The organism is Chlorobiota bacterium, from assembly GCA_016710285.1.
GTDB lineage: Bacteria > Bacteroidota > Ignavibacteria > OLB7 > OLB7 > OLB7.
Genome location: JADJXR010000001.1, coordinates 115,343 through 230,685, shown reverse-complemented (window position 1 = coordinate 230,685; position 115,343 = coordinate 115,343). Strand labels below are relative to the sequence as shown.

Annotated in this window: 62 protein-coding genes, 1 pseudogene and 1 CRISPR repeat array (2 of these 64 running past the window's edge); of the genes and pseudogenes, 24 read left to right on the top strand and 39 right to left on the bottom strand. The window is 57.9% G+C overall.

What is annotated here, in order from left to right; all coding sequences use genetic code 11:
- Nucleotides 1-5,954: a CRISPR direct-repeat array (repeat unit 28 nt; unit sequence GGATCATCCCCGCGTGTGCAGGGAACAG) (it extends 13,838 nt beyond the left edge of the window).
- 85 nt (nt 5,955-6,039) lie between these two features.
- The 11 genes from cas2e to IPM61_00660 all read right to left on the bottom strand — a co-directional run bounded on the left by cas2e (nt 6,040) and on the right by IPM61_00660 (nt 20,546).
- A complete protein-coding gene (cas2e, locus tag IPM61_00710) occupies nt 6,040-6,372 on the bottom strand; it encodes a type I-E CRISPR-associated endoribonuclease Cas2 (GenBank protein ID MBK8909828.1) in 333 nt (110 codons plus the stop codon).
- A gap of 488 nt (nt 6,373-6,860) precedes the next feature.
- Nucleotides 6,861-7,904, bottom strand: coding sequence for a type I-E CRISPR-associated endonuclease Cas1 (cas1e, locus tag IPM61_00705; GenBank protein MBK8909827.1), 1,044 nt, complete (start codon nt 7,902-7,904; stop codon nt 6,861-6,863).
- A 198-nt stretch (nt 7,905-8,102) separates the two neighbouring features.
- Nucleotides 8,103-8,813, bottom strand: coding sequence for a type I-E CRISPR-associated protein Cas6/Cse3/CasE (gene cas6e / locus IPM61_00700; GenBank protein ID MBK8909826.1), 711 nt, complete (start codon nt 8,811-8,813; stop codon nt 8,103-8,105).
- Nucleotides 8,800-9,609: a type I-E CRISPR-associated protein Cas5/CasD gene (gene cas5e, locus IPM61_00695; protein MBK8909825.1), complete on the bottom strand. Its 810-nt coding sequence runs from the start codon at nt 9,607-9,609 to the stop codon at nt 8,800-8,802. Before cas5e ends, cas6e begins: the two co-directional genes overlap by 14 nt.
- Nucleotides 9,606-11,543, bottom strand: coding sequence for a type I-E CRISPR-associated protein Cas7/Cse4/CasC (cas7e, locus tag IPM61_00690; protein MBK8909824.1), 1,938 nt, complete (start codon nt 11,541-11,543; stop codon nt 9,606-9,608). The genes cas5e and cas7e (IPM61_00690) overlap by 4 nt, the downstream gene beginning before the upstream one ends.
- Before the next feature lie 2 nt (nt 11,544-11,545).
- Nucleotides 11,546-12,718 (bottom strand): type I-E CRISPR-associated protein Cas7/Cse4/CasC, encoded by a 1,173-nt coding sequence (cas7e, locus tag IPM61_00685; protein MBK8909823.1) that lies wholly within the window; start codon nt 12,716-12,718, stop codon nt 11,546-11,548.
- Nucleotides 12,719-12,749: 31 nt separating this feature from the next.
- Complete coding sequence (locus IPM61_00680) at nt 12,750-13,385, bottom strand: type I-E CRISPR-associated protein Cse2/CasB (GenBank protein MBK8909822.1); 636 nt, start codon at nt 13,383-13,385, stop codon at nt 12,750-12,752.
- Complete coding sequence (locus IPM61_00675; GenBank protein ID MBK8909821.1) at nt 13,382-15,106, bottom strand: type I-E CRISPR-associated protein Cse1/CasA; 1,725 nt, start codon at nt 15,104-15,106, stop codon at nt 13,382-13,384. The genes IPM61_00680 and IPM61_00675 overlap by 4 nt, the downstream gene beginning before the upstream one ends.
- A gap of 505 nt (nt 15,107-15,611) precedes the next feature.
- Nucleotides 15,612-18,500: a CRISPR-associated helicase Cas3' gene (cas3, locus tag IPM61_00670; GenBank protein MBK8909820.1), complete on the bottom strand. Its 2,889-nt coding sequence runs from the start codon at nt 18,498-18,500 to the stop codon at nt 15,612-15,614.
- 297 nt (nt 18,501-18,797) lie between these two features.
- Complete coding sequence (locus tag IPM61_00665) at nt 18,798-19,814, bottom strand: peptidylprolyl isomerase (protein ID MBK8909819.1); 1,017 nt, start codon at nt 19,812-19,814, stop codon at nt 18,798-18,800.
- 123 nt (nt 19,815-19,937) lie between these two features.
- Complete coding sequence (locus IPM61_00660) at nt 19,938-20,546, bottom strand: hypothetical protein (protein MBK8909818.1); 609 nt, start codon at nt 20,544-20,546, stop codon at nt 19,938-19,940.
- A gap of 267 nt (nt 20,547-20,813) precedes the next feature.
- Between IPM61_00660 and IPM61_00655 the strand changes: the two genes are divergently transcribed.
- Complete coding sequence (locus IPM61_00655) at nt 20,814-22,004, top strand: pyridoxal phosphate-dependent aminotransferase (protein ID MBK8909817.1); 1,191 nt, start codon at nt 20,814-20,816, stop codon at nt 22,002-22,004.
- Nucleotides 22,005-22,332: 328 nt separating this feature from the next.
- Here the strand turns inward: IPM61_00655 and IPM61_00650 are convergent, their stop codons facing one another.
- Nucleotides 22,333-23,202: a PKD domain-containing protein gene (locus tag IPM61_00650; GenBank protein MBK8909816.1), complete on the bottom strand. Its 870-nt coding sequence runs from the start codon at nt 23,200-23,202 to the stop codon at nt 22,333-22,335.
- 76 nt (nt 23,203-23,278) lie between these two features.
- Between IPM61_00650 and IPM61_00645 the strand changes: the two genes are divergently transcribed.
- Nucleotides 23,279-24,568: an OmpA family protein gene (locus IPM61_00645; GenBank protein MBK8909815.1), complete on the top strand. Its 1,290-nt coding sequence runs from the start codon at nt 23,279-23,281 to the stop codon at nt 24,566-24,568.
- Between the two features lie 62 nt (nt 24,569-24,630).
- On the opposite strand, the gene IPM61_00640 is transcribed toward IPM61_00645, so the two are convergent.
- Nucleotides 24,631-25,056 (bottom strand): DoxX family protein, encoded by a 426-nt coding sequence (locus IPM61_00640; GenBank protein MBK8909814.1) that lies wholly within the window; start codon nt 25,054-25,056, stop codon nt 24,631-24,633.
- A 196-nt stretch (nt 25,057-25,252) separates the two neighbouring features.
- On the opposite strand from IPM61_00640, the gene IPM61_00635 reads away from it, so the two are divergent.
- Nucleotides 25,253-26,626, top strand: coding sequence for a TIGR01777 family protein (locus tag IPM61_00635; protein MBK8909813.1), 1,374 nt, complete (start codon nt 25,253-25,255; stop codon nt 26,624-26,626).
- A 102-nt stretch (nt 26,627-26,728) separates the two neighbouring features.
- Here IPM61_00635 and IPM61_00630 read toward each other — a convergent pair whose 3' ends face one another.
- The 4 genes from IPM61_00630 to IPM61_00615 all read right to left on the bottom strand — a co-directional run bounded on the left by IPM61_00630 (nt 26,729) and on the right by IPM61_00615 (nt 31,261).
- The gene (locus tag IPM61_00630; GenBank protein ID MBK8909812.1) at nt 26,729-27,733 is read right to left on the bottom strand and encodes a C40 family peptidase; all 1,005 of its coding nucleotides are present in this window, start codon (nt 27,731-27,733) and stop codon (nt 26,729-26,731) included.
- Nucleotides 27,734-27,765: 32 nt separating this feature from the next.
- Nucleotides 27,766-29,448: an ABC transporter substrate-binding protein gene (locus tag IPM61_00625; protein MBK8909811.1), complete on the bottom strand. Its 1,683-nt coding sequence runs from the start codon at nt 29,446-29,448 to the stop codon at nt 27,766-27,768.
- A gap of 80 nt (nt 29,449-29,528) precedes the next feature.
- Entirely contained in the window at nt 29,529-30,611 is a 1,083-nt protein-coding gene (locus IPM61_00620; protein ID MBK8909810.1) for an ABC transporter substrate-binding protein, read from the bottom strand.
- Nucleotides 30,527-31,261, bottom strand: coding sequence for an ABC transporter substrate-binding protein (locus tag IPM61_00615; GenBank protein ID MBK8909809.1), 735 nt, complete (start codon nt 31,259-31,261; stop codon nt 30,527-30,529). Before IPM61_00615 ends, IPM61_00620 begins: the two co-directional genes overlap by 85 nt.
- Nucleotides 31,262-31,642: 381 nt before the next feature.
- Between IPM61_00615 and IPM61_00610 the strand changes: the two genes are divergently transcribed.
- From IPM61_00610 to IPM61_00600, 3 genes are all read left to right on the top strand, one after another.
- Entirely contained in the window at nt 31,643-32,101 is a 459-nt protein-coding gene (locus IPM61_00610; protein MBK8909808.1) for a hypothetical protein, read from the top strand.
- 33 nt (nt 32,102-32,134) lie between these two features.
- Nucleotides 32,135-35,935 (top strand): choice-of-anchor D domain-containing protein, encoded by a 3,801-nt coding sequence (locus IPM61_00605; GenBank protein ID MBK8909807.1) that lies wholly within the window; start codon nt 32,135-32,137, stop codon nt 35,933-35,935.
- A gap of 150 nt (nt 35,936-36,085) precedes the next feature.
- Complete coding sequence (locus tag IPM61_00600) at nt 36,086-39,193, top strand: PD40 domain-containing protein (GenBank protein ID MBK8909806.1); 3,108 nt, start codon at nt 36,086-36,088, stop codon at nt 39,191-39,193.
- Nucleotides 39,194-39,430: 237 nt separating this feature from the next.
- Here the strand turns inward: IPM61_00600 and IPM61_00595 are convergent, their stop codons facing one another.
- From IPM61_00595 to IPM61_00575, 5 genes are all read right to left on the bottom strand, one after another.
- Nucleotides 39,431-39,868, bottom strand: coding sequence for a GNAT family N-acetyltransferase (locus tag IPM61_00595; protein MBK8909805.1), 438 nt, complete (start codon nt 39,866-39,868; stop codon nt 39,431-39,433).
- 6 nt (nt 39,869-39,874) lie between these two features.
- Complete coding sequence (locus tag IPM61_00590) at nt 39,875-40,504, bottom strand: DUF2238 domain-containing protein (protein ID MBK8909804.1); 630 nt, start codon at nt 40,502-40,504, stop codon at nt 39,875-39,877.
- 10 nt (nt 40,505-40,514) lie between these two features.
- Entirely contained in the window at nt 40,515-41,414 is a 900-nt protein-coding gene (locus IPM61_00585) for an SDR family oxidoreductase (protein MBK8909803.1), read from the bottom strand.
- A 123-nt stretch (nt 41,415-41,537) separates the two neighbouring features.
- Nucleotides 41,538-44,831, bottom strand: coding sequence for an AAA family ATPase (locus tag IPM61_00580; GenBank protein ID MBK8909802.1), 3,294 nt, complete (start codon nt 44,829-44,831; stop codon nt 41,538-41,540).
- A gap of 93 nt (nt 44,832-44,924) precedes the next feature.
- Entirely contained in the window at nt 44,925-45,692 is a 768-nt protein-coding gene (locus IPM61_00575; protein MBK8909801.1) for an SDR family oxidoreductase, read from the bottom strand.
- A gap of 519 nt (nt 45,693-46,211) precedes the next feature.
- Between IPM61_00575 and porU the strand changes: the two genes are divergently transcribed.
- Both porU and IPM61_00565 read left to right on the top strand, forming a co-directional pair.
- Nucleotides 46,212-50,288: a type IX secretion system sortase PorU gene (porU, locus tag IPM61_00570; protein ID MBK8909800.1), complete on the top strand. Its 4,077-nt coding sequence runs from the start codon at nt 46,212-46,214 to the stop codon at nt 50,286-50,288.
- A 109-nt stretch (nt 50,289-50,397) separates the two neighbouring features.
- Nucleotides 50,398-50,952 (top strand): methyltransferase domain-containing protein, encoded by a 555-nt coding sequence (locus IPM61_00565; protein ID MBK8909799.1) that lies wholly within the window; start codon nt 50,398-50,400, stop codon nt 50,950-50,952.
- Nucleotides 50,953-51,218: 266 nt separating this feature from the next.
- Here IPM61_00565 and IPM61_00560 read toward each other — a convergent pair whose 3' ends face one another.
- The 10 genes from IPM61_00560 to sprA form a co-directional block, all read right to left on the bottom strand.
- A complete protein-coding gene (locus tag IPM61_00560) occupies nt 51,219-52,520 on the bottom strand; it encodes an FAD-dependent oxidoreductase (protein ID MBK8909798.1) in 1,302 nt (433 codons plus the stop codon).
- Between the two features lie 137 nt (nt 52,521-52,657).
- Nucleotides 52,658-56,551, bottom strand: a complete 3,894-nt coding sequence (gene purL, locus IPM61_00555; GenBank protein ID MBK8909797.1) for a phosphoribosylformylglycinamidine synthase — start codon at nt 56,549-56,551, stop codon at nt 52,658-52,660.
- Between the two features lie 193 nt (nt 56,552-56,744).
- Entirely contained in the window at nt 56,745-57,683 is a 939-nt protein-coding gene (gene queG, locus IPM61_00550) for a tRNA epoxyqueuosine(34) reductase QueG (GenBank protein ID MBK8909796.1), read from the bottom strand.
- A 434-nt stretch (nt 57,684-58,117) separates the two neighbouring features.
- Complete coding sequence (locus tag IPM61_00545; GenBank protein MBK8909795.1) at nt 58,118-58,945, bottom strand: gamma-glutamyl-gamma-aminobutyrate hydrolase family protein; 828 nt, start codon at nt 58,943-58,945, stop codon at nt 58,118-58,120.
- A gap of 24 nt (nt 58,946-58,969) precedes the next feature.
- Nucleotides 58,970-61,726, bottom strand: coding sequence for a T9SS type A sorting domain-containing protein (locus tag IPM61_00540; protein ID MBK8909794.1), 2,757 nt, complete (start codon nt 61,724-61,726; stop codon nt 58,970-58,972).
- Nucleotides 61,727-61,823: 97 nt separating this feature from the next.
- Entirely contained in the window at nt 61,824-62,222 is a 399-nt protein-coding gene (locus IPM61_00535) for a hypothetical protein (GenBank protein ID MBK8909793.1), read from the bottom strand.
- On the bottom strand, nt 62,173-64,521 hold the full coding sequence (locus IPM61_00530) for a hypothetical protein (protein MBK8909792.1): 2,349 nt from the start codon (nt 64,519-64,521) through the stop codon (nt 62,173-62,175). Before IPM61_00530 ends, IPM61_00535 begins: the two co-directional genes overlap by 50 nt.
- 80 nt (nt 64,522-64,601) lie before the next feature.
- Complete coding sequence (locus tag IPM61_00525; protein MBK8909791.1) at nt 64,602-67,019, bottom strand: T9SS type A sorting domain-containing protein; 2,418 nt, start codon at nt 67,017-67,019, stop codon at nt 64,602-64,604.
- A 576-nt stretch (nt 67,020-67,595) separates the two neighbouring features.
- The gene (locus IPM61_00520) at nt 67,596-68,759 is read right to left on the bottom strand and encodes a hypothetical protein (protein ID MBK8909790.1); all 1,164 of its coding nucleotides are present in this window, start codon (nt 68,757-68,759) and stop codon (nt 67,596-67,598) included.
- Complete coding sequence (sprA, locus tag IPM61_00515; GenBank protein ID MBK8909789.1) at nt 68,659-74,226, bottom strand: cell surface protein SprA; 5,568 nt, start codon at nt 74,224-74,226, stop codon at nt 68,659-68,661. The genes IPM61_00520 and sprA overlap by 101 nt, the downstream gene beginning before the upstream one ends.
- A gap of 536 nt (nt 74,227-74,762) precedes the next feature.
- On the opposite strand from sprA, the gene IPM61_00510 reads away from it, so the two are divergent.
- The 4 genes from IPM61_00510 (at nt 74,763) to IPM61_00495 (ending at nt 82,909) form a co-directional block, all read left to right on the top strand.
- Nucleotides 74,763-77,432 (top strand): hypothetical protein, encoded by a 2,670-nt coding sequence (locus tag IPM61_00510; GenBank protein ID MBK8909788.1) that lies wholly within the window; start codon nt 74,763-74,765, stop codon nt 77,430-77,432.
- Between the two features lie 90 nt (nt 77,433-77,522).
- Nucleotides 77,523-79,856, top strand: coding sequence for a hypothetical protein (locus IPM61_00505; protein ID MBK8909787.1), 2,334 nt, complete (start codon nt 77,523-77,525; stop codon nt 79,854-79,856).
- On the top strand, nt 79,844-80,185 hold the full coding sequence (locus IPM61_00500) for a hypothetical protein (protein ID MBK8909786.1): 342 nt from the start codon (nt 79,844-79,846) through the stop codon (nt 80,183-80,185). The genes IPM61_00505 and IPM61_00500 overlap by 13 nt, the downstream gene beginning before the upstream one ends.
- A 108-nt stretch (nt 80,186-80,293) precedes the next feature.
- Nucleotides 80,294-82,909 (top strand): leucine--tRNA ligase, encoded by a 2,616-nt coding sequence (locus IPM61_00495; GenBank protein ID MBK8909785.1) that lies wholly within the window; start codon nt 80,294-80,296, stop codon nt 82,907-82,909.
- Nucleotides 82,910-82,970: 61 nt separating this feature from the next.
- Here the strand turns inward: IPM61_00495 and IPM61_00490 are convergent, their stop codons facing one another.
- A complete protein-coding gene (locus tag IPM61_00490) occupies nt 82,971-85,544 on the bottom strand; it encodes an AAA family ATPase (protein MBK8909784.1) in 2,574 nt (857 codons plus the stop codon).
- Nucleotides 85,545-85,678: 134 nt separating this feature from the next.
- Between IPM61_00490 and IPM61_00485 the strand changes: the two genes are divergently transcribed.
- The 3 genes from IPM61_00485 (at nt 85,679) to IPM61_00475 (ending at nt 88,610) form a co-directional block, all read left to right on the top strand.
- On the top strand, nt 85,679-86,383 hold the full coding sequence (locus IPM61_00485; GenBank protein MBK8909783.1) for a hypothetical protein: 705 nt from the start codon (nt 85,679-85,681) through the stop codon (nt 86,381-86,383).
- A 53-nt stretch (nt 86,384-86,436) separates the two neighbouring features.
- Entirely contained in the window at nt 86,437-87,318 is an 882-nt protein-coding gene (locus IPM61_00480) for a hypothetical protein (protein MBK8909782.1), read from the top strand.
- A gap of 188 nt (nt 87,319-87,506) precedes the next feature.
- A complete protein-coding gene (locus IPM61_00475; protein MBK8909781.1) occupies nt 87,507-88,610 on the top strand; it encodes an AAA family ATPase in 1,104 nt (367 codons plus the stop codon).
- A 447-nt stretch (nt 88,611-89,057) separates the two neighbouring features.
- Here the strand turns inward: IPM61_00475 and bchI are convergent.
- The 3 genes and pseudogenes from bchI to IPM61_00460 all read right to left on the bottom strand — a co-directional run bounded on the left by bchI (nt 89,058) and on the right by IPM61_00460 (nt 92,465).
- Nucleotides 89,058-90,090, bottom strand: a pseudogene (gene bchI, locus IPM61_00470) (magnesium chelatase ATPase subunit I).
- Nucleotides 90,091-90,169: 79 nt separating this feature from the next.
- Complete coding sequence (locus IPM61_00465) at nt 90,170-91,042, bottom strand: aldo/keto reductase (GenBank protein ID MBK8909780.1); 873 nt, start codon at nt 91,040-91,042, stop codon at nt 90,170-90,172.
- Between the two features lie 127 nt (nt 91,043-91,169).
- Nucleotides 91,170-92,465, bottom strand: a complete 1,296-nt coding sequence (locus IPM61_00460) for an MATE family efflux transporter (GenBank protein MBK8909779.1) — start codon at nt 92,463-92,465, stop codon at nt 91,170-91,172.
- Nucleotides 92,466-92,833: 368 nt separating this feature from the next.
- Here IPM61_00460 and IPM61_00455 point away from each other — a divergent pair, with 368 nt between their 5' ends.
- From IPM61_00455 to IPM61_00440, 4 genes are all read left to right on the top strand, one after another.
- Nucleotides 92,834-93,367: a biotin/lipoyl-binding protein gene (locus tag IPM61_00455; GenBank protein MBK8909778.1), complete on the top strand. Its 534-nt coding sequence runs from the start codon at nt 92,834-92,836 to the stop codon at nt 93,365-93,367.
- Nucleotides 93,368-93,475: 108 nt separating this feature from the next.
- Complete coding sequence (locus IPM61_00450) at nt 93,476-94,183, top strand: PspA/IM30 family protein (GenBank protein MBK8909777.1); 708 nt, start codon at nt 93,476-93,478, stop codon at nt 94,181-94,183.
- A 43-nt stretch (nt 94,184-94,226) separates the two neighbouring features.
- On the top strand, nt 94,227-94,703 hold the full coding sequence (locus IPM61_00445) for a YbjN domain-containing protein (GenBank protein ID MBK8909776.1): 477 nt from the start codon (nt 94,227-94,229) through the stop codon (nt 94,701-94,703).
- Nucleotides 94,609-96,732 carry a hypothetical protein gene (locus tag IPM61_00440; protein MBK8909775.1) on the top strand — a complete coding sequence of 708 codons (2,124 nt, stop codon included), beginning with the start codon at nt 94,609-94,611 and terminating at the stop codon, nt 96,730-96,732. Before IPM61_00445 ends, IPM61_00440 begins: the two co-directional genes overlap by 95 nt.
- Nucleotides 96,733-96,824: 92 nt before the next feature.
- Here IPM61_00440 and IPM61_00435 read toward each other — a convergent pair whose 3' ends face one another.
- Together IPM61_00435 and IPM61_00430 are read right to left on the bottom strand one after the other, a co-directional pair.
- Nucleotides 96,825-97,358: a HupE/UreJ family protein gene (locus IPM61_00435; protein MBK8909774.1), complete on the bottom strand. Its 534-nt coding sequence runs from the start codon at nt 97,356-97,358 to the stop codon at nt 96,825-96,827.
- 85 nt (nt 97,359-97,443) lie between these two features.
- Nucleotides 97,444-97,746 (bottom strand): hypothetical protein, encoded by a 303-nt coding sequence (locus IPM61_00430; protein MBK8909773.1) that lies wholly within the window; start codon nt 97,744-97,746, stop codon nt 97,444-97,446.
- 31 nt (nt 97,747-97,777) lie between these two features.
- Here IPM61_00430 and IPM61_00425 point away from each other — a divergent pair, with 31 nt between their 5' ends.
- A complete protein-coding gene (locus tag IPM61_00425) occupies nt 97,778-99,724 on the top strand; it encodes a TonB-dependent receptor (GenBank protein MBK8909772.1) in 1,947 nt (648 codons plus the stop codon).
- Nucleotides 99,725-100,322: 598 nt separating this feature from the next.
- Nucleotides 100,323-103,859: a PKD domain-containing protein gene (locus tag IPM61_00420; protein MBK8909771.1), complete on the top strand. Its 3,537-nt coding sequence runs from the start codon at nt 100,323-100,325 to the stop codon at nt 103,857-103,859.
- Nucleotides 103,860-103,954: 95 nt separating this feature from the next.
- Here IPM61_00420 and IPM61_00415 read toward each other — a convergent pair whose 3' ends face one another.
- Entirely contained in the window at nt 103,955-107,275 is a 3,321-nt protein-coding gene (locus tag IPM61_00415; GenBank protein MBK8909770.1) for an AAA family ATPase, read from the bottom strand.
- Nucleotides 107,276-107,926: 651 nt separating this feature from the next.
- Here IPM61_00415 and IPM61_00410 point away from each other — a divergent pair.
- The 3 genes from IPM61_00410 to IPM61_00400 all read left to right on the top strand — a co-directional run.
- The gene (locus IPM61_00410) at nt 107,927-108,187 is read left to right on the top strand and encodes a zinc ribbon domain-containing protein (protein MBK8909769.1); all 261 of its coding nucleotides are present in this window, start codon (nt 107,927-107,929) and stop codon (nt 108,185-108,187) included.
- Nucleotides 108,188-108,260: 73 nt separating this feature from the next.
- The gene (locus IPM61_00405; protein ID MBK8909768.1) at nt 108,261-108,809 is read left to right on the top strand and encodes a T9SS type A sorting domain-containing protein; all 549 of its coding nucleotides are present in this window, start codon (nt 108,261-108,263) and stop codon (nt 108,807-108,809) included.
- A 175-nt stretch (nt 108,810-108,984) separates the two neighbouring features.
- Nucleotides 108,985-115,343, top strand: the 5' portion of a protein-coding gene (locus IPM61_00400; protein MBK8909767.1) for a hypothetical protein. Its footprint extends 2,017 nt past the window's final position; the window shows 6,359 of its 8,376 coding nt (coding positions 1-6,359); the start codon lies at nt 108,985-108,987; the stop codon falls past the right edge of the window.

The following is a 115,343-nucleotide window of genomic DNA, read 5'->3' as shown; positions in this document are numbered from 1 at the left end:
ACGGAGAGGGGATCATCCCCGCGTGTGCAGGGAACAGTCCGTTTATACTCTGCCAACCGCTTCTTCCATGGGATCATCCCCGCGTGTGCAGGGAACAGTGACGACACGGTAAGCGTTTGAGGCGGGAACCGGGATCATCCCCGCGTGTGCAGGGAACAGGCAATCTAACCCGACACGCGGCGCACTACAACGGGATCATCCCCGCGTGTGCAGGGAACAGCGGTAATGCCCCACCACCCCGTGGGCATGCGGGGGATCATCCCCGCGTGTGCAGGGAACAGCCAGTTCCTACCGAAGAGCTTTGCTTCTTGCCGGGATCATCCCCGCGTGTGCAGGGAACAGCTGCTACTGATACCCCCAAGAGGGGAAAGACCGGGATCATCCCCGCGTGTGCAGGGAACAGGAAGTGGGATGTCTAGTGTTTATTCTCACATTAGGATCATCCCCGCGTGTGCAGGGAACAGACCAAGCCCGCCAATATCTTTTTGCATGAAAAGGGATCATCCCCGCGTGTGCAGGGAACAGGCCCAAGAATTGCGTTGCCGTACGGGTTTTCTGGGATCATCCCCGCGTGTGCAGGGAACAGCGGGCGAAGAAGCCCCGAAACCGGATTGGATTAGGATCATCCCCGCGTGTGCAGGGAACAGCCAGACCAGTTCCCTGAGACCGTTCGCGCCAACGGATCATCCCCGCGTGTGCAGGGAACAGGGAGCGGTAACGGCGTTTTTGACACCGTCACCGGGATCATCCCCGCGTGTGCAGGGAACAGCCAGCGATGCTATAGGCAAAATTTGGGGGATGGGGATCATCCCCGCGTGTGCAGGGAACAGTTCCACCTTCACCGATCCGCAGCAGAGAGGCACGGATCATCCCCGCGTGTGCAGGGAACAGCCGTAGCTCTTCCTTCGCTAGGTTGATCTTCTCGGATCATCCCCGCGTGTGCAGGGAACAGCCGCCCAATAGTCGTAATCGGTTGGTGTTCCCGGGATCATCCCCGCGTGTGCAGGGAACAGGCGTTGCGCAACTTGGCCCGTTTGGTCTGGCAGGGATCATCCCCGCGTGTGCAGGGAACAGTATTCGCCGAACGTCAAAACACGGAGCGGGAAGGGATCATCCCCGCGTGTGCAGGGAACAGAATCGTTTTGCCGAAGCCGGATTTTCTCCAACAGGATCATCCCCGCGTGTGCAGGGAACAGCTCTGCCAGTTGCGTACCGCGACCCCCTTGCCGGGATCATCCCCGCGTGTGCAGGGAACAGGGTGCCCTTTAACCGCCGGGGCGACATGGGCCGGGATCATCCCCGCGTGTGCAGGGAACAGGTACTCACAAGCCTAACGGCGGAAGTTAGGCGGGGATCATCCCCGCGTGTGCAGGGAACAGGGTTCTCTTGTGGAAGGGGGTGAGGAAGGCGCGGGATCATCCCCGCGTGTGCAGGGAACAGTTGGAAGGAGCCAAGATCACCTTTCCGACAAGGGGATCATCCCCGCGTGTGCAGGGAACAGGATAGGTTGCCCTCTTTGAATATTCGCGTGGACGGATCATCCCCGCGTGTGCAGGGAACAGCCGCATTTTCTGCGTTTGCATCCAACGCGAAAAGGATCATCCCCGCGTGTGCAGGGAACAGTTGTATTGCTTCCACCCGTTTACGGACTTAGGGGGATCATCCCCGCGTGTGCAGGGAACAGACCTTTGGCAATGGCGGCGTTGCGACTGTTGCGGGATCATCCCCGCGTGTGCAGGGAACAGGGGTATGGTGTCAACGATCGCCGCTGGCATGGGGGATCATCCCCGCGTGTGCAGGGAACAGCGCAACGATACGTCGATAGTGCGCCCGCTTGTGGGATCATCCCCGCGTGTGCAGGGAACAGGATATTGCAGGGGATGAAAAGCTAAACGCGGCAGGATCATCCCCGCGTGTGCAGGGAACAGAAAGAGCGGCACATCGCTGCCAAGCCTGTGGACGGATCATCCCCGCGTGTGCAGGGAACAGCGCTGGGATCACGGGGCCGGGGTGGGAAAGCTAGGATCATCCCCGCGTGTGCAGGGAACAGGACATATCGGCAACGCTGTTGGGGGTTGAGATGGGATCATCCCCGCGTGTGCAGGGAACAGGGCTTATCCATCCCGATGACGTGCAACCGGCTGGGATCATCCCCGCGTGTGCAGGGAACAGTCGTCGCGGGCTATCTCGTCAACCTCGGCTCCGGGATCATCCCCGCGTGTGCAGGGAACAGAGTATCTGCTAACTCGTTGCGCAATAGATAGCCGGATCATCCCCGCGTGTGCAGGGAACAGGGGATGGATAAGCCTGAGCGTATCGAAGGGACGGGATCATCCCCGCGTGTGCAGGGAACAGACATCATGGAGCGACTGGTGGCGGCGGGTGATGGGATCATCCCCGCGTGTGCAGGGAACAGGATGCCGATACGCAGGCAGGATCGGGACAGCCGGGATCATCCCCGCGTGTGCAGGGAACAGCCACCGCGCAACGTCGCGCCGTTGTCCCCTGCCGGATCATCCCCGCGTGTGCAGGGAACAGCCATCGGCGGAAGCTCGCAAGATGCTAGCTGCGGGATCATCCCCGCGTGTGCAGGGAACAGCCTGAGACCTCCGACGCGTTGCAGATGGCAGGGGGATCATCCCCGCGTGTGCAGGGAACAGCCTCAGCACGAACGTCCGAGGTACGGCATAAGGGGATCATCCCCGCGTGTGCAGGGAACAGCGACGGTCAAGGGATAGTTTGTGAAGAACCTCGGGATCATCCCCGCGTGTGCAGGGAACAGTGGTGTCCACGTCGGGAACTTCACCGTCTGCAAGGATCATCCCCGCGTGTGCAGGGAACAGTTCAACTCGATTGCCTGTGTAGTCCCGTCCATGGGATCATCCCCGCGTGTGCAGGGAACAGTCCGCAGCTTCTTGCCCTTCGATACCACCCGCCGGATCATCCCCGCGTGTGCAGGGAACAGATCAGAATCTTGGTGAAGTTCCCGCGCTGAAACGGATCATCCCCGCGTGTGCAGGGAACAGTCGGACTTTGCTACTTCTGGTTTGGATTCACCGGGATCATCCCCGCGTGTGCAGGGAACAGTCTTGGTCTGCCATGTTGGTGCTGTGTTAAAGGGGATCATCCCCGCGTGTGCAGGGAACAGCCACGAAAGTCCACCGCAAGTAACGTTGCCCCGGGATCATCCCCGCGTGTGCAGGGAACAGGCGTCACTGCCTTGCTTCGTGCCGGAAGAGAGCGGATCATCCCCGCGTGTGCAGGGAACAGTCGGTTAGAGCTGATCCGCCCGTTCCTACCGAGGGATCATCCCCGCGTGTGCAGGGAACAGAACAGGGAGAGCTATTCGCAGGGACTGACGGGGGGATCATCCCCGCGTGTGCAGGGAACAGAGCGTCACCACAAGACCGTTGCCCGTGTTGGTGGGATCATCCCCGCGTGTGCAGGGAACAGGGTATCGTATCCTGCGAGAAGGCGGCAAGATCAGGATCATCCCCGCGTGTGCAGGGAACAGGAGGTGAGCCACCGTTAGGATCACCTTCGTTGGGGATCATCCCCGCGTGTGCAGGGAACAGCGAGAGATTGAGAACATCCGTGGATAGATGGCGGGATCATCCCCGCGTGTGCAGGGAACAGTCCTCTGCTGATGGTGCAGCACATGCGGGGTACGGATCATCCCCGCGTGTGCAGGGAACAGGGCGACAACTGTATGGTCTGTTCCAATTATTCGGGATCATCCCCGCGTGTGCAGGGAACAGCGCTTACCTAGCTCCTTGTAGCATGACAATATCGGATCATCCCCGCGTGTGCAGGGAACAGTGACAGCTCAACAACAGAACCGGCTGCAGGGAGGGATCATCCCCGCGTGTGCAGGGAACAGTCCATGTTGCGTTGTGTTGCTCGTTTTGTTAGGGGATCATCCCCGCGTGTGCAGGGAACAGGCCACCTTTTTCTTTTCCTTTGCCGATAATGTGGGATCATCCCCGCGTGTGCAGGGAACAGCGCGGGGGGTTGCTGCATCAACACTTCACATAGGGATCATCCCCGCGTGTGCAGGGAACAGGCGCTGGTGTCGCCACGGCTTTTTAAGGCCAAGGGATCATCCCCGCGTGTGCAGGGAACAGATTGGCGCGATCACTACGGTTGGAATATTGAGCGGATCATCCCCGCGTGTGCAGGGAACAGAAATCTACCGCAACAGCGGCGCGTACGACACGAGGATCATCCCCGCGTGTGCAGGGAACAGTGTCGGTCATATCGCAAATCCTCCGGTGTTCGGGGATCATCCCCGCGTGTGCAGGGAACAGTTGGGTTGGTTTGGTTTGTTGGTTGTTGGTTTGGGATCATCCCCGCGTGTGCAGGGAACAGAACAGGAAGCGCGGATACAGGAGGAAGGTAATGGGATCATCCCCGCGTGTGCAGGGAACAGCCCACCAGGGTTCGGCGCTGGGCGATAAGGTCGGGATCATCCCCGCGTGTGCAGGGAACAGAGGTCATACTTACCGGAGAGTATCTATGAGCCGGGATCATCCCCGCGTGTGCAGGGAACAGGCCATGTCGTTACCTGATAAAAGGTTGATGAAGGGATCATCCCCGCGTGTGCAGGGAACAGGCCGATATGGCCAACAACTGGTTGCGGGGGATGGGATCATCCCCGCGTGTGCAGGGAACAGCTTGGAGTTGAACGGGAAATATTTTTCGCTGAAGGATCATCCCCGCGTGTGCAGGGAACAGGTAAGAGGTTCACGGACGCGCCGCCATCAAGGGGGATCATCCCCGCGTGTGCAGGGAACAGTATTTCAAGTGGGTGCTGGTCTCGCGGGAGGAGGGATCATCCCCGCGTGTGCAGGGAACAGGCTAACCTAATAACCCAAGAATCCGATGGAAAAGGATCATCCCCGCGTGTGCAGGGAACAGTCGCGCTGACTTCCCCGATTCCCGCTTGACGTGGGATCATCCCCGCGTGTGCAGGGAACAGTGGAAGCGGTTCCGCCCGCTTCGGTTGCGACCGGGATCATCCCCGCGTGTGCAGGGAACAGTTCGGTGCTCCCTGCCGGAACACCGTTTTTGCCGGGATCATCCCCGCGTGTGCAGGGAACAGCGGCGAAGGCCCAAGAGGGCGATCAGTTGCCGCGGATCATCCCCGCGTGTGCAGGGAACAGCCATTGTTGCCTCTAGCTTGCGGGCAACAACGGGGATCATCCCCGCGTGTGCAGGGAACAGGCGTTCCCGCTTAGCACTTGCATCGCCTTCGGGGGATCATCCCCGCGTGTGCAGGGAACAGCTGAATTGGGGCAACGTTTCGCGGCCCCCACAGGGATCATCCCCGCGTGTGCAGGGAACAGCCAAGTCCATCGTTTGCGGCCTTGTTCGGGCTGGGATCATCCCCGCGTGTGCAGGGAACAGGGGCGCAAGGCCTTTACTGAAAGGCCTTCCGGGGGATCATCCCCGCGTGTGCAGGGAACAGTTGTGACGTTGCCGAGGAGGTAGTAGAACGCGGGGATCATCCCCGCGTGTGCAGGGAACAGACTTCCTTCACTGTGGCGCAAAGCACGCACGGGGGATCATCCCCGCGTGTGCAGGGAACAGGGGATTTTCTGTTGTTGCTTCATGCCGCGCAAGGATCATCCCCGCGTGTGCAGGGAACAGTCAATCATTATCCGATCAATTTCGATACCTTCGGGATCATCCCCGCGTGTGCAGGGAACAGGTGGTATCCCTGCGTACATCACCGATGAATCTGGGATCATCCCCGCGTGTGCAGGGAACAGGTGATGCCGCAGCGGACCCCGCTGAAGTATGGAGGATCATCCCCGCGTGTGCAGGGAACAGGATGCAACGCCGAACATCGTGCGATGCTTTCGCGGATCATCCCCGCGTGTGCAGGGAACAGATGACCGGAGACGTTCCGGCCTTCATAAAACCCGGATCATCCCCGCGTGTGCAGGGAACAGAAGCGTTGAGCCTCATCCCCGCGTGTGCAGGGAACAGACTTGAGAACGCGCTGAAAATGGCACTTTTTGTTGAATTGTGCCAGCATTATTTGTCGGTGGCGTTGTTTCGGTTGCCGGTGGATCGCTTCGCCGGTGCCTTCGGTGGCTGCTGTTGCACCAGCCAAATTCCATCCACCAGCACTGGTATCCGGCGGTCGTGACCCAACGTGCGGAACTCGTAGCCCTGCTCGTTCGATGCCCGCCAAATCATTACCGCACTGGTTTTCTCGTTTGCTAACTGCTCCACTTTCTCCCACAGTAGCTCTCGCATCCGAGAGTCCAGCCGCCCTACGAATAACCCCGCACGTACCTCCAAACAGTAGCGTGATAACATCCCCCGCAGCTTCTGCGGCGATCGCTCAAGTGAATAAATCGTCATTGCAGGAATTGATGATTAGTGGTTGATGTGTTGAACGCCGCCGACGGTTGCCAACGTGGCGATGGGAAATGGTTGCGCGGCGGCTGATGCTTCGTCGAACGCCACTGGCCGCTGCCAGCATTTGCCACGGAGAGTGGGGAGAGAAAGGAGAAAGAGGGGAGTGCTATGCTGGTGGATTCCGCTGCACTCCCTTGTTGTCAAGGAGTCACGCTTGCAATGCGGAGTCTTCAATTCCATCTATCGTTAGGCTGCTGAGGTTGAGTAGAGTCGGACGGCTTCGTACTTACGCTGCCTTGTGGTTCCCTGCTTGGCTCTGACGGGCTACGGGTCCCCCCAATGCTGGGGGGAAAAGGGTTTGGCTGGCCCCCTTTCTCTCTGAATCTCACGCCACTGCTACGGTCCCCTCCCCCAGAATTGGGGGAGGCGGGGAGGGGGCTGGTGCGGTGGCGGATTGGTAGGCTCCATCGTTTTCAGTGGTCACCCCCCCGCTACTCCCAATCTCCAAATGGATTCCATTCTTCCTCCTCCTCTTTGGTGTGGCCCAAGATGCTCATCTTTAGGTCGCGTGGGTCCAGCAGCGGAAGTTCGGCTGCGGCGGCGGCACGCTCGGCCGCGCTGTTGGTGGAGCTGTACCACGGCGCGTCCTCCGGCAAGGTGGCTTCGGGGCGTGCGCCGCCAAGCTCTTCTGGTGGCTCGCCATCGGGTTCGCCGGCGTTCAGAAGATGCTCGATGGTTGGGATAACGCGCTCCAGTAATCCGCAACGCCGGAACTCGTCGCGCAGAAGATGCCGCACCCGCTCGCTTGCGCCATGCTCCCCTTGCGCCACTGCCCTGAACGCTACCGGAACGCTTAAATCCATTTTCCAGATGTCGGCAAGGTCGTGCACGAACGCCAGCGGATAGCCGGTGTGGATGAACCCCAACGCCGCGCTGTATCCGGCAATCACAATTGCTGCGTGGCAAACCCCGTACAAGCAACTGTTCGCCGCGCTGACCGCCTTGTTGATCGCGTCCTGCGAACCCCATTCGCTGCGGTCGTAGTTTCGCCCGCTCCACTCAACGCCATATTCTTTGCTGAGTTGTTTGTACCGCTCCCGCACCCGCGCCCCTTCCATCCCGCGCAGTTGCTGGATCGAGCGGCGCGATGGAGCCTCCTCCTTGAATCGAATTCGGTACATCTCGCGTGCAACGTTCAATCGCTTTTTGGGGTCCAACGCAAGCCGCGCCTGCCGCAACAGACGGTAGGTGTGCGCGCCCCCTTCCTGCGCTGCCGAGTAGAGCCGAACGCCAGCTTCCCCGGTCCAGATAATCAGGGTGCGGGCATCGGCACACAGTTTTACGGCAGCGTGCGTGATGGTGGTCCCAGGCTCCAGCATCAGCACGGTGGTTGCCCCAACGGGAAGCTGTGCCGCAATGCCGTTCTTGTCGGTAATCACCAATGCGCTGCCGTCAACGTCAATGTTTGCGTATTGGATGTCAATGATGGAAAGTCGCGCCTTCATTGGCATCACTGGCATGGAAAAAGTGTTCATTGCTGATGTTGTAAAACAATCGTTTGGTGTGGAATAGTGTTGATGAAACAACGCCCCTGCTGAAGCCTTGCGTCCGCAGCAGAGGCGTTGATGTTGTGATCCAAAAAAATTCAGTTGTCAAAGAACAATCCTTCGCCACAGAACGTCCTTCGCCTGCCGGAACCCTTTGCTTTGGGGAACCGACGTTACTCCACCTTGCTACTCCACCTTCGCCACCGTTATCAGCCCAAACCCGAAGGCTTTTCCGCGACCGATTCCGCGCTGCCATGCTTCGGCAAACGCTTCGGCATCGGTGATGCGAAGTATCCCCTCAAAGTCAACGCCGGTGAAGGTCATCGGCTCGGCCTTCCGGTTGCGCGAACGGCGAATCAGGTAGTCGTGGTTCGGGGCAATCATCAGAAGCGGACGGGAAAGCTCGTCGCGCTCGATGGCAAACCCACCCTCGGCTCCTTTCCGTTCAATCCATGCCGTCAGCCGTTGCTCGCGGTCGTCCAGCTGGGCTATCTCCACTCCCGTTTTCTTGGCCACGTGCAGTAATCCGCCCCCCACAACAATCCGCCGCGAGCGGTTGTCGGCGTATCCCTTCCGCTCAACAACGGGGTTGGCCCGAAGCAGAAATCGTAGCCGCATCCCAGGCTTCATGTTCTGCGGATCAATGGTCCGCACCTGCGCGGTTGATCCTTCGGCCTCGTTATCCAAATGCCGCCAATCGGGCTTCACTGCCGATTGCACCAAGATGGAGTGCGCCGTTTCCTCCTCGTTATGGCGATAAAGGAAGGGGCGATTCCCCTCCGGGCCCTGCGGGATTCCGGGGAAGGCTTTCCAGATGATTTGATGAAGCTGATATGGCTCCAGAAACCGCCAGCGCATCGCGCTGTGGGGAAGCGTCAGAAGGCTAAGGTGCATCATGGAAGAACCTCTCGTTGCTGGTTGATGATGAAGGCGTTTGCGGCTCCGATTGACTCGGTTGATCCCCTTGCTTCGCTGCCGTTGGAAGGTCGCCCCGGTAATGCCCCACCGTCCGGTTGACGTAGGAGCGGGGCATTGCCACCAGCAGGTCCCGCCGCCAACCACGCGCCACCAATTGCAGCCCGGTGCTGGATAAATCCTCGGCGGTGTCCAAGTAAGCATCGAACCCCGTAAGCCCTTTCGGCAGGTATCCCACCGATTCTTTGCGGCGGAGGCGTGCGGCTTGCACCGAGCTTCGCAACGCCTGCTCAATCGAGTCCCCCTCGGCCGGCTCAGGGCGCAGCGGAATGGTGGGAACGCAGGAGCGGCGACCCAGATAGCTGATGAACACCGGGTCCATCAATGCCGTCTGGCACTTGGCAATCAACTCTGCGTCGTTGCTCTCCACCAGCGCGGTGAAATGGGCATCCAGATGGTAGCTGCGCCATGTCAGCGTTGGGTTTCCTTTGGCCCCTTCGCGGCGGAGCCGGGTTGCGTCGTACTCGTCGTAGCCGGCGGTCAGGACCGTGTGATAGTCGGTGAGGACTGCCCCGGGAAGCGCGCACGCGGTGTGGATCCGCAGCGATTGATGCAGGTCCAGCAGCGCGCGGTCGCCACGCTCAAGGCCCATTCCGGCGGCGATAATGCCGATCACTGCCGAACGGCTTGGGGCCGTTCCTTGCTCACGCAGTTGCCCGAATCCTGTGTCGGCATAGCTCATCATCGGGCCTTGAAGGTGAAGGATAAATCCGTTCATATACTCCCTCCATCCATTACGTCATGGTCGGTTTCGGTTGTTGATTGCTGTTGCGGTTCGGCTGCCGCGTCTGGCTCCGTGGTTGGCAGCCCCGGCGCGGAAGTCTCGATTGCCGAAGCCTCGATTGCCGCATCCATCTCGATTGCTGCAATCTCCATCGCCGCATCCATTGCCGCCGCATCATCCTGCGGTGCTGGCATGGCGTGCGGCGCAGTTTGGGACGCAGTTTGTGCGTCCTTCCGTGGGCGACCACGTCCACGCTTTGGCGCGTTCGGGTCGGCAGGTTGCGGCTTTGGTTTTGGCGGCGCGTTCGGGTCCTTCGGTGGGCGACCACGTCCACGCTTTGGCGCGTTCGGGTCGGCAGGCTCCGGCTTTGGTTTTGGCGGCGCGTTCGGGTTCTTTGGCGGACGACCACGCCCACGTTTTGGCGCGTTCGGATCGGCAGGCTCCGGCTTTGGTTTTGGCGGCGCGTTCGGGTCCTTTGGCGGACGGCCACGTCCACGCTTTGGCGCGTTCGGGTCGCTTGTTCTGATCGTTTGATCGCTACCGAACAACTCCCCCGATCCCTCCTCCATTCCTGCTCCCCCTGTTTCGGATGCCGGGAAAAACCTTGACACCGCTGGTCGTGAAGTTTGCGGCGGAGTTGGCGATGAAGTCGGTAATGAAGTTGAAGGCAATGATGGCGATGGAACCGATGTCTGCTGTTCGGCAGGCGCGGTGATTGCTGCGGTGATTGCTTCGGCACGTGCTGGCGTTGCCCGCCGCGCCGCTGGCGTGGCCGGAGTGGTCCGCGCAATCATCGTCCACATGATGTCGAACAGCTCCTTCAGCGATCCTACCATCTGGGTGCCGGACGGAAGCAATGCCTGCAGCTGGCTGCGGGCTTCGCTATCGGAGCAGAAGCAGATGGCGCGATCATTCAGCGAGTAGCTTTCCGCAAGGTCGCGGTAGTGGCGCAGCATTCTGGCGCGGGAAGGGGCCAGATACCCGAGGGTTTCATCCTTCGGGACCGGCCGCTCGAACGCATTGGCCAGCGAAACCGGAATCCGCTGCTGGCGAATCACCAGCAACACCGTGTCGGCAAGCGAGTGCGAGGCGTAGGAGTTCTGCTTCCCCGATGGTGTCACCCGGCAGGCTGCGTCCAGCACCGTTGCCAGCGCGTCAATTGCGTCCTCGCTTGCGCCGTTCATGTTCTTCACCAGCAACGGGAGGTTGCAGGAGAAGTATTTGTAGAAAGTCGCGCTGTTGAACTCTATCTCGCCGATGTGCCCGCTGCCTCGTTCATCGTTGTCGGTAAGCACGTCGTCAACGGCGGTGAACCAATCGGTTTCTGGTGTGACGGCGTGGGTGCTGATGGCGTGGGCAACCTGCATGGCAGCATCCACCGAGGCGAAGGAGTTAGCGTCGTCGGTGGTCATGCGTCCGAACAGCGCCATATCCACGCCATCGCCTGGGTTGCGGTTCAGGCCGATTGCCGCCGCCGCGCCAGCAATCAGTTCCTTCACCGCCGCCTGCGTCAACTTCTCATCGCCCCTGACGATTTCCCGGACGTAGCTGGCCGTCCGGGAAATCTCATCGGGTGTCAGGAAGACGATCTGGCTGGTCTGCATCTCATGCTGCGCGTCCACCTTGCCGAACGCCCCGGGAAGAGCGCGGCAAACGTCCTTCAGCCTCGCGGCCCTTGCCGGGTCCCCCTGGAACTCCGGCAGCAACTCCTCATAAATCATTTTGGGAATCTGGCGCGAGCGCGTGGAGATTCCATGATGCAACGTCTCTTCAACGTAATTGGAGGTTCGGATCGAACGCTTAATCGCCTGCGAAGAGATGCGTGCGCGATTGACCCCACCGAACACCGCCGATTTTGGACGGCCCAAATCATCGCGATTCAGGTTGGCGGGGGAGTGTGAGGTCAGCGAATGAAGCTCAATCAGCATTATCATGCTCCTGTTTCTGGGTTGGCCGATGCCGCAACGGTGCTCCGCATCCAACGGAAGAGTTCGCTGAGCGATCCCACCATCGCCACCCCTTCTGGGAGCTTCCCTTTCAAGCTGTCGTGAGCCTTGGAGTTGGCGCAGAAGAGCGCGGCGGTGTCGCCCAGTTCGTAGCGGCTTGCCAAGTCGGCGTAATGCTCAGCCAGCAGATCGCGCGATTGTGCCAGATACCCCAGGTCCTCATTCTTCGGGACCGGCCGCTCGAACGCATTGGCCAGCGAAACCGGAATCCGCTGCTGGCGAATCACCAGCAACACCGTGTCGGCAAGCGAGTGCGAGGCGTAGGAGTTCTGCTTCCCCGATGGCGTCACTCGGCACGCTGCGTCCAGCACCGTTGCCAGCGCGTCAATTGCGTCCTCGCTTGCGCCATTCATGTTCTTCACCAGCAACGGGAGGTTGCAGGAGAAGTATTTGTAGAAAGTCGCGCTGTTGAACTCTATCTCGCCGATGTGCCCGCTGCCTCGTTCGTCGTTGTCGGTAAGCACGTCGTCAACGGCGGTGAACCAATCGGTTTCTGGTGTGACGGCGTGGGTGCTGATGGCGTGGGCAACCTGCATGGCAGCATCCACCGAGGCGAAGGAGTTAGCGTCGTCGGTGGTCATGCGTCCGAACAGCGCCATATCCACGCCATCGCCTGGGTTGCGGTTCAGGCCGATTGCTATTGCCGCATCGTTAACCAACTGGGCTGTGCTTGCTTTGGAAAGTTTGTCATCGCCGTTGACAACCCCGCGGACGTAATCGGTGGCGCGAGAAATCTCATCGGGTGTCAGGAAGACGATCTGGCTGGTGTGCATCTCACGCTTGCTATCGGCCTTGCCAAACACTCCAGGAAGCGCAAGGCAGAACTGCTTGAGCCGGTTGGCTTTGGTCTCATTCCCGCTGAATTCTGGCAACAAGCGGTCGTAGATCATTTTGGGGATTTGGCGCGAGCGTGTGGAGATTCCGTCCCGCAAGGCTTCCTCAACGTAATTGGAGGTCCGGATTGAACGCTTGATCGCCTGCGAGGAGATGCGTGCGCGATTGACACCGCCGAACACCGCCGATTTTGGGCGGCCCAGGTCGTCGCGATTCAGGTTGGCGGGGGAGTGCGAGGTCAGCGTGTGAAGTTCGATAATCATTGTGTTGTTCTCCTAAAGGTTGAAGTGTGGTTTATTCGTTGTTGGTGTCGTCGGTTGTGTTTTCGGCATCGGCTTGGCCCTCGGCTGCGGCTTTTCCGCGAGCGCGGAAGAAGTCGGCAGCCCAAGCATCAACGGCCTTTTTGGCTTGGTCGGGGGACCCGAACAGGAAGCGGTGGAAGCGTGATGTTTCCTTGGTCCAGTCTATCCCCTTGCCTTCGCGGTCAATGGTTTGCAATGCCCTGCGCACGGCTCCCAATCGCCCCGATGGTGGTTCTGTTGCAAGCCGGGCAAAGCGGGTATCGCTTACTCCAGCAAGCAGCAACGCTTTGCCGAAGGAGTTGGCATCGGAATGCTCGCCGGCGACGGCGCGAAGCGAAACAAGGATTGCGGCTTGGTCAATCATCTGGTTGGTGTGCCATTCGCGCAGGCGTTGTTCGTCGGCGGATTCATCGGAAGCTGGTGCGGGGATAATCGCGAACAGGTAGTTATCCGCCCAGATTGCCCCACGCATCTCCATGGTTGGGACCTCTGTTGCGTCGGGCCGCCAGCGGCGGAACTCGGCGCGAAGCCCCCTGCGGTTTACTGCATCGTCGTTCCAGCGTGCGGGTAGCTGGCGCACGGCTGCTTTTGCTAAGTCTTGGGCAGCCTTATAAAACTCTTGGCTCATGCTGTTTCCTCCACGGATTCTTGTGGTGTCTGTTCAGGTTCATTCAATTGGATTCCTTGTTGGCGTAGTCCGGCGTAGAAAAGGTTCCGCGCCGCGTATGCTGCGGGCAAGTGCTCCACCGATTGGCTGTAGTCGTCAAAGTATCGGTCGAAAATCCCTTTGGCAATGATTGCGGCTTCACGCATCCACCACGATTTTGTTGATTCTTCCACCTCTTCCATTTGGCTGAAGTCGCTGGCGGCTACGCCAATCCGCTCCAGTAATTCCCCCACCTTGCTGGATAATCCGCTCCAATACTCGCGCCCGATGTCGCGGACAAACCCTTTGTAGTCGCTGCCGTTCTGCAGGTTGGCGGACTGCTTGAACTGGAATCGGCCTTCGTTCTCCGAAGCATCCACCTCCACCATCATGCAAATCTGGATCGTACGGGTTAGCAGCTTCCGAACCTCTTCGGCTTGGGTGGCTGCGCCGCTCATCATCCCTTGCAAATCGCTCATCATGGAAGTATCCTCAATCATCGGGTAGCGGAATCGCTCGCTTTCGCAGCCGCCATGGATGTTCTTCTTGGAGCTCAGCATGTGGAAGCCAAAGCAGTGAAGATTGATCGGCAGCCGCTCCTTGATTGCTGATAGCCGATGATATTGGCGAAGCACCGGAGCGATGTGGTAGCCTTCAGTATGGCCGCCTCCGCCAGAAAAGAAGAGACCTCCCATGTTCCCAAGCAATCCGGAAACCTCGTCAACGGTAAGGTGCTGCTCGAATAATCCGCCTTCCTTGTTTTTTCGCACGGCGTAGGGACCGTTCGGGTGCCGGAAGAAGCTGAGGCGAACGTCCGGACCCTTTGCCCGTGGGACGTAAACCCCGTAGCCAATTCCGGTTGACTTCGTCAGCACGCGCACCCCAGCTAAGCCGGTAACAGGCTCGCCGGTGACGATGCATGGGCGTGGCTTCTCCAATTCCTCAATCCAGACAGCGTTGGTTGCCACCAACCAAAACAGCCCGGAGCGAAGCGAAATTTTCCCTTGCGGGACATCCTCTTTGGGCGGCATCACCCACATCCATTCGTCGTATCCTTCATCCAAGCCAGCCGGGGTGAAATCTGATTCGTAGAATTCATCTTGCTCATCGCAGGCAAGGACGTTCAGCCAGATGGTTTTCCGCAGGGAGGGGGGGTGGGTCAGAAAAGTCCGCACCTCCAGATCGCCCGATGTTCCGGCCAGATACCCCCGCCCTGCGCTCTTTTCATAGAACGTCCCCCGAGCAAACAGCAGCAGCGGGATTTGGTCGGCGGCCACCACCCAGTTGTTGTCGGGGCGGTTCATAAAATCGCTGACCGTCAGGCTCACTTTGTCTTGCAGCAGTGCGGCATTTTTGGCGGGGTCGCTCTCCAGCTTCCGCCCCTGCATAAACCGCACCTCACCATCAATGCTGAAGTGCTCGCGAAATGGAGCAACGCCTGCCTCGAACTCCTGGGGAGTGAGTGGTCTGGCAATGCGGGACTCCAGCTCCTTTGTGGTTGCTGGTTCGAATGCCGTTTGCGTCAGCGCCGCGCACAAGCCCAGCGCGGCAACGTTCAGATGCTCCAACGGGTAGTCGAAGGAGAGTTCTTCGTCCGGGCCGGTCATCAGCTCCCGGTAGGTTCGGCGCACACGCTCCCCCAACGGATGGTTTGGGTCCGGCGGACGGCGCAGAAGGAAGGACTGATGCTCAAAAACGTTCATTGAGAAACCTCCATGAAGTAGTAGTAGAGTATGATGTAAACGCCGCTGGCACTGGCTGCGCAGCGGGATTCCACGATTCCCGGGAAAAGGGGTGTGGTGCAAGCATCCTTGACCAACTGGTCAGATTTGCGCCGTGAGATTCAGGCGCAACATCAATCTTTCACAAGCAGTTTTTTGAAGCTGTGCCTGTGGTTATCGCAGGCGTTGTTGTGTGAGGCTTCTTAGAAAAGTCGCAATGCTTTTGCTAAGACAGTTGAGTAAATAAGTTTTGTTCGCCCGCAAATCTACTACTTTCCTGACAGTGAAGTCAAGAAAAAAGCAGGGCTACGCAAAAAATTGCGTACCCCTGCTTGGCCCCGCGTGTGCGGGGATCGAATAGAAAGCTGAGTAAATAATGGATCAACCCCATGCGTATGGGGAGCCTTAACGGCCAGACCAGCAACATCTGCTGTTCTGGTTGCTAAGGCGCAAACATACGCTTTGAAGATTGGAAGCCGTATCATCATCACAACTCCTCAAACTCAACAAGTTTGACGACCTGCTCTTTTCTCCGGACCAACAGTCCCGATGTTGGGTTGCCTGCGGAGTCGAACGGATAGAATGCCTCGATATCTGGATGCTCAATCGAGCCATCGGGGCGCAGCACCGCGAAGACACGGTTGTCGTATCGCCGCCGGTCCTTCCACCAGTTCCGAAATGGAGTCAGCCCTTCCGGCAGCGGAGCCTCCGCCAGCCAGGAGTACCAGGGGAAGGAGACGGTGGCTTTCTCAACCGCTTCTTCCAGCGCAATCATCTGGCGGTATTCCTCACTGCTGGGCAGCGTGGTTAGCAAGCAATCGGGGGAGCCGTAGGGGGCGTAACCCTCCCCGTGGCGCACCAGCAGCGCAAGCGATGCACCGTTGCCGCCATACCGTGTGGTGACAGCAAGGTTCGCGTCGGCATCGTTGTCGTTCAGCACGACGGAGGAGCGGCTCATCAATCTGTCCCCTCCTGGTGATGGCATCAGCATACTTTTTGCCGCTTGCGCCATTGCAGTCTGAATTTCTTTCAGGCGTGTGCGTGCGGCTTGCAGCTTGCTTTCATCGGCTTCCAGTTGTTCTGCCGTCCATTCGGATTGGGGGGAATCGTACAACTTTGCCACCAACGTCCGGCAGGCCTGGGGCATCGCCCATTGCTGGTGTTCTTTCTGCAGCAGCAGCCGGGCCGACCGCGCCAGCGTTTCGTGGTCATAGACGTAGGAGCTGGAGCCGAACTGAAGGTCGTGAAGTTCGGGGCCGGAGGGGAGCAAAACATGAAGCACCGGGCCGGTGTGCGCGTGGCGTTGCTCAATCCGGCGGTCCTCATGCCGCCACAATCGCCCCGAGCGTTGCAGCAGCAAATCAAGCGGGGCAAGGTCGCTAATCATTGCGTCGAAATCCACATCCACCGATTGCTCAATTACTTGCGTGGCAATGGCAATCAGCCGATTGGGGCGCGGCGCATCTTTTTTCTTGCCAAGCGCGGTGACAAGTTCCCGTTCGATGCTGTTGCGGTCGTGGCGGGTAAATCGTGAGTGAAGCAGAACAACCTCAATTTCACTGTTGTTTTGCTGGGCCAATAATTGGCGCACCGCTTCCCACGCTTCTTGCGATTCCCGAACGGTGTTGCGAATCCATGCCACGCATCCGCCATTTTTGGCCAAGTCAACCGCCAATGCGGCCCCGTGCGGCGTTCGGTCTTCTATTTTTTCTTGATGGCACCGAACCTCAATCACTTTTTCCGGTGCTTGTGGATTTTCGCCCTGTTCATTGTGCGTGGTGTCGAGCACGGTGGTGGCCGCTGCTGTCCCATACACCAGCAGGGGATAGGGGATATTTTCCGGGAGGGATTGAAATTCCGGCGGAGCGCAGCCGAACGCCGTGATTAATTGATTCCGCAACGAAGCCGGAAGCGTTGCCGATAATAAAATCACCTTGCAGCCCATTGCCCCTAACCAAGCCAACAGCCGCTCAATAATTTTATTCATGTAGATGTCGTAGGCGTGGATTTCATCGAACACCACAACTTTCCCAGCAAGCGCAAAAAGCCGAACAAAAGAATGCTTGGCCGTTAGCGCGCCAAGTAATGTTTGGTCAATCGTTCCCACACCAATCGTGGCCAATAATGTCCGCTTTGAGGATTGCAGCCACGAAGGGGCAATAACCTCCGACGGTTCGCTTTCTTCCTTGTCGCGCGGTTTTTCATATCGGCTGCCACGCTCGCGAGATCGGTAGGCGGATTCCCGCAATTGTTGGTAGGCCTCATTGAATTTCCGGCCACCATGAGCAAGTGCCAAACTGATTGGCGTGTTCGGCATGGTGATGGTGTTTGCAAAGCCTTCGATACGCTCCAGCATGGCGTTGGAGGAAGCCTGCGTTGGCAAGGCGAAATAAAGCCCATTGGCCTGCCCATTGCTAATTGCGCAGGCTGTTAGGTACAACGCAAGCTCAGTTTTTCCGCTCCCCATCGGAGCTTCAACAACAAGAATTTCTGCGCCATTATATTGGCCAAACGGCACGGTTTGGGAAACCTTCTGCAACGGCCGCAAATTGTCGTTGGAAGTAATAAACGAGAATAGACTTTGATAGGTATTGCGATCGCTCCGCAGGTCCGATATAAGGCCGGCATTGCGGAGCAAATCGTCGGCAATGTTGTCCCTGCGGAGTTCATCCAAATACGCCGCAAGCGCATCCCGTGATAAAATATCTGGCCTAAACTTGAACGATTCAGACATTGAACCGAACCAGTCGGCAACTGAACAAAATCCGGCAAGCAGCATTAAAAATGCAGAATTATTTGGCGGAGCGGGAATGGTTTCCGGAATGGAAAAAATATCCGACACTACCGCAACTGCTTCAAGGGCATATTCATGTTCGGAATAAAGGGTTGGATAATATGCGGTGTTGGGAATATTTACTCTTTCATCGTAAATCGTGCCGTGGTGTGCTGCAACCGCATCAATCACTGGTAGCCATGGCTCCCACTGTGGGTTTTTTAAATCCCGCATTATTTTTGCGGTTGCCAATCCATGGTCAAACCCCTTGCCGTGGTCTTGGGGGCGTTTTTTGGGAATTGTTCCATATCCCACAGCCCAGCCTTTTTCCGATTTAGCTTGGAAGCTCCGGTGCAATTTCCCCAAATCATGCAACGCCACCACAACAACGATCATTCGTTGCAGCAGATCGCGCGGAATATCTGGCCCAAGCTGGCAGAATCGGTCAAGCAGCCGCGGATGTAATCGCAGCCATGTTTCGGCCACATAGGCCACATCAACCATGTGGCAAATTGCTGGGTGGTAATTCCAGCTGTGCTCTTCGTAGCCTTTTTCACGTTCGTTGGTTTTTCCCCATAACCGGTACAGGAGGTTGTTGCTCATTAGAGTTGAAAAATGTGAGTATGACGTAGTGATTATTGCAAGAAATTAGAGTGAGCTTCGCCGCGATTATCACCTTCTCTTTGGAGTTGGTAATAATATAGGCAATTCGTCCTCTTTTCTTTCAGCTTTGTTCACGCCGTTTTTGCAGGTATATCTACCATCCAGCGCAAAATTCGGCAGAGGGTGATGTCACGTCGGACATTTCGTGTCCGGTGTGGGAGGTGGGGTGAAAAAAATGGGAAGAAGGTTGTTGTCACCTTCTTCCCATTTCTTTCTGTTGAGCCTAAATGTCTGTTGTTAATCTCGGGTAATTGGGGTGGCTGCTGGTGGTGTGTGGTGGCGGGAAATGGAGGCTTGGCGGTCTTCGGGTAGGGTTATGCGATTCGAGAGGTCCATCGTTTCGATGCTCTCCTGGTTCTGAGGTGTTTCCTGGACGGAGGTTGCCAGCGGCATGGTGGTGAAGCTGCGTGCTGCGGAAAATGGCCCGCGCTTCCCGCCGTTCATGGCCCGCACTCTCCAGAAATATTCTTTTGATCCACGCTCTAAATTTCTGAAAATGGCCAAGGTGGAAACAACGGAATCCTTGAAGATCAGCGTCCCAAAATCAGGGTCGTTGGAAAGCTGAATTTCGTAGAGAATTGCTCCTTCAATGTTGCTCCACCGGACTTGCTGGGATGCTTTCACGTTCGTGGTGTCGTCGGCTGGGGTAAGCAGTTGCGGCGCGTTGGGGGTTGTGGTGTCGGTTCCGGTGCGGGCAATCGTCATAACGATTTTTTGTTGCGGAATTTCGGTGCCGCTTTTCACGGGCGATTTCACAATCGTGTCCACAACATCCATGCCGGTAAGCACTTGCCCATAAATGGAGTAACGTCCATCCAGCCACGGTGCGGCGGCCACGCAGATGAAGAATTGCGAGGTCGCGCTGTTCGGGTCGTCGGTGCGGGCTGCCGAAATAATGCCGCGCTGGTGCAGCAGCTTGCTGAACTCTGCCGGGACCGTTTGCTGGGATGGATCCCCTTCCCCCCATGTTGATTCATCGCCGTTGCGAGTGTTGGGGTCCCCGCCTTGGATCACAAACCCCGGAACAACGCGGTGGAACGCCGTGCCATCGAAAAACGCAATCCCAACTAAGCTATCGAAATTGGCCACGTGCTTGGGGGCGATGTCGGGAAACATCTCCAGCGTGATGCTCCCCAGCGGAACCCCGCCGCGAGTAACGGTGATGGTGTACAACGGCTTGCCAAGCTGCGCGGTGGCCGGGTGGCAAATGGCAAGAAACAGGGAAAGGAGTACGAAGCAGAACAGACGGTTCATTGCGTCCCCTACGATGGTAGTTGGAAGTTGAATATGGTATCGCACAGACCGAAGCAAAATAGGGCTTTGCTTCGGCGCGTTCCAGCAGGCAAACAACGTTCAGGTATCGGCAGGGTGACTGCATCAAAAAAGGCCAAGCCGAAATCCCATGTTGGCCGATAATCCATTGACGTCCTTTTCTTCAAGGTCCTGATAGTCAATGTTAAATGCCAGCCGATAGCTTGCCCCAACCACAAAGCGGAGGTATGGAGCAAGGTTCAGTTCAAGGTTGACCCCTGGCTCGACCACGGAGTAAACTTCGGAACCGAAGTTGTCGGGGCGCGGGGTTTTATCTTGGTCCCCTTCGGTGATGGTGTAATACAGTCCGCCGCCGCCAAGCATTGTTTCCACGGTAACGTGCAGCACATCGTTGGGGCGGAAAAAATACTCCAGGAACAATCCCAAGTAGGTCATCCGCAGCGTGAGGGCTTTTCCTTCGATCAGGAACGAGCTGTAGATCTGTGCCGGAACCAGCGCATACCCCCCAACCCCAATCCCAAACTGGTGGTCGGCAAGCCATTCCCCACGCCCGCCGATCATCATGCCCCAATCGCCGGCAATCTGGGTGAACTTCCCTGTGGGGGCCGCAAAAACCCCTTGCTCGATATCGCCAGAAAAGAGCGTTTGCGGCTGGGAGAATGCTGGCACGGCCGATAGCAGAAGCAGCAGAGCGGTGGAACGTAGGTTCAGCATTGATGCAGTGATATTCGGAAGAATGGTTGATTGCCGATGCGAGGCGGCTTGGATACGCCGTTGTGAAGGCCCCGGTATTCTATTGTTGCAAGCTATCGGCTATGCCAAGCGGCTGGCAGTATCTGTTGATCTCTTGCAATGGCTATCTTTGCCCCGCGCAAGCCTTCTTGCTGCTAAGCTAAGGCTTCCCATCTACACCAGCGATTGCTGGCATACCCACATTGGACGCTACTTCAAACTTACCATACTCTTTCAGGAGACCATACCATGCACATTGCACAGCGGATTTCGCGGTTAGGAACCGAGACAGCGTTTGAGGTTCTTCTTAAAGCCCGCAAGTTGGAGGCCGAAGGGCGCGACATCGTCCACCTTGAAATTGGCGAGCCAGATTTTGACACCCCGGCCAACATCATCGGCGCGGCCAAGAACGCGTTGGACAACGGCTTCACCCATTACGGCCCCTCCAGCGGTCTTCCCGAGGCGCGCCAAGCCGTGGCCGATTACATCCAACAAACCCGCCCAGGCGTTGCTTGCTCGCCGGATGAAATCGTGATAACCCCAGGGGCCAAACCGATCATGTTCTACGCCCTGATGGCCACCATTGACGAAGGGGATGAGGTGATCTATCCCAACCCAGGATTCCCCATCTATGAGTCGGTTATCAACTTTTTGGGAGCCAAGCCGGTTCCCCTTCCACTTCGTGAGGAGAAAGCGTTCCGCTTCGATCTTGCCGACCTTGAAGCGCGCATCACCCCACGCACTCGCATGGTGATTATCAACACGCCGCAAAATCCCACCGGCGGCATTTTAACCGCCGAAGACATTGAGGGGATTGCCGAAATGGCCGAGCGGAACAACCTGATCGTCTTCTCCGACGAAATCTACTCGCGCATCACCTACGATGGCTTCCAACACAAATCCATTCTAGAATTCCCGGGAATGAAAGAGCGGACGATTATGCTGGACGGGTTCAGCAAAACCTACGCGATGACCGGCTGGAGGCTTGGCTACGGAATGATGCCCGCAGGGATTGCCCAAGTGGTGAGCAAGCTGCAAACCAACTGCACCAGCTGCACCAGCAGCTTCACGCAAGTTGCCGGGGTGGAGGCGTTGCGCGGCCCGCAGGAGAGCGTGGACCTGTTTGTTGAGGAGTTCCGCCGCCGCCGCGACGTGATTGTTGACGGGCTGAACCAAATCCCAGGGTTCCGTTGCCACCGCCCGCAGGGGGCGTTCTACGTCTTCCCAAATATCGAGGGAACGGGCATGAGCTCGGCAAAAATGGCGAACCTGATGCTGTACGAAGCTGGCGTTGCCTGCCTAAGCGGCGCGGCGTTTGGCGCGCATGGCGAAGGGTTCCTGCGGTTCAGCTACGCCAACTCGGTGGAGAATATCCAGAAGGCGTTGGAGCGCATTGCCAACGTGATGGCAACCATGCCTCGCGAGTCGGTTGAAGGATAGTCGGAAGGCCAATCGTTGATCCATTGCCCGCCGTGGGGGCAGCAAATTCATGCTCCCACGGTGGCAGGTCATTACCCCGATGGAGGTCGGGATCGCTACCGAAGAGGTAGCCGCCCCGATTGAATCGGGGTCCATAAAAGGTCTTTAGCCTTCGGCGAGAAAGCAACGGAAGGCAAGGGTGTCCGCCAGTGTAGTATTGGCAGGCTAAAGACCTGCCTCTACCCCGACGGAGGTCGGAACTGCTACGGTAGAGGTAGCCGAAGGTCTTTAGCCTTCGGCGACTTGGCAGGCTAAAGACCTGCCGCTACCCCAACTGATGTCGGGGCCGCTACCGAAAACAGTAGAGCGAGTGAATCCAATCGTAGGCATTCCCCTGCACCGGAAGGCTGACGGTGGTTCCGGCGTATGGCGCGGTGAAGTAGCCGTTGCGGGGGTCCAGCACGTGCATGGTGCTGTCGGCTTCGTAGCCAACAATCATCACGGCGTAGTAGTAGCCAGGTTTGCGCAGCCAAGCCACCACGGGGCGGTGTTGGGCAATCTGCTCCCGCAGCGATTCCCACGAAAGTGGGGCCTGGCTTTGCTCAGAGTATAACCCTCCAAACCGGAGTATCGCCCGCTCAATCTGGTCCAGGGTTGCAAAATCGCCACACGCTTCAGGGTTCTTGCAGCAGTCGGATCCAAGATAATCTCCCGCGATCGTGCACGGGTCCACCTTCACCCCGCGATACCGAAGCACCGTTGCCGCAACGGTTGCCCAAAGCGCGTCGTGGTCCCCCATCGGCACCTGCTGAACGTCAAGAATCATGGAAGGCGGAGGCGGGGAAAACACCTGAATAGTGTCCACCATTTCATCGGCAACGCCATCGCTATTTTTGCACACCAACCGAACCACATACGTGCCAGTATCGGCATAGCGAACCGATGGGGTTGCCTCGGTTGAGGTGGTTCCGTTCCCGAAATCCCATTGATAGCTGGCCGCGGCATACGACTGGTTATTGAACTCCGTCAGCGAGTCCTTAAACGCACGGCATCCAACCCAAAACTGTGCTTCGGGGGTGGGGCTTTCGCTTCCGGTGATGCCGCAAGCAAGAAACGGGAGCGACACCCCCGAAGCCAGCAACGCCGCAAACCCTTGATAACGGTGGAATGCCCTTGCAAGAAACGGGCGCGTGGGAAATGGCCGTGGAAAAAATGACATTGTGGGAAAGGATAAAATTCTACAACGTTCCTGCCGCAACGAAAATAGGCTTTAACCACACATCGCAGATACCACCATGATAGCGCAACGAATATCCCACATCCTTCCGCTGGCATTGCTTGCCTTCAGCACGGCAATTGCCCAACCAGATGCCTTGCCAGATACCCCGCCAGATGCACGGCTCATCAACGCGCTGGCGTTGCCGAACGGGGCGTACATCATTTCGGCACCCCCCAGCTACTCCACCTCGTCCAGCACCGGCGAAGATGTGGTTGCGTGGTCGCCAGAGGCATTGCTGGATGGCACCACAACACGCGGATGGTGCAGCGCCAGCGACGCACCGCTTCCGTTGGAGTTCGTGGTGGAGTTATCGGAGCCGTACCGGATTGAGCAGCTGCGGTTCAACACCGAATGCCAGCAGGAGTATGAAGGAATCAGCGCGCGCGAAGTGACGGTGGAGTTCTCGCAGGAGTCGCCGGCATCGGGATACCGCACCGTTGGCACGTTTCTGCTGCGCCCGCAAAGCGACACAGCCATTCGGCTGCCAGCCCCGGCGGGCGCACGCTGGGTGCGGATCACGATCGAGTCGAACCACGGCAATCCTTCCTTTACCGAACTGATGGAGGTGGAGGCCCTGGGCCGGCCCACCAGTGCTGCGGTCCCCGCGATTGATATCACAGGGCGGTGGGAGACAAATTGGGGATGGGTGGACCTTCAGCAGGAGGGATCGAACGTTACCGGGCACTATGAGTACCGCAACGGCGTGATCCCGCAAGGGGGGATGGAGCGGCGGGTGGTATCCTTCCGCTGGGTGGAGGCCGAAGCAAATGCCGAGGGCCGGGCGGTGCTGGTGGTGAATGCCGAAGGGACCCGCCTGAACGGAATCTGGTGCCACGGCGATGACATCACCCGGTACGGTTTTTGGGTGTTCCGACGTTCGCCGAACAGCGTGGGGACCGGCGGGAACATCACCGAGGAACGGGCGGTGGAGGGGCTGAAACAGGAGCTTGAAAGCAAAGGCCGGGCGATTATTTATGGGATCAACTTTGCCAATAACTCCGCCGATATCCTTCCTGAATCGGAGGGGACGCTGCGGACAATCGGGCGGCTGCTGAAGGGCAATCCATCGCTCCATTTGCTGATCGAGGGCCACACCGACAACGTTGGAACCGAAGCCGACAACCAGCGGTTATCGCAACGCCGTGCCGAGAGCGTCCGCGCATACTTGATGGCCCGCCACAACATCCCCCCCGAACGCCTAACCGCCGAAGGCCGCGGCGAAGCCGAACCAATCGGCGACAACGCCTTCGAGCTTGGCCGCGCAGCAAACCGAAGGGTGGAGCTGAAGGAGCTGCGGAATGAATAGCCAACATTTGCCCCAGCATCACCCCGGTGGCACGGCAGCCCGAAAAAATCTGTGCAATCCTTCTACGGTTTCTGCTTCCGCTGTGCGATGGTCCAATCCAAACTGTACCGCCCCGGTCCCACAAAAAAATAGAGGAGCGCGACGCACAGATAAAGCAGCGCAAGCTCCCGCGATTTGAACGGATCGCTGGCGTGGCGGATAAACCCGGCAACGAACATCGTCCCGGCAATAAGCACGCTGCTGGTTCGCGTCCCCAGCCCGACGGCAAGAAGCAGTCCGCCAAAAAATTCGGAGAACCCGGCCATGGTGGCAAAGAATTCAGGAGCGGGGAATCCCATCTTCTCAATCCCCTGAACAAACTTTGTGCTGTCGCCAAACACCTTGTTGTAGCCGTGGGCAAACGCCAGCGCAAAGCCAGCAAACAGCCGTGGCACCAGCAGCCCAAGATCGCGGCTGTGGGGTCTGTTTAACCATTCAATCGCTTTCATACTTTCTCTGGTTGATCTCTGGTTGATAATGATTGCCGAAGGCTGAAGATAGGCCTTCGGCGGCGGCGAAGCTACCCCAGAATCGCTGGCCAACAAATGGAAACTCAACGGTGATGCAGTAATCATGCAATGATGGATAGAAGCGATGCCGTAGATTCCAACCCCAAACAGCAACGGCCACACCGGAACAACCAACATGAGCTTGGAAATTTGTGAGTATCAAACGCGGATCAACGCCCCGGTCCAGGAGGTGTTCAACTGGCACGAACGCCCCGGGGCATTGGCCCGGCTGATGCCGCCGTGGGAGCGCACCACAATCCTTTCCAACACCGGCGGAATTCGCGACGGTGCGCGTGTGGTGCTTCGCGTAAGGCCGTGGCTGGTTCCGCTGCGGTGGGTTATTCGGCATCAAGAGTATCAGCATGGCCGCCAGTTTTTGGATGTGCAAGAATCTGGACCGTTTGCCACGTATCAGCACCTCCATCTGTTCACCCCCGATGGTGGCGATTCCACGATTCTTACCGATCGACTGGAGTACACGCTCCCCCTGCAAATGCTTGGTGGGGCGATGGGGAAGGGGGGCGTTCGCCGCAAATTCGACCGCGCTTTTCGCTACCGCCACGCCCTGACGCAGCAGGACCTTGCCGAGCACCATCGCCACGCCCACAAACCGCGGCTGACGGTGCTGATCTCCGGCCCAAACGGACTGCTTGGAACTCAGCTTTCCGCATTCCTGACCACCGGAGGCCACAAGGTTCTTGGCCTGACGCGAGGCCGGTCGTCGGAGGCGATGGTCCATTGGAACCCGGCCACGGGGGAGATTGATGCCGCACGGTTGGAAGGGGTTGACGCGGTGGTGCATCTGGCGGGGGAACCGATTGCCGCGCTTTGGACCGGAAGCAAACGGAAGTCAGTGATGGAAAGCCGCGTGAAGGGGACGCAGCTGCTGGCCAGCGCCATTGCACGCTTGCGGGCAAAACCTGCGGTGATGATCTCCGCCTCCGCCGTTGGCTACTACGGCGACCGCGGCGCGGAATTACTGGATGAGTCGAAGGGGCCGGGTGATCTGTTTTTATCGGAGATTGGGAAGCAGTGGGAGTCCGCCGCCGACCCCGCCCGGCAAGCGGGGATTCGGGTGGTGCATCCGCGCATCGGGGTGGTGCTGACGCCAGCCGGCGGCGCGCTTGGACCGATGCTGATCCCGTTCCGGCTGGGACTTGGTGGGCCGATAGGGAAGGGGGAGCAGTTCTGGAGTTGGATCACGATTGACGACACCATCGGCGGAATCCACCATGCGATGATGAACGAAACAATCCACGGCCCGATGAACCTTGTTGCGCCAAACCCCGCCACCAACCGAGAGTTCTGCAAGACGCTGGCGGCGGTGCTTCGCCGCCCCTGCATCGTTGCCGCGCCGGCCGCCGTGCTGAAAACAGCGTTGGGCCAAATGGGGAAGGAGGTGTTGCTTGCAAGCCAGCGTGTGGTCCCCAGCGTGCTGCTGGAAACCGGCTACCGTTTCCGCCACCCACAGCTGCGAGAAGGGTTGGAGTTTGTGCTGGGGAGGGGGTAGCGGCTCCGATTTCATCAGAACAACAATCACCTAAAAAAACGGAGGGACGCAACGCTTGCGTCCCTCCGTTCTATTTCAGCGTTGAGTTTTGCTACTTGCGGGCTACTGCAACGAGTTCCCGTTGGTGCCAAGCGATGCGGTGGTGGCCACGCTGTTGAAGTCGTAGCGGCGGGCACCGATGAAGTGGCTGTTGTAGTAATCGGCTTCCAACGAGCTTACCGTCACGCCGTTGCGGCTGGATGCGTGGGCGAACATCCCGTTCCCCAAGTACATTCCCACGTGCGAGACATAGACCGCCGAGCGGGTGTTGAAGAAGACGAGGTCCCCGAACTGAAGGTCCGTGCGGTCCACCGGCAGCCCAACGCCCCATTGCATTGCGGCGGTGCGCGGCAGCTTGTAGTTCAGCGAGCGGTACATCATTCCGGTGAAGGCCGAGCAATCAATGCCGGTGCGGGTTACGCCACCGAACAGGTAGCGCGTTCCCAGCCAATCCACCAGCGTCTCCATCAGCGTCTGCTTGTCGGCCCCGTTGTACGTCACCAACGATTCGCCGCTTCCGTTCAGCGAAGCCATGTAGGTGGTGAACTCCTTGTAGAAGTAGTTGATGTCGTCGGGAATCTCCTCCAAATCTTCCTCATCCTCTTCGGAGATGCCGTCAGGGTCCTCCTGCTCGTCAAGCTCTGAATCTTGGTAGGCGGTGCCAGTAACGTACCGCAGGCCACTGCTCAGGTCCGTTTGGATTGGCTGCGCTGGTGCTTGCACCGGAACCGGAGCGGCTGCCTCGGGCGTTACCGGCATGGATACCAGTGCCGCAAGCTCCGGTACTTTTTCCATCAGCAGTTGGCTTGCAACGCGGCGGGTAACTTCTGGGTTCCCGCGCAGCGTGTAGGTGCGGCGGTGGTAGCGGCGCGATTTTTTGCCGTAGCGACCTCTCTTGCTTTTGGTGGCTTTGGCAATCTTCGCTGACTTCTTCCCCTTGCTAATTTTTGCCGCTGGTTTGCGTGCCTTTGCGTATGCCGCTGTGCCGTCGCCGGCAGCAGGCGCAAGGGCAAGCAGCATCGCCGCAAGCGAGGCAAGGATGGCAAGCCGTTGTAGGATTCTCGTCACGTGTCCTCCGTGATTTCGAGTGGATATTGAGTTTAGGACTGTTGTTTACGAACCGTTGTTAGAACCAGCCGATCCAGCGGATCAACCGTGTATCCCGCGATCCACGGCTGCGAAAGCCGCTGCAGGATGCTGTAGGAAAGGATAATCCAAGGCGCTTCATCAAGAATCAACCGCTCGGCCTTGGAGTACATGGCTGCACGCTGCTCCGTTGTTAGATGCGGGTCCAGCGCTTGCCGGTACAGTGAATCCACCATTGGATTCCTGAAGTGCGTTGTGTTCGGCCCCTGATGTTGGATAAACGGGCTGTAGAACAACGCCATGAAATTTTCGCCATCGGGATAATCGGCAATCCAGCTTGCCCGCCAGAACGGAACCTTTGCCGACTTGTACATCTCGCGAAGCTGCGCGAACTCCACTTGTTTGGTTGTCACCGTCACCCCAATCGCTTTCAGCTGCTCGATCACCACTTCGGCCACCGATGCGGTTCGCTCGTTTGTTCCGGTTTGCAGAAGGATCGGCGGAAGGTTCTTCCCCCCGGGAAATCCTGCCGAATCCAACATCCGCTTGGCCAACTCGCGGTCGTACCGGTAGCCCTGAACGCCGCTGAATCCTGGCGCGCCTGGCGGAATTGGCCCGTAGCTTCCGGCGGTTGCCTGCCCTTTCAGCACGTACTTGATAATCGCCTCGCGGTCAATGCCGTAGTTCAGTGCCAAGCGCAAGTAGCGGTTGCTGGCAAGCGGGCTGGCCTTTCCCCCTTCGCTGGCTGTGTCAAGCTGGAAGCCGTAGTACTCGGTTGAAAGTGCCGGAACCCGGAAGTAGCGGTACTGCTGGTAGCCCTCCTTCAGCCGCAGCCCGTCGTCCGAAAGGACCACATCCACACGGGTGGGGGCAATGCTGGAAACCATGTCAAGATTCCCCTGCTCGAACTCCACAAACTCCGTGTTGATATCCTTGATGAACGACACCTGCACCCCGTCAAGGTAGGGAAGCTGTTTCCCTTCGGCATCGCGCTCGAAGTAGTTCGGGTTCCGCTCCAGCGTCAGGAATTGATCCGGGTTCCATTCCTTCAATTTGAAGGGGCCGGAGCCAACCGGATGCCGGAAAAAATCCTCGCCATATTTCTCAACGGCCTCGTGCGGCACAACGTAGGCGTAGGGGATCGAGAGGAGCGTCAGGAATGGAGCAAAGGGCTGCGTCAGCTCAATCTCCATTGTGGAATCGTCCATCACCCGAATGCCTTCGATGTGGGCCGGGCGTTTCCCGGGTTCGGCATCAATAAACGCTGCCGCGCCGTTGACTTTGTCGCGGAAGACCCAGGTCCCGGTGGATTTCGATTCCGGCGAGCAAACCCGCTCGAAGCTGTAGCGAACATCCTGGGCCGTCACGCGGCGGCCTTTTCCATCGGGGAAGCAAGGGTCGTCGGCAAAGCGTGCATCGGTCCGAAGGTGGAAGGTCCAACGCAGGCCGTCGGGGCTGACGCTCCAGCTTTTTGCAAGCTGCGGAACCGGGCGAAGCGCGGTGTCGAGCGTTACCAAGCCGGAGAAAATTTGCGCGCCAATCCATCCGCTTGCGCGTGCGCCAATCCGTGCCGGGTCCAGTGCCGTTAGCCCATCTTGCTCGTTATAGTAGAAAACGTTTCCGCTGCGCCGAGTCTCACCGCCGCAGCCCCCCACCCCAGCCGAAATGGCCAGCGCAGCAAGCAGAAGCAATGTCAAAGAGCGGTTGAGTTTCAAAAGCATTCAGAGGAGAAAAAGTCTTCGGTAAAAATTTCTCGGGGTTATCGGCAGCGCGGCGTTTAGTGCTTCTGGAGCCAGACCGCTTTGAAGTCGCGGCGGTCCATCGGGTTGCTGCTGTAGTTCTGGACCCACGGCTGGACAAGGCGGTAGTCCAAATCATGGTAGATCAGGATCATCGGCGCGTCATCCATCGCCAGCTGCTCGGCTTGGGCATACAGGGCCATCCGTTGCGCGTCGTCCTGGGTGCCCAGCGCAATGGCGAACAGCGAGTCGAACGTTGGGTTTGCGTAGCGTGTGGAGTTGATGGGCGAAGCACCGCTGGCGGGGATATTCTTCCCGTAGAAAAGGTTCAGGAAATTTTCTGGGTCGGGATAATCGGCAATCCAGCCAAGCCGCCAGAAGGGGGCTTTTCCGGTTTCCAACAGTTCCTGGTGTTGCGGCCATTCCAGAATCTGCATCGTCACGTTGATCCCCAGCCCTTTGTTCAGCATCTCGGTCATTGCCTCGGCAACTTCTTGGTTGCGCCCGCCGCCGCTGTTCAGGTTCAGCGTCATGGCGGGGAAGCCTTGCCCGTTCGGGTAGCCGGCTTCGGCCATCAAGGCTTTTGCTTTCCCAAGATCGTAATCGTAGCCTTTGATTGAGTTGGCGGAATATCCAGGCATGGAACCCGGCACCAAGCCGTGGATCGCCGGGCCGGCCGCTTGGCCTTGCAGCACGAACTGGATGATCTTCTTCCGGTCAATCGCCATGTTGAAAGCCTGGCGCACCCGCTTGTCGTTGAACGGGGCGGCAGTGGTGTTGAATCCGTAGAATTGGGTGGAGAGGGCCGGAACCCGATGGATGCGGAACTTCGCATACTCCGGCGTTGGCTGGCCGGTGGCCGCGTCAATAATCTGCCCGAAAAACTCGCTGGGAATCCGGTACGATTCTTCCAAATTCCCGGACGTGAATTCATTGATCTGCTGCTTCTCATCCTTCAAGAAGCTGAGCCGGAAGCCATCAAGGTAGGGGAGTTTGTTCCCGGCGGCATCGGTTCCCCAGTAGTTGGGGTTTTTCTTCAAGGTGAGTTCCTGGCCCGGGCTCCATTTCTCAAAAACGAAGGGGCAGTTCCCACGGGGTTGCGGAAGAAATCTTTGCCATATTTCTCAACGGCTTCCTTCGGATAGATGTAGCAGAAGCCAAGTGCGGGATAGTATTTGAACGCCGCGAACGGATTCAGAAGGTCAATGGCGAAGGTGTGGCTGTCCACCACACGGAAGCCGCTTACGCCTCCTTCCGGAGCGTTCCCTTTCAGGGTTGCTTCGTAGTATTCGGTTGCCCCTTTGACCTTGCCCCGGAAGTAGCTGTCGCCGAAGGTTCCGGTGCGTGCGTCAAGGATGCGGTCGAAGATGAATTTCACATCGTTGGCGTTCAGCTCGCGCCCTTTTCCGCCGGGGAAGCAGGGGTTATCATGGAACATCACCCCTTTGCGGAGGTGGTAGGTGTAGGTTAGCCCGTCGGGGCTAACTTCCCAGCGTTCGGCAAGCTCCGGCTGCAGGGTCAGGTTGCTGTCGAAATCCACCAGCATATCGTAGATCTGGTGGGCGACGTGGTGCGATGGCGCATCGTTCATTTTCACCGGGTCCAGCGTCCGAATTTCTTGCACTTCGTTCATGCGGAAGATGCCCCCAAAGGTGATCTCACCATTCTGCAGGGTCGAATCGGACTTGGCCCCCGGCGTATCGTCGGAGCCACAGGAAACGAGGCTACAGGCAAGAACGGTAAGGAAAGCGTAGCGTAGAAAAAGCCGCATAAAGAAAGAAAAACGGGATTTCGTCCAGATTTGGACGATTACCCAGGCGTTGGTTCGATGCTGTGAGACGTTCGGTTGGAGTGTGAAAAACCAGCACAACAGGAGTGCCACTTCTTCACGGCAGTGCAAAGATGGGGTTTCCAGCAGGGGATGGCAACTTAATTTTTTGTCATTTTTCTACGGAATACGGCTTGGGGCAATGGAGGCTGGGGTGGCAGCAGAGTGCTGCAAGCCATCTATAGTTGTTGCGGAGGGATGAAAAATCTGGGAGATGGGCTATGCCGAGCGTGCAAAAAAGCCGGATGAACACCGCTGCAACCCAGCCTTGCACGCATCGTGTACGGCATGATCGTGATGCCAACCCACAAACCATGAGCTTGTATGAAACCCAATAATTCACTACCGCAAAGCCGCCCCGGCGACTTCCTTCCACGGCTTGGTGCTGGGGTGTTGCTGCTGATTGGCGTGCTGATTGCCGGCATGGAGCTTGTCCATTTCATTGCCCGCAGTGGCGGCCCTTTTGCGCTGATGTTCAACGGCTTGGTTGGCGTGGGGTTTGCCGTCTGCGGAATCTTCTGGCTTCGCTACATCACTGCCCTTGAGCAGACCCGCAGAAGATTGTACGTGGAGAAGGAAGTGCTAAGCGCCGCTGCCCGTTCCGGTGGGATTGCCACCCTTGCCCAAATCGCGCTCGATTCCCCAATCACAATCGGCGAGGCGCAAGGGGCAATCGAGGAACTGTGCCGCCACGGCGTAGCGCATCCGGAACTGACCGACGACGGAACGGTGGTCTATCGCTTCCACGGCTTGCTTCCCGGGAGAAAACTTCCTGGCGGATGATAACCTCAACCTTTTTTCCGTGTTCATTGTGCCATGCCCATTCTGTTCAAGCATCCTCCATTTCACCCTTTCCAAAGATTATTGCTTTGGACCGGAATCCTGATAGTGGCCTTGCTGGCAATCCCCGGGCCAGCGGCTTCGCAATCGCTGCTGACGCTTGGCGATGTTGACACGGCGGCGTTCCCAAATCTAACCGCCCCGTTCTTCCTTACCGATAGCGCCGGCACCCCACTTTCCGGAGTGGCTGCCACCGATATCACCCTTACCGAGAACGGCGAACCCCGCACGGTTACTGCCATTGACTGCCCGCCACGGATTCCCCCGCGTGATCTCTCTTCAGTCCTTGCCATTGATGTCTCCGGCTCGATGACCTACGGCGCACCTGGGATTGCGATTGCCCGCTCGGCAGCGGAGGCCTGGGTTGAGCTTCTTCCGCTTGGAGCCTCCGAGTGTGCCATCACCAGCTTCGACCAAAACGCCTATCTCAACCAAGATTTCACCACAGCGCGGTGGAAACTTCTGGAAGCGATTGACCAGCTGCGCCCGCAAGGGGGGACCAGCTACGACACCGCGCTGCTGGCCACTCCGCTTGGCGCGTTGAACATTGCTGCGCGTGGCCAACATCGCCGCGTGGTGGTGCTGCTGACCGACGGGCAATCGGACGTTGATGAGGCGATGGTGATTGCCCGCGCAAACGCTGTTGGAGCCAGCATCTACTGCGTGACGATTGGCCTTGATGCCCCCGACCCGCTGAAACGGATCGCCGCCCAGACCGGAGGCCTTTGTATCCAAAACGTCAACAGCCAGGACCAGGCGCGCGCGGCGTATCGGCTGATACTTGGCCATGCTCGATTCGGTGGGGTCTGCACGATTCGCTGGCGAAGCGGCCCGGCGTGCGACCGCCAGCGGAACCTGCAAGTTTCCGTCCCCAAGCTGAACGCCAGCGGGGGGGCTTTCTACCGCGCCCCTGCAACCGCGATTATCCGCGCCGTGGCGATTCCAACGGGGATTTTGTTCCCGCCAATCCCGCCGGGGCAATTCCGCGACACCACCATCGAGCTTGTGGCTGGGGATGCCCCAATCACTGTCTCCGATATTGCAATTGGAGACCCACGATTCAGCGTGGTCAGCGGCGGGGCACCGCCAAGTTTCACCATCCCCGCTGGCCAGCGGAGAACCATCACCCTTCGCTACCGGCCCACCGATTCGCTGCAAACCTTCGCCTCCGTTCGGGTGGATGCAACGCCGTGCGGGGGGACCTCCATTTTCCTGAGTGCTGGTTTCCCCGGGCGCAATCCTGCCCAGCCCTCCATTCGCGTGGTGCTCCCCAATGGAGGTGAGAAATTGGTGGTGAATGATTCTGTGGTTTTGGAATGGGAAGGGGTGCTGCCGGACCAAAGGGTGCGATTGGAGTTCAGCACCGATGCCGGTGCAACGTGGAATCGGATCACCGACAGCGGCCTGGGTCTTCGCCACGGCTGGCGCGTTCCCGATGCGCCGTCGGACCGGTGCTTGCTCCGTGCCACGGCCCTAAGCCGCGACACCGTGGTGGCCTTGCTGGGGCATCAACGGGCGGTTGTGCGTGCGGTGTTCAGCCCCAACGGAGAGCGTGCGGCAACCGCTGGTTTGGACAGCACGGTTCGGGTGTGGGATAGCTACACCGGGGCCGAGTTGATGCGGTTGCAGCATCCGGCTCCGGTTCGCTCCGTTGCGTTCAGCCCCAATGGCGCGTTGCTTCTCAGCACCGCCACCGACGGAAAGGGGCGGTTGTGGAATGCCAGCTCTGGCCAACTGATTCGCGAACTCTTCGTTCCTGCCCGGCCCTTCGGCGACGGCACGTTTGCCGGCTTCAGCCCCGATGGCGCGCTTGCCGTCACCAGCGGGATTGGCGCCAAGCCGGACCACGATGCAGAAGTGTGGGATGTGGCCACCGGCGCGTTGATTCGCACACTTGCCGGGCACACCAACTACGTCACCCACGCCGCGTTCAGCCCCGATGGTGGGCGCATTGCAACATCGGGGGGATACGACCGGACGGTGCGCGTTTGGGATCGCTTCACCGGTGCCGAAATTCTTCGCATCGGCGGCTTCACCGCCATTGTCCACACGGTGGAGTGGAGCCCCGATGGAACAACCCTGATCACCGCCAGCACAAACGTGCAGACGTGGGATGCCGCCACCGGCGCAGCGTTGGGGCAGTTCGCCGAGGGGGGCTTCTCGGCCAGTAGCAATCCCGCCGGAACGCAGGTCGCCATCAGCACTTTTGGGCCGGCTGCCAACGGCGGATACATCACCTTGTGGGACCAAGCAACGCGGCAGTTGGTGGGGGCATTTGGGGAGCCAGGAGTGCTTTCGTTGGGGTCTGGTTTTAATCAGAACGGCTACCGAATCATCAGCGCGGACCAGGATAGCGTGGCCCGCATCTGGAACATCGCCCCCGAGCCGGTCCAAAGCGACCAGTCCGATAACCTGTGGAGCATCGTCCGCGCCGCGCCGCTGCTTCCGGCCATTGATCTGGGAACAGTCACCGTTGGAAGCCGCCGCGATTCGGTGCTGACGGCGTGGCTGTGCAACCGTTCGTCGGCAACCATCCGGGTGGATTCCATCACCCTTGCTGGCGGGGATGTTGCGGAGTTCGCCGTCGTCTCGGTGCGGCTTCCGCTGACCTTGCTGCCCGGGGAGTGCCAGCAGATTGAGTTCCGGTTTGCGCCCCAAGCTGTTGGGAATCGGGGGGCCGGCGTTCAGATACTTGGCAACTTCGGAAGTGCCAGCTCGCAGCTTCGCGGCCAGGGGGTTCTTCCAGCGTTGAGCGTGAATGGCGGCCTTGTTGATTTCGGAAAAATTCGTTTGGGAACCAGCCGCGATTCCGTTGCCACCGTGACGCTCTCCAACTCCACCCCGACCCCAGTTCGGCTCACCTCAGTCCTGCTTCTGGGTCCCGACACTCGCCAGTTTCAGGCGTTGGACTCGGCGGCTTCGCCCACTCTTTCCCCCGGGCAATCGTACTCCATTCCTCTTCGCTTCAGTCCGGTGCTGCTTGGGCTAACCAACGCGCAGGTTCGGGTGTTGTATTCGGCGGCGGCAGCGGGGGGGGAAGATTCTGGTGTGGTGATAATTCCGTTAGTTGGCGAAGGGATTTGCGCCGATGTTGCCGCCACCGCCACGGTCACGCTTCCCGACACCATCAGGGTGAAGGCCGGGGAAATTTCCACTTTCCCAATCGTGCTGCGGAATGCCAGCAATTTGGTGGAGTCTGGCGTGCGCGGGTTCACAATCACGCTCCGTTGCAACGCTTCGGTGTTGCTTCCGCTCGATTCCGGTGTTACAAGCGTGGTTGCCAACGGCCAGCGGATCATCACGGTGCGGGGCCTCTGGAGCGGCGGAAGCGACACGTTGTTCCTGCTGAACATGGTTGCGGGGCTTGGCGATTCCGAGTGGTCAGGGCTGGCGATTGACTCCCTGCAATGGGATATCGAGTGCCCGGTGCAGATGGGCTTCCAAAATGGGGAAGTGCAGCTTCTGGACCTTTGCAACAGCGGTGGCGTTACCCGCTTGTTCAATCCCGATGCGCAGCTGGTGCTGCGCCCGGTGTTCCCGAACCCCGCCGGGGACCAGACCACCATCGAGTTCAGCTTGGCCGAGCCTGGGCGAACTGCCTTGACGATCTGGAGCAGTGCATCGGCGCAACAAGCCAAAACCATTTTCGATCGGCCAATGCACGCGGGTCGCCATGTTGTCGTCATCCCAACGGAAGATTTGCCAGCGGGCATCTATTTCTACAAGCTGGAAACCCCAACCGCGCAATTGACACGTAAATTCGTGGTGAAACGGTAGCCCTCAGGAAGGAGGGAGCTTGGAATCGCGGGGAAAGAATGCCGTCCCAGAAGCAAGGCACAACCGTTCTTTCGATAACTTTTCATCACCGTCGCGCCGCACGCAAGGGGGGAGCGACGGAATTACAGGCCAACGCCTACGTCCACACTTATGGGTAAACATACATTCGTCATCGCAGCGTTGCTGGTGGCTGTTCTGGCAGCGTCGGCGCACGATGCCAGCGCGCAGCAATTCGGCAAAAACAAGCTGCAATACCGGGCCTTTACTTGGAAGTACATCCAGACTGATCATTTCGATATCTACTACTACGACGATGCCGGATTAAATCTGGCAAAATTCACCGCCAACGTCAGCGAGCACGCGCTGGCGGAAATTCAGGAGCATTGGCGGTATCGCATCAATGCCCGCGTGGCCATTATCCTCTACAACTCCAAAAATGATTTCCAGCAGACCAACGTAATCAGCGAATATCTCCCCGAAGGAGTGGGTGGGGTTACGGAATTGTTCAAAAACCGGGTGGTGGTCCCTTTTGAAGGGGATTGGGAGAAATTCCGCCACGTGATCCACCATGAGCTTGTTCACGCGGTTCTGAACGACAAGTTTTATGGCGGCTCAATCCAGGATATTATCAGCAACAGAATCCAATTCATGCTCCCAATTTGGATGAACGAAGGCTTGGCCGAGTTCGAGTCGCAAGGGGGGTATGATATCGAAACGGATATGTTTATCCGCGATGCCGTCATCGGCAATTATCTGCCCGATTTGCAGGAGCTTAACGGATATTTTGCCTACCGTGGCGGCCAGACCTTTTATTGGTATGTGGAGAAAAATTATGGTCGCGAAAAAATTGCGGAACTGCTGAACAACTGCAAATCAACCGGCAATCTTGATGAAGCCTTTCGCAGAGCATTTGGCAAGAGTCTGGAAGAATTTAACGAGCAGTGGAAGCACGATTTGAAAAAGCAATATTGGCCCGACATCGCCGACCGCAAACGCCCGGTTGATTTTGCCAACAAGCTAACAAACCACAAAAAAGAAGAATCATTTTTCAACACCTCACCCTCCATTTCTCCCGATGGCCGCCGGTTTGCTTTTATCAGCGACCGCGACGGCTTCCGCTCGGTTTATGTTGCCGATATTGATAAGCCGGAAAAAGCGGAGCAAGTGTTTGAGGGGGAGAATGATGTGAATTTCGAGGAACTGCATCTTCTCACTCCATCCATCGCTTGGTCGCCCGACAGCCGCAGCATCTCACTTTCGGTGAAATCACGCGGGAAGGATGCAATTTTCATTTTCGACCTAAAAACCGGCGATGACCGAAAAATAGAGTTCGATATGGACGCTATCTACTCGGTGGCTTGGTCGCCCGATGGCCAGCATCTGGCGTTCCAGGGGATTAAAGGGGATCAGTCGGATATCTACGTTTATACCCTGAAGTCGCGTGATTTAATCAACATCACCGATGATATTTACAGCGACCATGATCCGCAATGGAGCCACGATAATCGCACCATTTATTTTATCAGCGACCGGCGCGATAATCCAGTTGGAACAACAAACCGCCGCAACACGCTGATCTGGAATTACAATTATCATTCCAGCGACATCTACTCCATCCAGATTGACGGGCGGAACCTGATGCAGATAACCAACACACCGACCATCACGGAAAAATCACCAACGCCTGGCAGCGGTGGGAACTTGCTGTATATCTCCGATCAAAACGGCATTAATAATATTTACCTGCGCGACTCCAGCGGAGCCACCCGCGTCCTAACCAATTCAATTTCTGGAATTGACCAGCTTGCAATTTCCGGCGATGATTCAAAATTGGTTTTTAATGCTTGGAATGACGACGGCTATGATATTTTTCTGCTGCGTCTTCCCTTTTCCCTTCGCTATGAAACCGACACCTTGCCGCAAACAAAATTTTTGAGCGAGGCTCCGGTGGCTTCCACAAATTCCAGCGCGGCATCGGATACTCTTTCTCCGGAAAGCTCCGTCACTCCGGTAACGCCGGTTGATGGATATGGCTCGGTAAGCATTGACCCCAGCGATGCGGTTGCCTCGCTTCCTCCGTCATCGTCGGCATCGGGCGTTCCGGTAGCGTTCAGCACCACAGTGGATAGCCGCGTGGATTCTGGGGATTTTACCAGCAAGGATTATAAGGTGAAATTCAGCTCCGATGTGGTGCAAGCCACCGGAACCTACGACCCATTTTACGGCGCGCAAGGGATGCTGCAGATGCTGTTCAGCGATGTGCTGGGCGACCACCAGATTTACGCCGCAACCAACCTGCAAATGGATCTGAAAAACAGCGACTTTGTGGTGAATTATCTCTATCTCCCCAACCGGATGGATTACGGCGTTGGAATTTTCCAGAACTCAACGTTCGGTTATTTGCCCGGCGTTGATGCCAACTACTACCTTACCCGTTTCCGCCAGCTTGGTTTGCAAAGCCAGGCCGCATATCCGTTCGACCGATTTACCCGGTTGGATATGGGAATTTCTTTATCCTACATTGGGCGCGAAGCAATGGAGCCTGGGGACCCGCAGCCCGATGAGGGAAAACTTATGTTTATCCCATCGTTTGGTTATGTGTTCGATAATTCTTCCCCCTGGTTTTTTGCCCCGAATAAAGGTTCGCGGTATAACATCACCGCACAGGGAAGCCCGAAATTGGGGAATGCTGGCGTTGGGTTCTATTCGTTGCTGGGGGATTTCCGCCACTACATCCCGTTCGATCGTGATGGATTTGCCAGCTTGGCACTCCGCTTTGCTGGCGGAGCAAGTTTTGGACCGAATCCGCAAAAATTCTTTTTGGGCGGGCAGGAAGGGTGGTTGAATTATGAATTCAGCAGCCGAGGAACGTTTGAAAATCCAGAAGATTTCTTCTTCTTCACCCCCGGCTATCCGATGCGCGGATTTAATTTCAGCGAGGCAGTGGGAAGCAAGTACGGGCTGGCAAATGCCGAGCTTCGATTCCCGTTGCTGCAAGCGTTGGTTGGCGGGGCAGTTCCGCTTTACCTGCAAGGGAATATTTTTGCCGATATCGGTGCTGCGTGGAATTCCAGCCTGAACCTTACCCAGCAAGATGCCTCGGGAAATACCATCACCGATGATCTGCTGATTGGCACAGGATTCGGCTTCCGAACATATCTGTTCGGCCTTCCTGCACGGCTGGATGTTGCGTGGAGTTATACGTTGGAGTCTTGGAGCCCGCCAAAATATTATCTGTCGCTTGGCTACGACTTCTAATAATTCAAGAAAAAAAATACTTCGGACTGCTTCCGCCGCGTCCTCGTGCTTCGTCCTGACGGACTACGCCTCCCCCCAATGCTGGGGGAAAATGGTTTTTAGAAAAATTTGTTGTTCGCTGTTGTCCCAGTCATCGGATGCCAGCCCCTCCCCCAGAATTGGGGGAGGCGGGGAGGGGGCGACTACGGTGGCGGGCTGGGATAACCAAGTGGTGTTTTGCAATCTGCCCAGCGTGTTCTACCCACCGATTTCTTTCCGCATTTTGAAATGCGGGATGCTCACTTCTTCGAACCTATCGCCGATTATTTCATAGCCTAAATTCAGATAAAACGGGACGGCTGTTTCCCGTGCGTGCATGGTGATTTCGCTGAAGCCATGCTCCCGTGCAAAATGTTCGCTGAAATCCACCATTGCTTTCCCAATCCCGCTCCGTTGCGCCGATTCGGCCACCGCTACCTGCCGCATTTTTAGCTCACCTCCGTTGCGCGGAACAAGAAGTAAGCAGCCAACAAGCTCGTTATTTCGGTAGCAAGCAATGTGAAATTCGTCCACTTCGCTGGCCAGCATTTCTGGCGTGAAAGCAAGGCCCAGCGGGCGGCGAAGCACGTCGTTGCGAAGCGCGACGGTCTCTTCATACTCCGCCGTGCCGTGATGAATTTGTTGGATAATCAGCATGGGGTATCAGCCTTGTGATAAACGTTTTGTTGGCGAATTACGAAGGAGCATCCATCCTGCCGACAGGAGCGCGCCAGCGGTGGCCAATGCCATATCTTTTTGGGCATCCCACATGTCGCCTTGCTGGCCGTTGTAAGCATCGGCGGTTTCGTTGGCAAAAAGTAGTGTGATAAGCCATTCAGCAACCTCGTAGATCATGCTGGTGGCCATGATAAATTCCACGGCGAAAAATATTGAAGCACGGCGCGGCAACCTGGCGTAGCGTTCCAGAACTTCCTGGGCTACCGGAGCCAATAGCAGGCCGTAGCATAAATGCACCAAACGGTCGTAATGATTTCTTGACCAGCCAGCAAGCTGCGAAATTGATTCCCCAAGCAGCCAGGCTGACCAATCATCATAAGGGACGTAGCTGTAGCTGTACCGGGCACCAAGAATATGCAGCAATAAAAAACCAAACAACAATGCCAAACTGGAATGGCTGATTGGAAATCGCTTTGATGTGAACATCACCAAAGCCAGCACCGCTACGGTAGGGAGATGTTGCAAGAAAATATATTCAGGGAAGGGAGGGGCGATGCAGCTTGCAAGGGCAACAATGGCCACAACGCCGGTTGCCCAGCATGTGCGTGATTTCATCTTTTCAGATTCACAGCATATTCCGATTTCTTGCCGTTCGTGTCATCATCAGTCCATCTTTTAGGGAACGAGCCTGCAGGCCAATTAATGATTTTGCTTTCAGCGTTATCAGCCCTGATCGCATCGGGCGTGGCGCGGTGCGGCCCAGCTCATCAGCGGTTACGGAATGGATAAATGTTGAATCTAACTCGAATGCCTCGGCCACCGCCATGGCAAGCTCCAACCGCGACATCCGCTCCGTTCCGGCAACATTGATAATCCCGCTGATATTTTTTTCGATAATCTGAAAAACAGCGTAGGCCAGGTCTTCCATCAGTGTGGGATTGCCAAACTCATCGTTGATGACATCAATGTGAGTTTCGTTCGATAACCTGTCGCGGACCCATTCAGGAAAATTCATTTTCAGGCCGTCGGTGTAGCCATACAGCCACATGGTTCTGACGATTGCAGCATGGACCCCACTGTGGGCGCAGATATTTTCGGCAGCTAATTTTGTTCTGCCGTAATAATTGATGGGGTTCGGTTTATGTTCTTCCGTGTAGGGGCCGGCAACGCCATCAAATACGTAATCGGTGGATATCTGAACCACCCGTGCGTCGAAAATTCGCGCCACTTGGGTTACTGTTTCGGCAAGCTGGGCGTTGCTTTGCCAGGCTTCCTCGCGGTGGGTTTCGCAATGGTTCACGTTCGTCATGGCGGCGGCGTTGATGATAACATCGGGGTGCCACCCCGTGGTGGCAAGTGCTTCGCGCCATGAGGCCTTGGAAAGTGGATTAATCGAAGACATGGTCCCCAAGGTGAAAAAATGGCTGCGGGTCATCGCCGATAGTGCCCAGTCCGTCTCCCGCCGCAACACACGAAGCAGCGTTTGCCCAAGCTGCCCTTTTGCACCAGTTACTATAACATTCATGCCAAAAATTGGGGGTTGGTTGATGGAAGGATGAGGTTCCTGCGGATGCGGAACCTTGTTGTTGTTGCTCTGTTCATGTTTTGTGCAAGAAAATTCCTTGCGCCAGTGTGCCACGCACGCCTTTTAATCTTCCTCTTCGGCCCGGATTTTCATCCGCTCAATCTCGATCCGCTTGCCAAGCGATTCCAGAGCTTGGCGAAGCAGCTGCTGAAGCTCTTCGTCCTCGGGGATGGTTACCAGTGCGCGGCGCAGCACCGCTTCCGCGCTGGCTGCATCCCCCGCCAGCAATAGCCCCCGGCCAACACGCATTGCCGTTGTTCGGATGCGGTTCTCCAAATCCTCACGCGCGGCCTCGAAGAACGTTTCGTACAGCGTCGGGAACGGGACGCGGTTGCCAAAAATATCCAAGGCGGCAATCAGCGGACCGCGCGCGCGCATCCATGCCGACTCGCGCATGGCGGCGATTGCTTCCGTTAGCAGCGCGTGGGCTTCAAGCAGGTCCACATGGACCCGGCTAAGATCAAGCTCCGGAGTTTCCCCATCGGTCAGGATTGCGTCGGGGCCGACGATTTCCTTCAAGCGGTGCATGGCCGAATAGACGGTGGTGCGTGCTGTCTCCAGATCGTCGTCGCCGGCGGCAATGCAGTAAAATTCGCGGTTGGTTAGCCGTTTCTCCAGCATCCGATCGGCAGTAAGCAGCCCCAAAATGATTTTTAGGCGTGCCCCGCGCGGGCGCGCTGGCTCCTGGTTCGGGCGGCGGAACTCAATGGACCCCAGCATTGACAGCGATTCTTGGCGCGTGGCGGGCTTGCCGCTTTGCCCCTCGTGCTGGCGTTCCAACGCTGTTATTCGCCCTCTCCATTTCGCCAATTCTTTCTGATTGAGCATTCCCGGAAATCGGTTCAACACCCCTTTCATGTATCCGAACAACTCCCGTTCCTCCAGCCATTCCACCATGGCAATCAGCGTGTGATGGATAGATTTTCGCAGCAGGGCAATCTGGCTTTCGCCCAGAAATTGCGGCAGGATTGTTTCGGCAAACCGAATGGCGGCGCAGAGTTCGGTGATGTGGTCGCGGCGCAGAATTGGCTGGCGGAGCAAGTGCTCCATCTGCTCAGCAATCTGCGCCGAATCTTCCCCGTTCATGGCCGCCTCGAACAGCCGCCACAGGTCGGTTCCGTCGGCATGGCTCTGTTGGTGCAAGCCCTTGATTGCCGTCAGCGTTGGCGAATCCAGCAACCCAAGCAGCAGCCGCAGTGCGAAGGGGAGGACCAGCGCGTCGTCCGAATATTTCCGGAAGATCTGCGCGGCCCATTGGTCGGCACCGTGCAACATTGCCGAATCGCACAGGTGGATGCTGATGCTTCGGCGAAGGATTTGCTGGAATTCGGTGGGGAATTGCGAACGCAGCTTCTCAAGCTGTTCTTCGATGCCGGCAACGCCGCCGCCAAGCCCTAACTCCACGCAGATCATCAGCAGCTGGGCTTGGCAGTAATTGCCGTACAGCCCACGCTCAAGCAGCCGTGGGCTGATGTTGGGCAGCAGTTGAAGAACATCTTGGAATTGCCCAAGCTCGTACAGCAGAATCGTCTTCAGCCAGGGAAGGCCAACGTCGAACTCTAGCGACTCCCTCTCCAACTCGTGCAGCAGTTGCAGCCGCCGGTCCAGCTCTGCCTGGGTGGTGAAAATATCGAGCAGATAGGGGCCAACAATCCGGCGTGCGTGTTTCCAGATGCGCTCATGTTCGGCTCCATCATTCAACGCGTTCAGCCGGTCCTCTACCACGTTGAAGATTGCTTCGTCGGTGTTTGCCCGTGCCGAAATGATGATGCCGCGCAGGTGGTGGACGTAAGCCTCGGTGAAGCGAACGCTGGGATAGCGTTCGGCGATTCCTTCCACCTCGTTCCAGATTTCCAACGCCTGCTGGTGGTTGCTTCGGATGATCGCAAGCTGCTTGTGGGCAAGGGCGTTCAGCCGCATCGGGGCAAGCTCTTCATCGTTGGCGAACGATTCGGTTAGGGCATCTATCTGCGCGGTGATTGCGTTCCGTTCTTGGGTTGGCTTGCGGATTAGCCGCAGGCGGTTATGCAGCAAGTTGGCTTGCAGGATGCTCCGTTCCCGCTCGGTGCGCTCGTCGTTGCGGAAGCGGCTTAGGGCGAACGCTGCGTTCCAGACGGCTGTTCCCAACGGCCAATCGGCGCTCCGGTTCAGCACCACAATGGCCGCAAATGCTTGCCCGATGGCGATGTCAAGATCGGCCAACGGAGCTTCGATTGTGCCATGATAATCGGCAAGCAGCTGGAACGGAACAACGGAGTAAAGGGGGATTGTTTGCACCAGCAGATCAACCACCCGGGCCGCATCGAACCGCGCACGCTCAACAAAATTTCGGTGAAGAAGGCTGTGGGTGAACGTTAGCAGCGGGCGGCGGCTGGGGGGGCCATTTAACGGGGAAACGGTGGAACGCGCCTGGGCGATGATCCCTTTGAACATCAAGATGTCCAGCATCCGCACCGCCTCCGGCAGCAATGCTTCGGCGGCCTCGCGCGCGAACACTTCCCCCAGCGTTGCCAACTGCTCGGCAGCCTCCTGCTCGGTTGCCGAAACGTGCGCCGCCAACCCTTCCGAAAGCAATCGCACGCTGCGGCCAAGCGATTCCGCAAAAAGGGAAGGGGGGACCATCAGCCGCCATGCGTTGCGCGTGGGGTCGTGGGCCAGTGCTCCCGATTTTAACGCCCCGCGAAGCCCCGAACGGAGCGCCAGCGGATTCCCCAACGTCACCTCATGCAAGATTCGGGCGGCCTCAAGATCCGGCGGGGACTCGAACAACGCTTGCCATAAATGCAAAATTCCTTCGGCGGTGATCCCCTCCAACTCAATCTCCTCAACAAGGTAGCGTTCCAGCAGCCCGCGCGTTTTCAGCTCGGTGGGGCGGGCGGCGCAAAGGAGGGAGATCGGTTCGTCGGAAAGGGCGTTCAGCAGGGTGCTGAACTCACGCTCGGCCTCCCCTTCCAGCAGGTGGATGTCCTCAACAATCACCAACGTTGGCCGAAGCTGCGCCAGCCGCCGAAGGCTTGCCGCAACCGAACTGAGGTTCTCCTCCGGCTCAATCCGCAGAAGATTGAACATGGAGCTTGAGCGGGAAAGAGCCTGGGCAAGGATTGGCGCGATGGAGGTGGTGGACTCCGGATAGAGTTTGGTGTGGACCACCGCACCCCCTTCGCGAAGCACGCGGGGGAGCAGGTCCTCCAGCAACCGACTTTTGCCGGCCCCGGCCTCCCCGGAAAGAAGCGCGGCGCGCAGTCCCTGGGCCTCCATTGTCCCCTGGAAAAACGCAACAATCCGCGTGGCCTCCTTCTCCCGATCGGTCATCGGCAGCAGGCCTTGATTAAGAAAATTGACAAGCGGGCGCATCATGGAACGTCGGAAGTCGGTTGCTGGAAATCGGTACGAGTGTTGCCATCAAGGATGGAGGTCATCGGGAATATTGCCATCGGTTCGGGGTTTCTCTCAGGCGGCCATCCATCCTCCATCCACCGTCAGGATATGGCCGTTGACGTAGTTGCTGGCATCGGAAGCAAGGAACAGGATTGGACCTTTCAGATCGCTGGGTTCCCCCCAACGCCCTGCTGGGATTCGGGAAAGGAGCGATTGGTAACGTTCGGGGTCCCGCTGCAACGCCGCCGTTGCCTCGGTGCGGATATACCCCGGCGCAATGGCATTGACGTTCACCCCGTGGCGGCCCCACTCGTTGGCAAACGAGCGGGTGATTCCGGCAAGCGCGCTTTTGCTGGCGGTGTAGGCCACAACGTTCATCCCGCCAGAGAAGGAGAGGAGCGAGGCAATGTTGATGATCTTCCCCGACCCACGTTCCACCATCGTGCTGCCAATCCGTTGCGACAGCAGGAACGCGCCGGTCAGGTTCGTATCCATCACCGCCTGCCAATCGGCCAGCGAATAATCGGCAGCGGGGGCGCGGCGGATGATCCCCGCGTTGTTCACCAGAATATCAACATGGCCGAACGCCGCCAGCGCTTGGTTCGCAGCGTTGTGAACGTCCGCAGCGTTGCCAACATCGCACGCAATGGGGTGAACCCGGCCACCGAACCGAGCAAGGTTCGCCGCCTGCTGCTGCAGCGTGGCGATGTTGCGGCCAAGCAACAGAAGGTCCGCGCCGGCTTCGGCCAGAACCTCGGCAGCTGCGCCCCCAATTCCCCGGGCCGCGCCGGTCACCAGCGCAACGCTCCCGCGAAGATTGAACAACGAAGAAACGGACATACCCCAAAAACGTGTTGTGAAAGATTCCCCGCCATTGAACGGGGCGTGAAGATAGGTGATTTGATTGAAGAACAGAGAGATGGAGCCGCAAGAACCTTCTCCGGTTTTGGAGTTTTTTGTGGCAGAAAAAAGATATGGGGTAGCCGCAGGTCTTTAGCCTGCGGTAGCCGCCCCGACCTCCGTCGGGATTGATAACAGGTCTTTAGCCTGCGGTCACAGTTCTGGACCTCTGAAACACACCCATTGTGAAAGAAACAGTGCCATCGAACGGGGCGTGAAGATAGGCGAGTTGTGTGAAGAACAGAGAGATGGAGCCGCAAGAACCTTCTCCGGCTTTGGAGTTTTTTGTGGCAGAAAAAAAGAAGTAAGAAGGGGCGACAGGATAAAACTTTGCCTTGCACGGAACCGCTGGCTTGCGCTAATTGGCTCCCGCTTTTCCCTGGGGAGCTTGCATGGCAATATGCCCCAACCCGAATCGTTCTCAGTGCCAAAATTTTGACTAATCCAATCCAGCCAGCCATGATGCCTTGGATAACCGCCGGACTTCACAGCCGACACCTTCTTGCCGCCGTTGCCGCGCTTGCGATTGCCGCCATTCCCGCGTATTCGCGCACGGGCGATGGAGTGCGAATCACCACGAACGACACGCGCCAGTTGGTGATGACCGTTGTGCCGAACATTGACACCACGCGGCTTCCCAGCGGCGAGCTGTTCATCAGCGTTGCATCGGGGGCAACGCTGAACCCGGACCAACCTGGCGCGCCGATGCAGCAGGGGATCATCATCCCCCTTGCGCTTCCGTCGCCGGAGGGGAACACGCTTGAGGTGGTTGCGGCGGAGTACGGCCCGCCAATTTCCGCAAGGATCGCCCCGGTTCCCTCCATGATTACCGACCCGCAAGGGTTCAGCGTCCCACGCTACGATGCGGACCCCGCCGCCTACTCGGTTGCTGCGCCCGCTGCCGCGCCGGCAACGCTCCGCTACGTGGGGATTGCGCGGAACTATCACGCCGGCCAAATAGTGGTTGCCCCGTATCGGTTCGATGGCCCAAGCGGCACGGTTCGATTTCTGAAATCGGCCACCCTTCGCGTTCGGTATAACGCTGCTGCTGCGGCGGGTTCGGGGCGTGGCGTGGGGCTGCGGGACCAGCAGTTCGGCGCGGGGTTGTTCGTGAATCCATCGGCGGCGGCGGCTTGGGCAAAACCGGTGGCGGTTCCGCAAGCGTTTGCGCGCCGCACCGCCGCCAGCACAGCCCGGGCATGGATGCGGGTGGAGGTGAAAGAAGATGGGTTGTACGAGCTTCGGGCCGAGGATTTTAAGAACGGTGGGATTGATCTTTCCACCGTGGACCCTTCCCGAATCGCAATCTACGGCGGCGATGGAGGGCCAATGCCGGAAGATATCGCCGCTGCCGACAGCAACCAGATGCGCCAAATCCCCGCGCGGGTTGAAACCAGCGGCGGCAAGGCAACGCGAGTGCTGTTCTACGGGGTGGGACCAACCCGCTGGCAGTATCAGCCTGGCGATAGCATCCCCACCCACCAGCTGAGCGTGTATGTGAAAGCCAACAGCTACATCGTGGCGGTGGATGGCGACCCCGCGCGTGACTTCCCCAAACAGCCCGCCATGGCCGACCCCACCACCTTCCCAACCGCCGGGCGCGCGCGGCTTGTTCACGACGAAGATTTATACAACGCAATAGCCATTAACAATGCCGGGGCCGGCTCCGGAAAAGGGTGGTTCGGAACGCAGTTTATCGTGGGCGACCCTTCCATTGCCGACAGCCGCACGTTTGTCAACACCCTTGCCGGGCTGGACCGCTCGCAGCCGGTGTTCTATCGCGTCCGCGTGGGGAATGCGGTGCGGGGGGGAAGCGGTGAGTTTAGCGTGGCCGAAGGGAACACCCAGCTTGGCACGCTGCTGGTGAATGGCCCATCGGATTGCAAGTACTGTGGCGACCAGATGATGAACGCCACCACGCGGCTGTTTACAACCAATGGTTCCGCCATTCCTTCCGATAATCAAAGCGCGATTCGCATCAGCTTTGAAGCCAATCGGCAGGGGAGCGGCTATCTGGATTATTTCGAGGTCCATTACGGGCGTTCGTTGGTGGCTATCAACGATGAGATCAGCTTTGAATCGCCAACGGGAACCGGCATTGCTGGCTACACCATTCGCGGGTTTGGGGCGGGGGACCTTGTTGGATTGGACATCACCGACCCGGTGAACCCCGAAGAGCTGCACCGCCCTTCGACATCGGGCGATTACAGCTTCCGCGGTCCCCTTTCGTTGCTGCGGAATGGTGCGCGGCGGTACTTCGTTGGATCGGCCAGCAAAGCCAAAAAAGTTGTGGCATCGGTCCCCGCCGATTTTGGCGACCTGCGCAACCGCCCGCTGAATGCCGACGTGCTGGTGATTGCCCATAAAGATTTCAAAACCATTGCCCAGCAGTATGCCGACTACCGCACCTCCACCGGGCGGAACCGCGCCGCAGTGGTGACAACCGATGAGATTTACACCGAATACTCCAACGGAAACCTGGACCCCACGGCCATTCGCGACTACATCGCCCAGGCGGTGAAATCGTGGACCCGCCCGCCACTCTATGTGCTGCTGTTCGGCGATGGAACGTTCGACTACCGCAACATCAGCAGCCGCCAAAAGCAGCTTGTTCCCACCATGGAGACGGAGGATGGCGACAGCTACGACCGCATCTACTCCAGCGCGTTCGACGATTACTACGTTAGGGTGGTGGGCCAGGATGATTTCCCAGACCTGCTGGTTGGCCGTTTCCCAATCGAGGTTTCGGAGCAGGCAGAGGTGATTGTTGAAAAAATCAAGCAGTATGAATCCAGCAAAAACTTCGGCGCGTGGCGCCACACGATTGTGCTGGTGTCCGACGACAACGAACCCTCCGGCGAAGGGGGCGGGTTCCTTGGCCAATCGGAAAAATTGGTGCGGGATTTTATTCCGAACTGGACCGATAACAAGAAGATCTATCTGGGGGCCTACCCGACCGAAGTAACCGGGACCGCCACCAAACCCGCCGCCGCCCAGGACCTGCTAACCTATCTGAACCGTGGCGCGGTGGTGGTGAATTGGGTGGGGCACGGAAACCCGAACGTCTGGGGGCACGAGTCGGTTCTGCAAAAGGATGCGCTGATCCCAAAGCTGACCAACGACTCCATGCTCACTTTTGTCTCGGCTGTCACCTGCAACTTCGGGCGGTTCGACGACCCCGCGAATCCTTCCGGTGGGGAGCAGTTCCTGCTGCATGAAGGGGGCGGGGCAATCGGCGTGCTGGCAACAACGCGCGGGGTGTTCATCAACGACAACGAGGACCTGATGCGGGAGTATTTCAGCAAGCTGTTCGCCCGCGATTCCGCAACGCTGCAATTCCTGAACGTTGGCCAGGCGATGCTGGCGGCCAAAACCCGCCGGTTCGCTTCCTTCAGCAACGACCAGAAGTATATCCTGTTTGGCGACCCGACGATGTACCTGAATCTGCCAAAAGATTCGGTGGAGATCGTCACGGTGAACGACCAGTTGGTGGCCAACGACACCGCACAGGTTGGCGCGCTGCAGCTGGTGACGGTGAAAGGGGTGATCCGGAATCGCGATGGAAAGATGCGGGAGGATTTCAACGGGACCGCGATCATCACCCTGTATGATGCCAGCCGCACGCAAGTTGTGGTCAGCGACAACATCTCCGAGCCGATGGTGGTCCAGGGGGGGCAACTCTTCCGCGGCCCAACGCCGGTGGTGAATGGGGCGTTCACCATCCAATTCCGCGTGCCGAAGGATATCGCCTACGATTCGGCACTGGCGCGGCTTCATGGCTACGCCTACAACGACGTTGAAGATGCCGTTGGCGGAACCAATCATGTGATGGTCTATGGGTCCGACACCGCAACCGTGGTGGATACCGAAGGCCCCAAAATCAAAATCTTCCTGGATGACCGGACCTTTGCTTCGGGTGATGTTGTCACCCCAACGCCGATGCTGATTGTTGACCTTCGCGACGGAAGCGGCATCAACTCCTCCGGCGCAGGAATCGGCCACCGGATTGAAGCATGGATCAACGGCTCGCCAAACTCCATTGACCTAACGGACCTGTACACAACCTCCCCCACCGATTACCGCGAAGGAACCGCCGAGCGGGAATTGCTCAGCCTTGAGGAAGGGGAACACACCGTGCGGGTGCGCGGGTGGGACATCTTCAACAACTCTGCCGAGGCAACGGCCACCTTCAAGATCATTGGCACCGGGGAGAACCCAACGTTGCAGCTGGCCGAAATCGCCAACTACCCCAACCCAATCTCTCGCGAGACCGACTTCACCTTCCGCCACAACCAGGTGGTTCCGCTCGATGTGGAAATCGCAATTTTCACCCCGGGGGGAAGGAAGGTGCGGACGTTGGAAGCAACGGGGGTTCAGCAACGCCGCGTGAAGCTCCATTGGGATGGGCGCGATGCCGACGGCGACCCGCTTGCCAACGGGGTCTATTATTACCGCGTCCGCGCCACCAAGACCAGTGGCGAAGGAGCGGCCAGCGAAACGTTCGAGACGATTGAGAAGCTGGTGGTGGCCCGGTAAGCCACGCCATAGAATACGCCAACATGGCGTTGAACAAACGGAGGCATCACAATCGTGGTGTCTCCGTTGTTTTTTTAGCTTGCGGCATCGTTTCCTTTGCTACTGACCGATGCTGCATTACCTAAACCTTGCTTGCGGGAGTGATATCCGGCCTTCAACGCCGGAAGTGGAGTGGATCAATCTGGATCTGACGTTGCTTCCTGGGGTGGACCTTGCCCACGATCTTCGCCAATTCCCCTGGCCCTTCCCGGACCACACATTCGACCGAATCATCGCCTACGACATCATCGAGCATTTGCCCGACACCGTTGCCACCATGGAGGAACTGTGGCGGGTGCTGAAACCTGGGGGGATTGTGGAGTTCCGCATCCCCTACTTCAACAGCATCCACATGTTCAACGACCCCACCCACCAGCGGTTTTTCAACGAGAACACGTTGCAGTTTTTCGATGTTGATTCCCCCTTCCGCAAAGCCCGCCCGTACTACTCGACGGCGTGTTTCCAAAGGGTGTCGTTGGAGATTTCGGTGGGCCTGCTGCGGCGTTCGTGGCGATTGCGCGAGGGCCTTGCGCAACGGCTTGCGCTGAAACTCAGCAAGTCCATCGGGGACCTGACGCGGGTGATGTGGGTGACAATGAAAGCCGTGAAAAGCAAGGAAGGATAAGGCCGGTTGATTCGGCTCAGGGTAGCCGTCCCGACCTTCGTCGGGATTGCCGCCGCAATGGTAGCCGAAGGTCTTTAGCCTTCGGTGTCATCTGTCTGGGCCCCGACAAAGGTCGGGGCCGCTACCGAGACTTCGTCGGGACAGTCGCCGCAGTGGTAGCCGTCCCGACCTTCGTCGGGATTGATAAAAGGTCTTTAGCCTTCGGCGTCATCTTCGGTCTGGGCCCCGACAAAGGTCGGGGCCGCTACCCCGTTTGTTTTTCGCCGTCAGCGGCGCGGAAGCTCGGCAAGCAACTGGTTGGCCGCCGCAACGCCGCTTTGCACCCCACCCTCGATGGTTCCAGGAAGCCCGGTGCCGGTCCAATCGCCGGCAAGATAGAGGCCTGGGATCAAGGTTCCCGGCCCCGTTCGGACCGCTTCGTTCTGTGGCGTTGCCGCAAACGTTGCGTGCTTCTCCTTTATCACCTGATGCGCCACCAGCGTTGCCCCGCGAAGCTCCGGAAACGCCCCGCGAAGTTCCTGCTCGGCGTGGCGCACTATCTGGGCTGCATCGGTGGCGGTTTCGGCCACTGCGGCGCTGATGGTGCACGATATCAGCCCCGGAAATTTCTCGTTCCCCGCCGCCATAATCTTCCGCTTGTTGAACACCCACTGCACCCCCGTTCCAATCATCGCCGCGAACATCGGCATTGCGTGCAACGGCGTGTTGAACCAGAGGTAGAGTGAGACGATAGGAGAGGTAGGCATTGGCTGCGCAAGCGACGGTATTTGCTGGATGATGCCCGGGGGTGAGATGCCTCGCAGGTTGGAGTGGGGAAGGGCGGAGATCAGATGGGAGGCAACGATTGGCTGGCGTTCTTTCAGGAAAACGATCCACGTTCCATCGCCATTCTGCTCAATTCGGGTGATGGGCGTGCCGGTCATCACGCTCCCTCCGTGGCGGGTGATAAACGCCTGCGCGGGGGCATGCAATGCCGATAATCCGGCACGAACAAACCCAAGCTGCGATTCGGTTTTCCCCCCAAGAAATGCGCGCCGCATCACCGCAGCAAACAGCGTTGCCGACGCTTCGTCAGCAGGGGTGTTCAGCGTGGCGATGATGATTTGGTCCCAAAGCCGTGCGCGTGCCGCCCGCGATTGGCCCAGCCGTTGCAGATACTCCGTTGCGGTCTCGGCCGGCGTGGGTTGGTCCCGCTTGCTCCGAATCGCCATGCCAACCCGCAGCAGTCGCAGCCGCTGGGCAAGCGTCAATCGGCGCAGCCGCAGCATCCCCGCAAGGACGTTCAGCGGAGCGGGAAGCCAACGGGGGGAATCAATGGAATCGCGGCTTCCATCGGGGTCGCGGAACTCCACCGTTAGCGTGGGGGCCAGCTCCACCAATCCCCGCGTTCCCAACGCTTCCAGCAGTTGGAAGGTGGCGTGGTAGCATCCCATCAGAAGGTGCTGGCCGTTGTCAATCTCATCCCCCGTCCCTTCGTGAACAAACGACCGCAACCGCCCGCCAAGATAGGGCCGCGACTCGATCAAGATTGGGGGGACCCCCGCTTGCGCAAGCCGGACCTGCGGCAATCCCCGCAATCCCCCCGCCCAGAATCACCGGACCAGCAACGGAAGGATGGTGTGCTGCAATCAAGGCCATTGGCGCGGTGAAGTTTTTGTGGCTTGAACGTGGAAGGTCTGGTTTTCAGGAATGGGGGCGGGGATGATTATCCCACCCAAACCCTGGCGTTCTGGAACATCCGCATCCAGGGGCTGTCGCCGGTCCATTCGTCGGGATGCCACGACATGGTAATGGCGCGGAACACCCGCTCTGGGTGGGGCATCATAATCGTGACGCGGCCATCGCTGCTGCACAGCCCTGCAATGCCGTTTGGCGAGCCGTTCGGGTTGGCGGGGTAGCGTTCGGTTGCCAGCCCGTGGTTGTCAACAAACCGCGCAACGATTGTTCCGGTTTCTTCCGCTTGGGCAAGCGTTGCCGCGCCGCTGAACTCCGCCAGCCCCTCGCCATGCGCCACGGCAATCGGTATCCGTGCGCCGGCCATTCCCGCAAGGAAGATCGAGGGCGATTCCTCCACCCGCACCAGCGACAACCTTCCCTCGAACTGCTCCGAACGGTTCCGCACAAACCGTGGCCAGTGGGCCGTGCCGGGGATGATCTCCTTCAAATTGCTGAACATCTGGCAGCCGTTGCAAACCCCGAGGGCGAACGTGTCGGGGCGGTGGAAGAAGCTCTGGAATTGCTGGCGCGCACGCTCAACAAACAGTGCCGATTTCGCCCAGCCGCCGCCGGCACCAAGCACATCGCCGTAGCTGAATCCGCCGCACGCCACCAGCCCGTTGAATTGGTCCAACGTCACCCGCCCTTCAATCAGGTCGGTCATGTGAACATCAATGCTGGCGAAGCCCGCGCGGTGGAATGCTGCGGCCATCTCAATCTGGCCGTTCACCCCTTGCTCCCGCAAGATTGCCACCTGCGGGCGCGCCCCGGTTACGATAAACGGCGCGGCGATATCCTGGTTCGGTTGGAACGGCAACGCGGTGTTCATTCCCGGGTCCGAAGGATCCAGCCGCGCTTCGTGCTCTTGGCGTGCGCACTCCGGGTTGTCGCGAAGCTCCTGCATCCTGAACGTCGTTGCGGACCACCAGCCGCGAAGCGTGGTGCGCGATTGCTGCAGGATCGTTTGCTCGTTGTGGCGGAAGGTGAGGCGGTCCTGGTCCACCGGCGTTCCGATGATGTGACAGTTGTAGCCCAATCCATGCTCGGCAAGAATCGCCAGGACCTCCTCGCGATGGTCGTTTGCCACCTGGACCACCGCGCCAAGCTCCTCGCTGAACAGCGCGGCCACGGGGTCGGGATCAAGGTTGGTGAGGTCCACTTCCATTCCGGTTTTTCCGGCAAAGGCCATCTCGGCAAGCGTTGCAAACAGGCCGCCGTCGGAGCGGTCGTGGTAGGCCATCAGCAGCCCTTGCTGGTTCAGCTCTTGAATCGCCGCGAAGAATCCGATCAGCAGTTCCGGGTCGTCAAGGTCGGGGGCTTCGTTCCCCATGGTGTCATAAACCTGCGCCAATGCCGATCCCCCCAAACGGTTCCGCCCATTTCCAAGATCAATCAAGATCAATGCCGACTCACCTTTCTCCAACCGAAGCTGCGGCGTAAGGGTGCGGCGAACATCGGCCACCGGAGCAAACGCGCTGATGATAAGCGAGACCGGCGCGGTGACGCTCCGTTGTTCCCCATCCTGCTGCCACACCGTCCGCATGGACATGGAGTCCTTGCCGACCGGGATCGTGATGCCAAGCGCGGGGCAAAGCTCCATCCCAACGGCGCGGACCGTGGCGTACAAGGCGGCATCTTCGCCTGGGTAGCCGCCCGGGGCCATCCAGTTGGCGGAGAGTTTCACATCGCCAAGCTGCGGGATGCTTGCTGCGGCGATGTTGGTGATTGCCTCCCCAATCGCCATCCGTCCCGAAGCCGGGGCGTTCAGCAGTGCAAGCGGGGTCCGTTCCCCCATGGCCATTGCCTCGCCGGTGAAGCCTTCGTAGGCGGTGGTGGTGACGGCAACATCGGCAACGGGGACTTGCCACGGCCCCACCATCTGGTCCCGCACAACCATGCTGGTGATGGTGCGGTCCCCAATGGTGATCAGGAACGATTTGTCGGCAACGGCGGGGAACTTCAGCACCCGCTCGGCGGCTTCGTTCAGGTCAATCGTTTCGGTGGTGAAAGGGGGGAAGTGGCGTTCAAGATGGTTGGCAACGCGGTGCATTTTGGGGGGCTTGCCAAGCAGCACCTCCATCGGCATATCAATCGGGCGGTTGCCAAAAGTGGAGTCTTCCAAAAGGAGCTGGCGTTCCTCGGTTGCCGTCCCAAGCACCGCGAAGGGTGCGCGCTCGCGCCGGCAAAGTTCCTCAAAAACCGCAATCGCATCGGCGCGGATTGCCAGCACGTACCGCTCTTGCGCCTCGTTGCACCAAATCTCCATTGGCGACATCCCTGTCTCGGCATTTGGCACGGCACGCAGTTGGAACCGCGCCCCCCGCCCGGCATCGTTCACCAGCTCGGGAAGAGCGTTGCTTAATCCCCCCGCGCCAACGTCGTGGATGGATTCAATCGGGTTCTCCGGCCCCAATGCCCAGCAGCGGTCAATCACCTCCTGGCAGCGGCGTTCCATCTCCGCATTGTCCCGCTGGACGCTGGCAAAATCCAAATCCTCATCGGAGCTTCCGGTGGACATGGAGCTTGCCGCGCCGCCGCCAAGCCCAATCAACATTGCCGGTCCGCCAAGCACCACAATCTGGGTTCCTGGGGCGAACTCCCGTTTCTCCACGTCCTCCTCGCGGATGTTCCCGTAGCCGCCAGCAATCATAATTGGCTTGTGGTAGCCGCGTGTCTCGGGGCCGTTGGGGCCGGGGAGGGTTTGCTCGAATGTTCGGAAATATCCCGCCAGCGCCGGGCGGCCAAACTCGTTGTTGAACGCCGCCCCGCCAATCGGCCCCTCGGTCATAATCTCCAGCGGTGAAGCAATCCGCCCGGGCTTCCCTTCCGGTCCCTCCCAGGGCTGCTCGAACCCGGGAATGCGAAGGTGCGAGACGGTGAATCCCGTTAATCCAGCCTTTGGTTTCGCGCCGCGCCCGGTTGCCCCCTCGTCCCGAATCTCACCCCCCGAACCGGTGGATGCGCCTGGGTAGGGCGAGATTGCCGTCGGGTGGTTGTGGGTTTCCACCTTCATCAGGATGTGCGTCGGCTCGGAGTGGAACTGATACTGGCTTGCGCCAGGCTGCGGGAAGAACCGCTCGGCCTGGAACCCGCGAATCACCGCCGAGTTGTCGCGGTAGGCCGAAAGTACCCCCGCCCCGCCAACGCGGTGGGTGTTGCGGATCATCGAGAACAGGGAATGCTCCTGCGGCTGGCCATCAATGGTCCAGCTGGCGTTGAAAATTTTGTGGCGGCAATGCTCGCTGTTGGCTTGGGCGAACATCATCAATTCAATGTCGTTCGGGTTGCGGCCCAGCGTGGTGAAGCTGTTCAGCAGGTACTCAATTTCATCGTCGGCAAGGGCCAGGCCAAGCTGCTGGTTGGCTTCCTCCAGCGCGGCGCGCCCGTTGGCCAGCAGGTCAATCGTGGCGAACGGCTGCGGCGTGGCGTGGCGGAATAACTGCTCGGCGGACTCCATCTGCGTGAAGACCGTCTGGGTCATCCGGTCGTGAAGTTTCTGGGCAATCTGGCCAAGCTCGGTCTCACCCAATGCTTGTGCCGAGGCGATGAAGTACGCCGTTCCCCGCTCAATCCGCAGCACGGATTCCAGCCCGCAGTTGTGGGCGATGTCGGTGGCTTTGCTGGACCAGGGGGAGATGGTTCCCGGGCGGGGTGCCACCAGCAGAAGGCTTCCTTGCGGGGTGTGCGGTTCCAACGCGGGACCGTACCGCAGCAGCTGGTCCAGCACCGATTGCTCCGCCTCGGTCAGCGGGCGGGCAACCTCCACGAAGTGAACAAATTCGGCGTAGATGGAGGTGATGCTTGGGTTCTGGCGTTGCAGCGTGGCGAGAAGTCGGGCAATGCGGAATGGTGAAAGGGCGGGTGCGCCGCGAAGAATAAGCATGGTTGTGCAGGAATCAATGGAGAGCCGTGCCTGATTGGTTTTTGGGGGAATCAGAGGGGGCGCATCAAGCGTTGCGCGGCCCCGTTCCCCGGTGCCGCAAACTTACGGCAGCCGCCGAATCGGGGGAGGTGAAGTTTAGTTTCATGGAGATGGAGCGGAAGGCCTTCGGTCGCAAGGCTGCTCAGTTCTGCTTTCACCCCACCCCGCGCCCATTTCTCCGGAATCCGTCGGCCTTTGCGCGGCGCACGGGGCTTCCTTGAAATCGCTCCTGGAACTCTTCATCGCTCATGGCTTGGACCTGCTCCACCGTCAGGTCCATCACGCCTGTGCGGGGGTGGAAATCGGGTTCGCTGGTTGGCGTTTGGAACCGATTCCAGGGGCAGACTTCTTGGCAGATGTCGCAGCCGAACACCCAGTTCTCCATCTGCTGGCCGTACTCCTTCGGGATTTCTTCTTTCGGCAACTGCTCAATCGTCACGTAGCTGATGCAGCGGGTTGCGTCCAGCAGGTATGGCTGCGGGAAGGCGTTGGTGGGGCAGGCATCAAGGCAGCGGGTGCAGCTTCCGCAGAAGTCGCCAATGGGGGAATCGTACTCCAACTCAAGCGATGAGATCAGCACCCCAAGAAACAGCCAGCTCCCCATCTTCCGGTTGATGATGTTGGTATGTTTCCCCATCCATCCAAGCCCCGCCCGCGCGGCCCATTGTTTTTCCAGTATCGGCCCGGTGTCAACGTACCAGCGGCTTTCGGCGTTCGGTTCCAGCGTTTGGATAAACTGATGGAGTTGCTTCAATTTTTTTGGGAGGATGTTGTGGTAATCGCGCCCCCAGGCGTAGCGGCTGATTTTTGCGTGGTCGGGGTTGGCGGCGTGGTGGAATGGGGTGTAGTAGTTGCGTGCCACCACAATCACCGAGCGTGCCGATGGCAGGATTTGGCGAACATCGCGGCGTTTGTGGTTGTTGCGGGCAATCCATTCCATGGTGCCGTGGTGGCCGTGGGCAAGCCATTCTTCAAACAGGTCTGCTTCCCGGTCCATCCGCTCGGCTGCGGCAATCCCGGCAAGGTCGAAACCTAAAGTGGAGGTGATGAAATGGCGAATGGCTTCGGTATGATTGGTTGCTGGCATTGGCATGGTTGATTGCTCGGCTGGGTCTTGGCTGCAAATCTACCCACGCGGGCGCATTCCGGCGGCGATCCGTTCGCAGCAATATTCAAGAACAAGGCTTCTCCAAAATTGCTGTTTTCGAAAATTCAGGATTCAGTTCCAGATTGCTGGGGTGGAATCGAAGTTCGCCATGTCCCATTCGGTTGCCACCACCATCAGCGGCTTGGTCTCCGATTGTGGGATGCTTCCTTGCCGGCGGGGTTCTGGCATTACATCCCTCTTAGCAAAACCGAGCGGGACGCGAATCCAAATTTCTAAACACCAAGCCCAATCGCTTGGAGCAAAAGAAAAGTTGGAATGAAAGAAAAGGGGATGCAGCAACTGCATCCCCTTTTCTTTCATTGATTTTTCCGTGAGCCGTGCCGATTGCTTCCCGTCCGGGCAGCCGGTATCGGAAACGATTACGCGCCGGCCATCACCTTCGTCCCCATCACCTCGAACAAAAACGCTTCCCTGATGAAATCGGCGAATGGGTTGTTGGCATCCTCCATCCGCTCGGGGTGCCACTGCACGCCCAGCAGGAAGGATTCGCGGTTGTCCGATTTCAGCTCAATCGCTTCGGCAATGCCATCGTGGGAAACGGCGGTAATCGTTAGGCCGATTCCCGGAGCATCCACCGCTTGGTGGTGCGCGCTGTTGATTTCGCCATCAAGGGTGCGGGTGTATTTGGCGATCATGCTTCCCGGGGTGACTTCAATGGGGTGGCGGCGGTCCTCGTTTCCATCTTTCTGGTGGTCCGGGGTTCCGGTTCGTTCGGGGATGTGGGGGATCAGCGTTCCGCCAAAAAAGACGTTCAGCAGTTGCATTCCCCGGCAAATTCCCAGCACCGGAATCTTCCGTTCAATGGCAATCGCTGTCATCTCTAGCTCGGCTGCGTCGCGGGCTTCGTCAATGTCATGGCACAGGGGAAGGTGGTGGGGAGCGTTGTAGCGTGCGGGGTGGATGTCGCTTCCGCCGGTAAGCACCAGCCCATGCACCCGCTCCATATCGGACCTCAGGTCCTGGCTGGTTATCAGGTCAAGAAACTCTAGTTCGGGATTTGCTTTCCGAAGCCATTCCGCGTACCGCCCCATCTTCACGCTTCCGCTCCCTTTTGAAATACCGATCAATGCCATGTGGAGATGTTGATAAAGTTGAACGTTGCCAGCGGCAAATGGAGGTTGATACTCCTGCATTGCTGCCCCGCCCATGAATGCCGTTGTTGGCTCCGGTGGGCGGGGATTGCGCAATGTGCGTCTGTTATTTCGCTGCCGTTATTTCGCCACCGTCACCATGCCGCTGCTGACGTTTCCTTCGGCGTTTAGGCGGTACAAGTAGGTTCCGCCAGGAAGCGTCGAAAGGTCGTGGTTGACGATGTGGTCGCCGGCGTACAACGTGCCGTCGTACAGTGTGGCCACCCTTTCGCCCCGAAGGTTCAGCACCTGGATCGTGACGTGGGTTGGGCGTTCCAGTGTGAACCCAATCTGCCCATTTCCGGTTGTTGGATTCGGCCAGCTGCGCAGCCCGCGAACGGCCGTGGCCGGTTCGCCCGGGGCTGCAAGCGGGGTTTCGTGCCAGATGCCGAAGTAGATCGAGGCCTTCGCCCCGGCATTGGTGAAATTCCCGCACAGGTAGATGTCGTTGCCAATGGCGGTCATCCCGTGGACGGTTCCGTTCACGCCGCTTCCCAAGCTGATCCATTGGTTCCCGTTCCAGCGTGCGATGTTTGCCGCGCTATCGCCACCGGCAAGGGAGAAGTATCCGGCAACATACATGTCCGGCCCACGCCAGGCCATTGTGTTGGCGTACGGGGCGAAGTGCCCGCCAATCCCGCTCCCCAATCCGAACCAATGCTTTTGCTCGATATTCCAAACGCCGATATGGCCCAGCGGCTGGTTTCCCGATGCGGTGAAATCGCCGCCGGCGTGCAGGTAGTTGCCGCGAACCGAAAGGACGAAGACCGCTTCGTTCAACCCGCTATCCAGCGGGGTCCACGATGTGCCGTCCCAACGTGCGATGTTGCTGGCTGGCTGCCCCCCGGCGCGCAGGAATCGCCCGCCAGCGTACAAGGTTCCGGCATCGTCAATCGCCAGCGAGAGGACCACGCCATCAATGCCGCTTCCCAGATTGGACCAGGTTTGTTTGGTCAAGTCCCACACGGCAACATTTTGGGCAAGGGTGGTTCCGGCGGTGTCGAACAATCCGCCAACGTACAGCTTATCCCCCCTGATTGCCATTGCCGAGATGAACGCCAACGTTGGGCCGTTCACCCCGGTTCCCAGAAGCTCCCACTTGTTGCTTGTCTTGTTCCAGCGGACGACGTTGTTTGCCGCCAAGCCATTCCCCGAACGGAACGCCCCGCCGATATAGAGGTCATCGCCGTGGCCGACCAGCGAGAACACCGGGCCGGTGACGGTTCCGGAAAGATTGGTCCAGACGTTTCCATCCAGCGAGGCGATGTTCACATCCAACGGATTCCCCGTTGCGCCGGCGCGGAATTTTCCGCTGGCATACACCCGCTCGTCGAATTCCGTGATGATGGTTGCCCCGCCGCTAGAGTTGTTGTTGAACGGGAACCATCGCCCGCCAGAGTACCGCGCCACCCGCGCCGATGGCTCGCCACCAGCGGTGGTGAAGCTGCCAGCCACATAGGCCTCATCATCCTTCAACGCGATTGCGTTGACGAATCCATCGGTCCCCGCGCGCGAGCCGTAGCCAAGCGTCTGCCACCAGATGTTCGATTCGGGAAGCTCGTTCCAGACCGCAACGTAGCCGCAATAAACCCGGTTCAGGGTGTACTGGCCCGGGAAGACCGATTGGAACGTGCCGCCAACATACACCTTCCGCCCGCTGATGGTGATGGAACGGACAATGCCGTTCACGCCGTCGTCCTCGCGGAAGGGGGCGATGGAATCCCACAGTTGGTAAACCCCCGTCACCGGGGTCCAACGGATGGAGTCTTCCTCCCAGCGGGCGATATTTTTTGCGCCGCTATCCCCGGCCATCGAGAAACTTCCGCCAACAAACAGGGTGTCGCCCATCACCCCAATCGCGTTGACGAACCCGTTGACCCCGTTCCCCAGCGATGACCAATTCGTGCCATCCCAACGGGCAATGCCGCTTGCCGGGACCGACCCGACGGAGCTGAAATTCCCGCCGATAAAAATTTTCGACTTTAAGGCTGCAATGGCGTTCACGGTTCCATTCACTCCGCTTCCTGGGTCCCCAACCGCAAACCAGCGTTTTTTTGCAAGGTCCCACACCGCCAGGTTTTTCACTGGGGTTCCGTTGGCATCGTTGAAGCTGCCGCCGGCATAGACCAGGGTGTCCTTCACCAAAATTGCTCCAACAAAGGCTTGGTCATCTCCCCCCAGACCCACGGAGCTTGGCCCAAACGGCCCCATCCCGGCCCACACCCGTTGGCTGATGGAATATTGGGCGATATTCTTCACGGGAACCCCGCCGGCGGTGGTGAATTTCCCACCCACGTACAGGATGTCGCCGCGAATGGCAAGGGCATAGACGAACCCGTTGGTTCCGTTCAGCGGGCCATCCCCCAGCGATTGCCACGACGACCCGTTCCAGCGGGCGATGTAGTTCAACGCTTTGGATCCGGCTTGGGTGAATGCGCCGCCAACAAACAACCAGTTGTTGAACACCGCTGCGGTGAACACCTCATCGTTCAGCCCGCCGTTGTCGGCAGCTTGGCCAAACCGGTCGTCCCACTGGTCATCGCCTGGCTTGCTGGCAACCGAGGCTACGCCGAAGGTCCCGTTGGCCTGCACAAATCGCGGGCGGCCGTGGTGGTCCACCGTCATGCGCCACCCTTTGGGGTCCAGCGTCCCTTGTATTCCCGATGAAAGATTGACGGTCCCGTCGGGGTTCAGTATTCGTTCCAGCGGAATTTTTGGCTCCCCTTGCTGAAGGTCGCCGCCAAACTCCACCGGCGCAACCTGCGCGGCAAGATGATGGAGCTGCACGCCAAACAGCAGAAGCAGAAGCAATGGTACGGAGCGTAGCATGGTTTTCATGGCTGAAGGATTATTTCAAGGTATCGGATTCGTCAGGTAGAGTTTCTTGCAGGGAAGGGGAATCGCCGAAATCCAGCGCGGCGTTGCCGGGCTGGCATCACCGGGCAATCATCACCGGAAGGACCTTCGTCACGCCCTCCATCTGGATGCGGCAGAAGTAGAGTCCGTTTGGCAGATCTGCAATCGCCCACAGTTGGTGCGATTGTCCGGCTTCCACCAGCAGTGGTTCCCCCGTTTGCTGGCCCCGCACGTTCATCAGTTGCAGCGTGGCGGGGTGGGGGAAGCTGCCGCGAAGATACAGTTGCCCCGAAGCACGATCAAGCCAGATGGTTTGGCTGCCCGATGGGGTAGTTCCGTTGGGATCGTCGGCGGAGGAGATCATCCCGGGAAGCCCCTTGAACCAACGCCCGATGTTGTAGCTGGGATGCTGCCCGGCAAGGGTGAACTCACCCCCGGCATAGACCTCCGGCCCGGTGCTTCCAATGGCGCGGACCACCGTTTCCCCGGGGCCAACCCGCCCCGGTTCCGCTTCCCAGGTTGGTCCATGTGGATCCGTCCCAGCGGCCAATGCGCGAAAGCACTTGGTTCCCGCCCAGGTTGAAGCTGCCGCCAACGTAGATGCCATCGTTGGCGGTGTCAATCGCATAAACTTTTCCGTTCACCCCGCCGCCGGGGTCGGTCCAGGCGTTGTTCCGCCAAATGGCGATGTTCTTCACGGGGGTTGCTCCGGCGATGGTGAAATCCCCCCCCACCACCACCTCGCCATCCTTTGTGATCTGAATGGCATAGACGGAGTTGTTCACCCCGTTCTGGTTTCCGGTTCCCAGGATGCTCCATTGGTTGCCATCCCACCGGGCAATGTTCTTTGCGTTGACGTTCCCAGCGGTTGGGAACACGCCGCCAACATAGACGTTGTTTGCGTCGGCAGCAATCGCTTGGGCGAAGGTGTAGAAACTGCTTCCGCCAAGCCCGTTGCCAAGCGGGGACCACGTTTGCGTGGCTTGGTCCCACCGCGCCACACGGTTGGCACGCTTGCCGCCGGCAAGATCGAATTGGCCGCCAACGAACACCTCGTTATTGCGGACCGCCACGGCAAAAACTTTGGAGGCGGAATCGTACGTGCCCCCTTGGTAGTTGTAGCCGATCCCTTCGTTCATCGAACGCCAGACCCCTCCGTTCCAGTGGGCGATGTTGTGCGATTGAACCTGGCCGGCGCGGTCGAATCGCCCGCCAACATACACATCGCGCCCGTTGACGGCAATGGAATAGACGACCGGGGTGGACCCGGTGGTGGTGTCAACCACGCCAACGCCGGTCCCAAGCGGGGACCAGGTGCCGGCAATGCCATTCCATTTTGCCACGGCGTTTGCGCGGATGCTTCCGGCAATGCTGAATCGCCCGCCAACGTACACGTCGCGCCCGTTGATTCCAATGGCGTAAATCGGGCCGTTGACCCCTTCGCCAACGGTGATGTCGAAACTTCCCCACGTCCGTGTGGCAAGGTTCCAGAGTGCGGCTCCGTACGCGCCCAGGCTTCCGGCGCGGGTGAACTTGCCAACTATGTACACGCTGGTTCCGCCAATCACCACGTCGTAGGCATCGTTGTTCAGCCCAATCTCCTCCGATTTCCCCAACCGCTCCCAGCTTCCGGTCTCCCAAACGGCGATGCGGTTCACCACTTGGGTTCCGGCGTTGCGGAACCGCCCCACGGCAAACACCCGTCCGCCGGTTACATCAATCCCGCTGACGCTTCCGTTTAGGCCGCTTCCCATTGGGTTCCAGGTTCTTTCGGTAAGGTCCCGCCGGGCGATGTTCAACGCCGCCACGGTTCCGGCTTGGGTGAAGCTCCCGCCAACGTACAGGTCGTTCCCGTGGACGGCCACGGCTTCCACGGTTCCGTTAATGCCGCCGCCCACATCGTTCCAGGAAGCGGTGGTGGCGTTCCATCGTGCAAGATTTTTCAGCGGAAGCCCCCCGGCGCGTGCGAACTTCCCGCCGGCAAACAGGTCCTGGCCATACAGCGCGATGTCGTTGACGACGATGGTGTCGCCGGAAAGCCCTGGCCCCATGGTGGACCAGCTGCTGTTCCTCAGGTCGCAGCGGGCAATCGGGCCGGTGGAGATGTTTCCGCTGGCGGCGAATCTTCCCCCGGCAAACAGGGTGTTGCCGTCAACGGCCAGCGCAAGAACGGTGTCGCCAGGTTGCCCCAATCCGGAGCCAAGGGCCAGCCAATCCAACCCGGTCCAGCGGGCAACGTTTGTGGCCTGCTTCGTCCCTGCGGAATCGAACGCACCGCCAACGTAAACATCCTCCCCGTTCACGGTGATTGCGGTGACGGCGGCGTTCCGCTGGCCAGCGCGAAGCCCTTCGCCAAGCGTGTGCCACTGGCTGCCATCCCAGCGGGCGATATTGTTGGCGATGATGTCGCCAATAAAAGTGAACCGCCCGCCGATGTACACATCCTGGCACCCGCTGATTGCCACCGTGTAGATTGCCCCGCCAGCCCCGCCAATGTTGAACCGCTCATCCCAATAAATATCATCTGGATGCGCCGCCGCAAGCAGGGAAGGGGAGGGGGTTTTTTTGAAACGTGGGGAGCCATCGGGGGCAAGCTCCATCCGCCAGCCGGTGGGGTCCAGTTGGCCGTGAATATTGCTGGAAAGATCAAGCGATCCATCCTCCCGAAGGAAATCACCCAATGGCTGGGCCAAGGTGGGAAGGGTCGGTTCCTGGCCCTGCGCCGCCAGCGAAGCCGCGCCACCAATCAGCAGAAGTATGTGAAGTAGAACACGCATGATATCAACTCAGAGATGAACCCACAGTTGGGATAATTTTTTTTCCGTTGAAGCAGCAGCCGCCACGGTGGCCGCGCAGCTTATTCCCCCAGCACAATCTTTTCCGTCCGGACCTTCCCGCCAATGGTTGCCACGCAAAGGTACACGCCAGCAGGAAGGGTGGAAAGGGGAAGGGGGAAGGCATGAGTTCCGGCGGGAAGCTCACCGGCAAACACCGTTGTGGAAATATCCCCCACGGAGTTGACCAGATGGATCGTCGCGCTGGTTGCGGTTGCGGTGCGGAGCCGGGCAAAGGCTTGGCCCACCGCCGGGTTCGGGGCGATTGCGAACGATTCGGCGGCGGGGTTGCTGCCGGTCCCGCTTGGTCCGGTTAGCCGCGTCCATCGGGCAAAGTGGCTGCTGGGTTTGAAGCCAGCAATGGAGAAATTTCCGCCGGCATACAAGGCTTGGTTGGTGGCCGCAAGGGCATAGACCGTTGGGAGCGCGCCGCTTAGCCCGGTCCCAAGCGTGGTCCAAGTTTCGCCATCCCAAATGGCGATGTAGTTGGCCGGGCGCCCGCCGGCAAGGCTGAATTCGCCACCAACGTACAAGCCGCCGCGCGCGGGGGCAATCGCCCGAACGGAGGTCCCTGCTCCACCTTCGGAAACGCCGCCGGCCATTGGCAACCATTCGGTCCCGCCAAGCCGGGCAATGCCGTTGACCACCATTGTTCCGGAGCTGCTGAAACTTCCGCCAGCATACAGGTCGCCAAGAAAGAAGGTGAGGGCATAGACGGAGGAGTCGAACCCCGCGCCAACTTGGTTCCAATCATTTCCATTCCAACTGGCAATGTGCGCGGCGGGGATTCCACCGGCGTTTGTGAACTCACCCCCGGCAAACACTTGGCCCGCCCGAACGGCCACGGCATTCACCCTGCTGTTGAACCCGCCGGCCATTGCGGACCAGCGGCTGTTGGCAATGTTCCAGCGGGCAATGTTCGCGGCTGCGGTTCCGCCGGCACTGCTGAAATTTCCGCCAACGTACAGGTCGGTTCCGTCGGTGGCAAGCGCGTGGACGCTTCCGTTGGTTCCGCCGCCGGCTTCGTGCCACGTCTGGGTTGCGACGTCGAACCAGGCGATGTTGGGGGAATAGACGTTCCCTGCATAGTTGAACTCACCGCCAACATAAATCCGCCCATCGTGGACCGCCACCGCATGGACCGGGCCATCAACTCCGGTGGAAAGGTGCTGCCATTCGGTCCCGTCCCATTGGCCGATATGGCCAATCATCCGGCTTCCGGCCACCGTGAACCGCCCGCCGGCAATGATGGTGTTCCCCAGCGAGGCCATTGCGTAGATATGGTCGTTGGTTCCGTTGTTGACCGGGTTGCGGAAGGAACTCCATGCGGTCCCATCCCATGCTGCCAGATAATCAACCGGAAGGGAGTCGGCAAGGGTGAAGGATCCGCCAACGCAGATTCGTTCGTCGCACGGGGCAATGGCATAGACGGTATCGTTCACGCCGTTGCCAACCTGGCTCCATTTTCCGCTGGCTTCAAGCTGGGCGATGTAGCGTGCCGGGCGGTTCCCCGCCACGGTGAATCGCCCGCCGGCATAAAGGGTGAAGCCCTTGCTTGCCAGGGTATAGACCCGGTCGTTCACGCCGCCGGAAACCGCGCGCCAGCCGGGGTTCCGAAGGTTCCATTGGGCGATGTAGAGTATCAGGTCATCATCGGCAAGGGTGAATAATCCGCCAGCGTAAAGGTCATCGCCAATCAGGGCAAGGGCGCGGACTTCTTGATTCATCCCTTTCCCCAGCGATGACCATTCCTGGGTTGAGTGCCGCCAACGCGCCACCATCGAAGCAGGGTTATCGCCGGCTTGGGTGAAGTTCCCGCCAACAAAAAGGTCATCGCCATTCAGGATGATGGAATAGACGGTTCCATTCACCCCATCCCCCACCGGATGCCACGTTCCGGTGCGGGCATCGTAGCGGGCGATGTTGCGCGCCGCAACGTTTCCCGCCGTTGTGAACCGCCCGCCAACGTACACATCGCTGCCGTTGACCACGATGGAGTGGATGGTGGTGGCCACCCCGCCGCTTACTCCGCCGGCCAGCGGCAGCCATTCGCCGCCGTCCCAGCGGGCGATTCGCGCCGCGCCCACCCCGTCAATGGCCGTGAAATTTCCGCCGGCGTAAACATCCACGCCGTTTGCAGCAAGGGCAAGAATTGAGCCGTTCGCGCTGCTGTTGGCCCCGTTCCCCAGGATTGACCAGCTTCCGTTGTTCCAGGCGGCCACGTAGTTCGTCTGCCCGATTTCGCTGGCGAACTGCCCGGCCACGTAGGTGTTGCAGGCGTTGTTGGCAATGGCCAGCACCAGCCCCCCAACGCCGTTCCAGCTGAAATTGCCATCCCAAAATTGATTGTCCTCCCCAGGCTGGGCCGCAGCCTGGCGAGCGAAGGCCAGCAGAAGCAAGCCAAAAAGAAGAAGGCGTGGAAGGAGTGGGCTATGGTTCATCGGATGGAAATCGGATGGAAAACGATTGGAACAGGATCGCGCTGCCGCAATGCCGGAGTTTGTGAAAGGAATCGGGGAGAAATATAGCACCATCAGGGCGACCTTTGGATCAACGGGTAGCCGTCCCGACCTCCGTCGGGATTGATAAAAGGTCTTTAGCCTTCGGCGTTATCTGGCTGGCTCAAAGACTGGGCCCCGATAAAGATCGGGGCCGCTACCTTCGGGTGATTGGGTAGCCGTCCCGACCTCCGTCGGGATTGATAAAAGGTCTTTAGCCTTCGGCGTTATCTGGCTGGCTCAAAGACTGGGCCCCGATAAAGATCGGGGCCGCTACCTTTCAGTGACTGGGCCCCGATAAAGATCGGAGCCGCTACCCTTCAGTGACTGAGTCCCGACAACGGTCGGGGCCGCTACCCCTCTGGCGCAAATTGAAGACCCGAGGGAAGGGGGAAGGGTTACAGAAATGGACCCCGCCGAAACGATCGTAAATTTCCCGAAATATCCCAAACAACAAGGCCGAGGCATTTCTGCTTCGGCCTTGCGTTCTCCTCCCTCTCGTGAATGTTCTGCCGTGCCTTACCGTCCGCCGGAAATCCTCAGGCGAATCTCGATTCCCACTTTTGTGGTGCTTCGGCTGATCTCGCGCGAGCCTTCGTCGTCGGGGATGGTGGCATCGTAGCTGATGAACGCCAACCCATCCACCGCGTTACTGATGGAGTAGCGGACGCTTGGGCGGAAGCTGATTTTCGTGGAGCCGTTGTTGTTCCCCTCCGGCTTGAAGTCCGTTAGATTGAACCGCTTCCGGTTATTGCGCGAGTAGGTGAAGTTGGTTTGGAACTCAATCTCGTTCTGCAACTTCAACCCAAACAGCGGGAAGCTGAAGCCCCGTTTCCGGTAGTTCAGTTGCAGGGCCGCCTCGTTCTTCACCTCCTTGCTGATCTCCGAACGGGCCGCCGTCACCAGCACAAAATCGGTGGTGGTGTTGTAGCTGATGGACCCGGTTGCGCTGCCGCCAAACACCTCATCTTTTCCCGTCAGGTTCAGCTGCGCCAGTGGCGAGAACCCCCGCGTGACGGTCTGCGTCTCGGGGATTTCACCATCGGGCGTGACGCGGTAGTTGTAGGTGAACTTCCCGGTGTAGGTGTGCCGCAGCGATGCGCTTGCCAGCCATCCTTCAAAGAAGGGGAGCTTCTCCAACCCGTTCCATGTGAACTGCCAGTTGACGCGGGGAAGATATTTCCCGAGGTTCCCCGGCAGCCAGTTCAACGCCTCCAACTGCTCCTCGAATGTCTCCGACAGGATGGAGGTGATCCGCTTGTTGTAGGCCACCAATGCTTGGCCGTAGGCGATGGAGTCGGCCCCGGTTGGGTTTGCGGGAAGCTGCGGGAGGGGGACCTCACCCTTCCGCCGTGCGTACTCATCCACAACGCCTTCGATGTCGTTATCGAACGCGCTGAAGATGAACCAATCGGGCAAGCTGAGGTAGCTGCGGGAGCGGTTGAATGTTGAAAGCACGTCGCCCCGGGTCACGATCCCGTCGCCGTCGGTGGTGATGGTGGTGTTCTGGTTGTAGCCCCACTTGGTGTTCCAATTCAGAATAAGCGATGTCCCGGGCCACAGGCCCCGCTGCGTCCTTCCCTCAAGGCTGTTCTCCTGCGTGAACTGGTCCTGCACGTAGATGTTCGGCGCGCGCAATCCATCCTCCTGCTCCACGCTGATAAATGGAAATGCGGACTTCAATCCGAAGTTGAGTTTGGCGTGGGGGTCCTGGGTTAAGCCAAGCTGGTAGGCGGTTCCCGGGCCGAAGTTTGGCGACTCGGAGCGGAAGAAAAGGGACCGCCCCCAGAAGTTGGAGATACCGGTTGCCCCCAGCACCCCATCGTTCTTGCTGCTGTTGTTTTGGGTGTAGGTGATTGAAAGACGATCGAACTCCAGGAACGGAATTTTTATCAGGTAGCGGAGCACCGATGCAAGGGTGCTTTCGCTGGCGGTGTCGGGCAGCCCGTTGGGGGGCGTGCCCCATAAGGTGTTGCCGATCTGCTTCAGCGGGAACTCGAAGCCCACCCTGTGCAATGCTGTTCCAGTTGGCACGCTTGGTGAAGCTGCCGGTGGTGATCGTTGGGTTCAGCTGATCTTGCCAGCCGTAATCAACTTTGTAGGATAATGCGTTCAGATACGGAATGCGCGGGCGGCCATTGAAGTTGAACACCTGCTTCATCTCATAATCGCGCCCAAAATTGAACAACCGCCCGTCGTTGAAGAACAGGTCCCCGGCAATGTCGCCGCCGGAGCGTTGTTTGCCGTCGGAGCCGATCTCGAGATCGGTCAGCGAGCCATACACATCCAGGTTGTACTCGGCACTGACATTCAGCAATCCGTTGTCGGTGATTGGCCAGCGGAAGTTGGCGTTGCGGAAGGTTCCGAACTCCCGAATCACCGGGCTTGGGCTTTCCAGCCCGCGAAGTTGCTCGGTGGTGCGGCCCCGCGTCACGTCGGTTTTAAGGGTGAGGCTGGTGGGGAGCAGGTTGATCTTGTAATCTTTGAAGAAGCTGAGCACCGGAACATCGGTTAGGAAGGTCAGCGGCTTCACGTCGAAGTTTTGGGGGATGCTGGTGCTGTACTGGCCACGGAATTTCCATTGCCATTCGAACCGTTGCTCGATCAGCGGGGTGCGGCTGCGCGTTTGGTTGTAATCGTAGCCGAACTGGAAGCGGTTGAAGATGTCGCGAACGTACCAAACATTCCCCGGGAATTGCGGGGTGATGTTGGAGAATCCGAACGCATCCTGCACAACCAGCGTTTGGGTGGAGGTCCGCAGGCTGTCGGCGCGGCGTTGCGCGGCAACGGGGTCCGCCCCGCCATCGCTGACGATCCGCTCGGCAGCGGCCTCAACTTCAACATCCGATTCGCTGACGTAGCGCGGCTTCTCGATCTTCTCAACGTGGTTGTAGGTGAAGGGGATTTTGGTCCCTTTCAGCGCGTCGGGCATGAACTTATCGAACGCAAGGCTGATGTTGGTTGCGTGGTTTGTGGCCTCCACACGGTTCCCGAACCGGTCCTCCAAACGGTGGAAGTTCGGGTTGGTCCGGCTGAAGTTGTAGTTGATGGTTCCCAGGTCGGCAAGTTTTGTGTTGGCTTGGAAGGTTGCGGCCCAATCGGTCTCATCCTCGGCCTCCACCGCGCGAAGTTCATCCACCCACATCGTTGTGGTCAATGCTCCCGGGTAGGCGCTGTTCTCCACCCCGAAGGCGATAAACTGGATGCGCGTCAGCGAGGGCATTCCGCGCAGCGCGAACCGCGCCGTTGGCTGCCCAGGAACCGGGAAGAACTGCACCCCGCCAACGGTGGTTGCCGCCTGCTGCTTGATTGCGGCAAGGTCGCCAAAGTCAACGGTGTATTCGTGCCAGTCGCGAAGCAGCGGCACGCGGTACTCGTAGTAGTTGGTGCTGTCCCAGCCGAACCGGATGAACGCCACCACTTTTGCCGGCTGCCCCGATTCTTGGTCGGCATCCATGTCGCCGCTTCCGTGAAGGAAGAATCGCATCTTCTTGTAGTTGAACATATCGAACGCACGGGGGCGGACCCGCACCGCCGCGCGCGATTCGCCACGCTCCAAATCTTGCACCCGCACGGCCAGCGATTGCTCGTTCTTCAGAATGTCGGTGCTGTACTCACGTTCGCGCTCCACCCCGGGCGGAACGGTGTAGAAATCGGGAGGACCGCTGTTGTCCTCAAGGTTCACGAACGAGACATCGAGCTTCGGGTCGCGGGTGCTGTCGCCAATGGCGATGTCGGCATTGCGCCAATCGCTTCCCACCAGGTTGAACTCCGCAAACCGAATCCGCGCCCGCGACGGGCTTTTAACAATCACCCGCGCAAACTGCACGTTGCTGAACGACGGGTTCCCAACTTTCTGGAACCCGGTCCGCAGCGGGATTCGGTATTGCCGCCAGCCGTTCGGGTTGTCGCCGCCGCCAACAATCTGCGGGTTGCGGGTGGGGTCGTTGTCCAGGTTGATCTTGTAGCGGAAATAGCTGTTGTCAAGGTCCAGGCTTTTGTTGCCGTTCAGGTCCTCGGCATCGGGGAATGGACCGCTTTCGCGCCCCACGTTGTTCTCCAATCCGTTCACCCTGCGGTAATCTTCCCAGAAGGTGCTGCCGTACTTGTCGAACTGGAAGTTGTCGCGTGCGGGGTCGGTCTCGTTCCCGTCGAACTTGGCGCGTTCGGCTTCGTCGTTCAGGCGGTCAATCCCAACGTCCTCGCCATCGTTCAGCACGTCATCTTGCTGCGGATTGTTGGCGGTTGCGCCATCCTCGGTGTCCAAATCCAAATTGGGGATCACATCCTCGCTGATCTGCCCCAGGTCCAGATAGACCTCGGTGCTGTTCGGGTCGAACTCATCGGCCCTGAGCGTGATCTCGATGTAATCAATATTCTCCTCGTTCAAATTGGTGGTGAAGAAGGAGAGGCTGCGCATCATTCCGCCCCATGTTTTGTCGCGCGGGACGTTGTTCTCGTAGTTCAGATTTGGGTTGTAGATGCCGCGAATGTCCGGCTCGATCACCACATCCAGAATGGAGGTTTTTTGGGAGTAGGTTCCAACGTCGCGGTTTGGCCAGATGTTTTTCACATCCTCGTTGGCCGGCTGGCGGTTGTACCAGTAAAAGAGCGAGCGGTTTTTCACGCGAGCGGTGTCGTCGCCGCCAAGCGCGGGGTCCAGCGGCGCGCTGGAGTGGTGCCACAGCGTGTAGTTGATCCCAAGCTGAATCTGCCGCTTGGCTCCCGATTCAAAATCATCAATGTACGCGGCCCCTTTTCCGGCATCGCTCTGGACCAAACTTTCCTTGTTGTTCGGGTTGCTGACGATTGCGGCAACCTCACCCCCAATCTTGATGTTGGAGGCTTCGGTGGTGCTGAAAAATGGGAGCGCGTCAATCGCTTTTGTCAGGAACGGGGCGCGGAAATCCACCCAGCCATCGAACCCGACGGCAAGGTTCGTGACCGGCTCTTCGCCGCTGTAGATCTGGACCTTGTTGGTGGGGAGCGATTGGCTGTATTGCATCAGCGTCATCCCCAATTTCGACTTGATGTTCCGCTTGTTCAGCAGGTCATAATCGGCCCGCAACCCAAGCAGAGTTTTTTGGGCGATCGTGAAGAAGTCGTTCTGCTCGAACTCCACTTGGATGTTCCCGGTCGCGCTGTTGGCTTTTGGGGAAAGGAGCGTCACCTCGCCGAAGACTTCATCCACGCGGTAATCCAGCCCCTCGGTCAGCATCTCGCCATTGGCGGAAACTTTGATGGAGTTCCGCGCAAGGTTGAAGACCCCCAGGTTGATTTTGTTCCCACCGCTTCCGGCAATCTCGCCGCCAATCGTGTAGCGGCCAACGCGGGTGTCCTGCTGCTGGGCTTCCTCGCGTGTCTGGTCGTAGATGGAGTTGATAACGAACTGCTCGGCATTCCCCGATAGCTTCGGCGACTCGCGCAAGCCTTTGCGGAACGGCTCGGTGCTGGGGAAGGTGATCTCCCCCCGTGTGGGGTCAAAGAAATATGGCGTGCGGATGTCGAACTCGCCATCGGGGACCGATTGGTTCGAACTGTTCGTGCGGTCCACCCCCAACACCTCCACAAGGCGTGGGTTGCCGCTCACCTTCAGGACCTCGTTGGTGTCGGGTGGGATGCCGTAGGTGATGGTGATTTTGGAGTTGCCCAGGTCAATGTTCCGGACCCCTTGCAGCTGGTAGATGTTTTTCATCTGCCGTGTCCACAAGGTTTTGAAGCCTGGCTGAAGGTTGCTGACGTAGATCAGCCGAAGCACGCCAACCTCGGTCGAGTCGCTGCGGGTGTTGCTGAACTCGCCGTAGGTTCCCCGCCCGCTGGTCTTGAATGCCACGGCGTAGATTTTATCCCGCTGCAGCGTTTTAATCGTCAAGGTTCCAAGCTGGCGGTCGTATTCAAAATGCTTCCCTTGCTCCAGCTTGATAAACGAAGCCGGTTGGACCTCGCCGGAAACAGTGTTCGCGCTCAGCTGCCGGAACGACGCATCGTACCGCCCGCTTGGACCAACCGGAGGAAGGTCCGCGTACGCAATGGCCTTGAACTGCGACGGAATCGAACCATCCTTCACCTGCTCATAGACCTCGATGTCGGTCAGGTTCCATGGGGCCATGTCGGGCGTGGCCGCTGGCGGCTGGTTGGCATAGTAACGGTCGTAGAAATTCCGGTAGGCGGTGTCCAGCCAGAAGTGGTTGGGGGCGTAGTCGTAGGGCTTCAGCGAGATTCGGGTTTTCACCGACCCGCCGCTGACGCTGACGGTTTTCCGCTCGCCCCGTTTTTGCGAGACCAACGCCGTCAGGAACAGCTTCCCAAATTTGAAACTGGACTTCACCCCAAACAGGGCTTGCGCGCTTCCCACCAACTGGCTTGGCGTTTGCAAACTGACGTTCCCGGCCTCAACCGACTGGATGATGTCGTCGTCGCTTGCCGGGCCGCCGCCAAAACTGATCTTCAGCTGGTTCTCGATATCCAACGCCCGCTGCGTGTCGAAGTCGGCGTTCAGCTTCAGTTTATCCCCCACCTTTCCGCTAACCGCCACCTGGATATTCTGGTTGAAAAACGGAGCCGACTGCGTGGTCCCCAGCGCGTTGATGCTGGTCAGGTTGTTGTTGTCCCATTGCCACCCCGCGCTCACGTTCACGCTGCCGTTCACGTTGATGCTGACCGTTGGCTCCCCAAAAATGGAGAAGAGGGGGTTTTGCGGGATCGGGATTTTTATCTCCTTCGGCAATCCAACAATGTCGGCAAGGTCTTTCTCTTTGGTGGTGGTGTCGGGGGATTTCGCGCTGGCCAGTGCCGCGCTATCCACCGAGTAGCGTTTCAGCCGCTGGTCCCACATCTGGCGTTCCAACGCTTTCTGCCGCTCGGCAATGTATTGATCTAGAGTAAGGGTAAGTGGCTGGCCAATCGGCTGGCCGAACAGGGTTTCGCGAATCCGCACAAGGTTTTCAACCGAGTCGAATTCAACAAAATGCTTGTAGGCTTCAAACGGGAATGGGTCCGTGAAGGGTGAGCTTGGCGTGCGTGGGGCAATCGTTGTTGGCGTGGCGGCATGCCCGGTGGTGTCCTGTGCGTCGGCCGGGGTGGCAGCGGCAAGGAGCATCAGCGATGCAACAAGGCGAAGGAACCAAGCGGTTCGTTGAATATCGGTCAAGGCAGTACCCATTGTTCAAAGCAACAGCCCAATGGCATCCCCCGGAAAAAGGGAGCACACGGCTTTGGTAGAGATAAAAAAGCTGGCAAATATGAAGCGAAGCCCCGTGACAGGCAACAACCCAAGTCATCTCGGAATGTTAGCTGGGACCCACGGAAGTACGCTGCCGGCTTGGTTTGTAACGGGTACTGGCTTGTTCGATACGTTGACTGAATTGGTTGAACCAACGGAACCACAGGAAACGGCTGCAATGATATGCCGACTTCCTCGGTCGAGCAAGGGAAAAAAATCTGGATGTTGAAGTTGGTGGTGGTTCTTGGGCCGGTGGATTGCTGTTGCCGCACCCCGCCACGCTGGCTCCCCTCCATCTGGCTCTGTGCGAAATTCGCGCTACTGGCTTTTTACCCTTGCGCTCGCTTCGCTCACGTTCTATCTTCGCAGCACCTACCTACTTCTGCGCTTGGGTTAGGTGGCGATTGCAGCTCCCGCTGGGTCGCCATCCATTCGTTCGATCAGTTTCTCTTCCCGTTGAACCCATGAACAGCAGATCACACTTTCCGGCGATTGCTTCCTTACTCTTCCTTTTGCTTGCCACTTCCTCGCCAGCGTTGGGGCAATCACGGGACATTCGTTTATCGTACGATCCGTGGCAACCGGTGCTTCCGGCAGAGGCGTTAATCCAGTCCGGGGCGGAATCTGGCGGGTGGACGCTGGCGGTGTTCGGGACAACGGAGTGGGTGGGCGACAGCATCGTTCCGGTGCTGATGATGCAGTTGCTGAAGGACACAGCGTTATCGGGTCCGCAGCAGAAGTTGACGAGCGAGGAAGCTCGTCCGTCGGGGTATGTTCAAGTGGTTGTTGTTGGGGAGCGATTTCTGGTGTTTTGGCGGGATCGCCGTGGGGGCGACACCTCAATCTGGATGCGGACAGTGGATCGGGATGGGAAGCTGGGGCCGGAGCGGAAGCAGAGCGATTGGGTATTGCCTGAGCGAGGAGTAATCGTGCTGCAAACCGGAAGAGTCACACAGTTGATCTGGAACGACACGAGCGCGGGTGGGAGGATTCTGAGGCAAGGGATAGATAGCCTTGGTTATCCGACGAAGGAGTTTGAAGTTTTGGATAGCGGTCGGGCTTCTGGGGTTATGGGGCCGTTTGAGAATAGAGTAAGAGCAGTTCTGCGTGTGAACGCCCCTCCGATACTGCTCGACAACGGAGGGACTAAAATTGATGATGCAGGGTGGAAGGAGAAATTCAAAGATCGGTGGCATCTCAGCCGGGATGGAGCGGTGACGACGGTTCATGGTGACACGCTGTTATTGGTGTACCGGAACATTTTGGATATGCTTCCTGAGCAGGCCATTGGGCTTCAAATTGGGGAGAAGTTCTGTCCGAACTCAGTGTTTCCCTATCAACATGGATATGATTCTTTGGGGGTGATATATGTAAGGGGTGAAGGAGGGTTGTATGGATCAGGCCAACTCATTCTGATTTCTATGGTTAAAGCAACTGTTGCTCCAAGTGGAAAAGCCAGTAACCCTATTGTAATGGCAAGTTACCCCATCCCTGGGGTATCACCATCGGATCATATTCAATTTCACGTAAAAAATTCAAAGGAAGTTTACTGGGATGGTTTTTGTAGATACTTTTTTGCTATTTATTATGTGCAATGGTCTTATTGGAAAGGAGGTTATAGTGAAAGTGGGTTCTATGATAAATCCTTTTTATGTTTTGCTCATGAAAAGCAATCAGCTGTGGTTGATTCAAATAAGATTAATGAATATCAACAAATCGCCCTGAATATCAATAATGATAAAGTCATTACCCATCGAATCGTTGGTGCAAACCGCTGGTTAAGCAATATCCAAGTTGATATTGGCGATACGACGGTCGTGCTGTCGGCTAAGGTGGCATTGTCTCGAAAAAACATTGCCGAAGAAAATCCTGGATTAACCATAAGCCCCAACGGTAATACAATCGTTGGTTGGGTTAGCAGGGGGCTTGATACCACTGTTGGGCTTGTTCCGTGGAAGGTAGATAATGACACTTCAGTTGTGCCACCATTAATTCTAAGAGGTTCGCGGTTAATTGGAACAACGATTATGCAGTCTGGAAATCGTTTTGTCGCTGCACAAATGCAATATTGGTTTGAAACAACGTCACAAGACAGGACTCTGCTCCGTCGCCGCTGCCACCTATATTTCCCAACGGATTCAGCATGGATTACGCCCGCTGGCATTGATAGCACTACCCCACTTACCGATGCTGAAGTGCTATCATGGAATCAACATCCAGAAACAGGCGATTTCTTTATCCAGCTCGGTTTTAGAGATTACGACCCTATGTATCCTCAGCACGTTGTGGTTATTAGCAACGATGCACAACGTGTGTGGAGTATCCAAAATCCTCTAACACCGGGCTCAATACCTCAAATTGTCCCTGTCTCTAACAACCGTTTCTTCCTCGTAGATCACGAGAAATTCATCGTACAAACGGAAGACTCGGTTATCCGCCTTCAAAAAATGCCACCGAACGAATCCTATGCTGCCATAAGATTATTAGGTTCATATTTTCTTCGTTGGACTACAAAAGGCCTTTTTCAACGATTCAGTTTCACGGAAGATGGCGTGGTGAAATTGGTTGATTCGGTAACTATTCAACGAGGCAGCGCAGAATTTAATGGGATGTACGTTGTCCAGAATCCGCAAGACTCAGGTTTTGCAATACTCCTGCCAAGCGCGAAGAATGGAGTTTGGATGCTGACGATGAACAAGCATTTACGGCAAGTCACGCCGCTGACCCGCATTGGTGGGTCGGATACACTAACAACCACGCCGCGAGCGATTTTCCGTGGTGATTCCCTCTATGTGGTCTGGATAGACCACCGCAACGGTGTGGCGGATGTGTACGGGACGGTAGTTCGTCCGCAAACGGTGCTTGCGGTACGGGAGCCAATAGAGGCAAGCCAGCAGGGGATAACGATCATTCCGAACCCTGCGGTTGGTGAGGCACGGGTTGTTGTTGGTGGTGCAAGGTCGGGCGATCGCTTGGTGGTGGTGCGTGAGGTTACGGGTCGTGAGGTGGCACGGTCGGTGATTCGTTCGGGAGGGGTGGATGGGGTGATAGACGTTAGCGGCATCGCCGCCGGCGCGTACCTGGTGAATGTGGCGGGCGAAGTGGGCGGTGCGTTGTTGATTGTGGAGGAGTAACGGCAGACCGACTCCCTTCTTCTTCTGGCGATTGCTTGTTGGCTCGCCATCCGTTCAGATCGTATCTCACAAACTCTTCCCGTTGAACCCATGAACAGCAGATCACACTTTCCGGCGATTGCTTCCTTACTCTTCCTTTTGCTTGCCACTTCCACGCCAGTGCTGGGGCAATCACGGGACATTCGTTTATCGTACGATCCGTGGCAACCGGTGCTTCCGGCAGAGGCGTTAATCCAGTCCGGGGCGGAATCTGGCGGGTGGACGTTGGCAGTGTTTGGGACAACGGAGTGGCTGGGCGACAGCATCGTTCCGGTGCTGATGATGCAGTTGCTGAAGGACACGGCGTTATCGGGTCCGCAGCAGAAGCTGACGAGCGAGGAATCTCGTCCGTCGGGGTATGTTCGAGTTGTGGTTGTTGGGGAGCGATTTCTGGTGTTTTGGCGGGATCGCCGTGGGGGCGACACCTCAATCTGGATGCGGACAGTGGATCGGGATGGGAAGCTGGGGCCGGAGCGGAAGCAGAGCGATTGGGTATTGCCTGAGCGAGGAGTAATCGTGCTGCAAACCGGAAGAGTCACACAGTTGATCTGGAACGACACGAGCGCGGGTGGGAGGATTCTGAGGCAAGGGATAGATAGCCTTGGTTATCCGACGAAGGAGTTTGAAGTTTTGGATAGCGGTCGGGCTTCTGGGGTTATGGGGCCGTTTGAGAATAGAGTAAGAGCAGTTCTGCGTGTGAACGCCCCTCCGATACTGCTCGACAACGGAGGGACTAAAATTGATGATGCAGGGTGGAAGGAGAAATTCAAAGATCGGTGGCATCTCAGCCGGGATGGAGCGGTGACGACGGTTCATAGTGACACGCTATTGTTAGTGTACCGGAACATTTTGGATATGCTTCCTGAGCAGATAATTCGGCTTCAAATTGGGGAGGAATTCTGTCCGAACTCAGTGTTTCCCTATCAACGTGGATATGATTCTTTGGGGGTGATATATGCGAGTGGTAGTCGAAGGCTTCAAGGGAGCGGCAAACTCCGTATCTCTGTGGTTAAGGCGACTGTTGCTCCAAGTGGAAAAACCAGCAATCCTACTATAACGGCAAGTTATGAAGTTGACAATTTATCCCACTTACAAACCACTACTTTTTTTGCAATGGGTGCAAAGGAAGTTTATTGGGATGGTTTTTGTAGATATTTTTTTGCTATTTATCACGTGGTAGAGACTTATTGGAAAGGGGGGTGTGATCATAAGCAGGATTATGATAAATCCTTATTATGTTTTTTTCATGAAAAGCAATCAGCCATGGTTGATGCAAATAAGATTAATGAATATCAACAAATCGCCCTGAATATTAATCATAAAATTATTACACGTCGGATTGTTGGTGAGAACCGCTTGTTAAGCAATATCCAAGTTGATATTGGCGATACGACGGTCGTGCTGTCGGCTAAGGTGGCGTTGTTGCGAAAAAGCATTGCCGAAGAGAATCCTGGCTTAACCATAAGCCCCAGCGGTAATGCAATCGTTGGTTGGGTTGGCAGGGGGCTTGATACCACTGTTGGGCTTGTTCCGTGGAAGGTAGATAATGACACTTCAGTTGTGCCATCATTAATTCTAAGAGGTTCGCGGTTAATTGGAACAACGATTATGCAGTCTGGAAATCGTTTTGTCGCTGCACAAATGCAATATTGGTTTGAAACAACACCACAAGGCCACACTTGGCTTCGTCGCCATGGCCACCTATATTTCCCAACGGATTCAGCATGGATTACGCCCGCTGGCATTGATAGCACTATCCCACTTACTGATGTTGAGGTGCTATCATGGAACCAGCATCCAGAAACAGGCGACTTCTTTATCCAGCTCGGTTCTAGAGATAATCCTCCTGTGTACTCTCAGCACGTTGTGGTTATTGGGAACGATGCACAACGTGTGTGGAGTATCCAAAATCCTCCAACATCAGGTTCAATACCTCAAATTGTCCCTGTCTCTAATAATCGTTTCTTCCTCATAGACCATGAGAATTTCATCGTAGAAACGGAAGACTCGGTAATTCATTTTCAAAAAATACTACCGCATGAGCCTTATGCTGCCATAAGATTATTAGGTTCATATTTTCTTCGTTGGACTACAAAAGGCCTTTTTCAACGATTCAGTTTCACGGAAGATGGCGTGGTGAAATTGGTTGATTCGGTAACTATTCAACGAGGCAGCGCAGAATTTAATGGGATGTACGTTGTCCAGAATCCGCAAGACTCAGGTTTTGCAATACTCCTGCCAAGCGCGAAGAATGGAGTTTGGATGCTGACGATGAACAAGCATTTACGGCAAGTCACGCCGCTGACCCGCATTGGTGGGTCGGATACACTAACAACCACGCCGCGAGCGATTTTCCGTGGTGATTCCTCTATGTGGTCTGGATAGACCACCGCAACGGTGTGGCGGATGTGTACGGGACGGTAGTTCGTCCGCAAACGGTGCTTGCGGTACGGGATCCAATAGAGGCAAGCCAGCAGGGGATAACGATTATTCCGAACCCTGCGGTTGGTGAGGCACGGGTTGTTGTTGGTGGTGCAAGGTCGGGCGATCGCTTGGTGGTGGTGCGTGAGGTTACGGGTCGTGAGGTGGCACGGTCGGTGATTCGTTCGGGAGGGGTGGATGGGGTGATAGACGTTAGCGGCATCGCCGCCGGCGCGTACCTGGTGAATGTGGCGGGCGAAGTGGGCGGTGCGTTGTTGATTGTGGAGGAGTAACGGCACGAAGGTCAAAGAGTATCCCCAGAAGCAATGGAACTAACAAATACTGACCACTGATTGCTGGCGGTTAGTAATACATTGCGGGAAACGATTACTTGCCGAATTATGCCGTACAACTTCACCGAAATTGAGCAACGCTGGCAGCATTACTGGTTGCAGCAGGGGACGTTCCGCACCGACGTTCAGGACCACAGCCGCCCGAAATACTACATCCTGGATATGTTCCCCTATCCTTCCGGCGATGGCCTGCATATCGGCCACCCGGAGGGCTACACCGCCACCGATATTATCGCCCGCTACAAGCGTCACTGCGGGTTCAACGTGCTTCACCCGATGGGCTGGGATGCGTTCGGCCTTCCTGCCGAGCAGTACGCCATGAAGACCAACGTCCACCCGCGCATCACCACCGAACGGAACATCAACAACTTCCGCCGCCAGCTGCAGGCGATTGGCTTCAGCTACGATTGGGAGCGCGAAGTGAACACCACCGACCCGGCCTACTACCGCTGGACCCAATGGATATTCCTCACCCTGTATGATACTTGGTTCGATTACCGCGCAAACCGTGGCCGCCCAATCGGCACGCTGATTGAAGAATTCCAACGCGACGGCTGCGCCAACATTGACTGCACCCGCTACTGCGGCGACGACGCTTGCTGCTTCACCGCCGCCGGCTGGAACGCCATGACCCCGCTGGAACAGCAATCCGTCCTGGCAAATTTCCGCATGGTCTATGAGGCTGAAATTCCCGTGAACTGGTGCGAGGGCTTGGGCTCGGTGCTGGCAAATGAGGAGGTTGATGAATGGGTGGAGAAAGGCTACACCGTGGAGCGCCGCCCGATGCGCCAATGGATGATGCGGATCACCGCCTACGCCGACCGCCTGTTGGATGGATTGGAAGGGCTTGATTGGCCAGCCAGCACCCTGCAAATGCAGCGCGAGTGGATTGGCCGCTCCACCGGAGCCGAGATCACCTTTGCCACCGAATCTGGGGAGCCGCTGAAAGTCTTCACCACGCGTGCCGATACCTTGTTCGGCGTCACCTTCCTGACGCTGGCCCCGGAGCATCCATTGGTTCCATCGCTCACCAGCGATAGCCAGCGTGATGTTGTGGAGGCATATCGCCACCAGGCGTCGTTGAAAAGTGAGCTTGACCGCCAAGCCAGCGACGAAAAAACTGGGGTGTTTACCGGAAGCTATGCCCTCCATCCCGCCAGCGGCGTGCGTGTCCCGATCTGGATTGGCGATTACGTCCTTGCCAGCTACGGAACCGGGGCGGTGATGGGCGTTCCCGCCCACGACGAGCGCGACTTCGTCTTTGCAAGCAAGTTCGGGCTGCCGGTGGTTGCGGTGATTGCTCCGCCAAGCGACCATCCCAACTACGCGGCAGTGATGGCCGGAACCGCCTGCTTCACCGAGCCTGGAACAATGGTCAACTCCGGCCAGTTCGATGGGCTGGAATCAACCGCTGGGAAGGAAGCCGTTACCGCGCATCTTGCCCAGCATGGGAAGGCTCGCGCCACGGTCCAGTACAAACAGCGCGACTGGCTGTTCAGCCGCCAGCGCTACTGGGGCGAGCCGATTCCGCTGGTTCGATACCAGAACGGGATCATCGAGCCGCTCTCCGCAACAGAGCTTCCATTGCGGCTGCCGGAGATCGAGGAGTTCAAGCCTTCCGGCTCAACCGAGTCCCCGTTGGCGTTGGCAACCGATTGGCTAACGGTGGAGCATCCCGAGCACGGGATTGGCCGCCGCGAAACCAACACCATGCCGCAGTGGGGGGGAAGCTGCTGGTACTACCTTCGCTACATTGACCCAACCAACGGCAGCTTCGCGGTGGACCCTGAGTTGGAGAAGTATTGGATGCCGGTTGATCTCTACATCGGCGGGGGGGAACACGCGGTGCTTCATCTTCTGTACGCTCGGTTCTGGCACAAAGTCCTGTTCGATCTTGGCCACACCAGCACCGACGAACCGTTCCAACGGCTGATTCACCAGGGATTGATCTTGGGGGAGGATGGGCAGAAGATGTCGAAGTCTCGAGGGAACGTCATCAACCCCGACACGGTGATTGCCGAAGCCGGAGCCGATTCCTTGCGGTTGTTCGAGATGTTCATGGGACCGTTGGAGATGGTGAAGCCGTGGTCCACGAAAGGGATTGAAGGGGTGCGCCGATTCCTGAACCGTGCTTGGCGGATGGTGGTGGGGGATGAGGAGGTCAACAACCTTGCCGTCATCAGCGACCGTGCGATGACCCCGGAAGAGGAGCGCACGCTGCACGCGACCATCAAGAAAGTGACGGAGGATATTGAGGGGATTCGGCTGAACACGGCAATCAGCGCGCTGATGGTGTTTGTCAACGAGTTCATCGGCTTGGAAGAAAAACCGCGCCAGGCAATGGAAGCGTTTGTTGTGATGCTTTCGCCGCTGGCTCCGCACATTGCCGAAGAGATGTGGCAGAAATTAGGCCATGAAGGAACCGTGGCCTACCAACCCTGGCCGTTGTACGACGAATCAAAAATTGCTACGAACGAGGTGGAGATTGTTTTGCAAGTCAACAGCAAGATCAAGGGGAAGATGATTGTGCCGGCGGGAACCGAGCCGAACACGCTTGAGCAATCCGCGCTTGCCCACGACGCAGTCAGGGAATTGATTGAAGGGAAAACCGTCCGCAAAATCATAGCAGTGAAGGATAAGCTGGTGAACGTGATTGCGGGATAAATGGGGGATAACAAAAAAAGGGTGCTGAGTGTTCAGCACCCTTTTTTTATGGATAGAAATTTCAAACCAACTCCGGAAACTGATAGCTTGGGGGTGCGTTGTCTTTATTTTTCAGTAAATATCCAAACCGCTCTATCAATGCCGATTTGTACGGCTTAATGCCCCGTTGTTCTATCCATTCCAGCGAGCGATTCATCCCCGCAACTGCGGCATCGGCAACAGCGGTGGGTGTGCGAATTCCGGTGCGTTGTTCCATCCGTTCAACACCCTGCACCAGGCAGCGAAAGGTTAATAACCCATGCACGGTTATCGGATCTGCTTGTAACGCTGCGGCAACGGCTTCTTCCATCGGTAGCGTCCACTCAGTGGCCGTAAGAAGCCAGTGGATGATGCGGTCGTTCGTCATCTCATCTTCTTGAAGAATAAGATTTTTCAACAGCATCGGGTCGTTGTCGCACAATGCCATGTAGATATGGATATTTCTTCTGTGCTGTGCTCGAATTGATGGGATCATTCTCTCTAACTCATCGCTCGACTCAATATTCTGGCCCAAAATTGTGGATAGAGCAATTTCGGCATAATTCATGCCAAGTGGTAAAATGCCCGCTACTTCATCAGTCACTGAATGGAGATCGTTCAGCATTTCTGAAGTACTTCGCCCTTCCATTCCCCATACAAGGTTTTTTGCGGCAATCACCGATAAATAGTATCGGTAATTACCAAGCCTTCGTAACGGAGCCAATATCTCTTGGATTATTGCATAAACTTGTTCAATCTGACCATCAACAGCAAGTAAGTGCGCATATTCTGCTTGTAAAATAAGGTTTGTCTCGCCTGATTTTTCCCATTCTTGTATTAACTGGATGTTCTGCTCAAACTCCTCACGTGTAGTGAAGTGATGAACCACAAATGGCAATGTCTCAAGATATCGCACTCTGTAGGAAGGGTCGCTTAAATCATACCGTTGGATGATGTCTTTAACCTCCGCAACAGCCCATTCGTTCATACTAACTAAACCAACAGAGTGTGCCAGTTCCGACATGGCAATTACGCAAACTATGTAGCCTACATGGTCACGTCGGTGGGAAAATTGCTGCAGGGCATGATAGAGGGATTTTGCTACTTCATATTTCCGGTGCGGATAATCAATGGCAATTTGCCGTGCTTCCGCGCTTAACGCGGCTAATCGGAATGGAGCAAGGTCTTCGGGAAGGTCTTGGGATGTCAGCTCCAGCAATTGTTCCATCAGTCGTAAATATTCCTTCCGGTCACGGATATTCGTGACGTATTCCATTTGCTGCATCAATAAATCAAGCTGATACCGCTGCGCAGTTTCTTGAGGAAGCGGATCGGTAAGCCATGCCCTCATTCTGTGGATAGAATCAAATAACATCAAAGAAAGTTTCCAATCCTCGGATTCCACCAATTGGGAGCTGATCTCTATTGTGACATCAATTGCTTGTATCAACACAGCGTCCGGGATGCTTGCGTGGCACTCGGCAGTGCCGATAAGGGTGTATGGAATAATTGAATAAATCGGAATATCGGTAGCAATAAGATTAACCAGTAGTTCGATTTCTGGAGCACTGCTGCTCAATAATTCGCGGTGCAGAACGGTGTGGGTGAACGTGAGCAATCGCTCCTGGGATATGCTAGACACGTGGAGCGGTGGCAGTACCGAGAGTGTATGGCCAATAATTCCGCGCCGAATTAATACTGGCAATATCTCTTGAAAATTAGGCGCGATGTAGCACGCCGCTTCGATAGAGAAGACCTCGCCCAAGCTGGCTATCAACTGCAATGCGCGATGCTGCTCGGGATTGAGCAATTGCACCATCGCTTCCGAAAGCGATTGCGTGCTGGCAAGCAACGATGCCCGGAATTTCGGCAAGCTGATGCTGACCGTTATTCCCGTTGTCCGCACCGCTGTTTGAATTGCCCCTTGCTGCAACGCCCGCAGTAACCCCGAACGAATCACCAGCGGATTCCCTAACGTGGCGTTCGCGATTGAATCGGCAACCAACCCGTCCGGCTGCTCCGTAAATAAACGCTGCCAAAGCTCCTCAATCTCCTGCAACCCCAGCCCATGGAGTTCAAGGTGGAGCTTCAGGTATGGCTCCAACATCTCAATCCAATCGCTGGATAGCGGCCGCCCAAGGCAAAGAAGCGTGATGGGGAAATCCCGAAGCAGTTCCAGCAATTGCATAAGGCTCTGCTGCCCGGCTTGCTCCAGAACGTGGATATCCTCCAGCACCACCATCAAGCGGTGCTGCTTGGCCAGGTCCGGTATCGTTTCGGCAACGTTCTGCAGGGTGCGAATCTGGCGGTGGGGAATTGACTTGGCATCCAGTGCCGACTCCAATGCCCGGGCGGCGGCACGCAATGGCGAGGTAAGGGACTCCGGAGGGAATTTGATATGAACCAGCAACGGGTCGCTGCCGGAAATTTGGTGCAAGAAGTGATGGAGTAAACGGCTTTTCCCAACCCCAGCTTCCCCAACAAGCAACGCAGCACGAAGCTGGGGGGCCGCACCATGCTTGCTCCAAAATTGCTGAAGCAGGCGCAGCTCGTGGTGCCTTCCAACAAACGGAAGTTCGGCGCGGTGAACCAGATCTGCCAGTGGGGTTCGGCTCATAGCAATAGTCAGTATAGTGTGATAGATGCGGCCAAAATGCGGCGCACTGGAGGAATAAGCAAGCGTTTCGCTGCCGTGTTTTCACTTTCCTGTATCTTCAAGGCATCCATTTCCCATTCACGAAATCAGCCGCAATGCATCATCGTTTTTGGCTTCAGCTTCTGCTCCCCTTTCTTGCAATTCCGCTGTTGGTGGCCTGCGAACGGCGGGCGGTTCCCAGCGAGGCATCCGCCCGCGATTCCAGCGAGGCAACCCCGCAGCTGGACCCCGGGAAACGCTACGCGGTTGGTGCCGCAACCGTCAACTACTACGACCCGCAGTTCGGGCGGCGGCAGGTGCTCTACTTCCGCGATTTCGGTGCCGAGCAGGCTTTGTACGACTTGCCCGCCGACACCACCAGCGACACCTCGGCCCAGCGCGCAATGGTCTTCAGCCGCGGGCGGCTTATCACGTACGATCCTGTGGCCCACACCGGTTTTACTGATTCCATCCCCCTTCCCGATGGCCCGATGATTGGCGCGATTATCCCAGCTTGGAGAATGAAGCAGGAGCTGCAATCCAAGCTGAAATTCCGGCGGTTGGGGAAACGCACCTTCCTGGGAAACACCGCAACGGGCTACGCCTACGACGACGGCATTGGCGAAACACGCGTTTGGGTCTGGAAGGAAATCCCCCTTTTCCTTGAGATACCGGTCTTCCGCGCCAGCCACAATCTTAGCTATCTGGTGCTGGAGGCCCGCTCGGTTGATACCAGCACAATCCCCGCCGATGCCCTGTTCGCGATCCCTTCCACCATCCGCCTTTCGGCCAGCGACAGCCTGCCGATGCGGAAGCGGTAAGCGGTTCCAACAATCCTGAACCCTGTTCTTCACTGGCAACTACCCGCGCAACCATGACACCGCAGAAACGCGCCGAATACCTTGATTTGTTCCGCCAGTTCGCCACCGACTGGCTGAACCGGGAGGAAGGGGAGCGGCATAATCGAACGGCAAAAGAAGCTGCCGCTGCTGGGCGCGAAAACTTCCGGCATCTCCTCTCCGAAATTCAACAAGGGAACGATGTTGGAACGGCTCCGCTCCGGTTGTTGCTGCCGCATTTTGGCTCCCAAACAATCAGGGATGGAGGGATGTGGGTTTCGCACGCGCCGGCAATTCGGGGGAGTGCGGAAGGATACCTCAGCGCCCAATGGGTTCCCAAACGTGAGTTGCCAACCACCGCCGCCGCGCTGATTCGCTTCGTCCAAACCTGCAACGACCACCCCGACCAACTTGCCGAAGCCTGCCAGCAGTTTGCCGCGCTTGCGTGCACCAAAGGCCTGCAAACGGGGATGGTGACCCCAATCCTGAACGCGCTTCGCCCAGATACTTTTATCCTGCTGAACAACCGCTCGCGCACGGTGCTGAATTACTTTGCCGAAACCACCGTTGGCCACGCCATTGCCGAGTATCCCCGCGCCAACGCTTTGGGCCTATCGTTGATTGCGGAGGTGACGACGGAGATGCTGGAGCTTGCCGGACGCTACGATCTGCACGTCACCCACCTGTTCGACCATTTCTCCCATTTCCTTGTGGCGATCAAGCCCGATTTGCTGCACCCCCCCTCGAAAGGGAAGCGGGCAAACCTTCCATTTCGCTTGACCGAAGCGACCCACTTTGCGCTGCCCACGTGCTGGCAACGCTCTATCCCGATCCGGAGGTTCGCCAAGTCTGCTTGGAGTATCTATCCGAGGCGATTCGGTTTGCCAGCGCGTTGCAGAACAACAATTGGGGGCTAACCTTGCATCTTGACAAAATCCGCCTGAACGTTGGGCCGGTGGAGGTGTTGACGTTGCGGAAAAACGAGGTGCTTCTGCTGCTGGATGCCGAGTCGCTTGCCCCGCGCGACCGCAAAAAAATCAGCCCCCCGGTGAAGTTCAGCCGCAACGAATACCGGAGAGTTCCCGGGGAGAAAGGAGTTGGCAAAATGGGGGTGGAGGAGTTCATCAAACTGCGCGACCAGTTCCGGGCGGCGCATTGTGCGTTTATCCGAAAAGCCAGCGCACCATTCACGGCAATCAGGTGGCCCAACACCCACTCCCCGGGGCTTCTGCAGCACCTGCGCCAGGCAACCGCCACGGAAATCCCCGACCCCGATTATGCCCGGCCACTTCCGCCAGAAGCCAACAACCCGGGCGCAACCCCGCCAGTGGCTGCCGATGGGAAACAACCGTACCACGCAGCCAGCGATCCGCAGCAGAAGCCATATCCATTGGAGCAGGTTGCCGAGGAGACGGGCTATCCCCTCCCCCTGCTCCGCCACTGGATTGGCGCGATTGGGCGCAAGGGCCAGGCGATTATCTACGGCCCGCCAGGGACCGGAAAAACGTTCCTTGCCGAACGGCTGGCGCGGCATCTTGCGGCAGAGGGGGAAGGGGGGATGCAGGAGCTTGTGCAGTTCCATCCGTCGTACTCGTACGAGGATTTTGTGACCGGCATTCGCCCGGTTTCGCGCGAGGGGGTGGTGGAGTATCCGATGCAGGACGGGAGGTTTCTGGATTTTTGCCGCAAGGCCCGTGTGTGGCGTGGAACCTGCGTGTTGGTGATTGATGAGATCAACCGCGCCGACATCTCCCGAGCATTTGGCGAGCTGATGTACCTGCTGGAGTATCGCGACCGCACGATTGAGCTTGCTGGGGGGAGTCCTTTCCGTATCCCGGGGAACGTCAGGATTATCGGGACGATGAACACTGCGGATCGCTCGATTGCCCTGCTGGACTACGCCTTGCGCCGCCGATTCGCCTTCATCGAGCTTCGGCCCGATTACGGGCTGCTGCGCCGCTACCATGCCCGCTACGGCCAGCAGGTTGAGGGATTGATTGGCATTCTGGAGCGGATGAACAGCCGGATCAACAACCCCCATTACGAGCTTGGCATCTCCTTCTTCCTCCATCCCAATCTGCCGGAGCTGCTCCCTTCAATCTGGGAAATGGAGATCGAGCCATACCTTGCCGAGTACTTCTACGACCAACCCGCCGCCGTGGAAGAATTCCGCTGGGAGAAAGTGAAAGAGGGGATGGAGATGGAGTGAAAAAATGGAGCGGTGGAATAGTGACTGTGGTAGCGGCAGGTCTTTAGCCTGCCTGAGGTCGGGACGGCTGATACCGGGTAGCGGCAGGTCTTTAGCCTGCCGAGTGATAGCCGCCGAAGGTCGAAGAAATCGCCGAAGGCTAAAGACCTTTTATCAATCCCGACGAAGGTCGGGACGGCTACCCCGACTGAGGTCGGGACGGCTACCCCGACTACGTCGGGACGGCTGATACCAGGTAGCGGCAGGTCTTTAGCCTGCCGAGACACCGAAGGTCGAAGAAGCCGCCGAAGGTCGAAGAAATCGCCGAAGGCTAAAGACCTTTTATCAATCCCGACGAAGGTCGGGACGGCTACCCCGACTGAGGTCGGGACGGCTACCCCGACTGCGTCGGGACGACTGATACCAGGTAGCGGCAGGTCTTTAGCCTGCCGAGACAGTGGCCGGAGGTTACTCCATCTTCCGCAGCACGGCCTCCACGGCATCTTCAATTTTGCGGCCAACCTCCACGGTTTCCAGCGGGTTTTTCCGCAGGCGGTGGCCAATGGCAAGGGGGGCAACATGGCGGATATCATCGGCGGTGACGCTTCGGCGCGACTCCAGCGCGGCGTTGGCGCGCGGCACGTGCCATCACCAGCTCGCCACGGTGTCCATCCAGCTCCAGCCGTGCGGCAATCGCGGCGATTGCTTCCAACATCTGGTCGCTGAGCTTGACGTTGGGGAACGATTTCTGCGCCGCCGCAATCCGCTTCCGCAGCTTCTCCGTTTCCCCTTCCCACTGGCGCGCAAAGGCGATTGGATTGTCGTCGAAAGCCAGCCTGCGGCGGATCACCTCCGCACGGTGGCGGGGATCGGTTGGGGTGGTGGCAACGGCGTGCAGTCCAAACCGGTCCAGCAGTTGCGGGCGCAACTCACCTTCCTCTGGGTTGCCGCTTCCAATCAGCGCAAACCGCGCCGGGTGCCGGACCGATACCCCTTCCCGTTCCACTACATTCCAACCGCTTGCGGCCACATCCAACAGCAAATCCACAAGGTGATCTTCTAACAGGTTGACCTCATCAATGTACAGGTAGCCACGGTTTGCGCGGGCAAGCAATCCCGGCTCGAAACGCTTTTTCCCGTGGCTTAAAGCGTGCTCCAAATCCAAGGTTCCGGTAACGCGATCCTCGGTTGCCCCAAGCGGAAGGTCCACCACGGGGACCTCAATCTGGGTGGTGACAAGGTGGGTCCGCTGCGGGTCGGTGCAGCGTTCGCACAGCGTGGCGGTGGTGGCGGCGGCACAGTGATAGGGGCAATCCAGCACCGCTTTGATTGGGGGAAGCATCCCCGCCAACGCCCGCACCGATGTTGATTTGCCGGAACCACGATGCCCCATAATCAGCACCCCGCCGATTGCGGTGTCAACCGTTACCAGCAGTAGTGCCAGCTTCATTTGCTCCTGCCCCACAATGGCGGCAAAAGGGTATGGAGAGGGAATGGACATGGAGTTGATGATGGATTAGTTGTGATGCAAAACAATGCCAGTGCGTAATCTCTTCGCGGCGCAGCGTGCGGCCATTTGGCTACCGATGCCCGTGGCGCAAACGCTCCATTTCTTCCTGGGTAAGTTGCAGCGTTGCGGCGGTCATGTTCTCTTCAAGATGCTCAATCTTGGTGGTTCCGGGGATGGGGAGCATTGCCGGGGAAAGCTGCAACAACCAAGCAATTGCCACCACGTGCGGCGTGGTTCCGTGGGTTGCGGCAAGCTCGGCCAACAGCGCGCTGAGTTCCGCAAGCTGCGGGGCTTTTCCCCGCCCACCCACCGGGTTCCAGGGGATGTAGGTGATGGTGTTCTGTTCGCAAAACCTCACCATCGCCTCCTCCTCCCGTTGATTGATCACCGAGAATTGATTCTGCACGGTGGCGATGTCGGCCTCGCGCCGGGCACGCTCCAGCAGTGGCACGCTGAAGTTGCTGACGCCAATCTGTGCAATCTTCCCCTCGCGCTGAAGGTCGCGCAAGGCCCCCACCGATTCCTCCACGGGAACCGTTGGGTCGGGGGCATGAAGTTGGTACAGGTCAATGATCTCTGCGCCAAGCGCGGTAAGGCTTCGCTCGCAGGCGGCGCGCAGATGTTCGGGGCGGCCGTTCCGTTCCCAGCGTCCTTCCGGGCGGATGCTTCCCCCTTTGGTTGCCACGGTTACGCGTGCCCGGCGGTCGGGATCGCGCAGGGCTTCGGCGATGATCCGCTCGTTGTGCCCGGTCTCGGTGTCGTCAATGCAATAAGCATCGGCGGTGTCAATAAAGTTGACCCCAAGCTGGTCCACCGCGTGCTGAATCAGCCGGACCGAATCGGCCTCCAACGGCCTGCGGGCGCGGTCAATAGAAAGGTGCATGGCCCCGTAGCCAATGGCGTTTACAACAATGCCGGTGTTGCCGATACGATGTTGGCGCATAAGCTCTATCTGGATGAAGGATGTTGATGGAATGGCAGAAAAAAAACTGCCCCAACGGAAATTGGGGCAGCAATAATACGGCGCAAAACAGGAAGTAGAGTAAACAGGAGCGGGAAATCTGCAAGGCTCACACCCGCTTAAACATCCACCGCTCGCCCCGCACCGCAAGGGTGCTGATGATTGCCAGCGCGAAGTACGCAATGGCAATGGCAAGAAAAATCCCCGTCACCCCAAGCGAGGGCTGCGCCGAAAGGAGGTACGCAACCGGAATCTCCACCACGTAGAGCGTGGCCACAGCGATCATCATCGAGCGGAGGGAATGCCCCGCGCCGGAAAGGGACCGAAGGCCCGATTGCCCGATGCTGAAAAACAAGTAGCCGAACACGGCGATATGGAGATACTGAACCGTCAGATTAAGGACCTCGGGGTCGTTGGTGAAGGTTCCGGCAATCGCCTCGGCAAACAGATAGATCAAGATTCCGCAGCCCACCATCACCGCCGCAAGGTGGCGGATTGCGGTGTCGCGGAAGAGCTTCACACGGTCGTACCGTTTTGCGCCGATATTCTGGCTTACCAACGTCTCGATTGCCACCCCAACGGCGAACACGGGCATGAAGACGAAGACATCAATCCGCAGCCCAATCGTGTAGGCCGCCGCCGCCGCCGTGCCGAAGCCGCTGGCAAGGGAGATAATCGCCAGGCGCGAGGTGCTGACCGAAAGCGCCTGCAGCGAAGCCGGAACGCCAATCCGAAAAATGGTGCGGATGACGTGCCAATCGAACCGAAGCGTTGGCCGATAGAGCTTCAAATTAAGGCGGCCCGAGTACAGGGCATACGTGGTGATGGCCGCGCTAACCCATTGCGTGGTTGCCGTGGCAATCGCTGCCCCTTGGATGCCCAGGGCCGGAACGCCCAGGTAGCCGAAGATGAAGATCGGGGCCAAGATGGCGTTGACCACTGCCGAGGCAATCAGCACGATCATCGGGAAGACGGTGTTGCCGCTGGAGCGCAGCGCGCTGCTGGCCTGGAACGTCAGCAGGCTTCCCGGGAAGCCGAACACCAGCGTGGTCATGTACAAACTGGCTGCGGAATAGACCGCCCCGCTTAGGCCAATCGCCGAAAGGATTGTTGGAGCCAGGAAATACAAAGCCGTGGCAAGCAACACGGCGTACACCCCAACAAAGCTGAAGGCTTGCGTGGCAACAACCCGTGCGGTGTTCCCGCGATTTTCGCCGATGCGCCGGGCAATCACAATCCCCGCGCCAATGCAGAACCCGCTTGCCAACGTGAATAGCACAAACATGATCTGGTCGCTGAAGCCAAGCGCAGCAATGGCGGTCTCGCCCAGCCGCGAGACGAAGTACATATCCGTCCAAGAATAGACGGCATTGATAACGAACCCGAACGTTAGCGGTACGGCCAATTTCCAAAGCGCACGCCCGGGGGGCGCTTCGATCAAATGGGAACCAGCGGAAGCCGTGGATGGTTCGGTTGTTGAGGGAAGTGGTGGTGGAGTTGGTGCAGGTTTCGCCGGTCCAACGCTGGGCCATGATTCCTGGGCCAGCGCGGCCGGCGTTCGTCCGGCTCCTCCGCTACCGTTCTGCGTAATGTTCGTTCGTCGCCCATAACTGTGTGGCTCCTGTTGACGATTGAGAGTGATGGTTGCGTGTTGCGGGGTTGGCCGTTGGCCTGTATCTATTGTTCAAGCAACGCCCAAACAAACCCGCCGTTACCAACGGTTGAGTGATTCATTTTGTTCTGCCGAAGATGTTTCTCTATGTTTGGCCCACAATGAAACGAATGCGATCCTACACAGCAGAGATTCAAGGGGCGAAACTTCCGGTTTTGGTTGCCGAACAGGGGGCCACCGTTGGGGAACCTTCAGTACAATTGCAGATAGAGCAGGGCGAAAGCCTGCGAAGCATCAAAGCACGGCTTGCCGATGGCACCACCGTTCCGGTGTACGTGGAAGAAGGGGATGAAGAACATGAGTTCATCGTGTATCTTCGCGGCAACACCATCCGCGTGCGGACCGCCTCGGCCCACGACGAACGCCTTGCTGCGTTGCGGAAAAGTGCATCGGTTGGGCGGTCGCTGGGGCAGCTTGTCACCGCCCCAATGCCTGGCCTGCTGAAGCAGATTCTGGTTGCCGAAGGTGAGGTGGTGCAGAAAGGTCAATCCCTTTGCATCCTTGAAGCAATGAAGATGGAGAACGAGATCAAAGCCCCCGAACGAATGCAGGTTCAACGCCTTCTGGCGCAAGCCGGTTCGGCTGTTGAAAAAGGGGCCAAGCTGATGGAGCTGAAGGCTGTTGCGGAAGGATAACCCGTTGCCTTTGGTCTGCGGCAAAAAAAAAGGAGCGATCTTTGGCCAACCGTTGTTCAATAACCAACTTCCGATTTCCCACATTTATCCAATAAACCGACGACCACGATGAGCATTTTTGGACGCATGGCCGACATCATGAAGGCCAATATCAACGACCTTCTGGACCGCGCAGAAGATCCCGAAAAAATGATCAAGCAGATGGTGCTTGAGATGGAGGAAGCCGTCAACAAAGCCACCCTTGCTGTGGGCCAGGCGATTGCCAACGAGAAATCGTTGGAGCGGCAGTATCAGAAGAACCTTGCCCAATCGAACGAGTGGCAGCAGCGCGCAATCCAGGCCGTGAACGCCGGGCGCGACGACCTTGCGCGGCAAGCCCTGGAGCGGAAAAACTCCATGGGGAAAAACGTTGCGGACCTTGAACGAATGCTGAACGAAGCACGCAGCACCAGCATGACACTGCGCACCCAGCTGGACCAGATTAAAGGGAAGCTGGACGAAGCACGCATGCGCCAGAACACCCTGATTGCCCGTGCCCAGGCCGCAAAAGCCAAAAAGCAGATTGCCCAATCGTTCAGCGGAATTGGAAGCGATGCGTTTGGGAAGTTCGATAAGCTGGAGGCAAAGGTGGAGAAGCAAGAGGCCGAAGCCGAAGCATTCGCCCAGCTTGCGGGGGAGAATACTTCGCTGGAAGACCAGTTCAAACAACTTGAAGCCGGCAGCGGCGTTGACGACGAGCTGGCTTCGCTGAAGGCACAGCTTAGCATGGGTTCCCAACCCGCCGGGCAACTCACTTCCGGCAGCGACACGAAGTAACCGACCAACAAACCATCCAGCAATCAATTCCACAGGAATATCAATGGAAGAGAACGAGCAATTGATGGAGGAGGTCTGCGAAAAGGTTCGCGGCTACCTTCAGGAAGTCTATCCCGATTTTATCGAGTTCCAGCCCGGGCAATACACCATGCAGGAAGGCTCGGCAACCATCAGCGTCACCGTCCGCCCCTGGCATCAGGATGACATCGCTGTTGAGTTCACCAGCCAGCTGGTCTCCGGCGCAAATCTTACTCCAGAGCTGATGCAGTGGCTTTTGGAGACGAACGTGGACCTCCATTTCGGTGGGTTCGGGCTGCTGTTCGACGGCACGATTGTTTACTCCCAAACGCTGCCAGGAAGCGACCTTAGCCGCCAGGAATTTGAATCCACCGCCCGCACCGTTGCCGCCATTGCCGACCACTACGATGATGAGATCGTGGCAATGGCCGGTGGCAGTTTGGGGAATGCCGCTGCCAGCAACGCGGTTGAAGAAATGGCCGATGCCAACCAAGCCGAATAGCTTCGGCTATCGCCACGCCGTGGTTGGTGTTGAACATTGTTCCCAGCAAGGCGTTCCGCACACGAAGGCGGAACGCCTTGTTCGTTCTACTCTCCATCTCCTTTCGCCGCAGGACCCTGCCGTGCTGCATTGCCTCCATCTCCATCCATCCTTCCTCCTCATCTTCCTGCTGGCGATTGCTTGCAGCGCGCAGCTGTGGGGCCAGGGGCCGGCAATGGAACTTGGCGTGCGTGGCGAAACCGGGGTTGGAATCGGGCCGCAGCGGCTTCCTGGAACCCCAGCCTGTCCCGACTGCGGAGCCGACGGAACCACCACCGAACGCCGCATCAATTTTTCCGCAGGGCTGTTCTTTCCTAACGGATTGAACGATGCCTTCGGGTTCCGGCTGCGGGTGGGGGGGACGTTCGTTACCGGAACAAGCATTTCCAACCCCTACACGGCTGGCATTGCCGTGGATAGCAGCGGAACGCCAATTCCTGCGGAGCTGGAGTATGCCATTGAGTATTCCCCCACGCAGCTGCAATTCGAGTTTTTGGGGGAGTATGCGCCGGCATCGTGGGCGCGACTGTTTGCCGGGCCTTGGGGGGTGTTGCGGCTGAACGATCCGTACATCCAAACCGAGCGGATTCGGCAGCCGGCCAATGCCCAATTCATTGCGGGGGGGAACCAGCGAACGGTTGCTTCGGGAAGTGAGGTTGCGCCGGCACGTGGGACGTTCGGATTGGCGGTTGGCGGCGGCATCCGGTGGCGGGTGGCTCCCCGAATCTCCCTGCTTCCCGACCTGTTTGCGCGGCTGGCCCTTGACGTTCGCAACGATATTATCGGCTTCTCGACCCTGGCCGTTGGCGGGGGGATTGGCCTTCAGGTTGACCTGCTTCCCCCAGCGGAGCCATCCCTTCCTTCCGACACAGCAACACCCCCGCCACAGCCGATAGATACCGCCGCCGCTCCGCCCCCCCCCGACACAGCGCAGGTTGCTTCGGCAGCGCGGTTGCTCCCGACGGCCACGATTGATCTGTTCGCGGTGGATTCCGCAGGGAACCCGGCGCAGACGGCACGGCTGGGCGCGCAGCTGATCCGCCACATCCGCGCCACGATGATCCCCCCAACCCTCCGCTGCGACCAACTGCCGCTAATGATTGCCGCTGCCCAGGCCGCAACGCCCCAATGGACCCTGGACAGCTTAGCCCGTGCGGACCACCCGATGGTGCGGCGGCAGTTACTGCTGGCCTTTGCGGCGCGGCTTCGGCAAACCCCTTCGGCGCAGCTGGTGATCGGCTCCGGAAATCGCGAGTGCCGCGATTCGTTGCGGGCATTGCTTGTCGGGAAATTGCAGATCGAGCCGGCGACCCTTGCCATGCCGGTCGCGCCAAAGCAACCGCAGCAGTTGCTGAACTTGTTGGCCACGGGAGAAGGGGGGAAGGCACTGCTTGCGCCGATTACGAACGAGTGGTTTATCGAGGATATTCAGGAGCCAACGTTCAGCGTGCGCCCCACAATGGCTGCCCCCGCAGGGGTGCGGCAATGGAGCATTGTGGTGAAGCAGGCCGAACGCACCATCACCAGCCGCAGCAGCACCGAACAGAGCGGGGTTCCACCTTCCCCAATGCTTCTGCGCCAGCCCGATGGTGGCGCGCCCCCGCCGCTGGTTGCGCTGTTTACGGTGGAGGATTCAGCCGGGGGATCGGTGACGGCGGTGGATACGCTTCCGGTGTTGCCGCCGGTTTCCCCACCGGCGGGTCAACAACCGAACCGGTGGGATCGGGAGGAAATAGATATTCTGCTGCAAACCACCAAAGCTCCATCCGGCGCGCCAGATTGGAAGCAGGTGCTGGGCGGCTACATCCCAGCCATTCAACAGGGGGCGCAGATTATGGTTGCCGGAACCGCAAGCGAGGGGAGGCAGGTGCTGGCCGAGCTACGCGCCATGCTTCGCCAAGCAAGCCAAGCAGAAATTCCGATAGAGTTGGTGGAGAAGGGGGGGAAGGGGGAGGTGCAAGTGCTGGTCCGCCAACAAAAAAGGCACTGAGCCGAAGCCCAGTGCCTAAGGCGAAGACGTCGCCTCCTCTACGACGCTGTTCGCCTGAAGTTTTCTGTTGTCTGGCCCGCCGTGTTGGGCCGTTACGCCAGGGAGTTCAGAAGCAGGAAGCATCCCGCAAGCATTATTGCCAAGCCAGCAATCCGAACCCCTTTGGACTCCGCAATCTGCCGCAGATACTTCCCAGCGGCGAACCCAGCGGCCATGATTGCCGCAGCTGCCAGCAAGAACCCAAGGATAAAGCCGAATGGAGAGCCATCGGCTGGGAGTTCCGCGCCGTGCGCCACCCCGTGGGCAAGCGCAAAAATGGAAAGAACCGGAAGACCCACCGTTAGCGAAGGCCGCCACATCATGGCGATAATCCCGCCAAACACCAACACGGAGCTAACGATAAAATGCTCGTTGATGCCGATCCCCCCGCTCTGCATTCCGGCAACCGCTCCGGCAAGCATCATCCCCAAAAACGTGAGGGGAATCCACCACTTGCTCTGCTTTTTCTGCTGCTCCGCACTCCAGATTCCGACGGCAAGAAGGGCGATTAGGTGATCCAACCCAACAAGCGGGTGGAGCAAACCCCCAACAACGCTGCCGGAGCCATTGTGAAGCGGATGTGCCATTGCCGCAGCTGGGAGCAATACCCCCAACATCACAACCAAAGCAGTGCGGTTGACAAAGAACGGAGTAGGGATGGGCGACATTGGACTAAAGGGCTGTTTTTACGAACGGCATAAACATACAACGGGCAATTCCATTTTTAAAAGCAAAAATCTTGTGGATGCAAATTTTTTTTGCCGGGCTGCGGAAGGCCAAATTCTGGGGTGTTTGCGGCTTGGCCAGGGGGGCATGGTTGCGCATCGCTGCTGCAAAATAGTGCTGCAATCCATCGCTTCCCTCTTCTCGTATCTTCGCTGGCTCACGCCAATTACCATGTTCACGTTCCTGTTCATCAACAATGCACCAGATTCTTCTTCGTACCGCAGTTCCGGTTTTGCTGACACTTGCCACAGCTGTTGGGTCGGCACAACAACAACGCACAATGGACACACTTATCCGCGTCCGCGACACCGTGGTGGTGACGGCCGAACGCCCGTGGTCCGCAGCAAGCGATGCCCAGTTCCGTGCTGCTGATTTCGCGCTCCGCCCGCGCAACTCGGCCCAGGACATCCTTCGGGTTGTTCCCGGATTGGTGATTGCCCAACACGCCGGCGGCGGGAAGGCCGAACAGATATTCCTTCGCGGCTTCGATGCCGACCACGGAACCGACATCAACATCTCGGTGGATGATTCCCCGGTCAACATGGTCTCGCACGGGCATGGCCAGGGCTATGCCGATCTCCATTTCATCATCCCTGAAACCATCGAAAAAGTTGACGTGGCCAAAGGGCCGTACTTCGCCCGCTACGGCGATATGTCAACCGCCGGCGCGGTGGTGTTCTCCACTGCCGACTCCATCCGCGATAACCTTCTTAAAATGGAAGCAGGCCAGTTCGACACCTACCGGATGCTGGCAATGGTTCGCGGCCCGCAGTCGGCAACGATGAACAGCTACTTTGCTGGGGAGGTTTTCAGCACGAAAGGGTATGTTGAGGAGCCGCAGCATTTCAAGCGGCTGAACCTGTTCGCAAAGGCCACCGCTAAAGTTGGACCAACCGGAACCGTTGGCGCAAGCCTGATGACGTTTAGCTCCGGCTGGGATGCCAGCGGGCAGATCCCGCAACGTGCGGTGGATGCCGGAACCATCACCCGTTTTGGTTCGATTGACCCAACCGAAGGGGGCGCAACATCGCGCACCACCACCACCGTGAAATACTCCAGCGGCGGCGCAAGCCCGCTGACCCTTACCGGGTCCTTCACCGATTACCGCTTCCGGTTGTTCAGCAACTTCACCTTCTTTGCCAACGACTCGCTTCGGGGCGACGGAATCGAACAAACCGATGCCCGCTCGATTCTTGCCTTGCGTGCCGAGAACGACATCTTCTACGAGTTTGCCGACATAGCAATGCGCACCCGATTCGGCGCAACGCTCCGCAACGATGATATCCAAGTGGCACTCTATCACGATTCCGCCCGTGTGCGCCTGGAGCCAACGGCCGATGCGGCCATTCGCCTGCGCCAAATTGGGCCATATCTGGAACAAGAAATCATCCTCCCCTGGGCACAAATCCTGCTTGGCCTGCGTGCCGATTATTTCAACTTTGATGTTGAGAATAAGCTGACATTAGGTGGGCAACCAAGCGGCATTGCCCAGCAGTTGCTTCTTTCGCCAAAAGCGAATATCAGCGTTCCGGTGGTGGATGACGTTGCGCTGTTTCTGAACAGCGGCTACGGTTTCCACTCGAACGATGCTCGCGTTGTGGTTCAGGACGAAGGCAAAACCTTGCCACGGGCGTTCGGCGCGGAAATCGGGTCGCGGTACGGAAGTGCTTCCTCGCTGATTGCGGCTTCGGCAGCGTTGTGGATGCTGGATTTGGAGAGCGAGTTCGTGTACGTGGGGGACGAAGGGACCACCGAAGAAAGCGGCCGCACGCGCCGGCAAGGGGTTGATCTGGAGGTTCGGCTGAACCCGGTCAACTGGCTTTCGCTGGGGGTGGATGCCACAATCTCCACCGGAAAATTCCGCGACCTTCCAGATGGCGAAAACCGAATCCCCCTTGCCCCCGAGCTAACCTTGACGGCAAACGCCGTTGCCCAGTTCGATGCCCTTTCGGCGGCGTTGCGGCTGCGCCATGTTGGGGACCGCCCCGCAAACGAATCGAACAGCGTCCGCGCCCTGGGCTACTCCATCGTTGACCTTTCGGCCAGCTACCGAATCGGCCAGGTTGAGCTGTTTGTGAACGTGGAAAACTTGCTTGATGAGGAGTGGAACGAAGCGCAGTTCGACACCGAAAGCCGGCTTCCTGGCGAGGCCGAGGCCGTGAGCGAACTCCATTTCACCCCAGGCACCCCACGCTCGATTCGTGGCGGAATGGCGGTGCGGTTTTAGAGGTTTGCGGCAAAGGTAGTGGCCCCGACCTCTGTCGGGATTGATAACAGGTTTTTGGCCTGCCTCTGTGAGAAGAAGACACCGAAGGCTAAAGACCTTCGGCTACCCCGTTCCGGAAGAAGTTGCCGAAGGCTAAAGACCTTCGGCTACCCCGTTCCGGAAGAAGTTGCCGAAGGCTAAAGACCTTCGGCTACCCCGTTCCGGAAGAAGACGCCGAAGGCTAAAGACCTTCGGCTACCCCGTTCCGGAAGAAGACGCCGAAGGCTAAAGACCTTCGGCTACCCCGTTCCGGAAGAAGACGCCGAAGGCTAAAGACCTTCGGCTACCCCGTTCCGGTGGGACGGCTGCCGGGGGTGGTGGCTTTGATACCAGACAAGCGGCATCATGCAGAGCCTTTGCATGATGCCGCTTTTTTTTTGAGGCTGATGCGCGTAACCTTCGGCCCTTTTCCCGGTTCATCACCCTACTACATTCAGCCATGATGCCGCAGCCGGATGCTTGCATCGTTGCAGTTTTTGTGGTAGTCTGCGGACGCTCTCGCTATTTTTCTGCACCTGGAAACCGATAAACCTGTCACGCTTGTTGCCGAACATTGCTTATGCGCCGATTGCTCCAGCTTGCTTCCCTGTTGCTCCTGATGCTGTTCCCCACGCTGCTGCTTGCCCAGCTGGAAACCAACGTGTGGGCGTTTGGCGAGAATGCGTTGGTTGATTTCAACAGCGGCACGGCGGTCTCGATTGGGGGATCGGCGATTGATCAAAACGAAGGATGCGCCAGCATTGCCGACCGCCGCACCGGGGCGCTGCTGTTCTACACCGATGGAGTGACGGTCTGGGACCGGGCGCACCAGCCAATGCCAAATGGAACCGGGTTAAACGGTGATGAATCCAGCACGCAAGCCGCGATTATCATTCCGGCACCCCTCAACAATTTCCGTTACTACGTTTTTACCTCCGATGCTGGAGAGTATGCTGGGCCGAACATTGGTATCCATTATTCGGTGGTGGACATGGCAACCAACGGAGGGATGGGGAGCGTCATCACCAAGAATGTGTTCCTGCTGCGCCCCGCTGCCGAGAAACTTACGGCGGCCCGCCACTGCAACGGGCGTGATTATTGGGTGATTGCCCACCGCTGGGAATCGAACCAATTCTACGCCTGGTTGGTGTCGCCAAATGGAGTCTCCCTGCCAGTGGTTTCGGCGGTGGGGGCGGTGCATCGTGATCTTACAGCCGTATCCGCTGGGGCAAACACGTTAGGCTACATGAAAACCTCCCCCAATGGAAAAAAGATTGCCGTTGCCCTTGCTGAAAGTGGGATTATCGAGTTGTTCGATTTCGATAACCTTACCGGGGCTATCTCCAATCCGATTAGGCTAACTGGGATTCGGAACGCGTACGGCCTAACCTTCTCGCACGATAACACCAAGCTCTATTCCGTTTCCAGCAATTATGATCCTTTGCTCCCCCCGTCCGACACCCTGATTCAGTTCGATGTCACCAGCGGTGTGGCAACGATTATTCAGAACTCGCGGGTGAACCTCTACATCAATAATGATCGGCATTTCGGCGCGCTGCAGATGGCTTCCGATGGAAAGATTTATGTGGGGCACGCCTTCTTCCCGATGCTGGGAATCATTCAATCGCCCAATACTGCCGGGCTTGGCTGCAACTACATCAACAACGGCCTAAGCCTTGGAGCATCATCCTGCCGCGACGGCCTTCCGAACCATTTCGACGGATTCTTCCACACCCCCACCGCTGCCGACTCCGTCCCCTGCGAACGCCCCGAAGCAAAGTTGGGACCAAAAGACACCACAATCTGCGTTGGGACTTGCATTGATTTCCGGGATGAGAGTGCCGGGGTTATCACCCAGTGGGAATGGGCGTTCGGCGGGGCAACGCCGCAATCGTCCAACGAGCAGCATCCAAAAAGCATCTGCTACTACTCCACCGGGGATTACCAAGTTCGGCTAATCGTTGGCAACAGCGTCGGGAAGGACACGGCCTACGGAATGGTCCATGTTGTTCCCCCGCCAACCGCCAACGCCGGGCGCGACACCACGATTTGCGTTGGCGATGCGGCGCAACTATCGGCAACCGGAGGGGGAAGCTACTCCTGGAGCCCCGGGGCAACGCTAAGCTGCACCGATTGCCCCAACCCAGTTGCGCAACCCACCCAAACCACAACCTACCGCGTGGTCGTCACCGACAGCAACGGCTGTTTCGATTTTGACGATGTCACCATCAGCGTGGCCACCTTCCCGGGCGTTGATGCCGGTCCCCCCGCCACCTTCTGCGTTGGCGATAGCGCGCAGCTGCGTGCCGCCGGTGGCCGCCGCTACCAGTGGTCCCCCGCCACCGGACTAAGCTGCACCGATTGCCCAAACCCGATTGCCAAACCAACCCAAACCACACTCTACACCGTCATCGCCCTTAGCGACAGCGGTTGCAGCGCGTCCGATACCGTCAGCGTGACGGTGCTGCCGCGCGCGAACGCCTCCGCCACCGTTGCCGACACCGCCCTTTGCCCAGGGGAGAGCACCCAGCTGACGGCCACCGGAGGAACAACGTTCCGCTGGACCCCCGCCACCGGCCTAAGCTGCACCGATTGCGCGAACCCCACGGCAACCCCCACGGCCACCACCATCTACCAAGTGGTGGTGGGGAACGCCACTGGCTGCCCCGATTCCGCCACCGTGCGCGTGGTGGTGAACGACCTTCCAAGCCTCAGCATCGCAACCCCAGCGGCAATCTGTTTGGGGGATAGCACGCAGCTTCTTGCAACCGGAGGGGAGTTCTATCAATGGAGCCCCGCTGCCGGGCTAAGCTGTGCCGATTGCGCAAACCCCTGGGCTTCGCCAACGGACACCACACTCTATACCGTCATCGCCACCAACGCCAGCGGCTGCGCCGACACTGCGCAGGTGAGGGTGGCGGTCAATCCAATTCCATCAGCAACGATTTCTGGGGATCGGGAAATTTGCGTTGGCGATACCGTCCATCTGTGGGGGGCCGGAGGGAGCAGCTACCAATGGAGCCCAGCAACTGGGCTAAGCTGCGCCGACTGCCCAAGCCCAATCGCGCAGCCAACCACAACCACCACGTACAGGCTGGTTATCGGCAACGGAACCGGCTGCACCGACACGGCCTTCACCACGGTGACGGTCCGGCCAATGCCGCAGCCCGATGCCGGAGCCGATGTGGCGATCTGCTTGGGGGATAGCGTGCTGTTGCAAGGAAGCGGGGGAACGCGCTACCGCTGGAGTCCATCCGCCGGGTTGGCGTGCGACACCTGCGCGGCGACAATGGCGCGGCCAACAGCCACAACCACGTATCGGCTGCAAGTCTGGAGCGAGTTCGGGTGCAGCGATAGCGATGAAGTGGAGGTGGCGGTCAATCCCCCACGCCCGGTTGCTGCCCACATTGCCACCGACTGGCGCACCACCCCGGGTTGGCTGATGAAAATTCCGGTGATCCTGGATGAGGGGCTTGATGAGCATGGCGTGGATGAGTTCACCTTCCAACTCACCTGGGACAGCACGCTGATGAAGCTGGAGAACAGCACGCCCCAGCGAATCGCCACAATGGTGTCGGGGACGCTGGCCGACGGATGGAGCATTGCCGCCGAAGATGCCGGACCCGGGCGATTAACCGCACGGGTGACAGCCCCTGCCGGAACCACCTTGCGCGGAACCGGAATGCTGCTGAACCTCCACTGCCGGATGTATTTGGGAAGCCGTTCCAACTGCCCGCTGCCGTTCTCCATTTTCCTCAAGGACCGTGCGTGCGCGTACGTTGTTCCAAAAGCGGGATTGGTCACGATTGACTCCGTTTGCGGCTTGCACCAGCGGTTAATCACGCTAAGCTCCACCGATTATGCGTTGCAGCCAAACGTGCCGAATCCGTTCAATCCCGCCACCGAAATTCAGTTCGCGCTTGGCCTTGATGGCCCAACGCAATTGGTTATTCTTGACGTAGCCGGGCGGGAAGTGGCAAGGCTGGTAGATCAGCATTTGCAGGCAGGGGAATATTCAATCGTGTGGGATGCGACGGCGTATCCATCGGGCATCTACTACTACCGCCTGGCATCGGGTCACTGGAGCAAAACAAACCGGATGATGCTGGTGAAATAGCAGAAAAAAAGAATAAAAAAACGAATGCGGTTGAGTGGGTAAAATCCAACTCAACCGCATTCGTTTTGCGAAAAACAATTCCTACTGGTCAGGCTTTAATTGTTTGCTATTGCTTCGCGTAATTTCATCTTCACCCGTTGGGCTTGCACCCGTTTCCCGTTGCGGGTAAGGGTTTCGCAAAGGAGTGCCGCAATTTCTTCATCATCGGGCATGGAATGGAATCCGCGTTGCAAAATATCCTCTGCATTTCGTGGATCACCTTCTTTCAGCAATGCTTGCGAGGCTCGTAAAATTAAATCCCGCCGCTCGTTTTCAACGTCGTCGCGAAGTGCCTCAAAGAACGTGTCATATAATTCAGGGAAAATGATGTTCTTGTCGAATTTGTCCAAGGCCAACATTAAGCACTGATATGCGGCTGGCAATGCCCCTTGCCGCAACGCCGTATCGCTTTGGCGCAGCAGTTGGATTGCCTCCAGAAGGTCAATCGTCACATTTTCTGGATGTAGTCGGGGAACTTCTTGATCGGTAAGAATAAACTGATGGCCGATAATTTCACGCAGGCGGAACACCGTGCTGTTGAGCAATTTTCTGGAGCGGTCAACATCGCTCAGATGTTCGTTTCCGGCGATCACATAGCTGAACTCCATCAGCGTCATTGGCTGATCCATCAGCTGGTTCGCGACCATTAATGCCAGCAATGTTCGGGTGCGTTGGCCGCGCAGTGGAGTAAGGTCGGTTGCTGTGTTTCCCGTAGCTATGTCGCCAATCACTTTCACCTCCAAATGCCCGCTGCCACGCTCTGCCCTGTCAGTATTTCCAACGATGGCATTGGCTCCCAAAGTTTTTTGCCACTGATTTTTCACAGGAGTGCTAAGATGCTGTTGGATATGCGAAAACACTCCGTGCATCATCGCTTGCAAATTCCTTTCCTGTAGCCAGGATAGTGCCCCATGAAGGCTGGCATCAATCGCGTCCTGTACATCGTTGCTTGGCGCAGGAATAATGCCGCGATGGTGTGCATCCCATAAAAGATCCGCCACCACACAACGTTGGGTGATATCATATACCCGTAATAATTCAGCGTTGAATAAGCCAATAGATAATTCCCAAACTTGTTCAATATCAGGAGCATTCTCGCCGGCCAAAAGCTGGAGTAATTGCCAAAGCGGGCCATCTGCTGCCGAAATAGTTTGCGGCGGAAGGGCAAGCAGTGGCTGTAATTGGTGCAAGGATAATCCGATGAAAATGCGCAGGTACAGCGGAAGTCTTTCTGGGTTTTGGAACCATTGCAGCTGTTGCAATGCCTTATCTGGGCGGTTTAGCAAAATTCCAAAATTCATCAGAAGCAGCACCGCATGGCGTTGGATTCCCGAATGGTAATCATCGGGCACGCTCAGAAAAATCTCTTTTAATTTCTCATCAATACCATTCCATTCATTGTTCTCGGCTAATTGAAAGCAGAGTTGGTGAAGCTGGCAATTCGCTAACGAGCGGATTAACCCACGGCTGATTAGGCTTGGAAGTATTTCGTTTGCCAGTGATTTTGCTTTTTCAAATTCCCCAATTTCAGCATAAAAAATGACGAACCGGCTGCGGTCAACAAAACGGTTTTCAGCACGGCATAACGCATCATACTCATTCGCAAAAGTTATCCTTCGCTCAAGTTGCTGTTTTGTGGAAAACCCAAGCAAAAAAGTTGGCAGCACTTGCTGCTGAAGCTCTTGGCGAAATTCATCTGGTGCAGTGGAATCTAATAATAATTCCTCGGCGATTTCCTCCACTTCCTGCATCAGCGTTGCGCTGTTTGAGTACGTGTGGGCAAGATGACTTAAATAAAACAGATAACCGTTCGTATGGCGCAATTGCGGATAGCGTTCCACCAACTCCATCACTTTTTTTCGCACCGCCAAGCTGCTTTTTCGTTCAATTCGGGAGCGGTAAATATCCTGATAAATAATCGTTAGCAGGCGGTAGCGGAGCAGGTCTTCCGGAAGTTGCTCGGTGCTGGTAAGTTCCAGTAATCGTTCCACCCCTAATCGGTATTCTTCGCCCTGCTCATCCCGCCGCAGTAGTGCCATTCGGTGCATCAATAATTCCAATTCCAGCGATAATTGGTCGTGGGGATTCCACCGGTGGAAATGTTTCCGCCACAGTGCCGCAGCGGAATCCCAAATGGGCAATGCCCATTGCCAATCGGAGGTCCGGTCCAACGCACGTGCCAACTTTAGTGCATAGGTGATTGCTGTGCGGATATCCGATAATGGAATGGCAAAATTTGCGGGCACGGATGATAGCAACCGGAAGGGGAGCACCGTGCAGAGGGGCGCACGGGAACAGACCAGCATCACCAACTGATGCTCGGTAATGTTGGAGTCTTGAACAAACCGGCGGTGCAGCAGGGTGTGGGTGAAGGAAAATGCGTTGAGCGCAGGGGCGGTTTGTGGCAGTATCGAAGGGGAGTGCCCAGCCGCAACCAGAACGCCTTTGAACACCAGCGAATCAATCGCCGAGTCGGCATTCGGAAGGAGCAATCGCGCAGCCTCCAAGGAGAAAACCTCGCCCAACCCCGCCATTGTTTCGGCGGCGGCGCGTTCGGTGGGGGAAAGGTGGGCTGCGATTCCATCTATCAGCGTCACCATTTGGCGGCGCAGCGAGGCTTCAAATGTATCAAGCGGGACGCTGATCTGCCACTGCTGACTGGCGCGTGTTGCCGCGATTTCTCCCGATTTCAGCGATCCGCGAAGAATTGTCCGAATCGCTAACGGATTCCCACCGGTTGTTTCCTCGATCAATTTTGCGGCATCGGTGGGGAGTGGTGTGTTGAACAGCAGGTTCCAGATTGCTTGGATTTCCTGGAACGTCAGCGGGGGAAGTTCAAGGTCGTCGCTTAAATACCGCTCGATGGTTGTGCGCAGGGTGGGGGCAATTGGGCGTGCGGTGGCCAGCACCAGCATCGGGGCTTCCGAAAGGCTTCCCAACAGCCCTGCAAATTCCCGCATTGTGTCGCCAGAAAGCAGGTGGATATCCTCGATCAGCAGAAGGGTGGGGCGGATTTGGGTTAGCCGCCGAATCGTTTCGGCCACCCCGTGAATCGTTTCGGCGGGGTCCGCCACCGGCAGATTCCGCCGCAATTTCATGAATCGGATTGCCCGCGCAAGCAGCGGCGCGATGGAGTTGGTGGATTCAGGGTAGAGCTTGGCGTTAATCACCAGCCCCCCCGAACGCATGACTTTTGGCTCTAATTCTTCAATAAATCGGCTTTTCCCCGTTCCCATCTCGCCGCTTATCAAGCTCATCTGCAGCGATGAAGCCTGGGCAACGGTCTCCCAGCGTGATAGCAACGTGCTAAGCAGTTCCCCCCGCCCCACGAACGGAAGAATGCCGTGGTTGATAAAATCAACGTAGAAAGACCGCATAGTTGGTTAAGCAGTTATGGAACGCTACCAGCTTAGCAACAGGAAGGGGCCGATAGCGCGAAGTACAGGATTCCGCAGGGATGGGGGAATGCCAGCATCACCACAGAGCAATGACGGTTGGCGGGCACTTCCCCCGGGCATCTCACTTCCCCGCAGCACGCCCTGTTGGGCCAACCGGCATCTGTTCAGCGCGAATATAGGGGAAGGGGAAGTTCTATTGAAGCATAGCCACCCAATCCACTTTAATCGTTGATTCTTTTACAAAAACGCCAACTCCGCCTTTCATTCTTGTAATCCCCAATTCCGCGTCGCTTGCTTGATGCGCTGCACCGCCTTTCATGAAGGGGGAGCATAATAGCTAAAGCAGTCCAGCCATCGTTTTGCTTGGCTTATTGAACGGCGTTGAGTGGGAAAAAAGGGGGGCATGCAGGGTGGTGTATTTGATTGTGCAGATTATATAAGGATGTAAAACGCTGATTGGCAAGTGATTGAATCAACAAAAGTAAAAATTGCAATCAGGTTCCATACATGGAGCAATCGGGGAGGGAAGTGGGCGAAATCGGGGGGGGGTATCTTTGGAGCGGCTGAAAAAGCCGCCAGACCCTTCGACAGACGTTATGCCCGTCATGGGCCAATCGGGAGTCCTTCCGCATGGTGCATCCTGCAATTATCCATCCAGTGTCGGCCGAGGCGACGAAGTTCGTAAGAACCTCGACGGTGATTGTCCAATGCGGGCATTGCAGCGCGCTTGGATATCAGCACGACAAGTTCTGCGCAAGCTGCGGCCATGAACTTATCCGCTCCTGCAGCTTGTGTGGGCAGCCAATCCAGCATCCGGTTGCCAACTACTGCACCCAGTGTGGAACTCCGCTCAATGCCGGAACCTTTCAATCCGAAAACCATTCCGACTAACACGCTTACTGATTCTGCAAATCCCTTGTTGAAACCTCTTCTACACACTCAAGCTGCAACTTGGAGGGCAATGATGACAACACTGTTACGGCGCGCACTCTGGCTTACTGGAGTTTTGGCGATGCTGTCCGGCATTGGGCAGTTACAGGCGCAATCCACCATCCAAAGAACGTATGTGATTGGGGCGGGTGGGGCACCGGCCACCGATGGCATGGTGGTGATTAATGGCACGTTCGGGCAATCCGCAATTGGCCCGGTTGCCAGCATTGCCTCGATCAACCAGCAAGGGTTCTGGTACAGCATTCCCGTTGGCACCAGTGGTGTTGAGGAATCGCCGATTGCCGGGGCCGTTACTGGCAGCGGGGTGCGGCTGTTGCAAAACATCCCCAACCCGTTTACCGAATCCACCGAAATCCGCTTCGAACTTCCCCGTTCCACCTCTGTTAGCCTGAAGCTCTACGACAACATCGGGCGCGAGGCACTGACCCTTGTGGAAGGAAATCGGGAAGCCGGAGCCTACTCCGTCCGCGTTGGCGCGGCTGATCTAGAATCGGGGCAATACGTTGCCCAGCTGATCGCCGACGGCACGCGCCGCACCATCGTGATGGTCGTTGTGAAGTAGCCCGGTCCGGCCAGCTTCCCTTCGATTCTCCACAAAGCATGATCCGGCAATTGCCGGAGCCTTTCGCAGAAAAAGCAAACGTTTCTCAAAACAAACCATAATCTCTCTCACAAAGCATAGGGATAGTACAATGCGACGTAAACTGTTCCTCAGTACCCTGCCACTGCTCGGCGTGATGGCTGCTGTGAATACGGCACAAGCCCAGATTCCACGCACGATGAACTACCAGGGGCGACTGACAAGCACCAGCGGCCAACCGGTCCCCGATGGCTCCTACACGATGACGATTTCCGTGTACGATGTCCAGAACGGCGGCGTAGCTCTATGGAGCGAAACCCAATCAATGGCCGTAAGTGGCGGCATCTTTAACGCAATTCTCGGCGCGATTTCGCCGCTGAATCTGCCGTTCGACAAGCAATACTACGTCGGCATCACGCTTGGTACCGGTACCGAGCTTGTGCCACGCACGCAGTTGACCTCCGTTCCCTATGCTTTGAACGCATGGACGGTTGCCGATGGAGCGATCACCACAGCCAAGATTGCTGATGGTGCGATTACCATGCAAAAAATCAGCCCGGCTGGCGGAACAAATGGCCAAGTCCTGACCATTAACTCCAGCGGCAACGTTGTTTGGTTGACCCCAAGCGGCGGCAACATCAACCAAATTCAAGGCGGCCCCGGTATTGACGTTGATGTCAACAATGGGCGCGCCACCGTCTCGATCGCCAATGGCGGTGTCAACAATGTGATGCTGGCCAACGGCGCGGTGACAACCACAAAAATCGCCAACGACGCTGTTGGAACCAACCAACTAAGCAACGGCGCGGTCAGCACCGATAAGATTGCGAACGGTGCTGTCACCACCGGAAAAATTAGCACGCTGGGCGCGTTAAGCGGGCAGGTGCTGATGGCAACCGGCGCGGGCGCGCAATGGCAAACCTTGAACACCACGCCAACCGGAACCGCCGGCGGCGACCTGACCGGAACCTACCCGAATCCACAGATCCGCCCGGGAGCAGTTGGCGCAGCCGAACTTGCTGGGAACTCTGTCGGGACTTCCAACATCATTGATGGCTCCATCACCCAAAGCAAGTTGGCTCCGGGTGTTAGCGCAATCCCAAGCGGTGCGGCTGGTGGGGACCTGACGGGAACCTATCCAAACCCAGAAATCCGCGCTGGCGCGGTTGGAACTGGTGAGATTGCCGACGGCGCAGTCACCAATCCAAAAATGGCTCCAAGCTCGGTCAGCAGCAGCAATATCATTGATGGAGCGGTGGGAACAGGGGACATTGCCGACGGCGCAGTGACCAACCCGAAAATGGCTCCGAACTCGGTCAACACCACCAACATCGTTGATGGAACGGTGGGAACGGATGATCTTGCTGATGGATCGGTCGCCACGGCAAAACTTGCTGATGGATCCGTCACCAACGTCAAGTTGGCGGTGAACTCCGTCAACACCACGAACATTATTGATGGCACGGTCTCTTCCGCCGACATCGCCGACGGCGCGGTGGGAACAGGAGACTTGGCCGACGGTGCAGTCACCAACGCAAAGCTGGCTCCGAACTCCGTCAACGGTGCGAACATCATTGATGGGTCGGTCAACACGGCTGACATCGCTGATGCTGCAGTCACCACCGGCAAAATTGCCGACGGCGCAGTCACCAGCTCCAAAATGGCTCCGAACTCCGTCAGCGGCGCGAACATCATTGATGGCTCGGTCAACACCGTTGATCTGGCCGATGGCGCAGTCACCACGGGGAAATTGGCCGACGGCGCAGTCACCAACGCCAAGCTGGCTCCGAACTCGGTCAACAGCACGAACATCATTGATGGCTCGATCATCACCGCTGACCTTGCCGACAACTCGGTGACAAGCGCGAAGATTGTTGATGGAACAGTCAACACCGTTGACCTTGCCGACGAAGCAGTCACCACGCAGAAGATCCGCAACTTCACGATCCTGCCGGAAGACATCGCCGACTTCGCGATCACTCGCCAAAAAATTGCCGAGGACGCTGTCAATGCCGAGATCATCGCCGACAACGCCGTCCGCAGCAACCACATTGCCAGCGGTGCAATTACTTCTGATAAGATTGCCCCTGGAGTCTCGTTGCCGCCAGGTGGTCCGGCCGGTGGTGATCTTTCGGGAACGTATCCGAATCCATCCATCCTGAGTGGTGCCGTCACCAGCAGCAAGATTGCCGATAATGCCGTTACTGGCTCCAAGCTCTCCGATGGTGCGGTTTCTAGCATTAAAATCCAAGACCAGGCTGTCACTAACTCCAAGATCCAGGATGCTGCCATCACCCAAAACAAAATTGCTCCGGGTGTATCACTGCCGCCAAACGGCCCAGCAAGCGGTGACCTGACTGGCAACTATCCGAACCCAACGATTGCGTTGGGCGCGGTGACGCAAACCAAGATTCAAGATGGAGCCGTTACCAGCAGCAAAATCGCTGATGGCTCGATCACGCAAGCCAAGTTGGCCGCCAACGTGACGATGCCTCCGGGCGGAGTTGCCGGTGGTGATCTTACCGGAACCTATCCAAACCCAACGATCGCCCTTGGTGTTGTTACTTCCACCAAAATCGCCAACGATGCCGTCACCAGCTCCAAGATCATGGATGGTGGCGTGATGAATGCCGACCTTGCCGATGGCGTTGTCACCAGCGCAAAGCTGGCCAACGATGCCGTCACCAGTTCGCGCATCCTTGATGGCTCGATTGTTGGAAGCGACCTTGCCGATGGCTCGGTTGGTGCATCCAAACTGGCTGACCTTGCTGTCAGCACCAACAAGATTGCCGACGCAGCGGTCAACACCGATAAGATTCTGGATGGAACAATCCAGAATGCCGACCTTGCCAACGGCTCGATCACTGGGTTGAAGCTGGCCGATGCCACCATCACCCAAGCGAAGCTGGCTCCAGGTTTGTCGTTGCCGCCAAACGGTCCGGCAAGTGGCGACCTGGCCGGCACGTATCCGAACCCAACGATTGCGCTTGGTGCAGTAACTACCGACAAAATTGCTGCCGGTGCCGTCACCAGCACGAAGATTGCCGACGGTGCAATCACGCAAGCAAAATTGGATGCCAGCATTACGATGCCTCCAGGCGGTCCCGCCGGTGGCGATCTTGCCGGAACGTATCCAAACCCAACGGTCGCCAACAACGCGATCAACAGCAACAAGCTGGCCGACAACGCTGTCACCACGTCGAAAATTGCTGACGGTGCTGTTCAAAGTGGCGACATCCAAGATGGAGCCGTCACCACAGCAAAAATTGCTGCCGACGCTGTCACCACGTCGCGCATTGCCGATGGAACAGTGGGGCAGAACGACCTTGCCGACAACTCCATCTCCACCGCAAAACTGCAAGATGGATCCATCACGCAAGTGAAGTTTGCCGCTGGAGTGTATCTGCCACCAGGCGGCCCGGCCGGTGGTGATCTTGCGGGAACGTATCCAAACCCGAACATCGCGAACAGTGCCGTCACCAATGGCAAAATTGCCAACGATGCCGTCACCAGCGCGAAAATTCTTGATGGAGCAATCCTCACTGCCGACCTTGCTGACCTTTCGGTAACGAATGCCAAGCTGGCCGACAACGCGGTGGCAACCGACAAGATTCTTGATGGGACAGTTGGCACTGCCGATCTGGCCGACGATGCCGTCACCAGCCAAAAGATTGCCGATGCTGCGGTTGGAACCACCGAAATCGCTGATGGCTCGGTGACGCAATCCAAGTTGGCTCCAGGCTTTGGTCTGCCGCCAGTGGGCGCGGCTGGTGGCGATCTGACGGGAACGTATCCGAACCCGCAAATTGCTTCCGACGCAGTTGGCAGCACCGAAATCGCAAACGGTGCGGTTGGCAACACCGAGCTGGCCGACGATGCCGTCACCACGGCAAAGATTGCTGACGGAGGAGTTGGAACAGCGGACTTGGCAGATCTTTCGGTGACAGAAGCCAAGCTGGCCGCTGATGCCGTCACCACCGGAAAAATTCTGGATGGAACGGTTGGCACAGCCGACGTTGCCGACGATGCCATCACCAGCCAGAAAATCGCTGATGCTGCGGTTGGAACCACCGACCTTGCCGATGCCTCGGTGACACAGGCGAAGATTGCTCCAGGCGTCTTCTTGCCACCAGGCGGTCCTGCCGGTGGTGATCTTGCCGGGACGTATCCGAACCCAACGCTGGCAAATAATGCCGTTGAAAGCATCAACATCACCGACGGCGCAGTTGGCACTGCCGACCTTGCCGACGATGCCGTCACCACGGCGAAGATTCTTGATGGCGGTGTCAACACAAATGACATTGCTGATCTTTCGATCACGCAAGCGAAGATTGCTCCAGGCGTGACGCTGCCCCCGGGCGGCCCAGCTGGAGGCGATCTGACAGGAACATATCCGAACCCAACGCTGGCGAACAATGCTGTTGAGAGCGTCAACATCACCGACGGTGCAGTTGGCACTGCCGACCTTGCCGATGCAGCCGTCACCACTGATAAGATTCTTGATGGCGGTGTCAACACAAATGACATTGCTGATCTTTCGATCACGCAAGCGAAGATTGCTCCAGGCGTGACGCTGCCTCCAGGCGGCCCAGCTGGAGGCGATCTGACAGGAACATATCCGAACCCAACGCTGGCGAACAATGCCGTTGAGAGCGTCAACATCACCGATGGCGCGGTTGGCACCGCCGACCTTGCCGACGATGCAGTCACCAGCGCGAAGATTCTGAACGCAACGATCTTGACCGAGGACATCGCTGATCTTTCGATCACGCAAGCGAAGATTGCTCCAGGCGTGACGCTGCCTCCAGGCGGCCCAGCTGGTGGCGATCTGACGGGGACGTATCCGAACCCAACGCTGGCAAACAATGCCGTTGAAAGCGTGAACATCACCGATGGCGCGGTTGGCACCGCCGACCTTGCCGACGATGCCGTCACCAGCGCGAAGATCCTGAACGCAACGATCTTGACCGAGGACATCGCTGATCTTTCGATCACGCAGGCGAAGATTGCTCCAGGCGTGACGCTGCCCCCGGGCGGCCCAGCTGGTGGCGATCTGACGGGGACGTATCCGAACCCAACGCTGGCGAACAATGCTGTTGAGAGCATCAACATCACCGATGGCGCGGTTGGCACCGCCGACCTTGCCGACGATGCAGTCACCAGCGCGAAGATCCTGAACGCAACGATCTTGACCGAGGACATCGCCGACAACGCAATTACGCAAGCGAAGATCGGCCCAGGCGTGACGCTGCCTCCGGGTGGCCCAGCTGGTGGCGATCTGACGGGGACGTATCCGAACCCAACGCTGGCAAACAATGCTGTTGAAAGCGTGAACATCACCGATGGCGCGGTTGGCACCGCCGACCTTGCCGATGATGCAGTCACCAGCGCGAAGATCCTGAACGCAACGATCTTGACCGAGGACATCGCCGACAACGCAATTACGCAAGCGAAGATCGGCCCAGGCGTGACGCTGCCTCCGGGCGGCCCAGCCGGTGGCGATCTGACGGGGACGTATCCGAACCCAACGCTGGCGAACAATGCTGTTGAGAGCATCAACATCACCGATGGCGCAGTAGGAACTGCAGATTTGGCCGATGGATCGGTGAACACAGATAAAATTCTGGACGCAACAATCCTGACAGCAGACTTGGCGGACAACTCGGTAACGAGCGCGAAGATTGCCGACGGAACGATCCAACAGGTTGACTTTGGTCCAGGCCTGACGCTGCCTCCAGGTGGCCCGGCTGGTGGCGATCTGATGGGGACATATCCGAACCCAGACATCGCTCCAGGCGTGGTGACAAGCGTGGAGTTGGCAGATGATGCCGTCACCAGCGCGAAGATTCTTGATGGTGCAATCTTGACAGCAGACTTGGCGGACAACTCGGTAACGAGCGCGAAGATTGCCGACGGAACGATCCAACAGGTTGACTTTGGTCCAGGCCTGACGCTGCCTCCAGGTGGCCCGGCTGGTGGCGATCTGATGGGAACATATCCGAACCCAGACATCGCCCCGGGCGTGGTGACCAGTGTGGAGTTGGCAGATGATGCCGTCACCAGCGCGAAGATTCTTGATGGCGCGATCCTGACAGCAGACTTGGCGGACAACTCGGTGACAACACCGAAGCTGGCCAACGATGCAGTGACGAGCGGGAAGATTCTCGACGGAACGATTGTGACGACGGACATCGCGACCGACGGAGTGACGACGACGAACATCTTGGACGGAACGATCCTGACAGCCGACTTGGCGGACAACTCGGTAACGAGCGCGAAGATTGCCGACGGAACGATCCAACAGGTTGACTTTGGTCCAGGCCTGACGCTGCCTCCAGGTGGCCCGGCTGGTGGCGATCTGATGGGAACATATCCGAACCCAGACATCGCCCCGGGTGTGGTGACGAGTGTGGAGTTGGCAGATGATGCCGTTACCAGCGCGAAGATTCTTGATGGCGCGATCCTGACAGCAGACTTGGCAGACAACTCGGTGACAACACCGAAGCTGGCCAACGA

What these genes read in the sequence shown, in the direction of transcription:
- cas2e (MBK8909828.1), bottom strand. Translation starts at nt 6,372, where the DNA reads ATGACGATTTATTCACTTGAGCGATCGCCGCAGAAGCTGCGGGGGATG.
- cas1e (MBK8909827.1), bottom strand. Translation starts at nt 7,904, where the DNA reads ATGAACACTTTTTCCATGCCAGTGATGCCAATGAAGGCGCGACTTTCC.
- cas6e (MBK8909826.1), bottom strand. Translation starts at nt 8,813, where the DNA reads ATGATGCACCTTAGCCTTCTGACGCTTCCCCACAGCGCGATGCGCTGG.
- cas5e (MBK8909825.1), bottom strand. Translation starts at nt 9,609, where the DNA reads ATGAACGGATTTATCCTTCACCTTCAAGGCCCGATGATGAGCTATGCC.
- cas7e (MBK8909824.1), bottom strand. Translation starts at nt 11,543, where the DNA reads ATGCTGATTGAGCTTCATTCGCTGACCTCACACTCCCCCGCCAACCTG.
- cas7e (MBK8909823.1), bottom strand. Translation starts at nt 12,718, where the DNA reads ATGATTATCGAACTTCACACGCTGACCTCGCACTCCCCCGCCAACCTG.
- IPM61_00680 (MBK8909822.1), bottom strand. Translation starts at nt 13,385, where the DNA reads ATGAGCCAAGAGTTTTATAAGGCTGCCCAAGACTTAGCAAAAGCAGCC.
- IPM61_00675 (MBK8909821.1), bottom strand. Translation starts at nt 15,106, where the DNA reads ATGAACGTTTTTGAGCATCAGTCCTTCCTTCTGCGCCGTCCGCCGGAC.
- cas3 (MBK8909820.1), bottom strand. Translation starts at nt 18,500, where the DNA reads ATGAGCAACAACCTCCTGTACCGGTTATGGGGAAAAACCAACGAACGT.
- IPM61_00665 (MBK8909819.1), bottom strand. Translation starts at nt 19,814, where the DNA reads ATGAACCGTCTGTTCTGCTTCGTACTCCTTTCCCTGTTTCTTGCCATT.
- IPM61_00660 (MBK8909818.1), bottom strand. Translation starts at nt 20,546, where the DNA reads ATGCTGAACCTACGTTCCACCGCTCTGCTGCTTCTGCTATCGGCCGTG.
- IPM61_00655 (MBK8909817.1), top strand. Translation starts at nt 20,814, where the DNA reads ATGCACATTGCACAGCGGATTTCGCGGTTAGGAACCGAGACAGCGTTT.
- IPM61_00650 (MBK8909816.1), bottom strand. Translation starts at nt 23,202, where the DNA reads ATGTCATTTTTTCCACGGCCATTTCCCACGCGCCCGTTTCTTGCAAGG.
- IPM61_00645 (MBK8909815.1), top strand. Translation starts at nt 23,279, where the DNA reads ATGATAGCGCAACGAATATCCCACATCCTTCCGCTGGCATTGCTTGCC.
- IPM61_00640 (MBK8909814.1), bottom strand. Translation starts at nt 25,056, where the DNA reads ATGAAAGCGATTGAATGGTTAAACAGACCCCACAGCCGCGATCTTGGG.
- IPM61_00635 (MBK8909813.1), top strand. Translation starts at nt 25,253, where the DNA reads ATGAGCTTGGAAATTTGTGAGTATCAAACGCGGATCAACGCCCCGGTC.
- IPM61_00615 (MBK8909809.1), bottom strand. Translation starts at nt 31,261, where the DNA reads ATGCGGCTTTTTCTACGCTACGCTTTCCTTACCGTTCTTGCCTGTAGC.
- IPM61_00610 (MBK8909808.1), top strand. Translation starts at nt 31,643, where the DNA reads ATGAAACCCAATAATTCACTACCGCAAAGCCGCCCCGGCGACTTCCTT.
- IPM61_00605 (MBK8909807.1), top strand. Translation starts at nt 32,135, where the DNA reads ATGCCCATTCTGTTCAAGCATCCTCCATTTCACCCTTTCCAAAGATTA.
- IPM61_00600 (MBK8909806.1), top strand. Translation starts at nt 36,086, where the DNA reads ATGGGTAAACATACATTCGTCATCGCAGCGTTGCTGGTGGCTGTTCTG.
- IPM61_00595 (MBK8909805.1), bottom strand. Translation starts at nt 39,868, where the DNA reads ATGCTGATTATCCAACAAATTCATCACGGCACGGCGGAGTATGAAGAG.
- IPM61_00590 (MBK8909804.1), bottom strand. Translation starts at nt 40,504, where the DNA reads ATGAAATCACGCACATGCTGGGCAACCGGCGTTGTGGCCATTGTTGCC.
- IPM61_00585 (MBK8909803.1), bottom strand. Translation starts at nt 41,414, where the DNA reads ATGAATGTTATAGTAACTGGTGCAAAAGGGCAGCTTGGGCAAACGCTG.
- IPM61_00580 (MBK8909802.1), bottom strand. Translation starts at nt 44,831, where the DNA reads ATGATGCGCCCGCTTGTCAATTTTCTTAATCAAGGCCTGCTGCCGATG.
- IPM61_00575 (MBK8909801.1), bottom strand. Translation starts at nt 45,692, where the DNA reads ATGTCCGTTTCTTCGTTGTTCAATCTTCGCGGGAGCGTTGCGCTGGTG.
- porU (MBK8909800.1), top strand. Translation starts at nt 46,212, where the DNA reads ATGATGCCTTGGATAACCGCCGGACTTCACAGCCGACACCTTCTTGCC.
- IPM61_00565 (MBK8909799.1), top strand. Translation starts at nt 50,398, where the DNA reads ATGCTGCATTACCTAAACCTTGCTTGCGGGAGTGATATCCGGCCTTCA.
- purL (MBK8909797.1), bottom strand. Translation starts at nt 56,551, where the DNA reads ATGCTTATTCTTCGCGGCGCACCCGCCCTTTCACCATTCCGCATTGCC.
- queG (MBK8909796.1), bottom strand. Translation starts at nt 57,683, where the DNA reads ATGCCAATGCCAGCAACCAATCATACCGAAGCCATTCGCCATTTCATC.
- IPM61_00540 (MBK8909794.1), bottom strand. Translation starts at nt 61,726, where the DNA reads ATGAAAACCATGCTACGCTCCGTACCATTGCTTCTGCTTCTGCTGTTT.
- IPM61_00530 (MBK8909792.1), bottom strand. Translation starts at nt 64,521, where the DNA reads ATGCGTGTTCTACTTCACATACTTCTGCTGATTGGTGGCGCGGCTTCG.
- IPM61_00525 (MBK8909791.1), bottom strand. Translation starts at nt 67,019, where the DNA reads ATGAACCATAGCCCACTCCTTCCACGCCTTCTTCTTTTTGGCTTGCTT.
- IPM61_00510 (MBK8909788.1), top strand. Translation starts at nt 74,763, where the DNA reads ATGAACAGCAGATCACACTTTCCGGCGATTGCTTCCTTACTCTTCCTT.
- IPM61_00505 (MBK8909787.1), top strand. Translation starts at nt 77,523, where the DNA reads ATGAACAGCAGATCACACTTTCCGGCGATTGCTTCCTTACTCTTCCTT.
- IPM61_00495 (MBK8909785.1), top strand. Translation starts at nt 80,294, where the DNA reads ATGCCGTACAACTTCACCGAAATTGAGCAACGCTGGCAGCATTACTGG.
- IPM61_00490 (MBK8909784.1), bottom strand. Translation starts at nt 85,544, where the DNA reads ATGAGCCGAACCCCACTGGCAGATCTGGTTCACCGCGCCGAACTTCCG.
- IPM61_00485 (MBK8909783.1), top strand. Translation starts at nt 85,679, where the DNA reads ATGCATCATCGTTTTTGGCTTCAGCTTCTGCTCCCCTTTCTTGCAATT.
- IPM61_00480 (MBK8909782.1), top strand. Translation starts at nt 86,437, where the DNA reads ATGACACCGCAGAAACGCGCCGAATACCTTGATTTGTTCCGCCAGTTC.
- IPM61_00475 (MBK8909781.1), top strand. Translation starts at nt 87,507, where the DNA reads ATGGGGGTGGAGGAGTTCATCAAACTGCGCGACCAGTTCCGGGCGGCG.
- IPM61_00465 (MBK8909780.1), bottom strand. Translation starts at nt 91,042, where the DNA reads ATGCGCCAACATCGTATCGGCAACACCGGCATTGTTGTAAACGCCATT.
- IPM61_00455 (MBK8909778.1), top strand. Translation starts at nt 92,834, where the DNA reads ATGAAACGAATGCGATCCTACACAGCAGAGATTCAAGGGGCGAAACTT.
- IPM61_00450 (MBK8909777.1), top strand. Translation starts at nt 93,476, where the DNA reads ATGAGCATTTTTGGACGCATGGCCGACATCATGAAGGCCAATATCAAC.
- IPM61_00445 (MBK8909776.1), top strand. Translation starts at nt 94,227, where the DNA reads ATGGAAGAGAACGAGCAATTGATGGAGGAGGTCTGCGAAAAGGTTCGC.
- IPM61_00440 (MBK8909775.1), top strand. Translation starts at nt 94,609, where the DNA reads ATGATGAGATCGTGGCAATGGCCGGTGGCAGTTTGGGGAATGCCGCTG.
- IPM61_00435 (MBK8909774.1), bottom strand. Translation starts at nt 97,358, where the DNA reads ATGGCACATCCGCTTCACAATGGCTCCGGCAGCGTTGTTGGGGGTTTG.
- IPM61_00425 (MBK8909772.1), top strand. Translation starts at nt 97,778, where the DNA reads ATGGACACACTTATCCGCGTCCGCGACACCGTGGTGGTGACGGCCGAA.
- IPM61_00420 (MBK8909771.1), top strand. Translation starts at nt 100,323, where the DNA reads ATGCGCCGATTGCTCCAGCTTGCTTCCCTGTTGCTCCTGATGCTGTTC.
- IPM61_00415 (MBK8909770.1), bottom strand. Translation starts at nt 107,275, where the DNA reads ATGCGGTCTTTCTACGTTGATTTTATCAACCACGGCATTCTTCCGTTC.
- IPM61_00410 (MBK8909769.1), top strand. Translation starts at nt 107,927, where the DNA reads ATGGTGCATCCTGCAATTATCCATCCAGTGTCGGCCGAGGCGACGAAG.
- IPM61_00405 (MBK8909768.1), top strand. Translation starts at nt 108,261, where the DNA reads ATGACAACACTGTTACGGCGCGCACTCTGGCTTACTGGAGTTTTGGCG.